The organism is Maribacter stanieri, from assembly GCF_900112245.1.
GTDB classification, from domain to species: domain Bacteria; phylum Bacteroidota; class Bacteroidia; order Flavobacteriales; family Flavobacteriaceae; genus Maribacter; species Maribacter stanieri.
On sequence record NZ_FOYX01000001.1, the window covers coordinates 1,455,614 to 1,570,956 of the forward strand.

Here is a 115,343-nt window from a genome sequence, read left to right on the forward strand (position 1 = left end):
TAGGGGAGTGTATGGCATCACTATCTAGACCAAAGCCCATTAAAATAGTTTTACTGCCTAATTCCTTTTCAAATAAAGAAACTATGGGTATACTACCACCACTGCGTTGTGGAATTGGTTTTTTGCCAAACGTGTTTTCATAAGCTTTTGAAGCCGCTTGGTAGGCAATGGTGTCAATAGGGGTAACATATCCTTGTCCGCCATGATGGGGTTTCACTACTACTTTTATACCTTTAGGGGCAATAGACTCAAAATGAGTTTTGAACAATTCTGTAATCTCTCTCCAATCTTGATTTGGAACCAAACGCATAGATATTTTAGCAAATGCTTTGCTTGCAATAACTGTTTTAGCACCTTCGCCAGTATACCCGCCCCAAATACCATTAACATCTAATGTTGGTCTAATAGAGTTTCTCTCATTTGTAGAATACCCTTTTTCACCATACACAGATTCTATATCTAACGCATTTTGATATTTTTCAATACTAAAAGGTGCTTTTGCCATTTCTGCCCTTTCCTCGCTTGAAAGCTCTTCTACCTTATCATAAAAACCAGGAATTGTAATATGATTGTTTTCGTCGTGTAGACTAGCAATCATTTTGGTTAAAATATTTATCGGGTTAGCAACCGCACCACCGTATAATCCGGAATGTAAATCACGGTTAGGTCCGGTAACTTCTACCTCAACATAGCTTAACCCACGTAAACCTGTTGTAATTGAGGGTACATCATTTGCGATCATGCCAGTATCGGATATTAAAATAATATCATTTGCTAGCTTTTCTTTATTTTCAGCAACGTAAATAGCTAAGTTATTACTACCAACTTCTTCTTCACCTTCGATCATAAATTTTACGTTACATGGTAATTGATTGGTATTTACCATCAACTCTAATGCCTTTACGTGCATGTACATTTGTCCCTTATCATCACAAGCGCCACGTGCAAAAATTGCGCCTTCAGGATGCTTTTCCGTTTTTTTGATTACCGGTTCAAATGGTGGTGAGTGCCATAAGTTAATTGGATCTGCCGGTTGCACGTCATAATGACCATATACTAAAACGGTAGGTAAATCAGGATTTATGATTTTTTCACCATATACAATTGGATATCCTGCAGTTTCATGAATTTCAACAATATCGCAACCTGCCTCCTCTAATCTCATTTTTACTGTATCTGCAGTATCTAAAACATCTTGAGAAAAAGCAGAATCTGCGCTAACAGACTGAATCTTAAGTAGTTCAATGATTTCATTTAAAAATCGGTCCTTGTTTTCCGATAGATAATTCTTTACGTTTTCCATGTACTATTTTATGTGACTTTTGATAAAAGTACAAAAAGCGTAATTTTTAAATAGCTAAAATTTAGAGAATTGATTTTTTGCGTTATATTTGCACCCCGATAATCACTATTTAGTGATTTAGGAAAGTATGCAGGCGTGGTGGAATTGGTAGACACGCTAGACTTAGGATCTAGTGCCGCAAGGTGTGAGAGTTCGAGTCTCTCCGCCTGTACAACGATAAAGCTCTTCAGAAATGAAGGGCTTTTTTTATTTTTAATTTCTATTTGCCCATAACAAATCATATTTTCCTTACTGTAAGTTTTAAGTATTATTTACTTCTAATACTATAATTACATTAACAGTATAGAAAACACTACATATGGGTTTTGAAAAAGTATCGTTTACAAATTCTCCAGGAAAACAATTGGCGGCAAGATTAGAGTTGCCCAACAATCAAGCAGCGCATAGTTATGCCATTTTTGCCCATTGCTTTACATGTAATAAGAATTTTTCTGCTGTTAGAAATATTTCTAGGGCTCTTGTAAATAAAGGTATTGCAGTACTTAGATTCGATTTTACGGGACTTGGTGAAAGCGAAGGTGATTTTGAAGAAACTAATTTCTCTTCTAATGTTACGGATTTAATAGATGCCGCTAATTTTTTAGAGGCTAATTATAAAGCTCCTTCATTATTGGTAGGGCATTCTTTAGGTGGCGCAGCGGTAATTTTTGCAGCTTCAGAATTAGAGTCTGTTTTAGCTGTCGCAACAGTTGGGGCACCATCTTCACCAGCTCATGTACAACATTTGTTTAAATCAAATGTGGCAGAAATAAATGCTACCGGTAAAGCTAAGGTAAATATTGGTGGAAGAGATTTTACGATTAAAAAGGATTTTATTGATGATATAGAGTCTAAACCTATGCAAAATGTTCTCAAAAATATGAGAAAACCATTTTTGGTCATTCATTCGCCACAAGATACCGTAGTGGGTATTCAGAATGCACAAGAATTATATCATTATGCGCACCATCCAAAAAGTTTTGTATCCATAGATAAAGCAGATCATTTATTAACGAATAACGAAGATTCTACGTATGTGGGTAATGTAATAGCTGGTTGGGCAGCACGATATTTAGATATTCCGAAAAGACAAGAATTGAAAACTGCACACCAAGTAGCAGTAAGTATCGGTAATGAAGGTTTTACATCTGAAATAGTGTCTGGTAAGCATTTACTGATAGCTGATGAGCCTGTAAGTTTCGGGGGAAATGATTTTGGACCTTCTCCATATGAATATGTATCATCTGGTTTAGGGGCTTGCACCGCAATGACATTAAGGATGTATGCAACTAGAAAAAAATGGGATTTGCAGAAAGTCATTGTCCATGTGGATCACGGTAAAGAACATGCACCTGATTCTGAGAACACATCAGCGGTTAAAAAAATTGATACCTTTAAAAGGAAAATTGAATTATTTGGTAATTTAGACGATAAACAAAGAAAGAGATTATTAGAAATCGCCGATAAATGCCCTGTTCATAAAACACTTGAGTCGGAAGCTGTCATTGTAACTGAATTAGTTTAAGAGAAATAAATATTTAAAAAATGGTAAAAGCAATTTGGAACGATGTCGTTATAGCAGAAAGTGATGAAACTGTTGTAATAGAAGGAAATCATTATTTTCCACCTAAGGATATAAAGAAGGAATATTTTAAAGGCACGAAGACACAGACCATTTGTGCATGGAAGGGTATAGCTTCTTATTATGATTTAGAGGTAAATGGTAAAGTGAATAATGATGCTGCTTGGTATTACCCAGAAATATCAGAACTTGCAAAAGGCATTAAAGGTTATGTCGCCTTTTGGAAAGGTGTTGAAGTAAAATAAAAGTGAATATTTGGAATAGAAAAAGGTCAGCTAATAGCTGACCTTTTTCTATTTAATTACATAAGTTAATTGCTATGCAGTAGCATTTTGTGGTGCCCAATGGCTGCATGACATGCCTGGTGCTGCTTTTTGTGGATTAGCACAATCGCTTGATTCGAAACGAATACAGGTTACACAATTCGTATCATCTTTTAAAGCGGCTTTCATTTCAAAACTATCACACGTATAACTGTTACCAACTTTTACGCCATGAACTTTACAAGTGTTTCCTTCTACCAAGTTGTCGCAATTAACACAACTATTTCCTAATCTTATCGACATAATCTTATATTTTAAATTCACTTAAAAGTACATTCACATGTGCTTAGAAGCAATTTAAATACTTGTCTTACAGTAGTATGTATTTAGATTATTTAAAAATAGCATTTAAAAAACTTATCTTTTTATGAGGCTAGAAGTGTTTTTGACCTGAAAACTCCATTGCTTCTCCTTTTCCAAAACCAAAACTAATACCTAAGGTTACAAAGCGACCTCTTTGACTAAAATCTCTTAAATAGTATTCTGGTTGGCTGGTAATACTTTCGCTGATACGTGAAGCGAAAACGTCTCTAACACTTAAATTAACTATTGCCTTTCCTTTAAAAATTTTCTTTCGTGCCCCAAAATCCATAAATATGTTTTCAGTGATTTCTTGTTGTAACGTTCTATACCCTGAGCGGTAATTTCCAATAAATTCTAAATCAATATCGGCTGGTAATTTAAACTTGCTAGTAAGTCTTGTGGACCACTGGTCTCCTTTAAAATCAAACGAATTCCCTTCAAAATCTCCTTCTCTGGTAAAGTGACTGTAGTTAAAATCATTCGTAAAAGACAACCAATTTGCAGGAATATATTTCGCATTAAATTCAATACCGGTTGTATTGTTAATACCAACATTTTCAGGTCTAGATATACTTACATTGTCTTCAAACGCTACAATACGTTCCACAACATCTTCTGTATGTCTAAAAAAGACACCAAGATTCATAGAAACCTTGCCTATTTTATAGATACTGGTAACCTCATAACTATCTGTGAATTCTGCTTGCAAATCTGCATTACCCGTACTAATGCTGAAATTATTTCTAATGTTGTAAAACGGATTTAAATCCCAGAGCCTCGGCCTGAATATACGTTTAGAATAGCCTGCTTGCAGCGAAAGGTCATCGTTAACTTTATAGGAAGTATGCCCACTTGGAAAAAGATTACTATACTTTTTATCATTACTGACATTTGTGTTTTGTAATAGCGTAGCAACATCAGTGTCTTCAAATCGTAATCCTACTTTTAAGCCCCATCTATCACTTTCGTATGCGGTGGTTCCATAAATACCAAGTACTTTTTGAGTCCATTCAAAAACATTGGTTAAATCAGGATTTTCAATGAAATTTCCACCATTGAAATCACTTATTGCAAAATCATTCTCTACATCGTTAATTTGATATTGAGCACCCGTTTCAAGAGTAAATTTCTCTGAAAAAGGATGCGTGTAATCTGCCTTGAACGTATATTCTGCTTGGCTAAAATCTGTTCTACTACGTTGCATCATATCATCTTCATTACCTATGGTAGTGGTATTTGTAAAATCTGATGTTTGATCTTTTGCAAAAAGATTTCCAGTAGCACTTAATAATAAAGACTGCTCATCATTGCCTTCAAAATCTTTTTTATATTGAAGTTCGTATGAGTATTTAGGGTTGGTGGCCGTAGTCAACTCTGTACGCCTAAAAGCATCTGTTAATGTGTTGCTAGAATTTAATGTATTAAAAATAGCATCAGCATTTTCTTTTTCCCATTCGTATGCAAAATTTCCGGATAATGTAATTACGTTGAGGTCGTTAATGTGGTAATCTGTTCCTAGAATAAGATTGAAAAACGTTTCGTTCTTATCATTTTTTCCAATGCTGCTAATATAAGTGTCATCTATAAGATTCCTATTTTCGGTCTCCTCGTCACTAGGAAACGTTCTGCGACCAAAACCTAACTGGCTAAATAGATTGAATTTTTCTGTTCTTCGGTTAAGACTTAAACCAATACTATGATTGTTAGGTATGCCCGTATTTAAAGTTACGGCACCATTCAACCCTTTTTTCTCTTCTTTTTTAAGTACTATATTGATGATGCCAGAAGTACCTTCTGCATCGTATTTTGCAGATGGGTTTGTAATTACCTCAATACGCTCTATCATATCTGCCGTTAAGGTTCCCAAAGCATTTCCCTGCTCATTGGCTATTACAGATGGCTTGCCATTTATAAGCATTTGTACACCTTGGCTACCTCGTAAACTTATTTGTCCTTCAATATTTACATTAACTGACGGTACATTGTTCAAAACTTCTAATGCGCTGGCACCCGTACTACTTAAGTCTGCACCTACATTAAAAACGCGCTTATCTAATTTAAAAACGGTCTGGCTAATTTCGCCTTGCACTACAACTTCATCCAATTGCTGGGAATCTTCTGCAATAGCTACCGTACCTAAATCAATTTTACCGTTTACAATTTTAGGATTGTCAAACCTTTTGGTAGTGAAACCTATAAAACTGACTTCAATATAAAATTCTTGTGCATTGATTTCTAACACAAAGCTCCCATCTTGTAGGGTGGTAGTGCCTACAATAGGTTTTTGGTCTGTAGGATTCCCAACTAAAACCGTTGCAAATTCAATAGGGCCACCGTCATTAGCTTCTACTATTTTACCGGTAATAGTTGTTGTATTTTGAGCTATTAAAGTATTGACGCCTATAAATGAAACGAACAATAATGTTAATAAAGTAAGTTGATTATGCATATTAAAAGTTGATGAGTTTGTATGTAAAGATGCATTTTACTTTTATGTTTTAATAGCTAAATTCTGCAAACGACAAATGTTATAGTGTAAACGACATCGTCATATTAAATGGCGTTTACCAGTAATTTATTGTCGTTGACGGTTTTGTTGAATTGCTTATGTCTGTAAAACGTTATTTTTATAAGATGACCTTTATCCCATTTTTTAAAAATACAACTAGAAACGAAATTCTTTTTCAGATTCTATTGCATATTGTGGTATTTTTATTTTTTTCTTTTGATAGGTATGAACCTGAAATTCAAGGGTTTAAAATCGTGACTTTTCTTAACTATGCCTTGGGTGCCCTTGTGATAAATTATGTGTTGTTACCTCGATTCTTCTATCAAAAAAAATACATTCTCTTCTTTTGTTGTGTAGCTGTTTTGGTAAGTATAATTATGGCTTTTGAAGAACTTGTTTTGGAACAAATATACTATCCAGATACAAGGGCAAAATTTTTCCCCGGGGTAGTTTATAGTCTATTAGATGTAATGCCCGTAATTTTGATTTTAGTGGGATTTAAATTTGCATGGGACGCCTCTATAAAACAGTTGGAAGTGGAGGAGCTTAGGACGTCGGTCAAAGAAAGTGAATTGTTATTTTTAAAGTCCCAGATAAACCCGCATTTTTTGTTCAATAATCTGAATAATCTATATTCATATGCCATAGAACAATCGCCTAAGACACCATCTATTATACTTGAGCTATCTTCGGTTTTGCGGTATATGCTATATGACTGTAGGGCCAAATTTGTTGGACTGGGAAAGGAAATTGAACATTTGAAAAATTTTACCCAGTTGAATGAATTACAGATTGAAGAAAGAGGTAAGGTAAGTTTTCAAACAAAACATATTAAAGACAATTATGAAATTGCCCCTTTAATTTTATCTGTTTTTATAGAAAATGCATTTAAGCATAGTACGGCTAGCCAGGCCGATGGTATATTTATAGATGTAAATATTTCATTAGATGATAAAGGATGTTTAAATTTTGAATGTAGAAACTCCTTTTTAGAAACTACAAATACAGATAAGCTTTCTCATGGTATAGGTCTGCAGAACGTAAAAAAACGATTACAACTTTTATATCCCAATGCACATAAAATGTACATTAATGAAGATCAAAATATATACTACGTTCATTTGAAGTTAATGTTAACACAAGGTAGCATATGATAAAGTGCATTATTATAGAAGACCAACCACCAGCACAAAGAGTGTTGAAAAAATATATTTCTGATATTGGAAACTTAGCGCTTAAAGCTACTTTTGCCGATGCCCTGTCAGCTATAGATTTTTTAAAGACCAATACCATAGATTTGATTTTTTTAGATATTCATTTACCTAAAATTTCGGGTATTGATTTTTTAAAAGTTGTAAAGCACCAACCTAGCATAATATTAACTACGGCATTTTCAGATTATGCTTTGGAGAGTTATGAATATGATGTGGTAGACTACCTACTTAAACCATATTCCTTTGAACGTTTTGTACAAGCGGTCCATAAGGTGCCTACTAAAACTTCAGCCTTTTCTAAAAAGAATAAAGGTGTGGGGAATAATGAATTTACAGACGTAGTGTTTATCAAATCTGGATATGAACACATCAAAATAGAAGTAGATGACATTTGTTACATTCGTTCAGATGCAGATTATACTGAAATTCATACGAAAGACCAGAGACATCTCTCTCAAGAAACATTACGTTACTGGCAAGAATATTTGGATTCACAAAAATTCTCAAGAATACATAAATCGTACATATTAAATATTTCAAAAATCCTTAAGATAACAGGTAATCAAATACAGTTAGAAGAAAATATTCTTCTTCCTATAGGTAGGGCTTATAAGGAGGATTTTATGAATAGTATTATAAAATAATTAAGGGGTAACTGTAACTATAACCCGTTTATATCTAGATAGTGCGGGAGAGCCTTTGTCGGTTACTTTTAGTATAAAATGTAATGTTTCTTTCTTTGTTACTTTAGGTGCGGTGGCATGAACAATATGAACATTGTCGGCACCTAGATTAATTTTTTCTTTATATGAGCTTTCTTCAGGATAGTGAAACCATAAAAAGCTCAAATTATCTCCATCTGGATCTGTAGAGTCTAATGCATCTAAAGTGAACGCTTGACCAGATTTCACTTCAAATTCTTGGGGATGACTTAATACAGGTACAGGAGGGTGATTAGCATTTTCAAAGCTCATGGTACACCAATCCATACGAGCGGCAAAATCATTGTTAAAATCATCTCTCCAGCGCCAAAGTGTTTCTTTGAACCCTGTAAATGAAGTAGAATCAGGTTTAACGGATCTGCCATATTTAGATGGTATGTGTGGTGTGTAGTTATCAATTGCATTAGTCCAAATAGCCCGTTTTTCAGCCCCAATCTCAACTATGGAGTTCCCTTTTTTTGTTTTGGAAAAATCTGGTTTGTATAGCTCATAACGCCCACCCCATGAACCCCAATTAGGATGTTCAGATTCGTTTAGTCCATTTGGTATCAACGATAAAAATGCCGGTGTATCTCCTTCAACGCCCCATGCAACATCTGGGTATATTGCACCTAGTGGACCATGGTTTTGTTGAATGTTATCTGCTAGCCATTCATTACTAATGGTTGTGTTATCTATACCCTTTATAAAAGTATTGACTCCCGTCCACGTAGCGTCTTCATAATTATCACCAGGGGATACTATATAGAAAACATCAGGAAAATTGTTTCTAATCCATAATCCGCTATCATCTTGATCGGAAATAGTATATACTCTAAGTTTAGAAATCAACTTTTTAGCATCTTTTATGCTTTTTGTGTTTTTTATTTTATGTAGGGATTGTGCTAAGGTGTTTACACCGCCCCAAACAGATATCCAAAGAGGGCGGTCATCATCTTTTTCCAACTCGCTTATTATCCAATCAGAACCTTCAGAATCCATTCCATCTCCAACTCCAGTCATGCCATATTTTGGTAAGCCTTCTTTAATAATTGAGCGTAAAGCTTCTGCAGATGGATAATCTTTTTGATGTTTAAGAAGGTTAGGTTGTATTTTGCCATATGCATCAACTATTTTTTCAATAGAATTTGGGTTAATAGTAGTTTGCATCCAACAAGACGTAGTAGCGACAATTCCTTTAATGTCGATTTCATTTGCGTAGAGAAATAAACGTACAAATGATTGTGTGTCATCTGGGTCTGCTTCAATATCAGAAAGTATAATTACCCTATTTTTTTTAGTTGTTTGGGATAATGATGATTGAATTGTTAATAGGGCTAAACAGAGTAATGTAAATTTTTTCATTGGTATTTAGGTTGTGTACCACAAGTTAATTAATAACTTATAAATGCTTTTAAGTTGTTATAAAAATTAATCAAGAAATATGACATGCTACTTTAGTGTCAAGGAATTTCAATGCACTTAATATAATGTCCAATTTTAAATATCTTATATTTAAATTCAACAAATTTCATCTCCCCTTCAATGATATTGAAATCTTATTTTAGTGTAATATTTCTTTTTACATTGTGTATTTCAGCGCAAGAGTTGCCGCCAATACAGAATTTTACTCCTATAGAATATAATGCCGGTAATCAAAATTGGTCTATAGACCAATCTAATGATGCCTCTGTGTACTTAGCCAACAATAGTGGTTTATTGGCATTCAACGGTACATCGTGGAAGTTATATCAAGTTCCTTACGGTACTCCTGTAAAATCCGTTAAGGTTGTTGATGATAGGGTTTACACTGGTAGTTACATGGAATTTGGATATTGGAAAGGAAATGAATTTGGGACTTTAGAATACACTTCACTATCAGCTCATTTAAATACTTCCCTTATAGAAGATGAGGATTTTTGGAATATTACGCATTTTAAAGATTGGATTTTATTTCAATCCTTAGATAGAATTTATATCTACAATGTTAAGAATGCTTCATTTGAAATATTGGAGGCAGAGACCGTAAGTCCTAAAATATTTGAAGTTGGAAATAAATTATACTTTCAAAAAATTGGTAAAGGTTTATATACGCTAGATAATGGAATACCTATTTTGGTATCTGATGATGCAGTTCTTAAAAATACGGGTATTGTTGGTGCTTTTCAATCCGCAACTAAAATTCTAGTAATTACGGAACTTGGAGTATTTTATTATTTAGATGGTTCTCAGCTGATAAAACGGGAAATATCAGCAGAAATAGATTTATCAACAACCAAAATTCATAGTACTTTACGTCTAAATGATGGTTCTATTATATTGGGAACGATATCTAAAGGTATCTTTCATTTAGATGCTAATGGGATGTTGATAAGGCATATTAATCAAGAAAAAGGGCTAAACAATAATACAGTATTATCATTATTTCAAGATTACGACCAAAATTTATGGCTGGGGCTAGATAATGGTATAACCATCATAAATTTAGACTCACCATTTAAAGAATATATAGATCATGTTGGTGCTATTGGTGTTGTGTATACTGCTAAGAAATTAGGTAACATTTTATATTTAGGTACTAATCAGGGTTTATTCTATAGAAGAACCTTTGGGGTAGATGGGTTTCAACTTGTAAATGGTACACAAGGCCAAGTATGGTTATTAAAAGAAATTGACGGTACATTGTTCTGTGGTCATCATAACGGTACTTACGTTATAGAAAATGAAAATGCAACCAAGATTTCTAATGAACCAGGAACTTGGGATATTCAATCATTAAAAAACCATGAAGATTTATTGATACAAGGAAACTATAAAGGTTTAAGTGTATTGGAACGAAAAAATAATCAATGGCAATACCGTAATGATATTATAGGATTTGATAATTCTAGTAGGTTTTTTGAATTTGTTGGGGAACATCATTTACTTGTAAATCATGATTATAAAGGGATATTCGATTTAACGGTTGATTCAGAATTTACTAAAGTCATAGAAAGCAATCATAAAGAATCTAAAGGTATTGGTTCAAGTTTGGTTCGCTATAGAGATGAAATTGTTTACAGTACTATAAACGGAGTTTTTAAATATAATGCGGAACAACATGATTTTCTGAAAGACTCTGTACTGACCACTAAATTCTTTAATACTGATGAGAGTATTGTTGGTATTCTACAATCCACCAATAATTCAGAAAGGTTATGGGGATTTACAAATGATAATATAATTAGTGTTTCTAATGGGCATTTAAGTAATGAACCACAAACAGTAAAAATTCCAATTCCTAAATCTTTTAGACGCAGTATGGGTGTCTTGGGTTTTGAATCTGTGGTTCATTTAGAAAAGGAACTTTATTTAATTGGAATCTCTAATGGTTACGTCACTTTAGATTTACAAAAAGTAAAACAGAAAGATTATCAAATACATATTAATTCCATTTATAGAAAAACACACGAATCCCCTAAGGTGGATATTGTTCTTAATGATACTCAAGAATTTAAATATGCAGAGAATACTATAAATTTTAATTACAATGTTACCGAGTATGATAAGTACACAGAGGTATACTACCAGTATGAATTAAATGGGTTGTATGATGAATGGAGTAGTTGGTCAACAAACCCTAATGTTTCCTTTGAAAATTTACCATATGGTTCTTATGAATTTAAAGTAAGAGCAAGAGTGGGCAATGAGTTATCTAAAAACATAGCCACTTATGCGTTTGTTATACAACGACCTTGGTATATATCTTACTGGGCAATTTTATGTTATATTTTACTTGGGGCTCTGCTTTCTGTTTTAATTCATAAACTATATAGAAACCATTATAAAAGGCAGCAGCAGCAACTCATAAAAGAAAATCAAAGGCTTTTAAAACGTAAAAAATTAAAAAGCCAAAAGAGAATTATTCAAATTAAGAATGAGCAGTTACAAGAGTTGGTTGAAAGTAAGAATAGAGAATTGGCAATCTCTACCATGAGTATTATAAAGAAGAATGAATTTTTAAATTCAATCAAAGACAAGTTGAAAAAGAGTGATGAAAATCCTCAAATAAAATCAGTTATTAGAACTATAGATAGAAATATTAATAACGTTGACGATTGGAAGTTTTTTGAAAATGCTTTTAATAATGCCGATAAAGACTTTTTGAAAAATGTAAAAGAGAAGCATCCAGATTTATCTGCAAACGACTTGAGATTGTGCGCATACTTAAGATTGAATTTATCCTCTAAAGAAATTGCTCCACTTTTAAATATATCTGTTAGAAGCGTAGAGGTGAAAAGGTATCGTTTGCGAAAAAAAATGAATTTAGCACATGAAGCTGGTTTAACCGAGTATATCATCAATTTATAGTTTCCTCAACACTAGGTAAAATTACCACAACATTACCACAACATTCTCTCTTGGCTAAAGCAAAGTCAGATTTATATCAATTTTGATTAATTGATATAAATACCTGCTATTATTGACGATTTATTATTATTTAGATGCAATTTTTGAATTGTATGTTTTTTGTATGGGTTAATATTTCGGAATTGGTAATCGGCTAAATTATATTGCAATAGCACGAACTTGATGAAATGGAATCATAAAATTTTATGTTTCAAGTGTTTTATTAAGTAGAGAAATAATTAACTCAAACTTTAAATTAACAAGATTATGAAAAAAATTATGTATTTAATTTTAGCAATGTTTACGGTTTTTATGAGCTGTGATAATGACGATGTGGACATTCCGCCTACGCCAACAGCACCAACAAATCTTTCTGTAACAACAGTAATAAGTGGTGACGGTTCAGGAGAAGTCACCTTTAATGCATCTGCCGATGATGCCCGGTTTTATCATTTTGATTTTGGTGATGGAACCAAAGGTTTGTCAAAGACAGGAAGTATAAGTAAAAAGTACGAAATGGTAGGTGATAATACCTATACCGTAAAAGTTACTGCAGGCTCTGGAAGTGCTCAAACTACCTCAGAGACCTTTGATGTCTCAGTAACACTTTCATTTACCGACCCAGAAACGGTTTCTTTTCTAACTAACGATTCTTCAAAAACTTGGTTTTTAGCAGCTTCACAACCTGGGCATTTAGGACTTGGTCCGGCTAGAGAAGGCATTGATGGTGATTGGTGGTATCCAAAATGGTATTCTGCTTCAGCATTTGAGAAATGTGGCTCTGAAGATTCTGATTGTCTTTGTGATGATGAACTTACTTTTTCTGTTGAAGAGAACGGTACTATGTCTTACACTTTGGACAATAAGGGGCAAACATATTTTAATGTTGGTCACAAGGCAGTCGTAGGTGGTGCAGAAGATATTGATTTTTGTTACGAGTTTGATACTTCTGGAGCTAAGGCGGTAGCTCTTTCACAAGTATCTGGAAATGTACCTGAGGATCAAACTACTGGTATTCAATTGAATTTTTCTGATGAAGGATTTATGGGGTATTACGTAGGGTCATCTACCTATGAAATACTTTTTATTAGTGATACTCAATTATATGTTAGAACATATGATACGGAGAATGCGGATTTAGCTTGGTATCATAAATTTACATCTGCTGCCGCGGTTGACGGCGGTGAAGAAAGTTTGGAGACCATTTATACTAATTTGGTATGGTCTGATGAGTTTGATGTTGATGGTGCACCTAATCCTGCAAATTGGACGTATGACCTTGGAGCAGGTGGCTGGGGTAACGGTGAAGCTCAAGAATATACAGATAGCTCGGATAATGTAATTGTGGAAGATGGCGTTCTTAAGATTACGGCACGTAGTTCAGGTGCTGTGGGTGGAGCAGTTCATTATTACGATGATGTGACCTTGGTAGCAACTGGCGGCGAAACGGCTAGTGTAGAAAATTTTGAAGGTGATGCACCGGCATTTACAGATTTTGGAGGTGTTTCAACTGCAGTTATCGATAATCCAGATGCATCTGGTTTAAATACATCAAGTACAGTCGGAGAATCTACCAAAAATAGTGGAGCTGAGGTTTGGGGCGGATCTTTCTTTGATATTACTTCGCCATTAGATTTAGTGACATTTTCTAGTATGGAGATTAAGACTTGGTCACCTGCAATAGGTGCGGTGGTTCGCTTGAAAATTGAAAATCAGGCAAATGCAGATGAGTTTTTTGAAGTAGATGCCAATACAACTGTTGCTGAGTCTTGGGAAACGCTAACCTTTGATCTTAGCTCGGCTCCTGCATTTAATTATGATAGAGTAGTGTTGTTCTTTGATTTCGGAGTAAGTCCTTCGGGTGATGCAGCTTATACTTCTGCTAGAATTAAATCTGAAAATTTATTTGAATTCACATATGGTAGAGTAGAGATTAGAGCAAAACTTCCTTCAGCTGGTGGTACTTGGCCTGCACTTTGGGCATTAGGTGCCAATTTTGATGAAGTAGGATGGCCTGCAACGGGTGAAATAGATATTATGGAGCATGTAGGTAACAACAGCAATACTATTAGCAGTGCGTTACATTATCCTGGTAATTTTGGTGGTAATGCAGTTGTAGGTAGTACTTCTGTAGAAACCGCAACGTCAGAATTTCATAACTATACAGTTGAATGGACTCCAGATAGTATTAAGTTCGTAGTTGATGGGGAGCTTGTCCATAATAGTTTAGTCAATAGTGCAACTACACCTTTTAATAGTGATTTCTTCCTAATTATGAATATTGCAATGGGTGGCACACTAGGTGGAGCTATTGATGCTGAATTTACTCAAGATACCATGGAGGTTGATTATGTAAGGGTTTACCAATAGAATTAATTTAATAAAAAGGGAAGCCGTCAAATTCATTTTTGACGGCTTTTTTGCTTGTAATTTATAAGGCTATTAGTAAAACGATTTGTTGAATTGGATTTAAAAGTGAGGTAAAAGAGTATTCAAGTTAATCCAGCATAGAAACTTGATAATATCCATGTTTTGTATTGTTATACATTAAATAACCTTTGCATAATAATATTGCAAATAATTTAAAGAATGAAAAATAATAAGGTTTACCCTACCATATGGCAAACAATGCCGTTCTCACTTGATGTGCTGGATATATGGAAAAGAAGACGAAAGTCAAAATCAAGATTGACGAAGTAATTATAGATTACTTTATTTTTTTAAAATAAAAAAGCCCCTTTTTAAAGGGGCTTTTTGTTAAAGTATTTTTTTAACAATAGGGTATGGTTTTAAAGGGTTAGACAATCCCGATTAGGGCTAAAAAGGCTCCTACTGCAACAACTGCTAAAAAAGCATTCATTGCAATAATGAGGATGGATAGATAAGTTTCTACCCCTGTTTTAAATGATAAATTGTTCATAACATTACCTACTTTAAAGTTACACTACTAAAGTTAGTTGAATTAAGCAACATTTATATACTTAAAGTGGTAAAAACTTACAAAATCGATGTAAAACCTTACTTTTTTGTGGTATGGGATTGTGAAAAAGCGCATTTCATCTATTAAAATTACATTTAATCGATATGTAGTTTGTTTGGATTGTTCAAAAGCAAACTACCAACTTGTAAGTTTAGTTATGATAGACCTATTTAATTATTCCCAACCAATCTGCTATTCCTGCTAATGGCACTGCTAAAAGTATAATGACTAAGCATGTAATCATTAATTTAAGAAATCCGTTGAGTATTTTAACTCCTGAAGTTAGTTCTTGTTCCATAATCATAGTTCTATTGTTCTGTACTCAATATAGGTATATCTGCCTTAAAGTACTGTGGAATAGGACTGTAAAATCGATTAACGTATCATATTATCAGTGCAAAGTATGAAATGAGAGGCTTCGAGAGCTCAAATTAATATTTTAGATTATAAAATAATAGCGCTAAGATAATTGAAGATTTCTCAATTTTTTACAGGAAAAACTGACTTTAATTCATCTACGATTCTTTTTGTAGCTCCAGCTTTTTCTTGAATATAATTGGCATTGATTTGTCCTATTTTCAACCGATACTTATTATTTTCAGAATAAGTATTTACAAGATTATTGAATTGACTTGAATCTTTTATAGAATTTACACCGCCCAGTTGAACTAATTCTTCCGCCTCTGCGAATCCATTAAAATTTGGGCCTATAATAACAGGTATACCAAAAACGGCAGGTTCTAAGGTATTGTGTAAACCAGTAACAAAACCACCACCAACATATGCTAGATCGGCATAGCTGTAGATTTTGGTTAATATGCCAATAGTGTCAATTATAAGGACTTCATAGTCTTCAATCGCAATGTTCTCCAATTCGGAAAAACGAGCCACAGGTTTTTTTATAGCTTCAATTATTTCCTCAACATGTTTGTTTTTTATAGTATGTGGTGCAATAACAAATTTGATGGGTAGCGAAGTGTTATTTATATATTCTACTATCAACTTCTCATCTTCTGGCCATGTGCTTCCCAATACAAAACAAAATTGATTTTGTTTGAAATGCGCCATAAATTCCAGTGAATTATTGCGGTCTAAAATTTCAGTGACCCTATCAAATCGGGTATCTCCTGCTACAGTTACATTTTTGAAATCAATTGAATTTAATAACTCTTTGGACTTTTTATTTTGAACAAAGAAATGTGAGAAATTGGTTAATGCTTTTCTCATAAAACTTCCATACCATTTAAAGAAATTTTGGTTGTTTTTAAACAGGGCAGAAATTAAAAATGTTGGTGTATTTACGCTGTTTAATGCAGCTAAATAATTTGGCCAAATTTCATATTTAATAAATATTGCTAAATCAGGGTGTGCCGCTTCTAGAAATTTGTGGACATTTTTTTTAGTGTCCAGAGGTAAATAACAAATGACATCAGCAACTTTACTATTTTTTTTCACTTCATATCCTGATGGGGAAAAGAAAGTAAGTAAGAATTTATGATTTGGGTATAGAAGTTTCAGTTTTTCCATAACCGGTAGGCCTTGCTCATATTCACCTAAAGACGCTGCATGTATCCATATAACCTTATCGGTTTTTGAAATGGTATCTTTAATAAGATTAAATGTTTCTTTTCTTCCATTAACAAACAATGAAAGTTTAGGGTTTACCAATGCCAGCAACTTAAGAATTGCAGACGCACTAATGACAATAAGATTATAAAGAAAGTACAAACTGATGCTTTTGGGCTAAATTACGTTTCTTTCCATAAAATTAGTGTCGCCTGTTTCGTATTTTTGTATCACTTCATGTAATTTCAAGAGATGAAAAAGATACAAATGGTAGACCTTGGCGGTCAATACCAAGAAATAAAAGATCAGGTAAATACTTCTATTACCCAAATATTAGAAACTTCGGCATTTATAAATGGTCCAGAGGTTCATGCATTTCAAAAGGAATTAGAGGAATATCTTCAGGTTAAACATGTAATTCCGTGTGCAAATGGTACTGATGCACTTCAGATAGCTATGATGGGGCTAGGTCTTAAACCTGGTGACGAGGTTATTACAGCAGATTTTACTTTTGCCGCTACCGTAGAGGTAATTGCATTATTGCAATTAACCCCTGTTCTAGTAGATGTATATCCAGACACTTTCAATATTGATATAGAAGCCATAGAAAAAGCAATAACGCCAAAAACGAAGGCAATAGTGCCTGTACATCTTTTTGGCCAATGTGCTAATATGGATGCTATACTTGATTTGGCTAAAAAGCATGATTTGTTTGTAATTGAGGATAATGCACAAGCAATTGGCGCTAAATATCTTTCAAAAGACGGTACAAAGCATATGGCAGGTAGTATGGGGCATGTTGGTGCTACATCATTTTTTCCTTCTAAAAATTTAGGTTGTTATGGCGACGGTGGTGCAATTTTTACAAATGATGATGAACTGGCGCATACATTACGTGGTATTGTAAATCATGGTATGTATGAACGCTACCATCATGATGTGGTAGGAGTAAACTCAAGACTAGACTCTATACAAGCAGCGGTGCTACGAGCTAAACTGCCGAAATTAGATGGTTATTGTGAGGCTAGAAGAAATGCTGCACGTGCCTACTCAAAAGCATTTGAGGGACAAGAACATATTATTACTCCGGTTACTGTAAATAATTGTGAAGGTATTTGTGATGTTTGTGATTGCCATGTTTTTCATCAGTATACTTTAAGAATTACAAATGGAAAAAGAGATGAATTAGGACAATTTTTAGCTAAAAATGAAGTTCCATTTGGCGTATACTATCCAATTCCGCTACACAAGCAAAAAGCTTACGTAGATGAAAGATATAACGAAGAAGATTTTCCGATAACTAATCAGTTAGTGAAAGAGGTTATTTCGTTACCGATGCATACCGAACTTGATGAAGAACAGATCAACTACATTACTCAGTTGATTATCGGTTTTGTTAATGAATAGTTGCAACGTTTTTTAACTTTGATAATCTTCAAAAAATATAGTAAATGAAAGTATTAGTAACTGGTGGATTAGGATTTATAGGGTCGCATACTGTAGTGGAGCTTCAAAACAAAGGTTTTGATGTTGTCATTATAGATGATTGTTCAAATTCTGATGAAAATGTACTTGATGGTATACAAGCGATTACCGGAAAGAAGCCACTTTATGAGAAGCTAGATTTAAAAGAAAAACATAAGGTTGAGGACTTTTTTCAAAGGCACCAAGACGTTGAAGGTGTTATTCACTTTGCTGCTTCAAAAGCTGTGGGTGAAAGTGTAGAGAAACCATTATTGTACTATGAAAATAACATTGGTACTTTAGTATATATTTTGAAAGAACTTTGTAATAAAAATAAAGCGAGTTTTATCTTTAGTTCTTCTTGTACAGTATATGGTCAGGCAGATAAAATGCCAATTACAGAAGATGCGCCTGTAAAGGTTGCCGAATCTCCATATGGTAATACCAAGCAAATGGGCGAAGAGATTATCTCAGATACCTGTAAAGTTACACCTAGTTTAAATGCTATAGCATTGCGCTATTTCAACCCAATGGGAGCTCATCCTAGTGGAGAAATAGGGGAGTTGCCAAAAGGTGTTCCGCAGAATTTGGTTCCATTCATTACACAAACGGGTATTGGACTTAGACAAGAGTTATCTGTATTTGGGGATGACTATCCTACGCCAGATGGTACATGTATTAGAGACTATATTTATGTTGTGGATCTAGCAAAAGCCCATGTTGTTGCTTTAGAACGTTTATTGAACGGTAAAAATGAAGCTAACTATGAGGTTTTCAATGTAGGTACGGGAACTGGAAGTTCTGTTTTGGAAGCAATACAAAGTTTTGAGAAAGTTTCTGGTAGAAAATTGAATTATAAAATTGTAGATAGAAGACCTGGGGATATTACGTCAGCTTATGCAGATACTACAAAAGCAAATAAGGTATTGGGCTGGAAAGCGGAGTATACTTTAGAAGAAGCCATGAATTATGCATGGATCTGGGAGCAGAAAATACGTGACTGATTTTTTACGGTTTAACAATATTAATAAGGGGAAATATAGCTATATTTCCCCTTATTTAATTTAAAGACCACCTTTTATGAAAAATTCTTTACTAGTTTTATTCTTACTTATTTTCACGGTAACATCTGCCCAAGACACCTACCTTCAATGCGGTAAAATTGTGGATGTTGAATCAGGTAAAATATTGTCTGAGAAGACCATCTTCATTTCAGGAAAGAAAATAAAGGAAATTAAGAATGGTTATGTGGTTGGTAGTGCCGCTGATCAAGTGGTAGATTTAAAATCTAAGACAGTCTTACCTGGGTTTATAGATATGCATGTTCATATTGAAAGTGAGTCTAGTCCATCTAGGTATTTAGAAGCTTTCACCAAAAACGAAGCTGATGTAGCATTTCAATCTACGGTTTACGCAGAAAAAACATTAATGGCCGGTTTTACCACGGTACGTGATTTGGGTGGGTCAGGAGTTAATATTGCACTTAAGAATGCCATTAACAAAGGTACAATTGTAGGTCCTCGCATTTTTACTGCAGGTAAAGCTCTTGCTTCTACGGGTGGTCATGCCGATCCAACTAATGGAAGAAGTAATGAGTTAATGGGTGATCCAGGTCCAAAAGAAGGTGTTGTTAATTCTCCTGAAGATGGTAGAAAAGCTGTTCGTCAACGTTACAAAGAAGGTGCAGATGTTATTAAAATAACTGCTACTGGCGGAGTATTAAGTGTTGCAAAAAGTGGTCAAAATCCTCAGTTTACTATTGAGGAAATAAAGGCGATTACAGAAACTGCTAATGATTACGGTATGCTTACTGCCGCACACGCACATGGCGACGAAGGTATGCAAAGAGCCATTTTAGGTGGAATTAAAACAATAGAGCATGGAACATTGATGTCTGAGGAAACTATGGACTTAATGATAAAACACAATACCTATATGGTGCCAACAATATCTGCAGGTCAAGAAGCGGCGAGATTGGCAAAAATTCCTAATTATTTACCACCCGTAGTTGCTAAAAAGGCATTGGAAATTGGACCAAAATTGAATGCCACTTTTGCCAAGGCTTATAAAAAAGGTGTAAGTATGGCTTTCGGTACAGATTCAGGTGTATCGCCTCATGGAGATAACGCAAAAGAGTTCGTTTACATGCATAAAGCTGGTATGCCAATAATTGAAACGTTACGTTCGGCAACTATTACCAATGCAATGCTTTTAGGTGAAAATGAGCGAGGTCAAATTAAAGAAGGTTATATAGCTGATATTGTAGCTGTAAATGAGAATCCTCTAAACAATGTAGAAACACTTACAGATGTAATTTTTGTAATGAAAGAAGGTGTTGTTTACAAGAAATAGCTAAGTTGATAATTACTTTTTTATTTAATAGTTAGAATTGGTGCATGAATTTAAATGTTGATACTAGTGAGCAATTAATGCAAGTGGCATTAGATGATTTACTTTTTGATAAATTGATGCTCCAAATAGAAAAGGATTTTGTCCTTGCCAATATCCCTTTGGGAATATCTAATGAACTAAACGCAACCCAGTTAATAGTACTTATTAAAGAGAAAGTATACTACTTAATGATGGAGCATTTTGCTGAATACCTTAATCTTATGTATATCATTGATATTCCTGAAAAAGAATTCGAAAATATAGAGGTTACAGATACCGTAGATGTCTCTGGCCAGGTTACTTTCTTAATTCTTAAAAGAGAATATAAAAAGGTATGGTATCGAAATAAATATAAGTAATGCTGAATTTTATAATTACACTTTCACGTAAAACCCTTTTTTATCCATTATGTAGCCAACAAACCAGCAGGTTAGCATAACCCATAAGGCAAATAGTAACGATCCAACATAATCACCTGCCACGGCAATAAAAACATTGTTTGCAATCCAATTATATAAAGTGGTTCCTTTCATTGAAATTTCAGCTAGACTAATAATGAATAGTTCAGATAATAAATAAATGAATAAAGTGTTTCTGCCAAACACTTCAAAAAAGTACGTCCATTTTCCAGGTTTAGACATATCTAATAAATAAATCAAAATGGCAATTACAAATATGTCAATTCCACTTGTAAGTAATACAAACGAGCTAGTCCAAAGTTTTTTATTAAAAGGTAGCGTTAAATCCCAAGCAAATCCTGCAATAATTAAAAGTCCGGCAATCATTATAAGTTTGGCAATTGTTTCAAAATTTTGCCCGTTTTTCTGAATGAATTTACCAGTAAAATAACCAGCAATAACATTTACAATGGCAGGTAAAGTGCTTAGTAGGCCTTCTGGGTCAAAAGCAATACCTCCATTGCCATGGTACATGTGGTCAGCGCCAATAAGTGATTTGTCAAGTTTTAAAACTGCATTCCCGGTTAAGGTTAAGTCTCCAAATGCAAGTAATATTATATGATAGCCAACTAATGCCAATGCACTGAAAATTAAAACACTTCGTGTTTTGAAATAATGAAGAAGAATAGAAGCTAATAAATAACAAAGGGCGATGCGTTGTAATACGCCAAAAATTCTAGTTTCTGCAATAGGTTTTAGACCACCATCTTCAAAGAAAGGAAACCAATACATCAAGAAGCCTAATAAGAAAATAATAGAGAAACGTTTAAATATTTTTTTTAAGAAAGCACCGCTTCCCATGGCTTCGTACTTCTTCATACTAAAACTCATGGCATTACCAACTACAAACAAAAATGTAGGGAATACTAAATCGGTGAGCGTAAATCCGTTCCAAACGGCATGATTTAAAATTCCAAAACTGGTGTCGCCATTGCCTGGTGAATTTACAATTATCATGAGAGCAACATCCATGCCTCTAAAGACATCTAATGATAGATATCTATTTTTTAATTTATTCATGTTGGTTGGTTTGGTCCATATGAAAGGTAATGAATTTTAAAAGTATACACGTACAAATGGCATAAGCGCATTTCCATAAATGCTTTTGTTGTCATCATAAAGTAAATCGTATCGTAGACCAACAGTTACATTTCTGGTGCTATAACCTGCACCAACAAAAAATGCAGGTAACCAATAATTATCCTCTATATCAATAGTTTGGGTGGCGATGGTTCTATTTATACGTAATTGTTCGAATTCTGCAGACATTTTGAATTTGAGGGATAGGATTGTAGAGTGAAAGTATACTGCCTCCATATGCTAAGAATTTATCTTCGTCAAACTTTGCATAATTAAAACTCAAACTAGCTCCTGTAGCAAATTGCTCATTAAATTGATAGATGGCGCTCGGAGAAATAGACCCATTGAACCCATTATTTGTGAATCCCAATCCAATACTTCCACCAAATCTTACGTTATTCCAAAAATCAACACCATTATTGGACGATTGAGCTAGTAATAAAGTGACATTACATAGTGCTAGCCCTGTGAAAATTAATTTTTTTAAGCACATATGGTGATTTTGTTTTAAAGTTTCATTTTTTTCAATAATACATGGCATTCTATCGTTAGATATTGTAAATGTTGTATTTTTGTTAGAAATTTATTCTAAAGATACAGAAAGTAATTCATGGATAAATATTCCTTTTTGAATACCGCTCATACCTCTTTTTTTTCAGAGTTATACGATAAGTATTTAGTAAACCCGGATAGTGTAGAGCCAAGTTGGAGAGCCTTTTTTCAAGGATTCGACTTTGGGATGGAAAGTTCGTTAGAAGAACTTGAAATTGATGAGAATCGAACTACAGTATTAGTAAACGGCAATAAAAGTGAAATGCCAGAATCTCTACAGAAGGAGTTTCAGGTAATTCGATTAATTGACGGTTACAGAAGTAGGGGGCACTTATTTACGAAAACAAATCCGGTACGTGAGCGAAGACATTATGAGCCTACATTAGAAATTGAAAATTTCGGATTAACATCTTCTGATTTAGAAACGGTGTTTAATGCTGGTGACATAATTGGTATAGGTCCAAATTCCTTAAAAGAGATTGTTAGACATTTGCGCAGTATCTATTGTGATGCTATTGGTGTTGAATATATGTTTATTCGAAAGCCAGAGCGTGTAAAATGGATACAAGATTGGATAAATGTTAATGATAATCATCCTAATTTTGAATCTGATCGTAAAAAACATATTCTCAAGAAGTTAAATCATGCGATTTCATTTGAATCTTTTCTTCATACTAAATATGTAGGTCAAAAGAGATTCTCTCTTGAAGGTAATGAATCGTTGATACCTGCTTTAGATGTAATTGTTGAACGCGCAGCGGAAATGGGCGTACAGCAATTTGTTATGGGTATGGCACACCGTGGTAGGTTAAATGTATTGACCAATATCTTTGGTAAGTCTGCAAAAGATATCTTTAGCGAGTTTGATGGTAAGGATTATGAACAAGAGATTTTTGACGGTGACGTTAAATATCACTTGGGTTGGACATCCGATAGAAAATCAGATAACGGAAATAAAATAAAGATGAATATTGCACCCAACCCTTCTCATTTAGAGACTGTTGGTGCAGTGGTAGAGGGTATAGCTAGAGCAAAGCAAGATGCTCATTATGGTGATGATTTTTCAAAAGTGCTACCTATTGTAGTGCATGGTGATGCTGCTATTGCTGGTCAAGGACTTATATATGAGTTAGTTCAAATGGCCGGGTTAGATGGCTATAAGACTGGTGGTACTATACATATAGTGGTAAATAACCAAATTGGTTTTACGACAAACTATTTAGATGCAAGAACATCTACCTATTGTACCGATGTTGCTAAGGTAACATTGTGCCCTGTATTACATGTTAATGCTGATGATGCCGAAGCTGTGGTACATGCCTCACTTTTTGCTTTAGAGTACAGAATGCGATTTGCTAGTGATGTATTTATAGATTTGTTGGGTTATAGAAAATATGGTCATAACGAAGGTGATGAACCAAGATTTACACAGCCAAAATTATATAAAGCGATTGCAAAACATAAAAATCCTAGAGATATTTATGCTGAAAGGCTTATAGAAGAGGGTGTAATTGATGATACATATGTAGCTCAATTAGAAAAACAATACAAGGATTCTTTAGAGGAGAAATTAGAAGACTCACGTAAAGAAGATAAAACCATAATTACACCGTTCATGGCAGATGAATGGAAAGGTTTTGAAAATGTTCGTGAATGGGAGATGATGGAAGCTGTAGATACCACATTCTCTAAAACGAAACTGAATAAAATTGCTGAAGTAATTACTGCCTTGCCAAAAGGTAAAAAGTTCTTGCGTAAGGTTGAGAAACTGGTAAAAGATCGCTACAACATGTATTTTGAAGCGGATAATCTTGACTGGGCAATGGGAGAGCTTTTGGCATATGGTACGTTGTTGGAAGAAGGTTTTGCGGTTCGTATGTCTGGACAAGATGTAGAGCGTGGTACTTTTTCTCACCGTCATGCGGTTATGAAAGTAGAAGAAAGTGAAGAAGAGCTTATTTTGTTAAATCAGTTATCTGAAAAACAAGCTAAATTTCAAATTTATAATTCACTTTTATCAGAATATGGTGTTGTTGGTTTTGATTATGGTTACGCTATGGCTAGCCCTAATACGCTAACAATTTGGGAAGCACAATTTGGTGATTTCAGCAATGGAGCGCAAATTATGATTGACCAATATATTTCTGCAGCGGAAGATAAATGGAAACTTCAAAATGGTTTGGTAATGTTGTTGCCGCATGGTTATGAAGGTCAAGGTGCCGAGCACTCTTCTGCAAGAATGGAGCGTTACTTACAAATGTGTGCAAAAGATAATATGTATATAGCAGATGTGACCACACCGGCACAAATGTTTCATATTCTTCGTAGACAAATGAAGGCTAATTTTAGAAAGCCGTTAATCATATTTACTCCTAAAAGTTTATTGAGACATCCAAAAGCTGTATCTAAAATTGCAGATTTAAATAATGGTGGTTTCAAGGAAGTAATAGACGATGAGTCTGCTGATGCTAAAAAAATAAAAAGTTTAGTTTTCTGTACAGGTAAATTCTATTATGATCTTTTAGCTGTAAAAGAAGAGAATAAACGAGACGATGTAGCTTTAGTTAGAGTGGAGCAGTTATTTCCATTACCAGAAAAAGCTATGAAAGAAGCTATAGCTAAATATAAAAATGCAGAAGATATTGTTTGGGCACAAGAAGAGCCTAGAAATATGGGTGCATGGAGTCATTTATTAATGCATTTTAGTGAAGCCCAAAAATTCAGGGTAGCATCAAGACGTTTTTATGCAGCTCCTGCGGCTGGTAGTTCAGTTAGATCTAAGGCGCGTCATCAGCAAGTTATAGATTACGTATTTGACAAAACAAAGGACAATATGTCCAAACCTAAAAAATAAAATAACATATCAAATTATAGAAAGAATGATTCTAGAAATGAAGGTCCCATCTCCGGGAGAGTCTATCACAGAGGTGGAAATAGCGGAATGGTTAGTTGAAGATGGGGATTATGTAGAAAAAGATCAAGCAATTGCAGAGGTAGATTCAGATAAGGCTACTTTGGAATTACCAGCAGAAGCTAGTGGAATAATTACACTTAAAGCGGAAGAAGGTGATGCTGTTGCTGTAGGTGCAATCGTTTGTTTAATTGATACTAGTGCCGCTAAACCAGAAGGTTCTGCAGAGGCACCTAGCGCAACTAAAGACGAAAAGGAAGTGAACGCTAAAAAAGAAGTTGTTGCCGAAAAGGCTCCTCAGCCTGCTAAGGCGAAAGAGACATATGCATCTGGTGTGCCTTCACCTGCTGCAAAGAAAATTTTAGACGAGAAAGGAATTGATAGTAATGCTGTCTCAGGTTCTGGTCGTGATGGTAGAATTACTAAAGAAGATGCTGTTAGTGCAGTACCGTCTATGGGGTCGCCAACTGGTGGTAACCGTGGCGAGTCACGTTCCAAATTATCAATGTTGCGTAGAAAAGTTGCTGAAAGATTGGTTTCTGCAAAGAACGAAACAGCAATGTTGACCACTTTTAACGAGGTGGATATGAGTGCTATTTTTGAACTTAGAAATAAGTATAAAGAAGACTTTAAGAGCAAGCATGGTGTAGGGTTAGGCTTTATGTCCTTTTTTACAAAAGCTGTAGTAAGAGCTTTAGAAATGTACCCTGCTGTGAACTCAATGATTGATGGTAAAGAGATGGTTTCTTATGATTTCTGTGATATTAGTATTGCTGTGTCTGGTCCAAAAGGACTAATGGTGCCTGTTATACGTAACGCAGAAAACTTAACCTTTAGAGGTGTTGAGGCAGAAGTGAAGAGGTTGGCGATAAGAGCTCGTGAAGGTGAAATTACAGTTGATGAAATGACCGGTGGTACTTTTACAATAACTAATGGTGGTGTATTTGGTTCAATGTTATCTACACCAATTATTAATCCTCCACAGAGTGCAATTTTAGGTATGCATAATATAGTTGAAAGACCAATTGCGCGCGATGGGGCTATTGCTATAGCACCTATAATGTATGTAGCAGTTTCTTATGATCACCGTATCATTGACGGTAAAGAATCTGTTGGCTTTTTGGTAGCTATAAAAGAAGCATTAGAAAATCCTGAAGAGTTATTAATGGATAATAATGTGAAGAAAGCTTTGGAAATGTAATTTTCTTAAGATTTGATATAATAAAAGCGTTGAGTTATTCTCAGCGCTTTTTCTTTTTTAAGTATATGCATTTTTTATCATAGTCAATAATTGCTTTTGATTTTTTAAGGATATCTGCGCCAATAATTCCATCTACTGGTTCTGCATTATGGGCTGTTAATGCTTCATTAACGTGTTTTAGATCAAATAATACAATCTCTAATTTTTTGTAACACCAAGAATTTAATTCTATTTTATTTTTTTTGGAGACAAGTGTTTCCATATTAGTTGCGCCTGCTCCCGCAGCTTTAATAATTGATTCTTCGGATATTAAATTAAAATGATCGATCTTGTCCATCCCAACGCATGTATTTGAGGCGCCAGTATCTAAAATAAACCGTCCTTTTACTGAATTTATTTCAACATTGATTTCAAAATGGTCAGTAGCAGTTAATATAAGTGGAATGCGTACGTAGTCTTTATGCTTCAAAAATTTTTTGAGGGTACTCATAATTCATTTTTTTCAAAGATAAGTCTATTTTTGCGGCATGATAATTACAGATACGCATACACATTTATATAGTGAAGCCTTTGATGAAGATAGAAAAGAGACTATCCAAAAGGCCATTGATTTGGGAGTTGAAAGATTTTTTATACCAGCTATAGACTCAACATATACGGAGCGTATGTTGAGCTTGGAAAAGGATTTTCCGGGTCATATGTTTTTAATGTCGGGTTTGCATCCCACGCATGTGAAAGAAAATTATGAAAGTGAACTTTTGCATATTGAGGAGATGTTAGAAAAGCATACGTATTATGCAATAGGGGAAATAGGAATTGATTTGTATTGGGAAAAGAAGTTCTTAAAAGAACAACAGGATGCTTTTAGACAACAAATTCAGTTAGCTAAAAAGAAAAAATTACCAATTGTTATTCATTGCCGTGATGCTTTTGATGAGGTTTTTGAAATATTAGAGAAAGAGAAAGGTGAAGATTTAAGAGGTGTTTTTCATTGTTTTACAGGTACTTTAGATCAGGCGAAAACAGCAATTTCATATAATTTAAAATTGGGTATAGGTGGAGTAGTTACTTTTAAGAATGGTAAAATCGATACTTTTTTAAATGAAATAGATTTAGATGATATTGTATTGGAAACAGATTCGCCTTATCTAGCTCCAACACCTTACCGAGGGAAAAGAAATGAAAGTGCATATATAGTTAATGTGTTAGAACGCTTAGCAGATATTCATGGTGTCACTAATGAACACATTGCTTTAAAAACAACAGAAAACTCTAAAGAAGTTTTTGGTGTATAATTATAATTTAAAGACTAAGATTTGAGCTCGGAGAAAAGGAATATTTTATTGATATATACAGGTGGTACAATTGGTATGATGAAGGATTATACTTCTGGAGCCTTAAAGGCATTTGACTTTTCTCAGTTGCAGAAAAACATACCAGAGCTAAATCAATTAGACTGCACTATATCTAGTTTTTCCTTTGACCATCCAATAGATTCATCGAATATGAATCCTACTCATTGGATTGCTATTTCAGATATCATAACTGAAAAATATAATGAATTTGATGGATTTGTAGTGTTGCATGGTAGTGATACAATGAGCTATACGGCATCAGCATTGAGTTTTTTGTTAGAAAATTTATCGAAACCTGTGATTTTGACCGGTTCTCAATTACCTATTGGGGACTTAAGAACAGATGCAAAAGAAAATCTAATTACAGCAATTCAAATTGCAGCTTTGTACAAAAAAGGAAAACCGGTTATTCAAGAAGTCGGACTTTATTTTGAATATAAGCTGTATAGGGGTAATAGAACAACAAAGATAAATGCAGAACATTTTCAGGCTTTTGCTTCATTAAATTATCCTCATTTAATAGAATCTGGAGTTCATTTGACGGTTTTTGGCGAATATTTATTGCCTCAAAAAAAGAAATTAACGTTAAAATCTCATAGAAATATGGATGATAATGTGGCGATATTGAAAATATTTCCGGGAATTAATGAAAATATTATTGATGCAATATTGGAGGCAAAAAATTTAAAAGCATTGGTTTTGGAGACGTATGGTTCAGGAAATGCGCCCATGGAAGAATGGTTTTTGAAAAAATTAAATAACGCAATTAATAAAGGAATCCATATAATTAATGTAACTCAGTGTTCAGGCGGCGCGGTTATGATGGGTCATTATGAAACAAGCTCTAGATTAAAGAAAATGCAAGTGATTAATGGTAAGGATATTACAACCGAGGCTGCTATTACTAAGGCAATGTATTTACTAGGTAGTGATGTCTCACCTGAGTTGTTCAAAACCGTTTTTGAAACCTCTTTGCGTGGAGAAATGCTTTAAATTTAACACCAGTTTAATTTCGATAACTAATATTTTTTTTGTTATTTGCCCACCCTTAAAAAAGGTAACCTAGAGAGGTGGCCGAGTGGTCGAAGGCGCACGCCTGGAAAGTGTGTATACCCCAAAAGGGTATCGAGGGTTCGAATCCCTTCCTCTCTGCAAGTAAGTTTTACTTTTTTTATATTGTTTTTTTTTATCTTTAACCCTATTAACTAACTAATTTAAGTTTGAAAAAATGAAAAAATTATTCCCAAGCCTAGCAGTCGCTGGGGCATTTGTAGCAGGTACAAATATTGTAAGTGCAAAAGTAGCAGCAGTAGCTTTGCTAGTTCAAGAAGGAGCTCCTGAAGCGGAAAGAGGATTTACTCAACTATTAAAAGAGATGTTCATTACTGGTGGTGCCGGTTTCATGGGTATCGTACTTTTATGTTTGATCCTTGGTTTGGCAGTTGCTATTGAAAGAATTATTTATTTGAACATGGCTAGTACAAATTCTGCCAAGTTGAAACAACAAGTTGAAGACGCATTGGCATCTGGTGGTGTTGAAGCTGCTAAAGAGGTTTGTAGAAATACAAAAGGACCTGTTGCTTCTATCTACTATCAAGGTTTGGATAGGGCTGGTGAGAGTATAGAGTCTGCTGAAAAAGCTGTTGTTGCTTATGGTGGTGTTCAAATGGGACAATTAGAGAAAAACGTTTCTTGGTTATCTTTATTTATCGCTATTGCTCCAATGCTTGGTTTCATGGGTACGGTAATCGGTATGATTGCAGCCTTCCAAAAGATTGCAGCTGTTGGTAACTTAAGTGCATCTCTTATTGCAGGTGATATCCAGGTTGCATTATTAACAACGGTATTTGGTCTTATTACGGCTATTATCCTTCAAATTTTCTATAACTACATTATCGCTAAAATTGATAGTATAGTTAATGATATGGAAGACTCTTCGATTACTTTAATCGATATGTTGGTAGATCACAAAAAATAAGTATCACTTTTAATACCTAAAAATTATGCAAAAAATTATTAAAATAGCATTAATTGCTATAGGTGTATTAAGTGCTATACTATGGTATTTATTACCAAGTTCAGATATGCCGGCAGCAGAAGCTGCTTCTAGTGGAGCTTTGAACACAATGTTTATTATCACTTATCTTTTATTAGGTATAGCTGTTGTAGTAAGTTTAGTGTTTACTTTGAAAAACTTATTTGCCAATCCACAAGGTCTTAAGAAAACTTTGTTCGTAGTAGGTGGTTTTTTATTAGTAGTTGGAGTTTCTTACGTTTTAGCTAGCGGAACGGATGTTGATCCTGAGTTTGCTGCTATGACGGATGAGAGTACTGTTAAAAATATTGGTATGGGATTAAATGTATTTTTTATCCTTACAATAATTGCAATACTATCTTTAGTTATACCATCTGTTAAAAATATGTTTAGTAAATAATAAAAATAGAAAACTATGGCTAGAAGAGCAGGAGCACCAGAAGTTAGTGCGGGTTCAATGGCGGATATAGCTTTCCTTTTACTTATCTTTTTCTTAGTAACTACTACTATTGAAACAGATGCAGGATTGGATCGTATGTTGCCACCAATGGAGCCACCTACTGAAGCACCACCAATTATTAAACAAAAGAACATCTTTACGGTGAATATTAACCGGAATGGACAGTTGTTGGTGGAAGATGAAATTCTTTCAATAGATAAGTTGCGTGAGAAAGCAATGGCGTTTTTAGATAACGGTGGAGCACCGTCAGGAAGTCCTGACTATTGTAGCTATTGTAAAGGAAAACGTAATGCTGAGTCTTCGGATAATCCAACAAAAGCAATTATCTCATTGAAGAATGATCGTGAGACAAAGTATAGTACTTACATTACAGTTCAAAATGAATTGGTAGGTGCATACAATGATCTTAGAAATAGAGAAGCAAAACGTTTATTCGGTAAAGATTACGTTGCTATGGAAGCTGAGTATTTAAATCCTGAAACTGATGATTCTGTAAAAGAAGAATTAAAAGAAAAGGTGACAAGAATACAAGGGTTATTTCCACAGAAATTATCTGAAGCAGAAACTTCAAGCGAATAATTAATAAATTAAAAGTAACACTATGTCAAAATTTGCAAAGAAAAAAGATGGAGAGGTACCAGCGGTATCAACAGCTTCCCTTCCTGACATTGTATTTATGCTTTTGTTTTTCTTTATGACGGTAACCGTTATGAAGGATAGTTCCTTGAAAGTTGAAAACGTACTTCCAAATGCTAGTGAAGTTAAAAAATTGGAAAAGAAGGATCGTGTAATCTATATTTATGTTGGTAAACCAACTAGAGAGTATGAGAAAACTTTTGGTACAGAGCCAAAAATTCAATTGAATGATAAATTCGCTAGTCCATCTGAAGTAGGTGATTATATTTTGATGGAAAGAGCTAAAAAGCCTCAGGAAATTCAGAATGTATTAACCACAGCACTTAAGGTTGATAAGAATGCTAGTATGGGATTGATATCCGATATTAAACAAGAGTTAAGAAAGGTAAATGCTTTAAAGGTAAATTATACTACCTATGAAGGTGACGCTTTCAATAATCTACAATAGTTAGTTAGTAGAATATTACATTTTCAAAACGCCTCAAATTTTTTTGAGGCGTTTTTTATTTCATTAACTTTACAATATGCGTTTTTTTCTGTTGTTTTCTATGGTCGCTATATATTCAAATGCTCAGGTAGCAAATGATAGCATTGCGAATACTAGATATTTTGAAGATCAGTTTTATATTGGTCTATCTTATAATTTTATTTTGAATCCTACGGAAGGCTCTAGTCAACGAAACTTATCGTATGGCCTACAAGCTGGTGTCATTAAAGATATTCCCTTAAATCGCTCTGGAACGAAAGCTATAGGCATTGGAGCCGGTCTTGCATTAAATAGTTATTATTCAAATTTGGTAGCTAATCTATCTGATAATGTTATTAGTTATAGTATTGACGATGATATTACCAGAAGCAAATTAGAAACGCATCTTTTGGAATTTCCCTTGGAGTTTAGATGGCGTAATTCAACTATAGATGAATATAAGTTTTGGCGTATATATGGTGGCATTAAAGCAGCTTATATTGTAGGTGCTAGATCTAAATTCGACTCTGAAGAAATTAGTGAAGGTTTTAAAAATACTGACCTCGCAAAATTTCAATATGGCCTTACTCTAAGTTTTGGATATAATACCTTTAATCTGCATGCGTATTATGCGTTAACTGAACTGTTTAATGGAGATGCCTCTGTTAATGGAGAGGTTTTACAGTATAAGCCGTTACGAATAGGTCTTATATTCTATATTTTATAACCAAAAACGGACTGTTAATAGTTGTGATAATAATCCTATAAATAGTCCTATAATAAGCTCTATAGCTGTATGTGCTTTTAAATACAATCTTGCAGTTATTATACTTCCTGTAAAAATTATAAATACGCTAATTGCTAAAATTAAATTGATTTCGAAATGTATACTAAGATTTATTAGATACATTAAAAGACCACTTATACCTACAGTGTGTAAACTTGTTTTAAAATTAAATAAAAGAAGTAAAATACAGGCTATGGCTGCTCCTAATAGACCGGTAAAATAAAAGTATAACTCACTTACGTAATTATTCGGAATCACCTTATACAGGATTAATAGAAGGATGGAGGCGTGAATATAAAGTGGGTACTTGCGTTCCTTTATTGTTTCTAATGAAATGGAATGAACAAGCCCTATATTTTTTAGAATTAAAAAGGTAATGATTGGAATTATTACCGTTAAAATAAATATTGGTAAAATGCTGGCGCTTTGTACTTCTAACGGTGTATATTTTGGTGTAATAAGGAAATAAGCAACAGTACCGCCAATAGGAATAAAAAGAGGATGTAGTAAATAAGAAATGATATTGGAAAAAACCTTCATTAGATTTCTTTTCTCATTCGTGCAACTGGTATGCTTAGTTGCTCTCTATACTTTGCCACCGTTCTTCTTGCTATAGGATAGCCTTTTTCCTTTAAAATAGCTGCTAGCTTATCATCTGTTAAAGGCTTCTTTTTAGCCTCATTTTGTATTACAGTTTCTAGGATTTTTTTAATTTCTTTTGTAGATACATCTTCGCCTTGTTCATTTTTCATTGACTCAGAGAAATACTCTTTGATCAATTTAGTGCCATAAGGTGTATCTACATATTTGCTATTAGCAACTCTTGATACCGTAGAAACATCCATACCTATTTCGTCTGCAATATCTTTAAGTATCATAGGGCGTAAATTACGCTCATCACCCGTTAGGAAATATTCTTTTTGATACTGCATAATAGAATTCATTGTAATGAACAGTGTTTGTTGACGCTGTCTAATTGCATCAATAAACCATTTTGCAGCGTCTAATTTTTGCTTTATGAACATTACGGTATCCTTTTGAGACTTAGACTTGTCTTTGGCTTCTTTATACCCTTTAAGCATATTACTGTATTCTCTTGATACATGTAATTCAGGAGCATTTCTACCATTTAAGGTGAGTTCTAGTTCACCTTCGGTTATTCTAATTGCAAAATCTGGAACAACATGTTCCACAATTCTATTGTTACCAGAATAAGACCCACCTGGTTTTGGGTTTAGTTTTTCTATTTCACCGATAGCCTGTTTAAGTTCGTCTTCGGTAATATTGTGTTTTTGAATTAACTTTTGATAATGTTTTTTGGTAAAGTGTTCAAATGATTTTTTTAGAATGTCAGTGGCAAGCTCTACACTTGGTGTTATTTCTTTTCGCTCTAACTGAATTATTAAACATTCCTCTAAAGATCGGGCACCAACACCAGGGGGATCTAAATCTTGAACAATTGATAGTATTTTGGTAATGGTTTCCTCATCGGTATAAATGTTTTGGGTAAAAGCCAAATCATCCATAATATCACTAATGGGTCTACGTATATAGCCACTTTCATCTACGCTACCTACTAAGAATTCAGCAATGTTCCACTCGTCATCAGTAAGATATACAGTGTTTAATTGATTTATTAAATGTTGATTAAATGAAATACCTGCTGCATAGGGCACGCTTTTCTCTTCATCGTCAGTGCTATAATTATTAGCCTTTGTGCGATAATCAGGAATTTCATCGTCACTTAGATAATCATCAATATTGATATCTTCGGTGTTTATGGTTTCATTATCTGATGCGTCATCGTAAACATCTTCGTAATCGTCAGCAGCATTGTCCAAATCTTCTTTACCGGTTTCCAATGCCGGATTCTCCTCTAATTCTTGTTTGAGACGTTGTTCAAAAGCCTGTGTAGGCAATTGAATCAGCTTCATCAATTGAATTTGCTGAGGAGATAACTTTTGGGATAGTTTAAATTGTAGATGTTGTTTCAGCATTGCTTTTTTCTAGTACTGGTAAAAGTAACTAAATCCGCTTAGAATTCGGCATTCTGTGGAGTTCTTGGAAATGGTATTACATCTCTAATGTTACCCATGCCTGTTGCAAAAAGAACCAGTCGTTCAAAACCAAGACCAAAGCCACTATGTTCCGCAGTACCAAATTTTCTTAAATCTAAGTACCACCATAATTCTTTTTCGTCTATACCTAATTCTTTAATTTTTTCTTTTAGGACATCTAAACGCTCTTCTCTTTGAGATCCACCTACAATTTCGCCAATACCAGGGAATAAAATATCCATAGCCCTAACGGTTTTACCATCTTCATTTAAACGCATGTAAAATGCCTTAATTTTAGCAGGATAATCAAATAAAATAACTGGACATTTAAAGTGTTTCTCTACTAAATATCGCTCATGCTCACTTTGTAAATCGGTTCCCCATTCTTCAATAGGGTAGGTGAATTGTTTCTTTTTGTTCGGTTTACAATTTTTTAGAATATCTATAGCTTCAGTATAACTAACTCTTTTAAAATTATTGTCTACAACAAATTTCAATTTTTCTATCAAAGCCATATCGCTTCGTTGAGCTTGAGGTTTGCTTTTCTCTTCGTCTAATAAACGTTTTTCTAAAAACTCCAAATCCTCTTGACAGTGAGTCAATGTATAAGAGATAACATTTTTAATAAAATCTTCTGCAAGATCCATGTTAGCGTCAAGATCAAAGAATGCCATTTCTGGTTCAATCATCCAAAATTCTGCTAAGTGTCTAGATGTGTTTGAGTTTTCGGCTCTAAAAGTTGGTCCAAATGTGTAGACTTTCCCTAATGCCATTGCATATGCTTCAGCTTCTAATTGACCAGACACCGTAAGGTTAGTTTCTTTTCCGAAGAAGTCCTGTTTATAATCAACATCTCCATCTTCAGTTAATGGAGGATTTTTCTCATCTAATGTAGTTACACGAAACATTTCACCTGCGCCTTCAGCATCAGAACCAGTTATAATAGGTGCGTGAAAATAGTTGAATCCGTTTTCTCTAAAATAGTTGTGTATTGCAAATGAAAGGGTAGACCTAACACGCATAATTGCTGCAAAAGTATTGGTGCGAATTCTTAAATGCGCTTTCTCTCTTAAAAACTCTAAAGAGTGTTTTTTAGGTTGAATAGGATATTCATCGGGATCAGCAATACCTAATATTTCTAAATCGCTTACTTGAATCTCTACAGATTGACCACGACCTTGACTTTCAACAAGTGTACCTTTAATTTTTAAGGCAGCACCTGTGTTTACCTTTTTTAATAATTCTTCATCAAAATTTTCAAAATCTACAACACATTGAATGGTGCCTAAAGTAGAGCCGTCATTCAAAGCTATGAATCTATTGCTTCTAAAGGTACGTACCCAACCTTTAATGGTTATTTCTTGAAGTAGGTTTTTACCTGCTAATAATTCTTTTATTGTAGCTAAATGCATGATCTTAAATTGAAAATTAAAGTCCCAAAGATAGGATTTTGTTAAAAAATAAAGGAGTTATAAGGCTATATAAACAAGGCTGTAGCGAAAATAATTAATTGTTATTTTCATCTTGAGGCAAAATGTCTATTTGTGGCTTTTTAAGTGTTTGCTTGTTTGCTATACTTTTCTCCAATGATAATAATAATGAAGGCAACAAAATTAAGTTAGCTAACATGGCAAGCAATAATGTTGCTGAAACCAATGAGCCTAAAGCAACGGTACCGCCAAAGTTGGAAATTACAAAAACCGAAAAACCGAAAAATAAAACAATAGAAGTGTAGAACATACTTACACCTGTTTCTCTAAGTGCATTATATACAGACTTTTCTATGCGCCAATTATTGGCAGTGAGTTCTTGCCTATACTTTGCCAGAAAGTGTATGGTATCATCCACAGAAATACCAAATGCAATGCTAAATACCAAGATAGTAGAAGGCTTTATTGGTACGCCCACAAACCCCATAATACCGGCGGTAATAACCAATGGTAATAAATTAGGGATCAATGAAATCACAATCATTCTAAAAGACCTAAATAAATACGCCATAAAAAGTGCAATCAGCCCAATGGCCAATGCAAGAGACATAATTAAGTTTTTTACTAGGTACTTTGTACCTTTTAAGAACAGCAATGCGCTACCTGTCATGTATACATTATATCGTTCAGCCGGAAATATTTTATTAATGTTTTCCAGTAAACGCTGTTCAATTTCTTCCATGCGGCTAGTATTGACATCTCGCATGAAAGTTGTAATTCTTGCGGTTTGCCCAGTACTATCAACAAAAGACTTTAATAAATTACCATTGTCAGATGATTTTCGAGCAACATCCATTATAAAGGTGTTCTCTTGACTAGTAGGTAGTTGATAGTATTTTGGTATGCCATTGTAAAAAGCCTGCTTGGAATACTTTACTAAGTTTACAACGGATACTGGTGTAGAAAGTTCTGGAATTTCTTCAATAACTTCTCCAAGTTGATTCATTCGTTTAAGAGTAGCTGGTTTTAAAACACCTTTAGGCGTTTTTGTGTCGACTACTATTTCAACGGGCATAATCCCTTTAAATTCCTTTTCAAAAAAACGAATATCATGAAAAAATTCCGCATTCTTGGGCATGTCCTCAATTGGACTTCCTGAAATTCTTATTTGATAAATACCAATAATACTAATTACCAATAGTGAGATTGAAACTATATAGACAGTAATTCTTCTATGTCTAACTATACCTTCCATCCATTGTACAAATGCATCAATCCATTTTTTATTTAAATGTTTTAAATGCTTCGTTTTGGGTAGCGGCATGAAGCTATAGATAATCGGAATAATTAGTAAAGACAATACAAATATTCCAAGAATGTTAATGGAGGCGACAATACCGAATTCTTTTAGTAAGGTACTGTCCGTTATTATAAAAGTGGCAAAACCTGATGCTGTGGTAATATTCGTCATTAACGTAGCATTTCCAATTTTGGAAATTACACGTTGTAGTGAAAGTGCTTGGTTACCATGTTTCTTTACTTCCTGCTGATATTTATTAATTAGAAAAATACAGTTTGGTATACCTATTACAATTATTAATGGTGGAATAAGAGCTGTAAGAACAGTTATTTCATATTGCAGTAAGCCCAGTAAGCCAAATGCCCACATTACACCAATTATTACAACACACATTGAAATTACAGTGGCTCTAATACTTCTAAAGAAAAAGAAGAAGATTAAGGATGTAACACCTAATGCAGCTAAAATGAATTTACCTATTTCATCTATGATGTTCTGAGAATTCATAGTTCTCACATAAGGCATTCCAGATATGTGAACATCTAAATTTGTTTCTTTTTCAAAATTCTTTACCAGTGTATTTATATCCTGTAGAATAAAGTCTTTTCTAACACTAGTGTTGACAATGTCCTTATCTAGGTTAACAATAGTACGTATTGTTTTACTTTCTTTATTGTAAATTAAGTTGTCATAAAAAGGTAGGTCGTTAAACAAGTGTTGGGTAATACTGTCTATTTCCTTTTTAGTCTTTAATTCGCCATTGATTAAAGGGCGCATCTCAAACTCCTGTTTTTCATTGTTTTTAATGAGTTCCTTTAAGTTGTCGGTCGAAATCACAAATTCAACTTCTGGAAAAGCAGCTAATTGCTTACTAAGCTTATTCCATCTATTAAAATTTGTAGGAGTAAATAATGCACTATCACGAACGGCAAAAACCACCGCATTGCCTTCTTCCCCAAATTTGCCAAGAAAATCTTGATACTGTTGGTTTACAGGGTGATCGTCTGGTAATAGGTTAGTTTGCGAGCTTGAAAATCGCATATATTGCCATTGCCAACCCATAAATACGGTGAAACAAGCAATCAATATTAAAATTAGGATTCTATTGCGGAGAATTATGTTTGCCGTTTTAGGCCAAAATCCTTTCGTAAGTTTAGCTACCATAACTGTTTTTGCAGGTGGCAAAGGTAACTATTAGCTTCATCTGTTCCTAAATTGAAAAGTTTAAATTTTATACAAAAAGGAAAAGCTACCGTGTATAGGTAGCTTTAAAATAATATTTATGAATCTTATAATTAAACTTTCATAATCTCTGCTTCCTTTTTTGCTAGGAAATCATCTATTTTCTTGGTGAAGATGTCGGTTAAATCTTGAACATCTGCAGTTGCATTTTTTTGAAGATCCTCAGAAATATCCAAATCTTTTATTTCTTTATTGGCATCTTGTCTTGCGCTACGCACACCAACCTTTGCATGTTCTGCTTCTGCTTTTGCTTGTTTTGAAAGTTGAATTCTTCGTTCTTCCGTTAATGGTGGAACGTTGATTATAATTAAATCGCCGTTATTCATAGGGTTGAAACCTAAGTTGGCATTCATTATAGCTTTTTCAATTTCTTGAAGCATTCCTTTTTCCCATGGCTGAACCGAAATGGTTCTACCATCTGGCGTATTAACATTCGCCACTTGAGAAAGTGGTGTTTGTGATCCATAGTAATCAACTAAAACAGATGACAACATAGCGGGACTAGCCTTACCGGCTCTAATTTTTAAAAATTCACGTTCTAAATGCGCTATAGCGGCATCCATGCCTTCTTTTGTAGCGTCTAATACAAATTGTACTTCTTCGTTCATATGGTGAGTATATAGCTATCGCAATAACATTAACTATACCGAAAATTAAAGGTTAACGGTTGTACCAATAGTTTGGCCGTCAACTATTTTCAGCAAGTTTCCTTTTTTGTTCATATCAAAAACTACAATTGGTAGTTCATTTTCTTGGCTTAAGGTAAAGGCTGTCGTGTCCATTACTTTTAATCCTTTGGTTAACACATCTTGAAAAGAAATGTTATCAAATTTGGTAGCACTTTTATCTTTTTCTGGATCAGCTGTGTAAATACCATCTACACGTGTTCCTTTAAGAATTACATCAGCTTCAATTTCAATGGCTCTTAATACTGCTGCAGAATCTGTAGTAAAATATGGGTTACCTGTTCCGCCTCCAAATATAACTACTCTTCCTTTTTCTAAATGCCTCATTGCACGTCTTCGAATAAAAGGTTCGGCAACTTCATTTATTTTTATGGCAGATTGTAATCTGGTTTGTACTCCGTTCATTTCTAAAGCACTTTGTAATGCTAAACCATTTATAACAGTTGCTAGCATACCCATGTGATCTCCTTGTACTCTGTCCATTCCTGTAGCAGCTCCTGCCAATCCGCGAAAAATGTTTCCACCTCCAATTACAATGGCGACTTCAATTCCTTTTTCAACTACTTCTTTTATCTCTTCAGCATATTCATTTAGACGGTTAGAATCTATGCCATATTGCTTTTCGCCCATTAAGGCTTCACCGCTTAATTTAAGAAGAATTCTTTTGTAGTGCATGTAAATTTTTATTTGCCACCAAAAATAATGAAAATTTTCGATGGAAGTGTTCTATATTTTATTCATGCAAAACATAATTGCACATGAAAGGATGGATACATATTATCTATCTTTGGTAACCTTTATTTTAAAAATTCACATATAAAGTTTTATGAAAAAAAATGTTTTATTTATTGCAGTTGCCTTAATACTGAATGCCTGTGGGGCAGGTAAGGCATTGATGTCTGTGGAAAAAAGTACTATTGTAGCTTCAATAGACTTAATTAATGTAGTTGAAGATAGAGTGCAGGTAGATTTAAATCCTGGTGCATTTACTACTTCTACTGTAATTTTTAGAATTCCTAAAACCGTACCTGGCACCTATAGTTCTGATAACTATGGTAAGTATATTCAAGATTTTAAAGCCCTTGATTATAAAGGAGCTGAATTAAAAGCTACAAAGCTTGATGATAATTCTTGGAGTATTGCTAATGGTGTTAACCTCGATAAAGTACAATATTGGGTTAACGATACTTTTGATACGGAGAATGAAGTGGAAGATGCGGTGTTTTCGCCTGCAGGTACCAATATAGCTGTTGGTAGTAATTTCATGCTTAATCTTCACGGGTTTGTTGGCTATTTTGATGGTTTTAAAGAAGTTCCTTATTCTATTTTAATAAATAAACCTGCAGACTTAATAGCGACTACAACCCTTTCTATTGAGCCAAATAGAAAACCTGATTCCTTGTGGGATGGTTTTCTTGCAAAAAGATATTTTGACGTGATCGATAATCCAATCATGTATGCAAAGCCTAATACTGAAAGCTTTGAGATTAATGGTATTACGGTTACTTTAAGTTTGTTCTCTCCTAATAATGTTTATAAAGCGGCAGATTTAAAGGAGAGAATGAAGTCTATGATGGGGGCGCAAAAGAAGTTTTTAGGTGAAGTAGATAGCACTAAAGAATATAACATTTTATTGTATTTGTCAGATGTCAATATTCCAGATGCAAATGGTTACGGAGCATTGGAGCATCATACCTCTACCGTTGTAGTTTTGCCGGAAGCAATGGATATTGGGCGATTAGAGCAGGCAATGGTTGATGTGGTTTCACATGAGTTTTTTCATATTGTAACGCCATTATCAGTTCATTCAAAAGAAATACAGTATTTTGATTTTAACGACCCAAAAATGTCTCAGCATTTGTGGATGTATGAAGGTACGACTGAGTATTTCGCCAATTTATTTCAGGTACAACAAGGACTAATATCAGAAGATGATTTTTATGTACGCATGCTTGGTAAAATTAATAATGCTGAATTTTACGATGATAATATGTCTTTTACAGAAATGAGTAAGAATATTTTGGAACAGCCATATGAACCAAATTATGCTAACGTTTATGAAAAAGGCGCTTTAATAAATATGTGTCTGGACATTATCTTAAGAGAGAAGAGTAATGGCGAGAAAAGTATGCTTTGGTTAATGAAAGAGCTGTCTAAGAAATATGGTACTGATGTACCTTTTGAGGATGATACTTTATTTGGTGAGATAGTATCAATTACTTATCCTGAAGTAGATGTTTTTTTAAAGCAACATGTTATAGGTGATACTCCAATTGATTATGAAGTTTATTTTGAAAAGGTAGGTTTGGCTACTAATGATGTACAAGAGTCTACAGGATACTTTTTTGATGGTCAGATACCTTATATGGATGTTGATGTGCAAAATGATAGTGTAGTCTTCATTCGTGAGAATATAGAATTAAATTCATTTTTTGAAGATTTAAAATTACAAGGAGGTGATATTTTTAAAACAATTAACGGTCAAGATATCAATTTAGAAACGTTGCGTCCTATTATAGGTGAAAGTTTTGCTTGGACTCCTGAAACTGAAATTAGCATGACTGTTGTGCGTGATGGGGAAATTGTTGCAGTTGAAGGTGTGGTTGGTCAGCCAGTGAAAAAAGTTAAAAAAATTGTTCCTTTACAAGAGGTGAGTCAGAAAACAATTGATTTGCGTAATGCTTGGTTGAAAAACTAAGAAAGAGTTGAAATTTTTGAATATAAAAAAACCGTCTACTTTTTACAGTAAGACGGTTTTTTATTGAGTTAGTTGTATTGTAATTAACCTAATGCAACTCTTTTAAATCCTACTACTTCTAAATTAGAATCAATAGACTTTACATATTGAGCAACACTTTGCTTGCTGTCTTTAATGAAATCTTGGTTTACTAAAGTGTTATCTTTAAAGAAACGCTTTAATTTACCTTTAGCGATGTTTTCTAACATTGCTTCTGGCTTTCCTTCTTGGCGTAATTGATCTTTTGCAATCTCTATTTCTTTATCAATAACAGATTGATCAACACCATCTTCATTTAGCGCTACAGGGTTCATTGCAGCAGCTTGCATAGAAACATCTTTAGCAACTTCTTCAGCACCTGCAACCGAAGCTGAAAGACCTGTTAAAACAGCTATTTTGTTTCCTGCGTGAATATAAGAACCAACGAAAGGAGCGCTTAAAGTTTCATAACCACCTATTTCGATTTTCTCACCGATAACACCAGTCTGCTCAATAAGCTTTTCTTGAACAGTCATTCCTTTGTAATCAGCAGCTAAGAAAGCTTCTTTAGAATCAAAATTGATTGCTAAATCTGCTAATTCAGTAGCTAACGTTACAAATGTTTCGTTTTTAGCAACGAAATCGGTCTCACAGTTCAAAGAAATGATAACACCTTTAGAGTTATCGTCATTTACTTTTGCAATTGCTGCACCTTCAGAAGAATCTCTGTCAGCTCTTTTTGCCGCAACTTTTTGACCTTTTTTACGAAGAACTTCGATTGCAGTTTCAAAATTGCCATCAGCTTCAACTAAGGCTTTTTTGCAATCCATCATTCCTGCACCAGTAGTTTTTCTTAATCTATTAACTTCTGCAGCTGTAATCTTTGCCATCTTTTTTACTTTTAGTATACCCGTTTTATGGGGTTGTTCTTAGATATATTTTATAAATGTAGTAACTTATTCTACACCACCTTTAGTGTTGTCTTGCCACTCTTTAAGTTCGTCCCACTTACCATCTGCAGCCATTTTAGCTTGCTTTGGCCATGAGGTAGGATCTAAATGTGCCATTCTAGAACTTGCTTCAGTTAAAATCCCTTTGATTTTATCAGCATCTCCTTTAGATAGGTCAGCGTAAGTAGCTATACCTGCAGCAACTAATGCTTCAGCAGCTTTTGGTCCAATTCCTTCAACTTTCGTTAAATCATCAGCTTCAACTTTTGCCTCTTTTGCTACAGCTTCTTTAGTAGCTTCAACATTTACTTCAACGTTTGGTACATTATCAACAACTGGTGCTGGTTTAGTATCAACTTTTTCAGGAGATGGAGCTGGCTTTTCAGCAGTTACTTTTTTCTTAGGAGCTTTATCTTTTTTCTCAGATTTACCTTCAGCTGCATCACCTTTTTCAGCCTTACGTTCAGCAAGACCTTCAGCTACTGCATTGGTAACTTCTGTCATAATAATGTCAATAGATTTTGAAGCATCATCATTTGAAGGAATCAAATAATCTACATCTCTAGGATCACAGTTGGTATCAACCATTGCGAAAATAGGAATGTTCAATTTTTGTGCCTCTTTAACTGCAATGTGCTCTCTCATTGTATCAACGATGAACAATGCACCTGGTAAACGTGTCATTTCAGAGATAGAACCTAAATTCTTTTCTAATTTTGCACGTAAACGGTCAACTTGCAATCTTTCTTTTTTAGATAGTGTAAGGAAAGTACCATCTTTCTTCATACGATCAATAGAAGCCATTTTCTTAACAGCTTTACGAATAGTAACAAAGTTTGTTAACATACCACCTGGCCATCTTTCTGTAATGTAAGGCATGTTTACATTTGCTGCTTTTTCAGCAACGATGTCTTTTGCTTGTTTTTTGGTAGCTACGAAAAGTATTTTTCTACCTGATGCTGCAATTTTGCTAAGAGCCTCATTGGTCTCGTCTAATTTTGCAACTGTTTTGTAAAGGTTGATTACGTGAATACCATTACGCTCCATGTAGATGTAAGGAGCCATGTTTGGATTCCACTTTCTTGTAAGGTGACCAAAATGTACACCTGCTTCTAATAATTGTTTTACTTCGACTCTCGCCATTCTAAATTTAGTTTACGTTCTTATGAATTAGCAATGACAAAGTGGTATTTGCATAAGCAAAAGCCTCCATCATTTAGATGCTAAACTAATTTACCTTGAATTATAAATAATTTAAGGATTTTTAATTGTCCGTAATGGACTTTCAATGAACTAGTTAATAATCTGGTTTTCCCCAGTGTGATAAAATATAAAAACAGGCACCCAAAAAAGGTGCCTGGTAATCTTGTAACTCGAATTAACGTTTCGAGAATTGGAATTTTTTACGTGCTTTCTTCTGACCGAATTTCTTACGTTCAACCATTCTAGGATCTCTAGTTAAAAGACCTTCTGGTTTTAAGATAGTTCTGTTCTCAGCATCAATCTCACACATAGCTCTAGATAAAGCAAGACGAATAGCCTCTGCTTGACCTGTAATACCACCACCGTAAACATTTACTTTTACGTTGTAAGTATCTAAGCTTTCAGTTAATGTGAAAGGTTGTTTTACTTTGTATTGAAGTGTTGCAGTTGGGAAGTATACACTTAAATCTTTATTGTTAATAGTAATGTCTCCATTTCCATCAGAAAGATATACTCTCGCTACAGCGGTCTTTCTACGACCAATTTTATGAATTACTTCCATCTTATTTAATATCTTTTAGGTTAACAACAGTAGGTTTTTGAGCTTCCTGACCGTGCTCTGTACCTGCGTAAACTTTTAAGTTTCTAAAAAGCTCTGCACCTAATCTATTCTTAGGTAACATACCTTTTATCGCTTTTTCAAGAATACCTTCTGGGTTTTTCTCTAATAACTGCTTTACGCTAGTAGTACGTTGACCACCTGGGTAGCCAGTGTATCTCATGTATGATTTATCAGACCACTTGTTTCCTGTAAGAACAATTTTCTCTGCGTTGATAATAACAACATTATCACCACAATCAACATGAGGGGTGAAACTTGGTTTGTGCTTTCCTCTTAACAAATAGGCGACTTTAGAAGCCATGCGTCCTAATGTTTCTCCTTCGGCATCTACCAATAACCACTCTTTGTTTACAGTTGTTCTGTTGGCCGAAACGGTCTTATAACTTAATGTATCCACTACTGCTATTTTTAACTATTATTTTAATCAATCCCGTCAAAGGGGCTGCAAATCTACGATTATTAACTTGAATTGCAAATACTTGTTTCTTTATTTTTTACATTTTTTAAATAAATGTAATTTCTAACTGCTTTATTTTTATTGAGATACTGTTAAACTTATTGAATTTGTTGCCTTTTTTGTAACAATTCTATTTTTCAAGTGTCTCTTCTAGCAACTAAACAATCAACCAAAGAACCCATTATTATGCTAAAGTACTTAGTAAGTTGCATACTTTTCCTTTACGTCACCAACACGCTAATTGCGCAAAATGAAGTTGCAAAGGTACAAAGGGAATATGTTACTGCGCAACTTCCTGTAGATAAAGAAATTATTATTGACGGTAAGTTATCAGATTCTGAGTGGGATTATGTTCAGTGGGATGACGATTTTACCGTTTTTGAACCTAATAATGGTAAAAAAGCAAGTCAACTTACTAAATTTAAAATCACCTATGATTCAAAATTTTTATACGTCGGTATACGATGTTTTGACAGTATACCGTCTAAAATTGAAAGCCGTCTGGCTCGAAGAGATAATTTTTCTGGAGATTGGATAGAAATTAATATAGATAGTTATAATGACAAGCGAACTGCTTTTTCTTTTAACGTATCTGCGGCCGGTGTAAAAGGAGATGAGTTTGTATCTCAAAATGGAGATTATTGGGATTCTAGTTGGAACCCGATCTGGTATACCGCTTCACTTATTGATGATAAAGGATGGTCTGCAGAAATGAAAATACCTTTTAGCCAATTAAAATTTGGGTCTGCAGAAGAACAGATATGGGGATTGCAGGTACATAGGAGGTATTTTAGGGGCGAGGAGCGTTCTATATGGCAACCTATTGGCTTAGATGCTCCTGGTTGGGTAAGTGAATTTGGGAAATTGAAGGGGCTTAAAAATATTCAACCTCAGAAACAATTAGAAATACAGCCTTTTTTGGTTAATCAATTTGATAGTTATCCTGCTCAAAATGGAAATCCTTTTAGAGATGGAAAAGACTATAAATTAAATGCTGGACTAGATGCAAAAATTGGATTAACCAATGATCTTACTTTAGATTTAACCGTTAATCCAGATTTTGGACAGGTAGATGCCGACCCAGGTGCAATTGCCTTGGACGGATTTCAAATCTTTTTTGAAGAGAGAAGACCTTTCTTTATTGAGAACAAGAACATATTTGATTTTGAATTTGCAGATGGTAATGACAATATATTTTATAGTAGAAGAATAGGTAGAAGCCCGCAAAGTTTTGCAACGATCACATCTGGTGAGTTTGTAGACGAGCCAACCAATTCCACTATTTTGGGTGCTGCTAAGTTTTCTGGTAAAACAAAAAATGGTTGGTCACTAGGTTTATTGGAAAGCGTTACGGGTAATATGTATGCGGATGTTGAAGATGTTGCGGGTAATAAAAGATCTGAACTTGTAGAGCCTTTAACCAATTATTTGGTAGGTAGGGTACAAAAAGATTTTAATGAAAGAAACTCTTTTGTGGGTGGTATTTTCACGGCCACAAATAGAAATATACTTGATAATTTAGATTTTTTAAGAAGAGGTGCATACACTGGCGGTCTAGATTTTAAACATAATTGGAAGAATAGAAACTACTATGTTGAGGGTAATTTTGTGGGAAGTCATATTACGGGTAGTGAAAGTGCAATTGCTCTTACACAAACGAGTATTACTCATTTGTTTCAGCGAGTAGACGCAAGTCATGTTTCTGTTGACGCCAATAGAACTTCACTTACCGGTACTGGCGGTAAAATAGAAATAGGTAAAGCTGGTGGTGGAAATTGGCGATATGATGGAGGTGTTATTTGGCGTTCTCCAGAATTAGAACTTAACGACGTTGGTTTCTTGAGACAGGCAGATGAAATCAAACAAACAGCATCTGTAAGTAGGCTATTTCTAAAGACAACGAATTTATACAGAAAGGCAAATATGCAATTTAGCCAGTATTCTACTTTTGATTTTGAAGGTAATTATAATAGAGTTCAGTATGAATTTCAAGGATTTATAAATTATAAAAATAATTGGTGGACAGAGGTTGGTGCAGCTCACAAACCTCGTATTTTTTCTAATACAGTATTACGTGGAGGACCAAGATGGCGTTGGTCTGAGGAGAACTTTGCTTATCTTTTCTTTGGCTCTGATAGTAGAAAAAAAATGAGTTTCACTTTAGGTTATGTAAATAGTCAGGCGGCACAAAATAATTTTTCTTTGAAAAGGTATGTTCTAAGACTTTCGTATCAACCTTTTGATGCTTTTAACTTGTCAGTTTCTTCAGAATATGAAGAAAACCCTAATAAAACTCAATATGTAACTGAAGAGAATTATAGTGGCACTGCAAGGTATATAACTGGCAGTATTGATCAGAAAACATTTAGTACGTCCATTCGATTTAATTATAGTCTAAATCCTAATTTATCCATTCAATATTATGGAGAGCCTTTCATATCAAGAGGTACATATTCTGGGTTTAATTTTGTTAATAATCCTATTGCGAAGAAAATGGAGGAACGTGTTACTATGTTCTCAGAAAATCAAATATCAAAAGCTACTTCAAACGATGCATATTTAATAGATGAGAATATTGATGGTACGGTAGATTATCAAATAGAAAATCCAGATTTTTCATATGTTCAATTTAGGTCAAATTTGGTTCTTAGATGGGAATATATACCAGGTTCGGAGATATTTTTAGTTTGGTCTCAGGGCGTGGTAGGAGCTGGAAATCCAAATGAAACTTTGGGAAAAAATTTAAATCGTCAAATTTTAGATCAACAAAAAGATAACACCTTTTTGTTAAAAGCTACTTATAGATTTATTCTATAATTTCTGTTTTGTTAATCTGCCCGTTTACTCTTAATTGAAATAATATGTTGATTTTTTCGTTTTATATCCTTGAACAACCAAAAAACTAAAAGATGTACAAACATATTTTACTTGCAGTTAGTTTAGCTTTTGCACTAGTATCGTGCAGTTCTGATAAAGATGAGACTGAATCAGATGCTGAAACAAATAGTACTGCAATAATAGGTACTTGGGATGCTACTGAACTACTAATCGATAATGAAACAGCAAGTGATGACGTTAAATTTGGAAAGCAAATTTTAGACTTTCTTTCAGATAGAGATTGTTACATAATTACATTACAATTTAATGAAGATTTAAGTGCTAATGCTACCAATTCTGCAAATTATGTAGAAGTTAATGCTACGGCGACAGGGTTGGATATTCCTTGTCCTTCTGAGTCTGACACAAATACTAGTACCTATACCTTTGATGGTGAAACGGTAACTACTATTGATGAAAATGGTGAAGAGTTAGCTATAGGTGTTACCATCGATGGTGATATTATGACTGTTGATGCAAGTGATTTAGATATTCCTAATTTCTCAGAAGATGGGCAATTAATTTTTGTAAAGCGATAAAAGCTTAATTTTATAATATAAAACGAGCCCTTACATTTATGTGAGGGTTTTTTATTGCTTATAAAATTTTGCTTTTACATTTTGATTTTCGGACTGTATACTTATCATATATAATCCTTTTTCAAGATTAAATACGGGAATATTTAGCGCATTTCTTTTAATGTCCCATTGGTGGTAGATTATTTGAGTGCCATAACTATCTCTAATGCTTATTGCGGCATTTGTGTCATTTTTGAGACCTAGTACATTAATAACATTTGTAGCTGGGTTAGGAAAGATCTTGACATCATTTTTGACCTCTTGTGCAGATAGTTGTGTTGCCCCCAGCATTATTAAGAATATTATGATTAAAAAATGTTTCATAAAATAAAATATAGCGTACTTCTGCAATGAAGTACGCTATATGCTAACGTTTATAAAATACTTTTTCGTCTAGCTTTAAATAAACTTTAACTTTCTAGAAAGTGAAATAGGTCTCGCTGGTTGATGTGTTGTCGCTACTATCTTTAGATACAACCTGAACAATATATTGCTCTCCGGCAGTGATATTGTAATTCGTGTTTTCGTCAGTGGTATTTTCAAGAATCAATACTAAGTTTCCCGAGGTACCGATATACACATCATAATTAACCAAATCATTATCTAAATCTTCACCTATCCAAAATACGCTTACTGTCCCGTCACCATTATCTGAAACACTAATTTCTGCAGGGAATGGAGCAAAGTTTTCTGTACTGGTTCCTTCAGAATAGAAATTCCAAGAATCACTAGCTAAAGTTTTTTCACCTAAGATTGCTGTTACAGTCCATGAAAATTGTGTGCCCTTTGGTAATCCTACGGCCAAAGATGTTGAATTTACCGTCCTTGTATCTGTAGTATTGTTTTCTTGATTTGTAATTTCCAATTCATATGATGTTGCGTTAGAAGAGGCAGCCCATTGAAACTCAATGTTTACAACGTCTACACCATTGTCTTCACCTTCTGTACATATTAAATTATTGTCGGGAAAAAGAAGGTTGAATGCACCTAGTTCTTTTTCTTCAGGAGGAGTAGGGCTATTACCGTCATCACTTCCACCACAGGAAACTACTAGTAAACCCATTAATATTAATTTTATAGCTATTCTCATTTTTTTACAAATTTAATGTTGATTTCCTTTTCACCGTTTGTAATGGTCAATAAGTATAAACCTGGCGAAAGGCTTGAAATATTCATTTCTAAAGTGCCGCCTGAAATTTGGCTATTTTCCGCTATTGCGGTCGCTCCGTTTAAATTAGATATTAGAATTTGAGCATTCGCCATTTCATCAAGACCTTCAACAGTTAAAATATCTGCAACAGGATTTGGCGAAAGTATCGCATTGTCAATGATAACACTATCATTGTATATACCTTGACAATTTTTATCGGTTTCAATAAAAATAAGGTTTGCGCCTTTGACTAATGGAAAGGATAATTGTTGATTGTCAACGTTATTAAATTCAAAGAAATAGGTTTTATCATTCACCAAAACTTCGTAATTTTTACTTCCAGATACTACGACGCTCGCATTTTTAGCAGTATAGTCTATTACGGTTTTACCAGAAATAAATTCTTCGGGAGTTTCAATATTCAAACTAAATTCTACATTAGGTGCGCCAACTAATCGTCCAATCTCTGAATTAGCAACAATGTTATAAGAACCTGGTTCTAGATCAGTAACCATAAGCGTACTTCCGTTTTGTTGCGTATAATTAGCAGAGAAATTATTAGGGCCTGTTATCGCTAATATATGTGTTTGATTAACTTTAAATTCAACAGTAAGTGTGCCATTGGCTGTGTCAGGGCAAGAAGTGCTCGTAGCTTTTGCAATAATATCATCTGGTTTTGGTACTAAAATGTCTTGATAGCTACAACCGGTGGTGCCAGTTACTGCACCAATTGGTGTATTCTTGCAAACATCAATATCATTAGGTACACCATCGTTATCATCATCACCTTGTATATTAATTGGATTTAAATAAAGTGTTAAGTCAGGTAATAAACTATTTGTAATTACACAATCGTAAGCACCTTGATGTTCATTTGAAAAGTTACTAATAACATAAGTTGATTCTGTTGCATTATCAATTGGTATTTCATTTAATCTCCATTGATATATGTTGTTAGGTTCTATAGTCTGGTCAATTTTAAGAGTGTAGCTTTCTGTGGGGTTTATAATAATAGAACTACTTTCTCCCAAGTTCGTTTGACCGTAATAGCTAAAAGTTATGTTTTCAGCTAAATTCTGCGACATTTCCAGTATATCTTCAAAAACGAATTCATTAGAGCTTATGGAAACAGCGTATACATTTGTAGATGCAAAATTTGGTATTTTACCATGAAAATTGTTATTGGACAATAAAATTCGATCTAATGATGGTATGTTAGTAAGCTCAATAGGTATTGTACCATTTAAATTATTGTTATAAGCTTGAAAATCTACAAGATTGGTTAATTGACCTAGCGAAAGAGGTAATGATCCTTCTAAATTGTTCTGACTCAATTTTAGAGTTGTGATATTCTGTAATTGCCCTAGCTCTGTTGGTATCTCTCCAGTTAAATTATTTACGGAAATATCTAAGTATGACAAATTGTTTATTAAACCTAGTTCTACAGGAATTGATCCGCTAAAAGAGTTATAACTTAAATCAAGATATTGCAAACTTGTTACTTGAGAGAGAAAGTCTGGAATCTCCCCTTCGAAGTTGTTGCTAGCTAGTAAAAGTGATCTTAAATTAGGTAAGTTGGTCATAGAAGTTGGAATTGTACCTTCTATATTATTCCGCTTAAGATTAATTGTTTCAATACTGATTAAGTTGCCTAGCTCTTCTGGTAATGATCCAGATAATTCGTTGTCGAAGAACATTGCGAAAGTTAATTTAGATAAGTTCCCAAATTCTGGAGGAATTTCGCCCGATATTAAATTATTTGAAATATTAAACTGTTCTAAATTTGTAAGGTTACCAATTTGTGGCGGTATAACTCCTGTTATTTGATTTACATTTTCAGGTACAGTTGGATTGGAGGCGCTAGAAAGATTCAAAACCTTTAATTCCGTTAATAGACCTATTTCAGGAGGTAAGTTTCCGATAAGTTTGTTTTCTGTTAAATAAAGATATTCAACTCTTCCTTCTGAATTTAAGGTTACTCCATACCAATTTTCAATATCCTGTTCTTCTAAATTCCAAGTATTTACCCAGTCAGGTCCTCCTGTTGCATTATAAAAGGCGATTAGAGCATCTCGATCAGTGTTATTGGCGACATTGGCTCTAAAAACCATTTTATCCAATAATATTTTTTGTTGTGCTTGATCAGATACCGCTCTAATTTGTAAATTAACTATTTCATTTGATGTCAACGTAAATGTGGTGGAGTAGGTGTTCCATTCGTTTTCAGAAGGGTTCAGCGTAAACTCCTCAATTATATCTGCAAAAATACCTTGCGTTAATTGTAATTGTAACGAGTTAAAGGTTCCTTCCAAAACACTATAATCGATTTCTAAAAGATATTCTACACCACCATATAATTGAATGTTGTTCTGAAATATTGATGAGGTGTTGGTGCCATTATTTCCAGTAGTCAATTCTAAGCTATAATCAAGATTGTCACTAATAGTTACATTTTTATTCCAAGAACTTCCTGGAATTAGATTGATGCCCCAATCGGCTAGGTTACTGCCGCCACCAAAAGACCAATCTTCAAAACTAGGGTCTTCAATAACGCTTGAAGCATCTATTAATATTTCGCAACCGTTTTCATCAACGGCTAGGGCTGTTGGTGGTGTATTTGGGCATGTATCTTCTGTATCGGGTACTCCATCATCATCTGCATCCGCTGGTGTATCGCCCAATACTTTCATATTGTCAATTAGAACAGAACTTGTAGGAGATGTATTTGCTCTAAATGCTAATTCGAAAACATAATCTTCATCTGTATCGGTGTTAAAATCAACAGTGTAGGTATGCCAGTCGCCATCACTTTCCATGGGGACAAATTCATTTAAGTATTGTATGGTATAACTTCCGGCATCCTTTAAAATGTATAAATTGGCACTTATAGTATTACCAATGCCCGAGGTTACTTTATAATCAAAAGAATACGTATAGGTCGCATTGGTTGGTAAAACTACATCACTTGCATTTCTAGTGCTAAGTTCGGTTGGGGTAGATAAAGAGTTGCTTAAATCTAGTTCTAAAGCAAAATTTCCCTCTGATGAATCGGTGCTTTTAGTTGTGCTGTTTGCATCAATTATACTCCAATTATCGGGTGATTCTGGGTTTCCTGACCAATTTTCAAAGCTGGCATTCTGTAGATAATTTGTTTGTGAAAATCCTGTAAAACAAAACAAAATTAGGGCTGCCAATAGCAGCCTAGTGTAGTTTTTAATCATAGTAAAATATGGTTAGCAAATACTAATATAAATATTAGCGTTTTGTTAACAGAATATTTTCGTCAAAATACTACAATAATATTCTTACACCGTGTGGTTTAAACAGTACAAATTTGATTTTTAGTGAGCGACAAGCCAGTTGTCTCCCATGCCTACTTCAACATCTAAAGGCACGGCTATAGTGTAAGCATTTTCCATTTCAGATTTAATTAAAGTTTTCAACTCTTCTAACTCTGGTTTGTAAATATCAAAAACCAATTCATCATGTACTTGAAGTAGCATTTTAGATTTGTAATTGCCTTCTTCCAGTTTTTTGTGAATGTTGATCATGGCAATTTTAATAATATCTGCAGCACTACCTTGTATGGGTGCATTTACGGCATTTCGTTCCGCAGCTCCACGTACTATGGCATTACTACCATTGATGTCCTTCAAATAACGTCTTCTGCCTAAAACAGTTTGTACATAGCCATTGTCACGAGCAAAATCTACTTGCTCGCTCATGTAATTTCTTAATTTCGGGTAGGTCTTGTAATACGTATCTATTAGCTCTTTTGCTTCTGAGCGTGATAAGTCTGTTTGGTTGCTTAAACCAAAAGCAGATACGCCATAGATAATACCAAAGTTTACCGTTTTTGCATTACTACGTTGCTCACGTGTTACTTCTTCTAATGGGACATTGAAAACTTTTGATGCTGTAGAGGCATGAATATCTTCACCATTTTTGAAAGCTTCTATCATGGTAGTTTCTTCACTTAACGCTGCAATAATACGCAGCTCTATTTGTGAATAATCTGCCGCTAACAAAGTGTAATTCTCATCACGTGGAATAAACGCTTTTCTAACTTGTCTACCGCGTTCTGTTCTAATTGGTATGTTCTGTAAATTCGGATTGTTGCTACTTAAACGACCTGTTGCTGCCACGGTTTGCATATAATCTGTATGGACTCTACCCGTAGTTGGTTCTACTTGTTCTGGCAATGCATCTACATAGGTGCTCTTCAATTTGGCAAGACCTCTATAATCCAAAACATTTTGAATGATTTCGTGATCTTTTGCTAAATAGGATAATACGTCCTCAGCGGTAGAGTACTGACCCGTTTTAGTTTTTTTAGGTTTGGCTACTAATTTTAATTTATCGAAAAGTATCTCTCCTAATTGTTTTGGTGATCCAATGTTAAATTCCTCATCGGCAACTTCATATATTTTCTTTTCAAGATCAGCTATATCATTATTTAAATCTGAAGATAGCGAATTCAGGAATTTCTCATCTAAATTAATGCCTTCTAATTCCATATCGGCTAAAACGCGTAATAGTGGAATTTCTATTTCTTGAAATAATTTTTCTGTATTTGCTTCTTTTAATTCTGGTCTAAAATGTTGTGCTAATTGGTAGGTGATATCGGCATCTTCAACCGCATATTCGGTTTGTTTTTCTAAAGGAACATCTCTCATGCTCAATTGATTCTTGCCTTTTTTACCTATTAGTTCTGTGATAGAAACAGGTGTGTAGTTCAAATACGTCTCTGCCAAAACATCCATATTGTGACGCATATCTGGATTAATTAGATAGTGAGCCAACATGGTATCGAACAAAGGTCCTTTAACGTTAATGTTGTATTTGTCTAAAACTTTAATATCATACTTAAGATTCTGACCTACTTTTTCTATTGTTTCAGCTTCAAAGAAAGGGCGCAATTCTTCTAAAAGTGCCTGTACTTCCTCTTTGTTATCTGTAAAGGGTATGTAGAATCCTTTTGTGGCTTCCCAAGAAAAAGCAATACCAACCAATTCTGCAGTCAATGGGTCTAGACCTGTGGTTTCTGTGTCAAAGCAAACAGAAGTTTGCTGCATAAGGTTTTTTAAGAATAACTTCATTGCCATGCCAGGCGCAACACTTTGGTAAGAATGAGCAACATCTGCAATGGTTTGTCTACTAGAATAATCTTTAACAGTGGCACCAGAATCTGCTGGACTTCCGAATAAAGAGAACTGGCCAGAACCTGCATCTTGAATCTCCTTTTTTGCTACCGGGGCATCTGAAGCTTTAGCTGGGGTTTCTTCAGTTTCTGAAGAAAATAATTTAATAAACTGATCTTTTAATCTTCTAAATTCAAGTTCCTCAAATATTTTCTGAACCTCTTCGCCATTTGGTTCAGACATTTCATAATCACTAGCATTAAAGAGAACATCAACATCTAAACAAATAGTGGCTAATTTTTTGGATAAAAGCCCCAGTTCTTTATTGGCTTCTACCTTTTCTCTCATTTTACCTTTAAGTTTATCGGTATTTTCGAAAAGATTTTCCATGGAATCGAAATCAGCAATAAACTTTTTTGCAGTTTTGTCGCCAACACCTGGAAGACCAGGAATGTTGTCACTTGCATCACCCATCATTCCTAAATAATCAATAACCTGTTCAGGTCTTTCGACACCAAAACGTTTTTGAATTTCAGGAATACCCCAAATTTCAATTCCGTTACCCATTCTTGCTGGGCGATACATAAAGATGTTTTCTGAAACCAACTGTCCAAAATCCTTATCTGGTGTAACCATAAAGACTTTGTATTCTTCTTTTTCTGCTTGTTTAGCTAACGTACCAATGATATCATCTGCTTCCCAACCTTCTTTTACAACAACGGGAATATGCATAGCCTTTAATATTTCTTGAATATAAGGTATGGCAATACGAATGGCATCTGGTGTTTCTGATCTATTGGCTTTATATTCAGGAAATAGATCGGTACGTTCTGCACTTCCTCCTTTGTCAAAACAAACAGCTAGGTGGTCAGGTTTTTCTCGGCGTATTACATCAAACAAAGAATTCATGAACCCCATAATAGCTGAGGTGTCCATGCCTTGAGAATTTATTCTAGGGTTTTTTATAAGTGCGTAGTATCCACGGAATATTAGTGCATATGCATCCAGCAAAAAGAGTCTTTTTTGATCTGCCATTTTTGAAAATTGATTGTAAAAGGTTAAAAGTACAAATTGATACCGAAACTATAAGGGAGATTGCCCTATAGCTTAGACATTAAATATTGAAAGGATTTTTAATTTAACTTTTTAAATAACTGTCAGAAGGATTATTTATATGACCTTCTTTTGTAAATGTTCTATAGGTAAAGCCTGGGTGAATGCAGTATCCGCCAGTTTCGCCTTTTTTGTTGATGGCTATAAAACCAATTTGAAAATCTTGTTTGTCCTTATTCTTGGCTATGATGCGTTTTACGCCTTCTTCGCAAGCTTCTTGTGGAGATTTTCCTTGTCGCATTAATTCGACAATTAAGAAACTGCCAACTGTTCTGACAACTTCTTCACCAACACCTGTTGCTGTTGCACCACCTACTTCATTATCAACGAAAAGTCCGGCACCAATAATAGGCGAGTCACCAACTCTACCTGCCATTTTATAGGCCATGCCGCTGGTGGTACAAGCACCGGCAATATCTCCATCGGCATCAATGGCGAGCATACCAATAGTGTCGTGATTTTCAATATTGATGATGGGTTTGTACTGCGAAGTTTTTTTCCATTCTAACCACGCTTGTTTTGATTCTTCGGTAAGTAAGTCTGTTTTTTCAAAACCTTGCTCATATGCAAATTGTTCAGCTCCTTTGCCTGCTAGCATTACATGAGGAGTTTCTTCCATAACCTTTCTGGCTACCGAAATTGGATTAGCAATATTTTGCATAGCCAATACGGCACCACAATTACCGTCTTTATCCATGATACAAGCGTCTAGAGTGACATTTCCATCTCTGTCCGGTCTGCCGCCATTACCTACAGTGCTATTGTTCAAATCGTTTTCTTCTACCATAACACCTTGGTGTACGGCATCTAAAGAACTGCCTCCTTTTTCAAGAACTTTCCAAGCTTTAGCGGTTGCATTACCAAAATCCCAAGTGCAAATGGCAATTGGTAGTATAGGTGTTTTGCCTGTATCTTTTGCTGCTGTAGTTTCGTTACAAGAAGCTAATATTGGTGCCGATAACATTCCCGCAGCTACAGTGCTAGAATTTCTTAGAAACTTTCTTCTTTTCATGGGTTTGGTTCTTTACTTTTAGTGACCTTAAATATAGTAATATGATAGTAGAAGTTTGTGCTAATTCCTTAGAATCTGCCTTGGTTGCCGAACGTGCTGGGGCAGACCGTATTGAGTTGTGTTCAGAACTTGCGGTAGGTGGTTTAACTCCTTCTTACGGATTATTAAAAGCAATTAAAGAACGGTTGTCTATTCCTGTACATGTATTAATTAGACCAAGAAGTGGAGATTTTACTTATACTGAAGATGAGCTTAATATTATGCTTAAGGATATTGCACTTTGCGTAGATTTGGGATTTGAAGGTATTGTATCTGGTGTGCTTTCAGATGATTTCACATTAGACGTTGATAGTACCAATAAGTTGAAAGTTGCTGCGGGTAATTTAAAATTCACTTTTCACAGGGCATTTGATTGGATAGTAAATCCGTTGGAAGCATTACAGCAATTGGAAACAATGCAAGTAGATTATATTTTATCATCTGGGCAACAAAAATCTGCAGCTGAAGGTATTGATTTTCTGTCAAATTTAAATAAACAGAATAAAACAGTTCAGATAATGCCAGGTTCTGGTGTAAATGCTAGTAATGTTGACATGTTTAAAAACTATGGTTTTAATGCGGTGCATCTTTCGGGAACCAAGATGATAAAGACAATTTCAAAGAAACCTATGATTTCTATGAATTCAGCAGGTTTTTTAAGTGATGATCATAGTGCTATTACCCAATTAGAAAATATTAAAGCTGTGGTGGTTAAGGTTAAATAAAATGCAAATGAGTGCACATACCACTGTTATACAGATATCTTTGTAAAAATTCTATTCATGATACGTTGGCTTATATTTACCATAGCATATATCGCTTTAAGCTTTTACGTGCTTCAAGCATTAAAAACAATTACAAAACAACCTTGGTGGTCATGGATTTATATTGCGGTCTCATTGGCTGTCATGATTAATTTCATATATCAATTTACGGTAGGCGAGGAAACAGGTCGTGTTTTAAGTATTCCTAAAAGTTATGCGTTTGGGTTTTTATTGACGATGTTAACTTTTAATGTTATAACAATCTTATTCTTGTTCTCAGAAGATATGTACCGTCTTGTCTCTGGATTGTACCAAAAAATATATGGGGAAGAAAAGCAATTTGGATTACCTGCACGTAGGCGTTTTTTAAGCTTATTAGCTTTAGGTGTTGCCGCAATACCCTTTGGTGCACTTTTGTATGGAATGTATAAAGGGAAATATAACTTTAAGGTTTTAAGGTATAACCTAGAGTTCGATGATTTGCCCGATAGTTTTGATGGTTATCAGATTACTCAGATATCAGACATTCATAGTGGAAGCTTCGATGATAGAAAAATGATTGAATACGGAGTAGATTTGATCAATAAGCAAAAAAGTGATGTGCTTTTGTTTACGGGTGATATGGTTAATAATATGACTTCAGAAATGCTGCCATGGGCAGATTTGTTTAGTACATTAGAGGCTAAAGATGGTAAATTTTCGGTATTGGGAAATCATGATTACGGAGATTATATTCCTTGGGAAACCGAAGAGTTGAAACATCAAAATTTAGAAGACTTAAAAGCATTGCAAAAAAAGATGGGTTTTGACCTTCTTCTTAATGAGCATAGATACCTGCAGAAAGGAGAAGATAAAATTGCTTTAGTAGGAGTAGAGAATTGGGGTAAAGGTGGATTCAAAAAAGCAGGAGATCTTAAGAAAGCTGCTTCAGAGATTAAGCCCGATGATTTTAAAATTTTAATGAGTCATGATCCATCGCACTGGGAAATGGAAGTTATTAAAGATGCTTACCATTATCACTTAACCCTAAGCGGTCATACCCACGGTATGCAATTTGGTATTGAGATACCTGGCTGGATAAAATGGAGTCCGGTAAAATGGAGGTATCAATATTGGGCAGGTATATACAAAGAGATGGGGCAATTTATTAATGTAAATAGAGGTTTTGGGTTTTTAGGCTACCCAGGAAGAGTAGGAATTTGGCCTGAAATCACTGTAATTACCCTAAAGAAAAAAGCATTAACATGATTTTAACCCTATTGTAGGGTTACAATTATATAGCCAAGTGTAGTATTTTAACAATTTTTATTACATTTGGGTAACATAGAAAAGCATTTTATATGTCCAAATTTGGTGAGCTTATAGATTTAAAGGTACCCGTTCTTCTGGATTTTTTCGCAGAGTGGAACGAACAGTCGACTGCAATGCATTCTGTATTAAGGGATGTTGCTGCTGCTTTAGGTGATAGAGGTAAGGTAATTAAGATTGATGTGGACAAGAATAAAGAGCTTTCGCAAGCTTTACGCGTTAAAGGATTACCAACCTTAATGATCTACAAAAACGGCGAAATGGTATGGCGTCAAAGCGGAGAGCAAGATGCTAATACCCTAATTGGTATTCTTAAAGAATACGTTTAAAAATTTATAATTTTTTTAAAAGAATAAAACTTTGGGCGAAAGCCCAAAGTTTTTTATTGTGCAGTAATACCAACAGTATCTTCTAGGATATCTGTTCTAGTATTGTCTGGTTGAATAGTATCTGATATTGGTAGGGAATCTGTCATATCAGGATCAGACTGTAACATTTCTTCTCGCATATCCATATCATCTTCATCTTTATAAAAATGTTGGAATTTATCGATGTACTCGTTAAAAATCAATGTTTCTTTCTCTGCAATATCTTCTGTATCATTTGTGATAATGATATCTATATTACGCCTATAGGCTTCCATATCGGCAATTATATCGTCAATATTGCTGTACTGCTCGTCTAAATTAGTAGACGCATAATACTCTAATCTTTCTTGGTACTTCTTTTTTAGTTTCTCAAATAAAGCACGTGCTTTTTGACTTTCCCCAACTTTATAGTATCCGTCAACAAAAGGTTCTACTAAGGTGTAATAGCCAAATTTGTCAACAGGCATATTGGTAAGAGATATTTCAATTATGTCCTTTGCCTTGTCCATTTTATTTTCTTTGATCAATGCTTCGGTCAAGCGAGCTAAATTACCTCTGAACGATACGCTCTGTATACGGGTTTGTACATCATGATAGATGTCACCGCCTGCATTACCCCAATCCCATCCAGATACAATGTCATACATTAAATCTGTGTCTATGCGGCCTAGTTCAAAAGAGTTAGGTCTTTCTGTGCGAATAGGTACTAATTTATAAGCTAGACCATCTAATTGTAAGTAGTCTTTCATCCACAGATATTCTGCATCGTCAAAACTACCTCCAGAGAAATATAAAGGACGTTTCCAATCATTGTTGGCTAGAATATCAAGCATCATCATGCTTTTCTTGGTAATTGCGCTTGGTAGGTCTATGTCTATATATTCAACAATTAAATCTGCATCTTTCTCTTTTACCAATCCGCTATTTAGAACATTCTGCTTGTTTACGGGAACTCTAATTTTATTGGTAGGGTAGTAGACCATATTCTGAGTTTCTTCGGCATACTGACTTAAATCTGCTCCGTTTTGCTCAAATAAATACTTAAGCTTTGTTCTAGGCTTATCGCTATCGATCCAATTTATAAAATCTTTAATAGGCCATCTGTTCTCAGTAATACCTTGGTGGTAAAGAACGTCTCGTGATCCCCATCTATATTTCTCATGTGTAATTTGAGAAGGTATTGGTGCGCTCTCATATGCAGCTACTTTCATTTGATCTACATACCAATCTGTTTCAAAAAGACTGGTACAAACAATACGTACATCTGTTCTGTAATTCTCAATTTCTTGAGCATACCATATAGGGAAAGTGTCATTATCACCTATTGTAAATAATATGGCGCCGGCATCTTCTTGGCAAGAATCTAGGTAGGCTTTTGCAGATGAATTGGCCGTGTATCTATTAGATCTATCATGGTCGTCCCAGTTCTGTACAGCCATAACGGTTGGTACTGCAAGAAGTGATACCACTACTACAACGGGAGCTAATATTTTAGGTGTAATCCAATCTTTGAAACTATCATATAATCCGTAAACTCCTAATCCTATCCACAAGGCAAAAACGTAGAATGAACCTACTAGTGAGTAATCACGTTCGCGAGGTTGAAAAATTCCCGGATTGGTATAAAATTGAATTGCTAGACCTGTAAAAAGAAAGAAAATCAATAATACCCAAAACTGTTTTTTGTCTTTTGAAAGTTGAAAAACGATACCGATGATACCTAAAATAAGAGGTAAGAAGAAATAGGTATTTCTTCCTGGATTATTTTTAATGTCGCTTGGCAGGTTGTCTTGGCTTCCTAAACGCCAGCTATCTATTGCATTTATACCACTTAACCAATTCCCATTATCATTATATCGACCTTGAACATCATTTTGCTTCCCAACGAAATTCCACATAAAGTAGCGTAGGTACATATAGTTGAATTGAAATTCTACCATATATCTAACGTTGTCCCAAAGAGTAGGTGGCTGTACTTCTATATACTCATCAAAACGCTTTAAAAAGCTAATGTATTGATCTGCTCCAATTTCACCATTGGCGAAACCTATTTTAACCTGCTCTGCAGCTTGTCTTAATTCTTGATTTGGTTGTGTAATCTTAAAGTCTAATGCTCCAAAATAGCGCATGTAGTTTTCTGCATTTTGCGAACTCCACATTCTTGGCAGTAAGCCTTGATGTTTTGGATTAGGACCTTGAACGGCGTCTTTGAACTTATTTACAATAATATATTTGCCAAGGGTGTAATCTTTTTCATATTTAGGTTTTCCATCTTGATCTTCACCTGCTGGGGCAAACATATCAGAATAATATGTTCCATATACAGGGCTATCTACTCCAGGGTATTGCTCTCTATTATAATATGCTAAAAGTGCTCTGGCATCTTCTGGATTGTTTTCATTAATAACCACTTTAGCGTTTGCTCTAATTGGTAGCATTAACCATGAAGAAAAGCCTAAAAATAAAAACATCATACAAAGAACAATGGTGTTGGCTGTTCTGTAATCATTTTTACGCGTATAGTTTAATCCGAAGTAGAAAGCAGCGATAAATAAAATTCCAATAATTATTGATCCAGAATTAAATGGCAATCCTATACTGTTGATGAAAAATACTTCTCCCCATCCAAAAAGCTGAAGTACATAAGTAAGGGAGAATTTGTATACCAGCATCAATATGGCGATAACAACAATGTTCGCTAATAAAAAGTTTTTTACGGTAGTCTTTTTGTATGTTTTGAAGTAATACAAAAGTCCAATAGAAGGTATGGCTAAAAAGCCCATAAACTGGATACCGAAAGTAAGCCCTACAACAAAAGAGATTAGTACAATCCACCTGTTTCCACGCGGGTCGTCTAAATTATCTGTCCATTTTAAGCCTAACCATAGTAATAAAGCCATAATGAAACTTGCCATAGCATACACTTCTGTTTCTACGGCATTGAACCAAAAGCTATCTGAATAAGTAAATGCAAGCGACCCAACCAAAGCACTACCGAAAACGGCAATGGCTTTGCTGTTTGTAAACGGACCATCTTTGTCTATAAGTTTTCTGGTAATATTGGTAATGGTCCAGAACATAAATAGAATGGTGAATGCACTTGAAACACCAGATACAAGGTTTACCATCATAGCAACCTGGCTAGGTTCTAAAGCAAACATTGCAAAGAATGCTCCTATCATTTGTAATAAAGGCGCCCCTGGTGGGTGACCAACTTGTAGCTTAGCTGCTGTAGCTATATATTCCCCTGCATCCCAAAAACTATTGGTGGGTTCAACGGTTATATAATATGTAATAAGGGCTATAAAAAATACGGACCATCCTAATATAGTGTCCCACTTGTGGTAGTTCTTTGAAAACATGAAGCTTGGGTTAAACCTAAGTGGCGAATTTACTAATTAATATAGAAAGGAATGAACTATTTTTATAAACCTTTAACATGCTAAAAGCATAAATTTTTATTTTTACTTTAAAAAAGATTTGGTGAAACCAAACTTTGTTTTAAATTTGCAGCCTCTTAAAAAGGTATTGGCCCATGGTGTAATGGTAACACTTCGGTTTTTGGTACCGTCATTCAAGGTTCGAGTCCTTGTGGGCCAACTAAGAGAACAAAGAAAATCCTGATATCATTGATATCGGGATTTTTGTTTTTATGATATAAATCATTTTAATTGTTTCTCTATTACGTGACTTTTGCTAAACCGTTGGTGTTTTGTAGGGCTATTGTCAAAAAAATGACAACCTGTCTGTCAGTATTTTTGTACATTTAATCTGATAACGTTACAAATTCGTCGGAAAAGAAACCATTTCGGTGTCGTTATTATATAATTTAGTACCCTAAATACTTAACCTTATGAAACTCTCTCCAAAAGTTTTAAAGATATTATTGATTGTTGTTCTGCTAGGATTTGGCATAGGATTCTATGTTCAAGATTTAAAACATGAAGAAAGTACCGCTCATGCTTGGAAAGCTAACAGGTATAATTTAGATCGTTTCAATAAAATCATGGAATACAATAAGAAGATGAATTCATCTAATTGGAGGGTGTTAAAAGATAGTATTGATCAACAATTAGATACACTTATGATTCTTCGTTTTCGTAAAGAAGTTGATAGTTTAGATGCTTCTGAGCCACAAGCATATAGTGATCAAGTTGAAGTTCATGCTTCTTTCGGACCTCAGTAAGCGTAAAATGTCTTCCAAGTTCTGCGAATACAGCTTTAGATAGTATCCTCAGTATTCGTTTGTGAATCTTTGTTTATATTTTGTTCGATGGAAACTTCTGTTTCGGTTTTTCGTAATGCATCTTCTGCTAGATTTCTTTCTAAAATTTCCTCGTCAATTTCGTCTAACATAGTTCCCATTTTTCGTTTATCGCTAATCATTGCCCATGTCATTACAAGACTTGTGGCTATAATTACAAATAATAAAATTCCAGATTCAAACCCTTCAATTTGCGCTTCCATCGGTATTGCGTAAAATAGTAAAACAGTTATAAGGCCTCTGGGTGCAATAAATAGTTGAGGTAACATATCTTTTCCTACGAATACTACCAGTATCAAAAATCGTATTGCATAAATGGATGCTATTATTAATAGACTCACTATTGCCACGTTTATGCTTAGTAAGGATGATAAGACTATGGTGATACCGAAAATAACAAAGAAGAATGTGCGTACTACAAAAGCGGTTTCTAGAGTGACTATATGTAATTCATGATAAATTTGCTGCATTCGTTCAGCTTCAAGAAATATTTTAGTCTTTCCGGGAAAGAACAGGTTTACATTTTTTACCAGTAGCCCAAAAACAAGAATTATTATTAATGAGGATAAATGCATTTTTTTGCCAATAGCATAAAGTAATAGTAGCACTGCTATAAGTAAAAATAATTTCGCCTGACTTTTGATTTTTTGAAAAATTAGAATGATTGCGTAACTAGCAACTAAAGCAATTACTAGGGTTAAAACTAAATTCAAGGCAAAACCACTAGCTCCCGTATCTTCAGCGGGGTTTAATTTTCCAGTTAAAAAGTAGAACATCATTATGCCCATGATATCAGAGAAGGTGCTTTCGTAAATGTGGAATTCTTTTTTTTCTTCGCTTAATCCGCCAACACTAGGGATAATTATTGCACTGGATAAAATAGATAGAGGCGTAGCGTAAAGCCATGCAGACTGCATAGTCATATTGGGTATAAACTGATAAAGTATTAAAGCGGCTATGTATGCAGAACCTATTAAGCCTATTAGTGCAATGGCCATAGATTTGAGTATAGGCCATAATTTTTCTTTTTTTAATTCTAGTTCTAAAGCCGCCTCTAAAACAATCATTATAAGGCCAACAGTTCCTAAAATTTCTAAGGAGCCCTTAAAATCTGGGACTTCTGGTATAAAAAATTCTAATCCTATTTTAATAAGAATACCCAAAACAATAAGCATTAGTACTGCCGGTATGTTTGTCTTTTTTGATATACCATTGAAAAAAAAGGATAATACAACAATTAAGGATGCACCTATAATAAGGTTATATGAGGATAAGATTTCCATTTGGCTATGTTTTGGTTGGTGTTTGTCTAAAAATAAGATAATTTATAGGAAGGATAATTTTCAATGAGCTTATATTTTATTTGATTGTTTTCAAAGTGATTGAATTAGCTGTAATTAGGCTATTGTAGGAAATTAAATTTATTGTATATTTGCAAAGCTGAAAGGATATAAAGGTATTCATGAGGGGACAATTAGTCCCCTCTTTTATTACTTATTATTTATGCTAAAGGAAAAAGTAAAAGAATTATTGGAACAAGGTCTTCAAGAAGATCCCTCCCTATTTTTAATCGATTTCACTATGGGTGCTGATAATAGCATTCATGTGGTTATAGACGGTGACCATGGGGTTACGGTCAGTGATTGTATAAAAATTAGCAGGGCGATTGAGCACAATTTAGATAGGGATGAACATGATTTTTCTCTTGAAGTAGCTTCTGCAGGTGCAGCTGCTCCGTTGGTTATGCCGCGCCAATATTCAAAGAATATTGGTCGAAAACTTGAAGTTCGTACAAATGATGATAAATTTGAAGGTAATTTAACTGCTGTAAACGATGATTCGATTGTTTTAGAGTGGAAAGCCAGAGAGCCTAAGCCAATAGGGAAAGGAAAAGTAACCGTTCAGAAAAAAGAAGAAGTAAATTTTTCAGATATTATTAAAGCAAAAGTTGTATTAAAATTTTAATTGTAATTACCAATGGAAAATATTGCGTTAATTGAATCTTTCTCAGAGTTTAAGGACGATAAGTTCATAGACAGGGTAACATTGATGGCCATTTTGGAAGATGTTTTTAGAAATGCGCTTAAAAAGAAGTTTGGTTCAGATGATAACTTTGATATTATTATCAACCCAGATAAAGGTGATTTAGAAATTTGGAGAAACCGTATTGTTGTTAACGATGGTGAGGTTGAAGAGCCAAATGAGGAAATTTCATTATCTGCAGCTCGTAAAATTGAGCCAGATTTTGAAGTTGGTGAAGATGTGTCTGAAGAGGTGAAATTAATTGATTTGGGTAGAAGAGCAATTTTGGCTTTGCGCCAAAATCTTATTTCTAAAATTCATGAACATGATAATACAACTATATATAAGCACTTTAAAGATTTAGAGGGTGAAATTTATACAGCTGAAGTTCATCATATTCGTCATAAAGCAATTATTTTACTAGATGATGAGGGTAATGAGATAATCTTACCTAAAGACAGACAAATTCCTTCTGATTTTTTCCGTAAAGGTGATAATGTAAGAGGTGTAATTGAAAGTGTAGAATTGAAAGGTGCAAAACCTACTATTATAATGTCTAGAAGTTCACCTAAATTCTTGGAGCAATTATTTTTTCAAGAAATACCTGAAGTTTTTGACGGTTTAATTACGGTTAAGAAGGCGGTTAGGATACCGGGAGAAAAAGCGAAGGTGGCTGTAGACTCTTATGATGACCGTATTGATCCAGTTGGTGCCTGTGTAGGTATGAAAGGATCAAGAATTCATGGTATTGTTCGTGAATTAGGAAATGAAAATATAGATGTTATAAACTGGACAGCTAACCCACAATTGTTAGTGACCAGAGCATTGAGTCCGGCAAGAGTTTCTTCGGTTAAGTTGAACGAAGAGAAGAAGACGGCACAAGTTTACTTAAAACCTGAAGAGGTTTCTAAGGCAATTGGTAGAGGCGGACATAATATTAGATTAGCTGGTCAATTAACTGGTTATGAGATAGATGTGTTCCGTGAAGGAGTAGAGGAAGATGTTGAATTAACAGAATTCTCTGATGAAATCGATGCTTGGATTATTGAAGAATTCAAGAAAATCGGATTCGATACAGCTCGTAGCGTTTTAGAGCAAGACGTTAACGATTTAGTGAAGCGTACAGATTTAGAAGAGGAAACTATTTTAGAAGTTGTGCGTATCCTAAAAGAAGAATTAGAAGATTAGCTATATATTAGCACTTAAATAAAAGAACGGGAATCAGTATTTATGGCAGACAATGCGAAAATAAGGCTTAATAAAGTTCTTCGTGAACTTAATATTTCCTTGGATAGGGCAGTGGACTTTCTTAACGGAAAAGGACATGATGTGGAAGCGAGGCCTACCACTAAAATTTCCGATGATGTTTATCAGGTTTTGCTTGACGAGTTCCAGACGGACAAGAGTAAAAAAGTTGCATCAAAGGAAGTTGGTGAAGAAAAACGAAAAGAGAAGGAGGCTATTCGAGTTCAATTAGAAAAAGAACAAGAAGATCGTCGCTTGGCCCGTGAGCGAAGAAACGCCGAAACTGAAGAGAATACCTTAGTTGGTAAGGTTGAACTTGCTGGTCCTAAAATGGTAGGTAAAATTGACCTGAATCCTAAAAAGAAGGTTGAAGAACCTATTAAGGAGACTCCAAAAGCTGAGGAGAAACTTGCTCCTAAAGTCGAGGAAAAGGTTACGCCTAAAGTTGAAATTTTGGAAACTCGTAAGGTTATATTAGAAAAACCTAAGGTCGTTGCACCTGCGGTTAAAAAGCCTGAAGAAAAGAAAGAGGAGCCAAAAGTAGAAGCGCCAAAAGCTGAAACACCGAAAGTTGAAGCCACTAAAAAGGCAGAGGTTAAAGAAACTCCAAAAGAACCAGTAGTGGAAGCTGCTCCAGAACCTGAAGCTCCAAAAACTATTGAAACGCAATACCAGAAATTAACTGGACCAAAAATTGCTGGAGAGAAAATCGATCTTAGTAAGTTCGAGAAGCCTAAGAAAAAGAAAGAAGAGAAAAAACCTGCAGATAGAGCAAGTACGGATCGTAAAAAGAGACGTAGAAGAATTGTTACAAAGAATCCTTCTGGTCCTGGTCAAAGTAGAGGTACGGCTAACACTGGAGATAGAAATAAAGGTAGGGGTAGATTTGCGCCTGTAGCAAAAGTGGAGCCTACTGAAGAAGATGTACAAAAACAAGTGCGTGAAACCCTAGAAAAACTTCAAGGTAAATCCAAGAAGGGTAAAGGGGCTAAGTACAGAAGAAGTAAAAGAGATCAGCATAGAGAGCAGACTGAGAAAGATTTAGAACAACAGGAATTAGAGAACAAGGTACTTAAGGTTACTGAGTTCGTTACTGCAACTGAGGTTGCTACTATGATGGGTGTTTCTACGACAGAAATTATTTCTGCATGTATGTCCTTAGGTTTAATGGTAACAATGAATCAGCGTTTAGATGCTGAGACTTTGTCTATTGTAGCTGAAGAATTTGGTTATGAAGTTGATTTCGTAACGGCAGATATAGAAGAAAGTATAGTTGAAGAAGTTGACGCTCCTGAAGACTTAAAGCCAAGAGCTCCTATTGTAACAGTAATGGGTCACGTGGATCACGGTAAAACATCTTTATTGGATTATATCCGTAAAGAAAATGTTATTGCCGGTGAAAGTGGTGGTATTACTCAGCATATTGGTGCTTATGGTGTTACTTTAGAAAATGGAGAGCGTATAGCTTTCTTAGATACCCCTGGTCACGAGGCGTTTACCGCTATGCGTGCTAGAGGTGCTCAAGTTACCGATATTGCAATTATTGTTGTAGCGGCTGATGATGATATCATGCCACAAACGAAGGAGGCTATTAGTCATGCGCAAGCAGCTGGTGTGCCAATCGTTTTTGCTATTAACAAGGTTGATAAATCAACAGCTAATCCTGATAAGATTAAAGAAGGTTTAGCACAAATGAATTTGTTAGTAGAAGATTGGGGTGGTAAAATTCAGTCTCATGATATCTCAGCAAAGACAGGTTTAGGTGTTAAGGAATTATTAGAGAAAGTATTGCTTGAAGCTGAAATTTTAGAGCTTAAAGCAAATCCGGATAAACATGCGACCGGTACAGTTGTAGAAGCTTTTCTAGATAAAGGAAAAGGTTATGTTTCTACTGTATTGGTGCAGTCAGGTACGCTTAAGATAGGTGATTATGTGTTGGCCGGTACCACTAGTGGTAAGATAAAGGCAATGCAAGATGAAAGAGGAAACAGTGTTAAAGAAGTAGGACCTTCTAGACCAATATCTATATTAGGTCTTGATGGTGCTTCTCAAGCTGGTGATAAGTTCTATGTGTTAGAAGATGAGCGTGAAGCTAAACAAATAGCTTCTAGAAGATCTCAATTACAACGCGAGCAGTCAGTAAGAACTCAACGTCATATTACACTTGATGAAATTGGGCGTAGAATAGCGTTAGGGGAATTCAAAGAGCTTAATATTATTCTTAAGGGTGATGTTGATGGTTCGGTTGAGGCGTTAACAGATTCTTTCCAGAAATTATCTACAGATGAGATTCAGGTAAATATAATACACAAAGCAGTTGGTCCTATAACGGAATCAGATGTGTTGTTAGCTTCTGCATCGGATGCAGTTATAATTGGTTTTAATGTTAGACCAATGGGTAACGCTAAAGCTATTGCTGAAAAAGAAGAAATTGATATTCGTATGTATTCTATTATATATGCTGCTATCAATGATCTTAAAGATGCGATGGAAGGTATGTTGTCTCCTGAAATGAAAGAAGAGATTTCTGGTACAGCTGAAATTAGAGAGACATTTAAAATCTCTAAAATTGGTACCATTGCGGGTTGTATGGTTACTAGTGGTAAAATCTTTAGAAACTCTAATATTAGATTAATACGTGACGGTGTGGTAATATACACTGGTACTTTAACATCTTTAAAACGATTTAAAGATGATGTTAGAGAAGTAGCAAAAGGTTATGATTGTGGACTTCAGATTAAGAACTATAATGATATCAACGAAGGTGATATTGTCGAAGCATTCCAAGAGGTTGCTGTTAAGAAGAAGTTGAAATCTAAATAAATAAATTAAAAGCTTCCTTTAAAATTATATCAAAAAAAAATCGACCTATTTGGTCGATTTTTTTGGTTTTAATAACATCGCGTCTGGATACTTGACACGAACTTCATTGAACTTTCGTTCTGCATCTAATTTAGAAGTGAACCTTCCTACTCTTACACGATAGGTTGGTGAGTCAAAATCAATTTTTGAAGATAGTTCAGGGAAATCTTCTTCGACATTTGCTTTTATTCTTTGGGCTTTCGCGTAATTTCCGAAACCTACCTGTATTCTGTAATATTCATTATTGCTTAAAGAAGATTTGTATATCTCTAGCAATTGGTCAATCTTTTGGTCTTGCTGAATATTTACTTTAGCGCCTTGCGCGTAGCTAAAGTGCGTAATACATGCAAAAATTACCAAGGTACTTAGTGTTTTCATAACCTATTTGTAGTTTTATTTTCAATCATTGCAAAAGTAATTTATTCAGGATCAAACAAATAAATGGTTGTTTATTTAGAATATTTCTAAATTGTAAATTATAGATACATTAACATTTTTCAAATAAAGTCTATGTCGTATTTTTGTCTCCGATTTAGGCATTTGGTGGATTGTAATTGGTTTCATCTATGACCAAAATCATGCCAAGATTCCGATAGAAATATTCGATATATGAAAAAGGTTCCAAACCGAAATCAGTTTTCTAAAATTTTAGGTTTATCCCTAATAGCAATTTTATTTTCTGCAAGTCCATTAATAGCGCAGGATGCTGCTGCAGATGCAACAGCTGTAGAGGCTGCCGCTGGTGGTGGAGATGCAAAGAAGGGTAAAGCTTTGTTCAATCAGAACTGTGCTGCTTGTCACGCGTTAAATCGTAAGATGACGGGGCCTGCATTAGAAAATGTGGAAAGTAGATTAAGTGAAGATGAAGGTTTAGATAGAGAGTGGCTTTATGCTTGGATTAAAAATAGTCCAGCTGTTATAAAGTCAGGTGATGCTTATGCAAACAAGTTGTATGCTGAATACAATCAAGCTGCAATGACGGCATTTCCAACATTGTCTAACACTGACATTGATGATATATTGGCATATACTGCTGCTGCACCCGCTGCAGCTCCTGCCACTGCTGCTGGGGATGTTCAGTCGGCTGCCGGAGGAAGTGGTTCTTCATCCGGGGTTTCAAATGAAATTATTTTAGGTGCCTTAGTATTGGTATTTGGGTTGTTGGTGGTCATGTTGCTATTGGTTAATAAGACATTGCAGCGTATAGCTCAAGCAAACGGAATAGCGATAGAGAAAGAAGGTGCCGCGAAAAGAACTCCAATTTGGAAAGCTTTTGCTCAAAATCAATTTTTAGTTATTGTTACTGCAATACTATTATTGTTAGGTAGTGCTTATTTCGCTTATGGATGGATGATGCAGGTTGGTGTAGATCAAGGTTATGCTCCTATTCAGCCAATTCATTATTCTCATAAGATACATGCTGGTGATAATAAAATTGAATGTAAATATTGTCACTCATCAGCACGAGTTTCTAAAACATCTGGAATACCATCTCTGAATGTTTGTATGAACTGTCATAAATCTATTTACGAGTACACGGGTAATCCAGAAGGTCCTTCGCAAGAAGATTTAGAAAATGGGTACACTAATGAGTTTTATACAGGTGAGATCAAGAAGTTGTATAAAGCAGTTGGTTGGGATGAGGAAAATCAAAAATATACTGGTGAGAGTCAGCCAGTAGAATGGATTAGAGTTCATAACCTTCCTGATTTTGCTTACTTTAATCACTCGCAGCACGTTTCTGTTGCAGGTGTGGATTGTCAAACTTGTCACGGTCCTGTAGAGGAAATGGAAATTATGTATCAATATTCTCCTTTGACTATGGGGTGGTGTATTGATTGCCATAGAGAGACCAATGTTAAGGTTGAAGGTAACGAGTATTACGAGAAAATACATGCAGAGCTTTCTAAGAAGTACGGTGTAGATAATTTAACAGCTGCTCAGTTGGGTGGTCTGGAATGTGGTAAGTGTCACTATTAATAATAATTTAAAGAAGCTAATTACAGAATACGTATGGCATCAAACAAAAAATATTGGAAGAACGAGGCGGAGTTAAATCCTAACGATTCCATTGTTGAGGCGCTAAAGCAGAATGAATTTGTAGAGCAGATTCCTGTGGATGATTTCTTGGGTGACAAGGAAACTTTGTCTTCTACAAACACAAATCGTAGAGATTTCTTGAAGTATGTTGGGTTTAGTACCGCGGCAGCTTCTTTAGCAGCATGTGAAGGACCGGTTGTAAAATCGATTCCTTATGTTGTTTTGCCTGAAAATATAGTGCCGGGAGTTGCTAATTATTATGCGACTACTGTAGCTAATGGATTTGACTTTGCAAGTATATTGATCAAAACTCGTGAAGGTCGTCCTATCAAGGTTGAGAATAATACCTTGGCGAAAATAGGCGGTTCTGCAAATGCTAGAATTCAAGGTTCAGTTCTTTCTTTGTACGATAGTACAAGATTGCAAGGGCCGATGGCGAACGGTGAGCCTGTTGAATGGGATGTGCTGAAAGCAACGGTTAAAGCTAAAATGGGTGGACTTAAAGGTTCGGCTAAGAAAATAGCGATACTTACGCAAACATATGCCAGTCCATCAACAGATCGATTAATGGCAGATTTAGTTGCTGCTAATGAGAATGTTGTTCATGTAACTTATGATGCAATATCAGAGGATGCTGCTTTAAATGCTTTTGAAAATAAATACGGTGAGCGTGCTTTAGCGGATTACGATTTTGAAAAAGCTGATCTTATAGTTTCTTTTGGTGCGGATTTTATTGCTGATTGGCAAGGTGGCGGATATGATGCTGGTTATTCTAGAGGTCGTGTGCCTAAGAACGGTAAAATGTCAAGACATGTACAGTTAGAGGCGAATATGTCATTAACTGGTGCTAACGCAGATAAGCGTGTGGCTATGAAGCCAAGTGCTCAGAAAGTTGTTTTGGCTAAATTATACGGTAAATTAAATGGTACATCTGTCGGTGGTAACACTTCAGAATATGATGTATTAGTTGATTCTATTGCTGCGGAAATTAAGAAGGCTGGATCTAATGCGGTTGTTGTTACTGGGTTGGATGATGTAAATGCTCAGGCGGTTGTTTTGGCAATTAATGAGATGTTATCAAGTAAGGCTTTTGATACTGCTGCTCCTAAGTATATTAGAAAGGGTAGTGTTAAGGCTGTAAATGCTTTAATTGCCGATATGAAAGCTGGTAGGGTTGGTGCTTTGTTAATGGACGGGGTTAATCCTGTTTATTCTTTGCCTAATGCAGCAGATTTCAAAGAAGGTTTGGCTAAAGTAGACCTTACAGTTGCATTTTCAACCAATTGGAATGAGACTACTGAAGCTGTTCAGTATGTAGGTGCAACAAACCATTACTTAGAGTCTTGGGGAGATGTTCAGATAAAAAAGGGGCATTACAGTTTAATGCAACCAACAATTAAAGAATTATTTGATACGAAGCAGTTCCAAACTGTAGTTTTAGAGCTATTAGGAAGTGAGCAATCGTATTATGATTATATAAAAGATACTTGGTCAAGTAGTGTTCTTAACGGAGCTAATTGGAATCAAGCATTGCAAGATGGTGTTTTCAGTGCCGATACAATGGTAGTGAATGAAGAAGGTGCTGCTCAAAATGTAGTTGCATCGGAAACACCAACTGAGGTAGTGGCGAATACTTCTATGGCTTCGGCGATACGTAGTCTAGCAAATACTACTAGCGAAGGAATGGAGCTTACTTTATATTCAAAAGTAGGTATGGGTGATGGGCAGCAGGCAAGTAACCCTTGGCTTCAAGAGTTTCCTGATCCAATTACAAGAGTGTCTTGGGATAATTATGTTACTATATCTAAGGCGGATGCTGTTGAATTAGGTGTAGAGAATGTAAATGTCGCAAATGGCGGTATGGATGGTAACTATGTTAAGCTAACCGTTAACGGTGTTAGTTTAGAAAAAGTTCCTGTAGTTGTGCAGCCTGGTCAAGCAAAAGGTACTGTAGGTCTTTCTTTTGGTTATGGTAAAAAAGTAGGCTTGAAAGAGGATATGCAAACAGGTGTTAATGCATTTGCTTTGTATGACGGTTTCAATGCTAACCAATCTGTAAGTGTAGAGAAAGTAGCAGGAAATCATGAGTTTGCTTGTATTCAATTGCATAAAACCCTAATGGGTAGAGGTGATATCATAAAGGAAACAACTTTAGAGATATTCAATACAAAAAATCATTCTGAGTGGAATGAAGTTCCTATGGTTTCTTTAGATCATCAAGAGGTTCCCGCAACTTCGGTTGATTTATGGGACAGCTTTGATCGTACTATTGGGCATCATTTTAATATGTCTATCGATTTAAATGCATGTACCGGTTGTGGTTCTTGTGTTATCGCTTGTCATGCTGAAAATAATGTACCTGTTGTAGGTAAGGCTGAAGTAAGAAAGTCTAGGGATATGCACTGGTTGCGTATCGATAGATATTATTCTTCAGAAGAAACTTTTGAAGGAGATAATCAGAAGAAAGATGGTTTTGATGGTTTATCTGGTGATAATGGTTCATTAGGAGGTTTCGGAGAATTGGAAGATCCTTCTGCTAATCCTCAAGTGGCATTTCAGCCGGTTATGTGTCAGCATTGTAATCATGCGCCTTGTGAAACTGTTTGTCCTGTAGCGGCAACATCACATGGTAGACAAGGTCAGAATCAAATGGCTTATAACAGATGTGTAGGTACAAGATATTGTGCAAATAACTGTCCTTATAAAGTACGTAGATTTAACTGGTTCTTGTATAATAACAATGATGAGTTTGATTTCCACATGAATAATGATTTGGGTAAAATGGTATTGAACCCAGATGTAAATGTTCGTTCTCGTGGAGTAATTGAGAAATGTTCTATGTGTATTCAAAAAACACAGAAGACTATTTTAGATGCCAAGAGAGATGGGCGTGTTATTGAAGATGGAGAGTTTCAAACAGCTTGTTCTTCTGCTTGTAGTAATGGAGCCATAGTATTTGGTGATGTTAATGATGAGAAGAGTAAAGTTGCAGAATTAAAAGCGAGTGATCGTATGTACCATTTATTGGAGCATGTAGGTACTCAACCAAATGTTTTCTACCATGTTAAGGTTAGAAACACCAACGAAGCATAAACAATAGTAGAAAGTAATTATAACAAAAGTCTATGGCGTCGCATTACGAAGCACCTATACGTAAACCCCTAGTAATTGGGAACAAAGGCTACCACGATGTAACTGTGGATATTGCCGCCCCAGTAGAAGGAAGAGCAAATAAGCATTGGTGGATAGTTTTTTCCATTGCCTTAGTGGCATTTCTTTGGGGAGTAGGTTGTATTATTTACACAGTCTCTACCGGTATCGGTACTTGGGGTCTTAATAAAACAGTTAACTGGGCTTGGGATATTACCAACTTTGTTTGGTGGGTAGGAATCGGACATGCCGGTACTTTGATCTCAGCGGTATTATTATTGTTTCGTCAAAAATGGAGAATGGCAATTAACCGTTCTGCAGAAGCAATGACCATATTTTCGGTTGTACAAGCAGGTTTGTTTCCAATTATTCACATGGGTAGGCCATGGTTGGCTTACTGGGTACTTCCAATTCCAAACCAATTTGGATCATTGTGGGTGAACTTTAACTCTCCACTTCTTTGGGATGTATTTGCGATATCAACATATCTTTCTGTTTCATTAGTATTCTGGTGGACAGGTTTACTGCCAGATTTCGCTATGATTCGTGATAGGGCTGTATTGCCTTTCCAAAAGAAAATCTATAGCTTGTTAAGTTTTGGTTGGACAGGTCGTGCTAAAGATTGGCAACGATTTGAAGAAGTATCTTTGGTACTTGCTGGTTTAGCAACGCCTTTGGTATTATCTGTACATACTATTGTATCATTTGACTTTGCTACTTCGGTAATACCAGGTTGGCATACAACTATCTTTCCACCTTATTTCGTTGCTGGGGCTATCTTTTCTGGTTTCGCAATGGTGAACACATTATTAATAATAATGAGAAAGGTATGTCACTTAGAAAATTATATTACTATTCAGCATATTGAGTTGATGAACATCGTAATAATGCTTACAGGATCTATTGTAGGTTGTGCATATATTACAGAGTTATTCATGGCATGGTATTCTGGTGTTGAATACGAACAGTATGCTTTCTTGAATAGAGCAACCGGACCTTACTGGTGGGCTTACTGGTCAATGATGACTTGTAACGTATTCTCTCCACAGTTTATGTGGTTTAAGAAACTTAGAACAAGTATTATGTTCTCTTTCTTTATATCTATTATAGTAAACATAGGTATGTGGTTCGAGAGATTCGTAATTATCGTAACTTCTTTACATAGAGATTACCTTCCATCATCTTGGACAATGTTCTCGCCGACATTTGTTGATATCGGTATATTCATTGGTACTATTGGTTTCTTTTTCGTTCTATTTCTTTTATATGCTAGAACGTTCCCTGTTATTGCCCAGGCAGAAGTTAAATCTATTTTAAAAGCTTCTGGTGAAAAGTATAAAACACTAAGGGATGCAGGTAAGCCATTGTATACAATTACTCCATTAAAAAGTGAAGTAAGAGAACCAATTACTGATGATGTCATAATGGGTGAGGTAAAAGCACCTGTTGATGATAAGATTGGTGTATCAGACTTGTTAAGTGCAGTTGGAACATTCGATGCTACAACTCAACAACCTGATAATTTGAAAAAAGTAAAAGGTATTGGTCCACAAATGGAGGCTACTTTAAACGAAATTGGAATTTATACATTCGCTCAAGTTGCTAGAATGACCGAGAGCGAGTACAATTTGTTAGATTCTATTACAGGTTCTTTCCCAGGTAGAGCTCAACGTGATGACTGGGCAGGACAAGCAGCAATTTTATTAAATAACAAAAGATAAATATGGCATCTAAAGTTATACACGCTTTTTACGATGATGATGATATTCTTATGCTTGCCGTTAAAAAGGTAAAAGCAGCGAAACATCATATTGACGAAGTATACTGTCCTTTTCCTGTACACGGGTTGGATAAAGCTATGGGGTTAGCTCCAACAAGATTAGCAATTACAGCGTTTCTATATGGTTGTGTTGGTCTTACTGTTGCAGTGTTAATGATGAATTACATCATGATAGAAGATTGGCCACAAGATATTGGTGGTAAACCAAGTTTTAGCTACTTGGAAAACATGCCGGCATTTGTGCCTATTATGTTCGAATTAACGGTTTTCTTTGCTGCCCATTTAATGGTTATAACATTCTATTTAAGAAGTAGATTATGGCCTTTTAAAGAAGCTGAGAATCCAGATGTTAGAACTACGGATGATCATTTTTTGATGGAGATAGAAATCCATGACAACGAGCAAGAATTAAGAGACTTATTAATGGATACTGGTGCAGTTGAAATTAACATCTCAGAAAAAAACAGTCATTAAATATGAACAGTTTTAAGAAATTAGCAATAGTATTCGGTTTGGCTATCGTGGCAACTTCTTGCCAGAATGAGCGTGAGCGAAATTATCAGTACATGCCTAATATGTATGAATCTGTAGGTTATGAAGCTTATGGTGAGGCAGATTTTTTGCCAAATAAATCAGAAGCAATGTTGCCTCCGGCAAATACAATAAATAGAGGGTGGTTGCCATATGAAATTGAAAATTCTCCAGAAGGTAAAGAATTATCAAGATTGCAGTCTAGTCCTTTGGATTCAATGAATGTGGAGGCTAACTTAGCAAAAGGTGGTCAATTATATACAATTTATTGTGCTATTTGTCATGGTGACAAAGGTGACGGACAAGGTACACTTGTTAAAAGGGAAAAGATATTAGGTGTTCCTAGTTATGCTGACCCAGTAAGAAACTTGACAGTAGGATCTACATATTATACAATTCATTATGGATTGAATTCAATGGGTTCTTATGCATCTCAAATGAATACAGAAGAGATGTGGCAAGTATCTGAATATGTAATGAAACTGAAACAAGATTTAACCAAATAATAGGTAAACAATACTATGTATACGTTTTCAAATAGACTCAAAATAGCGTCCATCGTTCTAATGATAGTAGGTGCATTAGGAATCATTGGAGGATTTGTTATGGCTCCTGGAACCATAGCAGAGGCGAAAGAAATGGTGGCAAGTCATGACTCTGGTCATGGTGATGCTCATGGAGCTGAAGCTGAACATTCAACACAAGAGAATGATCATGCTGTTGCCGATACTCACGGAGAGGAACATGATTCTTCTCATGATCAACATTTATTAGATCAACTTAAAAATAGACCTTGGGCAGCTTTGTATGTTGCGGCTTTCTTTTTTATGATGATATCACTTGGTGTTTTAGCATTTTATGCTATACAACGTGCTGCGCAGGCAGGTTGGTCACCTTTGTTATTCAGAGTTATGGAAGGTATAACGTCTTACTTGGTTCCTGGCGGTATTATAGTATTTGTTATTTTACTTCTTTCTGTATTGCACATGAATCATTTGTTTATTTGGATGGATGAAACGGTAGTAGCTCACGATGCTTTACTACAAGGTAAATCTGGTTATTTAAACCCTACTTTCTTTTTGATAAGAGCAGCTATATTTTTAGCGGGTTGGATTGGTTATAGAGAGTATTCTAGAAAATTATCTTTAGCTCAAGATGAGTCTGATGATAATTCTAATTTCAAATTAAACTTTAGAATATCTGCTGGTTTCTTGGTATTCTATTTAATCTCTGAGTCTATCATGTCTTGGGATTGGATTATGAGTGTTGAGCCGCACTGGTTTAGTACTTTGTTCGGGTGGTATATTTTTGCTAGTATGTTCGTATCTGGTATTACTGTGATTGCAATGGTTACAATTTACTTGAAGTCTAAAGGACTTTTACAAGATGTGAACGATAGTCATATTCATGATTTAGCTAAATTTATGTTCGGTATCAGTATTTTCTGGACATACCTATGGTTCTCTCAGTTCATGCTTATATGGTATTCTAATATTCCTGAAGAAGTTACATATTACATCACCAGAATTGCTGATTATAGATTGCCTTTCTTTGGTATGGTAGCTATGAACTTCTTATTTCCTGTGCTGTTATTAATGAATAGTGATTATAAAAGAGTTAACTGGTTTGTTATTTTAACTGGTATTGTAATCTTAGCGGGTCACTATATGGATATTTTTAACGCCATTATGCCTTCTACAGTAGGTAAGAACTGGTATATTGGTATTCCTGAAATTGGATCTGTATTGTTTTTCGCAGGTTTATTTATATTTTGGGTATTTAGAGCACTTGCAACGGCACCTCTACAACCAAAAAGAAATCCGTTTATTGAAGAAAGTAGACACTTTCATTATTAATAGATAAGTAAAGTATAACATTTATATATACGATGACGACATTATTGACTTTAGCTGTTCTTGTTCTTGTAGCGATTGCCATATGGCAGTTGACTAAAATCTTTGAATTATCTCAGCTTAAAACCGAGAATCACCAAATAGCAACGGATAGTGATAACAAGAATAACGGATACATGTTATTTGCATTCTTGGTATTTATTTATGGAATAACCATTTTCAGTTTTTGGAAATACAGTAAATTCTTATTACCAGAAGCCGGTTCTGCACATGGTGAGGAGTATGATAGCCTAATGTTGGTTTCAATGGTTATTATCTTCATAGTTCAGACTTTAACCCAAGCATTATTACATTACTTTGGTTATAAATATAGTGGTAAGAAAGGTCAAAAAGCCCTTTTCTACGCAGACAATGATCGTTTAGAGTTTATCTGGACAATTATTCCTGTAATTGTGCTGGCTGGTCTTATTCTTTGGGGATTATACACATGGACAACGATAATGGATGTTAATGATGAAGATGATCCACTAATTGTAGAATTGTATGCTCAGCAATTTAACTGGACAGCAAGATATGGTGGTGGAGATAATGTTCTTGGTGGTTCTAATGTTAGAATGATTGACATTGATAAGGCTAATGTATTAGGTCTAGATGAATCAGATACTTATGCACATGATGATGTTATTGTAAAAGAATTGCATTTGCCAGTTGGAAGAAAGGTGAATTTTAAAATGCGTTCTCAAGATGTTTTACATTCTGCTTATATGCCCCACTTTAGAGCACAAATGAATTGTGTTCCAGGTATGATAACTGAGTTCTCTTTTACTCCAATTTATACAACGGAGGAAATGAGATCTAATCCAGATGTTTTGGATAAGGTAAAAAGAACGAATAAAATACGTGCAGAAAAGGCTGCAAGTACTGGTGAAGCATTAGATCCTTGGGAATTCGATTATATCTTGCTTTGTAATAAGATTTGTGGAAAATCACATTACAACATGCAGATGAAGATTATTGTAGAAACAGAGGAAGAGTATAATGCATGGATGAAAGATCAATCAACATTTGCCGAAACGGTAATGAAAGATGATACGGCTCCAGCATTTAATACAGTGAGTTCAGTTTCAGTAGGAGAATAATTCTATATTCTCTAGTTAATAAAGCTATAATAAGAAAATTAATAAAAATAAGATTTCGATTATGTCAGCAACAGCACATGCACATGTAGATGATCACGCACATGACGATCATGGACATCATCATAAAGAAACTTTTGTAACAAAGTATATCTTTAGTCAAGACCATAAAATGATTGCCAAACAATACCTTATAACAGGTGTATTGGTAATGGGTTTTATTGGTATTGCGATGTCATTATTATTTAGAATGCAATTGGCTTGGCCAGGGGAATCTTTTCCGATTTTTGAAACTCTTTTAGGTAAGTGGGCTCCAGGTGGGGTAATGGATGCTGATATTTATTTGGCGTTAGTTACCATGCACGGTACCATAATGGTCTTTTTTGTTTTGACAGCTGGTCTAAGTGGTACATTTAGTAATCTTTTGATTCCGTTGCAGATAGGTGCCCGTGATATGGCGTCAGGCTTCTTAAACATGGTTTCGTTTTGGCTGTTTTTTGTTTCTGCTGTTATAATGGTTATTTCATTATTTGTTGAAGCAGGGCCTGCAGCTGCTGGTTGGACGATTTATCCGCCATTAAGTGCATTACCTATGGCTCAGCCTGGATCTGGTTTGGGAATGACTTTATGGTTGAGTTCAATGGCAATATTCATCGCATCTTCTTTACTAGGATCTTTGAATTACATTGTTACCGTAATAAATCTAAGAACAAAGGGTATGTCAATGACGAGATTGCCTTTGACAATTTGGGCATTTTTTGTTACCGCGATTATCGGTGTAATTTCTTTCCCGGTTTTATTATCTGCAGCTCTTTTATTAATAATGGATAGAAGTTTTGGTACTTCTTTCTTCCTATCTGACATATTTATTCAAGGTGAAGTTTTACATTATCAAGGTGGCTCACCTGTTCTATTTGAACATTTGTTTTGGTTCTTAGGACACCCAGAGGTATATATTGTAATTTTACCTGCAATGGGATTAGTATCTGAGATTATGGCTACTAGTGCTCGTAAACCTATTTTTGGTTACCGTGCCATGATTGCTTCTATTCTTGCAATTGCTTTTCTTTCAACAATTGTTTGGGGTCACCACATGTTTATTTCTGGTATGAATCCATTTTTAGGATCTGTATTTACATTTACAACTTTATTAATTGCTATTCCTTCTGCTGTAAAAGCGTTTAACTGGATTACAACACTCTGGAAAGGTAATTTGCAATTAAACCCGGCAATGTTATTTTCCATTGGCTTTGTATCTACTTTTATTACTGGTGGTTTAACAGGGATTGTTTTAGGAGATAGTACGTTAGATATAAATGTTCATGATACTTATTTTGTAATTGCTCACTTCCACTTAGTAATGGGTATATCTGCATTGTACGGTTTGTTTGCGGGTGTGTACCATTGGTTCCCTGTGATGTTTGAAGGAAAACTTTTAAATAAGAATTTAGGTTATGTTCATTTTTGGGTAACTGCAATTTGTGCTTATGGTGTATTCTTCCCAATGCATTTTGTTGGTATGGCTGGTGTACCTAGAAGATATTATGAAAATACGGCTTTCCCAATGTTTGATGAACTTGCGGATATACAAGTATTAATGACTGTATTTGCTATTATTGCTGGTGCTGCTCAATTAGTATTCGTTGCAAACTTTATCTATAGCATTTTCTATGGTAAGGTTGGTCCTGTTAACCCTTGGAAATCTAATACGTTAGAATGGACTGCTGAACAAAAGCATGTACATGGTAACTGGGCTGGTGCTATACCTGAGGTTCATAGATGGTCTTATGATTATAGTAAAGTAGATGAGAATGGGGAATATTATATTCCAGGTCAAGATTACATTCCTCAACATATACCTTTGCAAGAGAATGAAGAAGAAATGAGTCATTAGACTATATAAATATAAAAAAAGCCCAACTAGCAATAGTTGGGCTTTTTTTTGTTTAGCTCTTAAGATATTGCTAAGTTGTTATAAGATTAAATTATATTAGATATCTTCATTTTATATTAGAAGTTTAGATTATGAAAAAGTTCACCCTATTAGTAGTTGTATTGTTTATCTCCTTTTCTGGTTATACACAACGTAAGCCCAAGATTAAAGGAAATAAGAATGTTATTGAAGTAAGAGAGGATTTAGCTCCATTTACGGCAATTGAATTGGTAGATGATTTGGATATTGTTATTCAAAAGGCATCACAAGAAGGTTATGCCTTAGAGCTTGATGATAATCTTTTAGATGTTCTAAAGTTTAAAGTTGATAATGGTGTTTTGAAAATATCTTCTTTTTATAATATTACTTCAAAAAAGAAATTAGAGATTACAATTTTCTTTCAAGAGTTGAGAAGTATTAAAATGCTAAATGGTAAAATTAGTATGAAAGATGTTATTTCGACGGATCGATTAAAAGTGGCTACTTTTGGTACATCTAGGTTAGAACTTAATGCTACTGCTGATATTATGGATATTACTATGGAGGAGATAAGTTCTGGTGATTTTAATTTAGCTAGTGACTCCTTAACTATTACCTTAAAAGACAGAATAGATGTTAAGTTATATACAACAGGTTCTAGCAACAATATCTATATGTATAAAAATGCTTCTGCTAAGTTGGAGGGTACTGCCGATTTTTTAATGGCAAAAATGTATGGTAATAGCTCTCTTAAAGCTGCAGACCTTCAGTCTAATGATGTCCTTTTAATTACTGAGGACTCTCCAGATATTGAAATTAGAGCATTAAACACCCTACAACTTAGTTCTAAAGGAAGTACTAGAACTAAATTGTATGGCGAGGCTAAAATTACCATCTTAGACTTTCTAGACACTTCTCGACTAGAAAAGGAAAGGAATTAATTGGCAATAGGGGCTGTCATAAGATGTTCAGGTATTCCGAAACCATCTACCAGGCTATCTAAATGCGGTCTTAACTCAGTGCATAAACGTTCAACTCTTTGGCGTATCGCTTTTGATTTATTTCCGCTAATATAGCCTTGCTCTAGATACCAAGAAGCATCTTTTCTAATTTCATGAAGTGCATATAAAGTGCCCAATTTTTCAAATAATGCTTTGTATTCTAGGTCTGCAATAGTGCTGTTATGTTCTATAAAGGATTTGTAAGCTAGTTCTGTGCTGTACGCCTTGCCAAGTGTCATTAGGTGAGTTTGAACCTTTAAAAAGGCTTGATATGACGGAATTCCTTTTTTAATATATCCTCGTATCCTCATGGCAATAGTATAGGTTAGGCGTCTTGTTCTATGTTCTAGAGCATGCACATGAAATTTAGGATTATATAAATGATCTTTGTCGGTCTTATTGGTGTAAAGAGGGTTAATGGTAGATAGTTTATCACTTAACTGTGAGCTCAACAATTTCAATACTGTTGAGAAACCTGCACTATTGAATTCTGCTTTAAAATCTGAAAGCACACCTTTAGCCGCAAGTTGTATTAATACGTTATTATCACCTTCAAAGGTGGTGAAGATATCGACGTCACCTTTTAAATCTGCAATTCGGTTTTCTAATAGATATCCTTTACCTCCACAAGCCTCTCTGCATTCTTGTATGGCATCATTTGCATACCAAGTAATTATTGATTTTAAGCCTGCAACTTGCGTTTCAATTTGTCGTTTATCTGGTTGAGATTCGTCGCAATATAACTCCATCATTTTGTCTAAAGTGATGTGGTAAACATATGCACTTGCCACTAATGGGGTTAATCGTAATTGGTGAGATGGGTAATCCATCAATAGGTCTTCTTGAATTTTTACGCTGTCATTAAACTGTCTTCTTTTTAAAGCATGTTTAATGGCTACCGTTATAGCAAATTTAGCTCCACCTAAACCAGCTCTTGCAACGCATATACGCCCACCAACTAAGGTGCCTAACATGGTAAAAAATCGCTTGTTCGGATTTTTAATCTCTGAGTAATAGTCACCGTTGCCTAGAATAGTACCATACTTATTTAATAGATTTTCTTTTGGCACCTCTACTTGATTAAACCATATTTTGCCATTATCTACTCCGTTTAGTCCTAGTTTGTATCCATTATCTTCAACTGTGATTCCCTGTAAAAGTTCATGGTTTTCATTTCTAAGTGGAACTAGAATTGCATGAACTCCTTCATTTTTACCATTAACGATTAATTGCGCGAATACCGATGCCATTTTAGAATGTATGGCATTGCCAATATATTCTTTGTTGTCATTTTTGCCTGGGGTATGTATAATAATAGTTTCGGAGTTTTTGTTATACGTTGCAGTCGTTTTAATGCCACGAACGTTAGAGCCGTGTCCGGTTTCCGTCATGGCAAAACAACCTAATAACTCTGCCGTGCCCGCTGCGCCTAAATATTTATCATGGTGTTTCTTTGTTCCAAGTTTTTGAATGCTTCCTCCAAACAGTCCAAATTGCACACCAAATTTTATCGTTAAGCTTCCATCTGCCCACATCATATTTTCAAAAATTGTGGCATAACCTTCCATGTCATTTGCACCACCGTATCCTTCAGGATAAGCCATTGCTCCATAACCTTTATCGGCTAAAAACTCAACCTGTTTTAAAACATGATTGCGAAATTCCTCTTTATCACGTCTTACTTTCCATGAGAATATGGGGTCACTCAAAACATTTCTAAAAGAATCTATGACATCTGCATGGTCTCCTTTTAGGATTTTGTCTATTTGCTTAGCTGAATATTGAGAGGCCTTTTTATCTAGATCAATATGAACATCAAATAAATGGTTGTAGTGATTGGGTTGTATGCCTAAATTTATTTCAATCTTTTTAATATGCTCATTAAAAGGGATGTTATGATGATAATGTATAGCAACCTTTTGGCTAAATGCTGTTAAGGGGTAAGTTTCATGTTCAACCAATTTTACACCGCTATTGGTTATCAATTGCTTCCAAGATTTAAGTAATTGATTTTTTGGTGGATTATTAATATTCAACCAAGTTTTCAGATGCTTTTTATCTTCATTTGATAGGGTAATGTCGTTGGAAATAGCATTGGTAACTACATTGATTTCTGATGCAGATAATAGGTCGTCTGACCATATGATATAAAATACTGGTATATACTGAAGAACAGTTGCGGTGTAATTTTCTTTTGTCATGCCATGAAATTACAATTTTTAGTTAGAATTGTATAGCCTATTTAACGCTTCATTTAGGTATAAGTTAAAATATAATAAGCTAATTTCTTATAGAATAAGTTATCTAGTGTTTGTCTATCTTTGTTAGTCTATGAACGAGCATTTAGACCCATCTGCGGAAGGTTTCTCTAATGAGGAACTGGATATTGAAAGAGCATTGAGACCCATAAATTTTGACGATTTTACAGGTCAAGAGCAAGTGCTTGAAAATCTTAAGGTATTTGTTGAGGCAGCAAATAGAAGAGGTGAGGCGTTAGATCATACCTTATTTCATGGTCCTCCGGGTTTGGGTAAGACCACATTGGCTAATATTTTAGCGAATGAGTTGGGAGTAGGGATTAAAATTACATCTGGTCCTGTTTTGGATAAACCGGGAGATTTAGCCGGACTTCTTACCAATTTAGAAGAAAGAGATGTTTTATTTATTGATGAAATACACAGATTAAGTCCTATAGTTGAAGAGTACTTGTATTCTGCCATGGAGGATTATAAGATTGATATAATGATTGAGTCTGGACCTAATGCAAGGTCTGTGCAGATTAATTTAAATCCTTTCACTTTAATTGGTGCAACCACAAGATCTGGATTGTTAACAGCGCCTATGCGTGCGAGATTTGGTATCCAAAGTAGGTTACAATATTATTCTACAGAATTGTTATCTACCATTGTGGAGCGTAGTGCAGAAATTTTAGGTGTACCCATAACTATAGATGCTGCAATAGAAATTGCTGGTAGAAGTAGAGGAACCCCTAGAATTTGTAATGCCTTATTAAGAAGGGTTAGAGATTTTGCGGAAATTAAAGGTAATGGCTCTATTGATATGGAAATATCAAGATTCAGCTTAAAGGCCTTAAACGTAGATGCGCATGGTTTAGATGAGATGGACAACAAAATTCTTACTACTTTAATAGATAAATTTAAAGGAGGTCCTGTTGGTATAACTACCTTGGCTACTGCCGTTTCTGAAAGTGCAGAAACCATTGAAGAAGTGTACGAACCTTTTTTGATACAACAAGGCTTTATTATGAGAACTCCACGTGGTCGTGAAGTAACCGAATTGGCTTACAAACACCTTGGAAGGATAAAAGGAGGAATTCAACCTGGATTGTTTTGAGTATAGACATAAAATCTAAATGGACAAATAGTATTAAAGCCGAAGCCAAACGCCTCGGTTTTTTATCATGCGGTATATCCAAGTCAGATTTTTTGGAAGAAGAGGCTCCGAGATTAGAAAAATGGCTCAATAAGAACATGAATGGCGAAATGAGCTATATGGCGAATCATTTCGATAAAAGATTAGACCCTAGGTTACTGGTTGAAGGCTCTAAATCTGTCATTTCATTATTACTAAATTATTATCCCGAAGAAACACAAACAGATGATAGCTATAAGATTTCAAAGTATGCTTACGGTCAAGATTATCATCATATCATTAAATCTAAACTTAGGCAGTTACAAGAATTTATAACCGAAGAAATCGGCGAGATAAACGGGCGTGCTTTTGTAGATTCTGCTCCAGTTTTAGATAAGGCATGGGCAGCAAAGAGTGGTTTAGGTTGGATTGGTAAGAATAGCAATTTACTAACCCAGCAAGTAGGTTCTTTTTATTTTATAGCAGAGTTGATTGTCGATATAGAATTAGAATATGACCATGCAGTAACTGACCATTGTGGCACATGTACTGCGTGCTTAGATGCATGTCCTACTCAAGCAATTGTTGAGCCTTATGTGGTAGATGGTAGTAAGTGTATTTCTTATTTTACCATTGAATTAAAGAATGAGCTTCCAAGTGAAATGAAAGGTTCTTTTGATGATTGGATGTTTGGCTGTGATGTTTGCCAAGACGTTTGTCCATGGAACCGGTTTTCTAAACCACATAATGAACCATTATTTAACCCAAACCCAGATTTACTTAGCATGACTAAAAAAGATTGGGAAGAAATTACAGTGGATGTCTTTCAGAAAGTTTTTAAAAAATCTGCTGTAAAAAGAACGAAGTACGATGGACTCACTAGAAATATCGATTTTTTAAAATAAATTAAATTTCTCAATCGTTTTCGTTGGCTATTTCTGAATAGTTATGTTCAAGGTCAGCCTTAATTATATTATATTGGTAGTCGCTCTAAATTATGTTTTTCGAAATTATAGCATATATTTTGTGAGAATGTACTAAAGATCACCATCAGATAATAATAGCTTTACTAAATGAAAATCAATAAACCAAGTCTAAATTTTTGGCAGATATTTAATATGAATGTTGGGTTTTTAGGAATCCAGTATAGTTTTGGACTTCAACAAACAGCTATTAATCCTATATTTTTATACTTAGGTGCACCAGAAGATATGCTGCCAATCTTAAATATAGCCGGTCCGGTAACTGGTTTAATCGTTCAGCCTATAATAGGAGCGATGTCAGATAAAACTTGGTCTGAAAGATGGGGTAGAAGAAAACCATATTTTTTAATAGGAGCTATATTAGGGAGTTTGTGTTTATTCGCTTTCCCTACAAGTCCGGTTTTATGGTTTGCAGTAGGTTTACTTTGGATTTTAGATGTAGGTAATAACATGGCAATGGAGCCTTATAGAGCATTCGTTGGTGATAAGTTGCCAGAAAAGCAATTGAGCTTAGGGTACCAGATGCAAAGTCTTTTTGTTGGTGCTGGTATTCTTTTGGCAAATGGATCAATTGTATTGTTTCAGTATTTATTTGGGGGAGAATCTGTAGAAGTTGCGGGTACCATACCAACATGGTTATACTACTCTTTCTATATTGGAGCCATTCTTTCTATTACAACCATTCTTTGGTCAGTTTTAAAAACATCTGAAATTCCGCCAACTTCAGAAGAATTGGTAGAAATTAATAAAGTTAAGGCTAAGCCTTTTTCAGAACGAATTGCTTTGCCATTTATAGAAATTGCAGAGTCTATAAAGAAGATGCCAAAATTCTTATGGAAACTTGGTGCTGTTTACCTCTTTCAATGGTATGCGCTGTTTATTTACTGGCAGTATACAACGCCATTATTTAAATTGACAATGGGCTATTCTACCGGCGAAGCGGCATCACAATCGGCACAAATGAGTTTAACTTACAACATTGTAACTATGGTGGTAGCTTTAGCATTAGTACCATTGTCTGTTAAGTATGGTGGTAAAAAAATCTACGCACTAAGTTTAGTCGGTACCGCAATTTCACTGTTTGCAATCCCTTTTATAGAAGACCCAATACTGGTTTTAGTACCAATGGTTTTGTTTGGAATTGGTTGGGCTGCAATGATGGGTATACCTTATACAATGGTATCTAAAGTTGTTCCGCAAGAAAGACGCGGAGTGTATATGGGTATATTGAATATGATGATTGTTATTCCAATGGGAATAGAGACACTTACATTCGGACCTATTTATAAATACTTATTGGGCGGTAATGCTGTAAATGCTATGTTATTTGCAGGGGCATTCTTTGTTATAGCCGCAGTTTTCGCAATGCGTTTAAATGTAAATGATAAAGAAAGGGTGGTTGAGTTGTAAATAGTTTGATGACTTTTTATGGTCATTTACCCACTCGTTATTTTATTTATATAAATACAGTTAGTATTTACGCTTTGTTGTAGAATACCTTTAAATTTGTTTTTTTAAAATAGAAGAGTATGAGCAATGAAAAGCTAAGAAGAGAAGCACTTATTTATCATGCAAAACCACAGCCTGGTAAGATAAAAATAGTACCCACTAAACCTTATAGTACCCAACGTGATCTTGCTCTGGCTTATTCTCCCGGTGTGGCAGAGCCATGTTTAGAAATAGCAAAGGATAAAGAGAATGCATATAAATATACTTCTAAAGGTAATTTAGTTGCTATTATTTCTAACGGTACCGCAGTATTAGGGTTAGGAAATATTGGTCCTGAAGCGTCAAAACCTGTGATGGAGGGGAAAGGTCTTCTTTTTAAGATTTTTGCTGATATCGATGGTATTGACATTGAGGTGGATACCGAAGATGTAGATAAATTTATTGAAACTGTAAAAATGATTGCACCAACTTTTGGTGGAATTAATCTTGAAGATATTAAAGCTCCAGAGGCTTTTGAAATAGAACGCAGGTTAAAAGAAGAATTGGATATACCTGTAATGCATGATGATCAACATGGTACAGCTATTATTTCTGCTGCTGCGTTGTTAAATGCATTAGAGATTGCCAACAAGAAAATGGATGAAGTTCGTATCGTAATCAGTGGTGCTGGTGCAGCTGCTGTTTCATGTACGAAGTTATACAAGGCATTTGGCGCTAAGGCAGAGAATATAGTGATGCTTGATAGTAAAGGTGTAATTAGAAAAGATGCTGAAAACTTATCGCCAGCAAAGAAAGAATTTGCTACCGATAGAACAATAGATACTCTAGATGAAGCTATGGTAGATGCCGATGTATTCGTTGGTTTATCTATAGCAAATGTAGTAACGCCGAATATGTTACTCTCAATGGCTAAGAACCCTATTGTTTTTGCAATGGCAAATCCGGATCCAGAGATAGCTTATGATTTAGCAGTTGCCACTAGAAAAGATATTATAATGGCAACGGGAAGATCTGATCATCCTAATCAAGTAAATAATGTGCTTGGTTTTCCGTTCATATTTAGAGGTGCTTTAGATGTTAGGGCTACTGCTATAAATGAGGCTATGAAAATGGCAGCAGTAAAAGCTTTGGCAGATTTAACAAGACAACCTGTACCAGAGCAAGTGAATATTGCATACGGTGAAACAAGATTAACTTTTGGTAAGGAATATATTATACCTAAGCCTTTTGATCAGCGATTAATATATGAAATACCACCTGCTGTTGCTAAAGCTGCAATGGAGAGTGGTGTAGCCAAAGCTCCGATTGATGATTGGGATAAATATAGAGAGGAGCTAATGCTTCGTTCGGGTAACGATAATAAAGTTGTTCGTTTATTGCATGCCAGAGCTCGCAGTCATGCTAAGAAAATAGTATTTGCAGAAGCAGATCATTTAGATGTGTTGAAAGCTGCACAGATTGTTCATGAAGAAGGTATTGCAATACCTATTCTTTTAGGTAGAAAAGATATTATTCTTGAATTAAAGAAAGAGTTGGAGTTTGATGCTGATCTTGATATCATTGATCCAATGTCAGAGGAATTCGATGAACGTCATGTTCGTTATGCTACCAAATACTGGGAAAGCCGTAAGCGTAGTGGAGTAACTTTTTACAGTGCGAAGATAAAAATGCGTGAGCGTAATTATTTTGGTGCTATGATGGTTCTTGAAGGCGATGCTGACGGAATGATTTCTGGTTACTCTAGAGCATACCCTACAGTGGTGAAACCAATTTTAGAAGTAATTGGTAGAGCTACAGGAGTTAAGAAAGTTGCAACAGTTAATATTATGATAACCGAAAGAGGTCCTTTGTTTTTGGCAGATACCTCTATAAACATTGAACCTAATGCAGAAGAACTTGCGGACATTGCAAAAATGACAGCAAAAGTTGCTTCTACTTTTGGGTTTGATCCTGTATTGGCTATGTTAAGTTATGCCAACTTTGGCTCTTCGACGCATCCTAATGCAAGAAAGGTTAGAGAAGCTGTGCGTATTTTGCATGAGACCGCGCCAGATTTGGTGGTAGATGGTGAAATACAAATGGATTTTGCATTAAACAGAGAGTTGCATGAGAGCAAGTTCCCGTTTTCTAAACTAGCTGGTAGAAAAGTGAATACGTTGATTTTTCCTAATTTAGAATCTGCGAACATTACCTATAAACTTTTAAAAGAATTAAATGGGGCAGAATCTATAGGTCCTATTGTAGTTGGGTTAAGAAAAGCAGTTCATATTATGCAATTAGGTGCAAGTGTTGATGAAATTGTGAATATGGCAGCTGTAGCGGTAATTGATGCTCAAGAACGTGAAAAGCGAAAGAAAGCAAAAGAAACTAAATAAGGTTTAATCAAATAATAATACAAATAGGGAAATTGGTAGGCATACTTCTTTCCCTTTTTAATTTATAAAAATCATGATACATCACTTAAGAGGAAAACTAGTAGAGAAAAACCCCACTCATATTATAATCGAATGTGGCGGAGTCGGGTATTTTGTGAATATTTCTTTGAATACATTTTCTAAGCTACCTGAACAGGAAAATATTTCAGTTTATACCCATCTTCAAGTAAAAGAAGATTCTCATACTTTATTTGGATTTGTAGAGAAATCTGAACGCGAAATATTCCGTTTATTATTGTCCGTTTCTGGTATTGGTTCAAGTATAGCCAGAACCATGCTTTCTTCAATGTCTCCATCTCAAGTAAGAGATGCAATTGCCAATGGAGATGTTGCATCTATACAAGCCGTAAAAGGTATAGGAGCTAAAACAGCTCAACGTGTAATTTTAGATCTTAGAGATAAGGTATTAAAAGTTTACGATATAGATGAACTTTCGCTAAGTACAAACAATACAAATAAAGATGAAGCGTTATCTGCTTTAGAAGTTCTAGGCTTCGCACGTAAACAATCAGAGAGGGTTGTCGATAAAGTGCTTAGTCAAGATGCTTCCCTAAGTGTCGAGAATATAATTAAACTCGCGCTCAAAAATTTGTAATAAGTTTGAAAAACGGGGTAACTAAATTTCTTAAAATTTCTTTTAAGCACATCTTTCTTTTCTGTATGTTTTTTACTTCTACGGCAATTGTCGTGGCACAAGAGACAGAAGAACAAGAAATTGATTCTGTGAAAACAGGTTTTGATCTGGGTAGAATTCTAATTGAAAATCCAGACAGTATCGTTTCTAGATATATTTACGATCCAAAACTTGATCGTTATATTTATAATGAGAGCGTGGGCGATTTCAATATTGGCTATCCGATTATACTAACTCCTGATCAGTATTTTAAACTAATAGAGGAGGAGGGAATAAAATCTTACTTTAAAGAAAAATCAGATGCCTTTTCTGGTAGAAAAGAAGGAAGTGAAGAAGCTCGTAAAAACTTACTTCCAAATTTCTATGTCAATAACGATTTCTTTTCCACCATATTTGGAGGTAATACTATAGAAATAATCCCTCAAGGTTCTGTTGCAATGGATTTAGGGGTGATATGGCAAAAGAATGATAACCCATCGTTGTCACCAAGAAATAGAACAAACCTATCTTTTGATTTTGATCAACGTATTAGTCTTAGTATGTTGGGAAAAATTGGAGAGCGTTTACAAGTGACAGCTAATTACGATACAGAAGCTACCTTTGATTTCCAGAATATAGTTAAGCTAGATTATACGCCAACAGAAGATGATATTATTCAGTCTATTGAGGTTGGTAACGTAAATATGCCGCTTAATAGCTCTTTAATACAGGGAGCACAAAGTTTATTTGGTGTTAAAACAAAATTACAATTTGGGAAAACATCTGTTACAGCTGTTTTCTCTGAGCAACGTTCTCAAAATAACACTGTTGTTGCTCAAGGTGGTGGAACTTTAAACGAGTTCTCTTTGACTGCGTTGGACTATGATGAGAATAGACACTTTTTCTTAGCGCAATATTTCAGGGATAATTACGACGCTGCACTATCTTCTTATCCTTATATACAAAGTCAAGTACAAATTACCCGTATAGAAGTTTGGATTACGAATAGATCTCAACAGACATTGAATGTGCGTAATGTAGTGGCTATACAAGATTTAGGTGAGGCAGATAGAGATAAAACAAGAGTAGGTCAAAATAATGGTAGTGGGGGTGGATTCTTTAATGGTCCTGCAGATTTAAGACCTCGAAACAATGCCAATGATTATGATCCTGCATTAATTCTTACGAATAATGGTGCTCTAAATGATAATATTAGAGAAATAGCAACAGTAGAAAGTGGTTTCAATGCTGGTAGTTTTGCTGGTGGATATAGTCCAAATCAAGGTTTTGATTATGCCTATTTAGAAAATGCTAGAAAATTAGAGCAGGGTAGAGATTTCGATTTTAATTCTCAATTAGGGTATATTTCTTTAAACCAACGTTTAAGTAATGATGAAGTTTTAGGGGTTGCTTATCAATATACCTTTCAAGGTCAAGTATACCAAGTTGGTGAATTTGCAAATGGGGGCATTGAAGCTACTACGGTTACTGAACAAGTTAACACGGTTATTGAAAATAACACGTTGATTCTAAAACTTCTTAAAAGTAATATTACCAATATCACTGACCCAATTTGGGATTTGATGATGAAGAATATTTATGCTACTGGGGCATATAGTTTAAGCGAAGAGGATTTTAAGATGAATATTTTGTATTCTGATCCTACCTCAAGAAACTATATAACACCGGTAGAAGAAGGTCCTGGTTCTGGTTGGCCGGAAGGTTTGGAAGAACGGATTCTTTTAAATGTTTTTAATCTAGATAGGTTAAATGTCTATAACGATATTCAGCCTGGCGGTGATGGTTTCTTCGATTTTATAAGTGGTCAGACCATAGATGTTCAAAATGGTAGAATTATTTTCACTAAAATTGAGCCATTTGGGGAGTCGTTATATGAGCAGTTAGAGAATGGTAACAGTGGTCAGTATGACGTTACTTCAGGCTATAATGCCAACCAAGAGAAGTATGTTTTTAGAGATATGTACTCGTTGACAAAAACAGCTGCATTACAAGATCCAGAGAAAAATAAATTCTTATTAAAAGGTACGTACAAATCTGAAGGTAGTAATGGTATTTCTATAGGTGCCTTTAATGTTCCTCAAGGTTCGGTAACCGTTACTGCAAATGGTAGAACATTGCAAGAGGGTATCGATTATACGGTAAATTATCAATCGGGTACAGTTCAAATATTAGATCCTAGTTTAGAAGCTTCAAACGTGCCTATTAACATATCCGTAGAAAATAATGCGGTTTTTGGGCAACAAACACGTCGTTTTACGGGTGTAAATGTAGAACATCAGTTTAGCGAAAAATTTGTTTTAGGTGGTACGTTATTGAATCTTAATGAGCGTCCTTTAACTCAGAAATCTACTTACGGAGTAGAATCTGTAAACAATACTATTTTTGGATTAAATGGTAATTTTTCAACTGAAGTTCCTTTCTTAACACGCATGGTAAACAAATTGCCAAATATAGATACAGATGTTCCGTCTAATGTTTCTATACGTGCAGAAATGGCTGCTTTAATACCAAGTTCTCCTAAGAATGCAGATTTTGAAGGTGAGACAACTACGTATTTAGATGATTTTGAAGGAGCTCAGGCGCTAATAGATATTAGAGCATCCCTTGGGTGGTCACTTGCAAGTATGCCGTTGGAATTTGGTAATGGAGGTCAGCCTTTTGGCAGTTCCCCTGAAGATCCTGCTAACTTATTGAATGGATATGGTAGAGCTAAATTATCTTGGTATACTATAGATCCGATTTTTTATACGACACAAAGACCATCTACGGTTAGTGATGATGATATATCAACTAATGCCACTCGTAGAGTTTATATTGATGAGGTTTTTCCAGAGACAGATGTAGCTCAAGGGCAAACACAGGTACAAACCACTTTAGATATGGTTTACTACCCAACTACTAAAGGTCCTTATAATAACAATCCAGATTTTGAAACTGAAGCTCCTACTGAAAAATGGGGTGGAATGATGCGTTCTCTAAGTAGTACAGATTTTGAGCAAAGTAATGTTGAATTCGTTCAGTTCTGGGTAATGGATCCTTATGTAGATGGTATTGCCAATGGTCCAGGTGAGTTGGTTCTTAACTTGGGTAATATTTCTGAAGATATTCTACGCGATGGTAAAAAGCAATATGAAAACGGACTGCCAGGTGTAAATAGTAATGATTTTGTTTCACCAACTTCTTGGGGTGAAGTACCTGCTACGCAATCTTTAGTGTATGCATTTGATGCCGATGAAAATAATAGAGGTTTACAAGATATTGGTTTTGATGGTTTAAATGATGTTGCTGAAGCTGACGTGTTTACCAATAACGGCGGTGAAGATCCTGCTTTAGATAACTATGCCTACTACTTAAATAGAGAAGGGAGTATCTTAAATAGGTATTTAGACTTCAACAACCCAGAAGGGAATTCACCAGTTTCTGTTACCAATACGGATAGAGGTTCTACAACATTACCAGATGTGGAAGATGTTGACAGAGATTTAACCATGAATACGGTTAACAGTTATTATGAATATAGAATTGCAATAAAGCCGAATACAACCATAAATGATGAGTATGTTACCGATATTATTGAAGGTACAGCTACTGGAGATGTTAGAATACCTAATGGTGATAATGTAAATTACCGTTGGATTCAGTATAAAATTCCATTAAGCGATTTTACTGATGCTATTGGTGGTATTACTGATTTTAGATCTATCAGCTTTATGAGAATGTATATGACTGGTTTTAATAGTCCAACAATTCTTCGTTTTGCTACATTAGATTTAGTTAGGGGAGATTGGCGTACATATACAAATACATTACAAGATAAAAATATTGATAGTGACCCGTCTGATGATGGTACTACCTTAGATGTAAATACAGTAAATATTGAGGAAAATAGTAGTAGAACTCCAATACCTTATGTATTGCCACCGGGTGTAATTAGAGAACAATTAAATAATAACAATACTATTATTCGTCAAAACGAACAATCACTTTCTTTGACGGTTTCTAATTTAGAGTCTGAAGATTCTAGAGGAGTATTCAAAAATTTAAATGTTGATATTCGTCAGTATGAGAAATTGAAAATGTTCATTCATGCCGAAAAAATTGTAGATAGTGATTATGCAGATACCTCTACACCTTTAGTTGGTTTCTTGCGTATGGGTACAGATTTTACTCAAAACTATTATCAAATAGAATTGCCATTAGAGTTCACTCCATTTTCAGCGGTTGCAGATGATGAGATATGGCCAGAGAATAATGAGATGAATATTGAGCTTAGTGATTTAACAAAGGTTAAATCACAATGGATAGCAGATGGTGATCTTAGTGATGTTCGATATTTTGAAATTGATAACGGAGAAGTTATACCTGTTGGTGAATTTGATGTTCGTTCTCCAGGTAGAATACGTATAGGTATTAAAGGTAATCCTTCATTAGGTAGTATTCGTACTATGATGGTAGGTGTAAAGAACCAAGATATATTGCCAGCAAGGGGAGAGGTTTGGTTCAATGAACTTCGTCTTGCAGGTTTAGACAATAATGGGGGCTGGGCAGCAATTGCTGCGCTTGATGCCAATATCGCAGATTTTGCCAATATAAGTGCAACAGGTAGTAAAAGTACATCTGGTTTTGGTTCTATAGATCAAATGCCAAATGAACGTGCTCGTGAAGATGCAATTTCTTATGATATTGTTACTAATGTAAACGTTGGGCAATTGCTTCCTAAAAAATGGGGAATTCAATTACCGTTCAATTATGGAGTATCGGAGCAAATGATTACTCCGGAATTTGACCCTGTTTATGATGATTTAAAATTAGATGATAGAATAGCTGCAGAAAGTACTCAAGAAGGTAAAGATGATGTGTTAGAGCAAGCGGAAGATTATACAAAGCGTACGAGTATCAATTTAATTGGTGTTAGAAAAGATCGTGGAGAAGAAGCGGATGCTAATTTTTATGATGTTGAGAACTTTACTTTTAACTACAGCTATAATGAAACCGATCACAGAGATTTTGAGATAGCAGAATTAAGAGAGCAAAGTGTAAATACCGGTTTTGTCTACAATCACAGTTTTGAGCCTGTAGAAGTTGCTCCGTTTGCTAAAAAAGATTCGCTTTTTAACGGTAAATATTGGAAATGGTTAAAAGACCTTAATCTTAATTTGTTGCCATCTAATATTGGTGTTACTTCTAATATTAATAGGCAGTTTAATGCACAAAGATTTAGAGATGTGTATACGGATGGTGAAGATAGAATTGAATTGCCAGAGTTGCAGCAACGTAATTATTTATTTAATTGGCAATATGCGGTAAATTATAATCTTACTAAATCATTACGTTTAAACTTAACCGGGTCTAATAATAATATTGTTAGAAATTATTTAGACGAGAATGAACCTTTAGAATCTACCGATAGAATTAATAATGAATTGGGAATGTGGGATGGTTTCTTTGATGTTGGTGAGCCAAACAGGCATTCTCAAGAGCTACAATTAAATTATGAATTGCCTTTTTCTAAAATTCCTGCACTAGACTTTATAAGTACACAATATACTTACACAAGTAATTTTGATTGGCAAAGAGGTGGAGATGCTTTATTTGAAGTTGCTGGCGAATATATTAATACAGTGCAGAATGCCAATACGCATACTATTACATCATCAATGACTTTGCAAAAGTTCTATGACAAAATAGGACTTAAAAAACGAGAAGCTCCAAAAGCAAAAACTTCGGGTCCTATTAGAAGAGATAAATCTGGAGCATTGTCAGAAGATCAAGAAAAAATAAAAGGTAAAACAAGCGATTTGTTCAATACCGTTGTTGATATTGTAACTATGGTGAAGAGATTAAATCTTAACTATAGTGAAAATAGTGGTACGGTATTACCAGGTTACACACAGTCAGTTGGCTTTGTTGGTACAACAAAGCCAACAATTGGTTTCTTGTTCGGTAGTCAAGCAGATGTTCGTTTTGAAGCTGCTAGAAATGGTTGGCTAACAAGTTTTGAGCAATTTAATGAGCAATTCATCCAAAGAACAAATAAGCAGTTGAATATTACAGCTACGGCACAACCAACAAAAGACATTACAATTGATTTGGTAGCAGATAGACAGTATTCAGACAGTTATCAAGAAAATTTTAATGTTGTTGACCAAGAGTATAATCTACAATTAGGTAACAATTACGGTAGTTTTAGTATTTCTACTATGATGATAGGTACTGCTTTTGGAAAGAGTGATGAGTTTGATTCAAGTACTTTTCAAGAGTTTAAGGATAACAGAATTACTATTGCGAACAGAATAGCATTAGAACAGGGTATTCCTGTGCAACCAAATGGCGAATTTCCGGTTGGTTATGGAAAAACACAACAAAGTGTTTTGTTGCCTGCTTTCTTTGCAGCGTATACTGGGCAAGATGCAAGTCGTGTAAACTTAGATACATTTAGAGATATTCCTATTCCTAACTGGAGTATCAAGTATACCGGTCTAATGAAGAGCAAGTGGTTTAAAAAGAAATTCAAGCGTTTTTCTTTAAGTCATGGGTATCGTGCAGCATATAGTATTAACTCGTATCAAACGAACTTAGAGAAGGTACAATTGATTAATGATGGGGCTTCTCCAACTAATGCTGAGAATAATGACCTTTTGCCAGATTTAATTCTAAATAATGTAGTGCTTACAGATCAGTTCAACCCATTAATACGTGTAGATTTTGAAATGATCAATTCTGTTAGTGTACTGGCTGAGGTAAGAACAGATAGGGCATTATCATTAAGTTTCGATAATGATTTAATGACAGAAATTAATGGTAAAGAATATACTGTTGGTTTAGGTTATCGTTTTAAAGATGTAAAGTTTGTTACTAATATTGGTGGAAATAAGACACGTTTAAAGGGAGATTTAAATTTAAAAGCAGATGTTACGCTACGTGATAATATTACCATTATCAGAAATTTAGATATCAATAATAATCAAATTACATCTGGGCAAAATTTAATGTCATTGAAGTTTACTGCCGATTATGCTTTGAGCAAGAACTTAAATGCATTGTTCTTTTATGATCATTCATTTTCAAAGTTTGCTGTTTCAACCGCATTTCCACAAACAACTATTAATACAGGATTCACTATTCGTTACAATTTTGGTAATTAATAGTTCAATTGAAATAAATGAAGTGCGAATGAAATTGTGCACTTTTGAACAAATCATAACATCTGTATTTATTTTGATAACCTAAGTTGAAAACTTTACATTTGCCGAAGTAAAAAATAATAAACGATTATAATGAATATACCAGCTGAATTAAAATATACAAAAGACCACGAGTGGGTTAAGATAGACGGTGATATAGCAACCGTAGGTATTACAGATTTCGCACAAGGTGAATTAGGTGATATTGTTTACGTAGAAGTAGATACCTTAGATGAGAGTTTGGATCGTGAAGCAATATTTGGTACGGTAGAAGCAGTAAAAACTGTTTCTGACTTATTCTCTCCTTTATCTGGTGAGATTATCGAGTTCAACGAAGCTTTAGAAGATGAGCCTGAAAAAGTAAATTCTGATCCTTATGGAGCAGGATGGATGGTGAAAATAAAAATTAGTAATGCAAGCGAAGTAGAAGATTTATTGAGCGATGCTGCATATAAAGAGATAATTGGTGGTTAAAAACACTGTTTATAAAGTACTTTTCATAAGCTGGATGATGTTTGTAACATTTTTCAGCTTATTTTCTTTTTCAGATGTTGGTACCTCAAGCATCAATATTCCCCATATAGATAAGGCGGTTCATTTTACCTTTTATTTTGGTGTTGTAGTGCTAGGGTACATGGCAATATCTAAGAAAAGAGGTGTGGGTGCAGGTGAGTCTAAGTTATTGTGGTACATTGTTTTATTCGCGGTACTGTACGGCATAATTATTGAAGTGTTACAACATGTGGCAACGTTAGATAGGCACGGAGATCCTTTGGATGCACTAGCTAATTCTACAGGAGCTATTGTAGGAATGTTGGTCTTACGATTTTTATTTTTTCGCACCTCGTCGTTAAAATGAAAATTTTAGTTGCATTTTTATGGATTAATTAGTTAAATTAGCAATCACTAAATTGAATATATATGGAACCTAAAAAGAATCCTAAGGCGGATTTAACAAAGAACAGCAGTCTTTATTTCGTTATCGGTTTATTCGCAGTAATGTTATTTACTTACGTAGCATTTGAGTGGAAAACGTATGATGAGGTAAATGATTATGATATTTCTATGAATGTGGATGATCTTTTAGATGAAGAAGTTCCAATGACAGAACAGATTAAAACTCCACCACCTCCACCGCCACCAGCTGCACCTGAAATTATTGAAGTTGTAGAAGATGAAGAAGAGGTTGAAGAAACTGTAATCGAATCTACTGAAACTAGTCAAGAAGAAGAAATCGTTGAGGTTGAAGACGTTGTTGTTGATGAAATCGAAGAAGACGTTGATGTTCCTTTTGCTGTTATTGAAGATGTACCTGTATTTCCAGGTTGTGAAAGTGAGAGCGATAAAAGAGCTTGTTTTAACAAAATGATTCAAAAACACATTGGTAAAAACTTCCGTTACCCAGAAATTGCTCAAGAAATGGGTGTTCAAGGTAGAGTTAGTGTAATGTTCGTAATCCAGAAAGATGGTAGTATTGGTAACGTTAGAATGCGTGGGCCGGATAAAAACTTAGAAGCTGAAGCTGCTAGAATTATCAGTAAATTACCAAAAATGACTCCTGGTAAGCAGAGAGGTAGAGCAGTACGTGTTCCTTTTAGTATTCCAATTAATTTTAAATTACAATAGTATTTTATTACTATTTTAAATGATATAAAAAAAATCCCGAGCAGTTTGCTCGGGATTTTTTTTGGTATTAATTTTTTAATAGAAATCTATTTTTTTAAACTGGTATAAAAAATGTTTCTCATTCGTTCAGGGCTAATAAATCCGGTTCCGAATTCAGCATCATATTTAGAAGAGATTGATGTATTCTTTTCTACCTGTTCTAGGGTGTCACCAGAGGCTATAGCCTTAATTATGCTTGCTTCTATGGTTTTTAGCATTTCAAGGTAGGTTATTAATTTTTGCTTGTTTGAGGGTCTGCCATGACCAGGTATGATTATAGTATCATCATCAATAACCATAATCGCTTTTTCTATAGCTGCTATATAACCTTCAACACTACCGCCATTCTTTAAGTCCATATAAGGATATCGACCAGAAAAATAAGTGTCACCCATATGAAGTACATTGTTTTTGACAAAATAAATCATTGCATCACTATTTGTATGGGCATTATGTACGTGAAATGCCATTATGGTTTCATCGTTTTCAAACAATTGTAATTCTTCTGAAAAGGTAATTTCTGGTAAAATTTCTTCACCTAGTTCTGGTTGCTCTTCTAGCTTTTTCTCGAGACTTTTTCTAACATTATTTTGGGCGATTAGTATTGTGGATTCAGAATTAAACTCTGCATTACCACCTGTGTGGTCACCATGTAAATGTGTATTTATTAAATATTTTAATGGTTTGTCGGTAATGCTTGAGATAGCTTGTTTTATTTTAGGACTTAATCTGGCAAATTGATCGTCTATCATAAAACTGTGGTTACCGTTAACATAGAGACCAATATTTCCTCCTTGACCAGTAAGCATATATACTTCGCTAGTAAGCGTGTCAATTGTAATGGTAACTTCTTTCTCTTGACTCCAGCAAATAGAGTGAATTAGAAGAAGTGTAATAAGTAAGTTTAAATGTTTCATTTTTAAGTGTTAAAGTGTTAATTTCTTGGCTTTCAAATATACTAGAAATAAAGGTTTAAGGTTGCAGAAATATAGTAGGGGGGTTATCTTTGCAGACCTATTTAAAAAATATGAAAACGGCTATTGGTTCGATGAAAAATAATGCACTTGCATTGTTATTTACCGATTTTAAGGAAATTACCAAGGCTAGATTGGCTATTAGTGTCGTTTTTTCATCCATTGCAGGCTATTTCTTAGGAGCCTACGAAATTCAATGGTTTCAAGTTTTCTTATTGGCATTTGGCGGTTATTGTATGGTAGGGGCTAGCAATGCCTATAACCAGGTTATTGAGAAAGATTTAGATGCTTTAATGAAGCGTACTAAAAATAGACCTATACCCGCTGGTCGTATGACGGTTAATTTCGCCATGACTATTGCGGTTGTATTGACCTTGCTTGGTATTTTATCGTTATATCTGTTAAACCCTAAAACAGCAATGTTTGGGGCTATTTCTATATTTCTTTATACCAGCGTGTATACCCCGTTAAAAACCATTACTCCTTTGGCGGTATTTGTTGGAGCCATACCAGGAGCAATTCCTTTTATGTTGGGTTGGGTAGCAGCCACCGATGATTTTGGTATTGAGCCGGGTACCTTGTTTATGATTCAATTCTTTTGGCAATTCCCACATTTTTGGGCACTGGGGTGGATGTTAGATGATGATTATAGAAGTGGTGGTTTTAAAATGTTGCCAACAGGTAAAAAAGATGCGGCTACTGTGCTTCAAATTATAATGTACACTATTTGGATGATGGCGGTTTCCGTAATTCCTGTTTTTGGAATTACGGGTAGATTACAGTTGTCTGTAGTAGCAGCGGTAATAATCTTTTTAATGGGTGCGGTAATGTTAGGATTCGCTTTTCAACTTTACAGAAAAAAGGACAATGTTTCAGCAAGAAAATTAATGTTAGCAAGCGTTAGTTATATAACATTGATGCAAATTGTTTACGTAATAGATAAATTTTTAGCTTAATTATGGATTTAACACAGGGAACTGAGGTAGAGAAGAATGCTAGGGCAAAGAAAATGATGCTATGGTTTGGTATCGTTAGCCTACTAATGGGTTTTGCAGGATGGACAAGTGCGTATATTGTAAGTAGCTCTAGAGAAGATTGGTCTAGTGATATTCTACTGCCTAATTCATTTTTGTATAGTACGTTAGCTATTATTGTAAGTAGCTTCTGCTATATGTTGGCTAAAAATGCCATTAAAAATGGGGAAAATGCTAAGGGTACTAAATGGTTGTGGATTACGTTAGGTTTAGGAGTTCTATTTGTGGTTCTTCAGTTTTCTGGTTTTTCTCAGATGGTGGCAGATGGGTATTACTTTACAGGACCGACCAGTAGTATAAAAGTTTCGTATATCTTTTTAATTGCTATGGTGCATGTTGTGCATGTTGTAGCAGGAATGATATCGCTATTGGTTGTATTATATAATCAAAACAAAGGAAAATATAGCACTGAAAACTATTTAGGTGTTACCTTAGGGGCAACATTTTGGCATTTTTTAGATTTATTATGGATCTATTTAGTGTTATTTATGTTCTTTGTAAAATAAAATGTGAATCAAAATAAGTTTTGGGTCGAATTGCGTTTTTAAATAGTTCAAAAAAATGTAAATTTGCTAAAGTTTTATTAAAACGATAACTAGTATATGAATTCTACGGTGACTACGGGAACGGAAACAAGCGTATGGGGTGGAGGTAATCAACCCTTAGGAGCAAGCTACGGTAAATTAATGATGTGGTTTTTCCTTGTGTCGGATGCGTTAACTTTCTCTGGATTTTTAGCGGCTTACGGCTTTTCAAGATTTAAATTTATAGAAACATGGCCAATTGCGGACGAGGTGTTTACACACGTTCCTTTCTTTCATGGAAATTATCCCATGATCTATGTTGCTTTTATGACCTTTATATTGATTATGTCATCGGTAACGATGGTGTTGGCAGTAGACGCTGGTCATAAAATGAAGCAAAATGCTGTTACATGGTATATGTTCGCTACTATCATTGGTGGTATTATTTTCGTAGGCTCACAAGCTTGGGAATGGGGTACTTTTATTAAAGGTGACCATGGTGCATTAGAAACTAAAGGTGGTAGAATATTGCAATTTGTAAAAGCAGATACAGGAGAAAGAGCTTCATTATCTGATTTTGCAGCATCATTGCCTGGAGATAGGGTTATTCACGAAAGAAAAAATGGACTTTGGTTTTTTCAAGAGTCTGCTTTACCATCTGTTTCTTTAGAAGAAGTAGTTGAGGGTTTCAAGGCTGATTCTAATATTTTGATTAGAACGGAATTGATTAATGAGGAAGGTGAGAAAACGTTATTAGATAGAAAAGCATCATTGGCTAAATTGGCAGAGGCAACACAAGTTGTAGAAGGTGCTAATTTGATACATAATGAATACGGAAGCAGGTTATTCGCAGATTTCTTTTTCTTTATTACAGGTTTTCACGGTTTCCACGTATTCTCTGGTGTAGTTATCAATATTATAATTTTCTTTAATGTTATTATTGGTACATACGAAAGAAGAGGTCATTATGAAATGGTTGAGAAAATCGGACTGTACTGGCACTTTGTAGATTTAGTTTGGGTATTTGTATTTACCTTCTTCTACTTGGTATAATCCTTTTTAAGAAAAACAGTATTACGGTATATAGAATTTTAGATTAAAGTAAAATGGCAGACGGACATAAATTAGAAATTTTTAGAGGACTTGTAAAGTTCAAATCTAACACACAGAAAATCTGGGGAGTATTAGCTTTTTTAACCTTAATAACTGCAGTAGAAGTGGTGTTAGGTATTATAAAGCCAGAGTCTTTGACTGATACTTACGTATTGGGGATGAAAACGATCAACTGGATCTTTATCATTTTAACCTTGGTTAAGGCTTATTATATTGCTTGGGACTTTATGCACTTACGTGATGAGAAGTCTTCGTTAAGAAGAGCTATAGTTTGGACACCTATATTCTTGGTTATCTATTTAGTATTTATTCTTCTTGTAGAAGCAGATTATATCTATAACGTATATAAGGACGGCTTTGTAAGTTGGAATTTCTAAGTTATAATTAACAGAATTAAAAGACGGTTTTATAACCGTCTTTTTTATTTTTGTAAAGTTTGTATTTTAATACTTATTCTTTGGGTTGCTTTCTAAATTGCAGCCGTAACTTGTCTTCTTGATATATGAAAAAGACCTTTGTTCTTGTTGTCTTATTTGTGCTTCCTATAGTAGCATATTTATTCTTTGCTTCTGGGGTTACAAATTTTGGTAAACTAGCACAGCTAACAAAAGATGTGCATGAAATAGATTTTTCTGATCAAGCTCAGTTGAAGGGTAAAATAACCGTTCTAGGTTTTTTAGGTTCAGATGTGGAAGGTAGAAAGGGTAATGCCTTTAACTTGAATCAAAAAATATACAAAAGGTTTTACGAGTTTGGGGATTTTCAATTTGTAATGTTAATTTCTAAAGATCAAGAAAGTGAAGTAGAAGCTCTCAAAACTGAACTAGCTACTTTAGCTGATAATGACAAATGGAATTTTGTTTATGCAAGTGATGAGCAAATAAATTCTATTTTCAAAAGCCTCAAAACTGATATTGAGCTGGATGCTAAATATAGTACGCCCTATGTTTTTATCGTAGATAAAGATTTAACTCTTAGAGGAAGGTCTAATGATGAGGATGATGGAACAAAATATGGTTTTAATTCAAATTCTGTTGCAGATTTGAACAATAAAATGGTAGACGATGTTAAAATTATTTTAGCAGAATACCGACTTGCTTTAAAAAAGAATAATCCTGATAGCGCTAAATAATGAATAAGAAATATACATACGTTTGGGTTTCTTTGATTGTTCTAATTTTTGGAATTATTGTAGTACCAAGAATAGTAGATACGGTATCATCTGGTTCTATAGTTGAAAATGATCGTTTAAATAATTCTAACGCTACCAGTAGTCAGAAATTAGCTTATATTTTATTAGATGGTAAGCGACGAAAAGTACCTTCATTTGAATTTATTAATCAAGATAGTGTGTTGGTTTCTGATAAAGACTATCTAGGAAAAGTCTATGTGGTAGATTTCTTTTTTACAAGATGTCCTAGTATTTGTCCTGTAATGACTACCAATTTGGTAAGTGTGCAAAATCATTTTATAGGTGAAAAGGATTTTGCAATTGCTTCTTTTAGTATTACTCCTGATTTTGATACACCTGCAGTTCTAAGGGTGTATGTTGAAAAGTATGAAGTTAATAATGAAAATTGGAATCTAATGACGGGTGATCATGATTCTATTTATCAATTAGCAAATGCGGGTTTCAATATTTTCGCAGCGGAAATGCCAGATGTACCTGGCGGATTTGAACACTCAGGGTTGTTTGCCTTAGTAGATAAAGATGGTTATTTACGTTCAAGAATAGATGAGTTTGGAAACCCTATCGTTTATTATCGTGGAGCTATTTTAGAAGAAAAAGGAGCAAATGATCAAGGGGAAACCGAAGAGATAGGTATTTTAAAAGAGGATATTAAAAAATTGTTGGAAGAATAAGAGTTTAGGTATGCAAGGGAATGTAAAGGACGAGCGGAAATTTAATAAGTTAATAGCGGTGGTATCTATAATCATCCCTATTGTTGTGGCAATTCTCTTTGGAGTAAAATTACCTAATGTAGAACCTTTGTCGTTTTTACCTCCTATTTATGCTGCTATAAATGGGCTTACAGCTGTGTTGTTATTAGTTGCGGTTTGGGCTATAAAAAATGGAAAAGAAAAACTACATCAGAATTTAATGACCACCAATATAGTATTGTCTTTATTGTTTCTAGTGATGTATATCGCTTATCATATGACTTCTGATTCTACGAGTTATGGTGGTGAAGGTGTAGTACGGTATGTTTACTTCTTTATTCTAATTACTCATATTGTCTTATCAATAGCATTAATTCCTTTAGTGCTAAGAACTTATGCAATGGCATATTTAAAGAAATTTGAAGATCACAGGGCGTTGGCTAAATATACTTTTCCTGTTTGGCTTTATGTTGCGGTAACCGGTGTTGTAGTTTATTTAATGATATCTCCCTATTATGTATACTAAACGAACATTATTAATTTTATTGATTTTGATATTATTGATTCCTTTTGATGCTGATGCACAATGCGCTATGTGTAGAGCTGTATTAGAAAGTGAATCTTCTGGTAAAGCAGCAGAAGGTATTAATAATGGTATAGTTTATTTAATGGCGGTACCTTATATTTTGGTAGCTGGTCTTTTCTATTTTATCTATAGAAAAATGAGGGCTTAATTCTCTTTCTATTATTTTTTTCTTCAAATAGTGTAACATTCTTCCGTTTGGTTAGTCTTATGATTGTGTAGTACTTGTATTGCATTCATCAATCAATCAATCTAATCAATCAATCTTATGTTCGACTTAGAACGTTGGCAAGAAATATTCGATACTATTCGCAAGAATAAGTTACGAACGTTTTTGACTGGACTATCAGTCGCTTCAGGAATTTTCATTCTAGTCATTTTATTAGGTTTTGGTCAAGGCATGCAAAATGGTATAGCCAAAGAATTTGAACAAGATGCAGCTACGAGTGTTTGGGTTTGGCCGGGAGTAACAACTAAAGAGTTTAAGGGTATGAACCCTGGTAGACCTATTCAATTCAGAAATGAAAACTTTGAAATTGCCAATGTATTATTTGAAGACCAAATAGAAAACAAATCCCCTCGGTTATTCGTAAGAGATGTTTTTGTTAATTACGGTAGTGAATCTTTGGCTTATAATGTTCAAGGAGTATCTGGCGATTTTCAGTTTATTGAAAATGAGTTTATGACCGAAGGTAGATTCTTAAATCTACAAGACATAGATTCTAAGGCTAAGGTGGCTATTATCAGTAATAAGATAAATAGAGAAGTATTTCAAGAACTAGATAGCCCTATTGGGGAGTTTTTAGACCTATCTGGCATTCCTTTTAAAATTGTTGGTATATATGGCGATATAGGAGGAGAACGTGAAGAAGATCGTATCTATATTCCTGTTACTACCGCACAACAAGTTTTTAACGGTGCAGATCATTTAAATAATCTTTCCTACACATTACCTCCTGTAGAAGATTTTGAAACTGCAGTTGCGCAATCCATTAAATTTAAAAATGACCTAAAGTCGTACTTGCAGAAAGTGCATACGGTTGCACCAGATGATACAAGTGCCATACAAGTATATAACCCTTTGGAAGAGGCTAAACGTTTTTATGCCTTAATGGGTGGTATTAAGTTCTTCTTTTGGTTTGTAGGTGTGTGTACCATAATTGCCGGTATTGTAGGGGTAAGTAATATAATGCTCATTGTGGTTAAAGAACGTACAAGAGAAATAGGTATTCGTAAAGCTTTAGGGGCAAAGCCATGGTCTATTGTTGGTATGATTTTGCACGAAGCCATTTTTATAACTGCCATTGCAGGTTTTTCAGGTCTTATTTTAAGTATGGGGCTGTTGGAAATTGTAGGTCCACATGTAGAAGTGGATTATGTGTTGAATCCTTCTGTAAACTTTAATGTAGCAATAACAACGGTATTCGTATTAATTTTTGCTGGAGCCATAGCAGGATTTTTCCCAGCTTGGCGAGCAGCAAAAATTCATGTTATAGAAGCGCTTAAAGACGAATAAATTTAAAGAATAATTAATAAATAGCCATGTTCAATAGAGACCGTTGGAAAGAAATATTAGAAGTTTTGTCTAGTAATGTTTTTAGGACATTGGCTACTTCTTTTGGGGTGGGTTGGGGCATATTTATTCTAATTATACTTCTTGCTGCGGGTAAAGGTTTGGAGAATGGAATTCGTGCAGATTTTGGTGACATAGCTACGAATACCATGTTCATGTGGTCAAGAAATACAACAATATCATACAAGGGGTTGCCTAAGGGAAGACGTTTTAGTTTCAAGCTTGAAGATGTACAGGCTATCAATGATAAGGTTCCTAACCTACGTTTTATTTCCCCAAGAAATCAGCTAGGTGGTTTTGGGAGTGGTAATAATGTGGTACGTGGTCTAAAAACAGGTGCGTTTAATGTTTATGGCGATTATCCTGAAATAATAAGGCAAGAACCAATGACCATTACTTCTGGCAGGTTTGTTAATCAAAATGATATTGAAGACAAAAGAAAAATAGCAGTCATTGGAGATGGTGTGCAAAATGAATTGTACGACCAGGGTGAAACAGTAATAGGGACTTATATAAAAATTCAAGGTGTGAATTTTATGGTGGTTGGTACGTATCAGAAAAAAGATAGTGGCGGCGGGGAAGAGGGTCAAAAAGAAATCTATGTTCCGTTTACAGCTTTTTCTCAGGCTTTTAATATGGGTAACGATGTTGGTTGGATGGCAATTACTGCCAATGATGGTAGTTCTATTTCTGAGCTAAAAGAGAAAATTGTTGGGGTGGTCAAAGAGAATAGAAAAATTCATCCAGACGATAAACGTGCCGTTGGGTATTTTGATTTGTATGAACAGTTTAATCGTGTAGAGAGTTTGTTCGGTGCACTAAGATGGGTAGCTTATTTTGTAGGTGTACTCGTTTTGTTATCCGGTATTATTGGGGTGAGCAACATTATGCTAATTGTCATTAAAGAACGGACTAAAGAAATTGGTATTCGAAGGGCTTTAGGTGAAGCGCCTTGGTCAATTAAAAAGCAAATATTGATGGAGTCTATTTTTCTAACCATTATTTCAGGAATGATCGGGATAATTTTTGGAGCGGCATTTATTTACGGCGTAAATGCAGTACTTGATTCCGTAGGTCCGGTAGATATGTTTATAAACCCAAGTGTAAGCTTAGGTGTGGTAGTGAGTGCGTTGGTCATTTTAATATTCTCTGGATTGTTAGCGGGGTTTATACCTGCCCAGAGTGCCATCAAAATAAGACCAATTGAAGCTTTAAGAACAGAATAAAATTATCATCAAAATATAACCAATCAAAAAATGAAAAAGTCAACAACAATTATTATCCTGCTTATTATAGTGCTTGCCTTTGGCGGCTCTATGTTTTATTTGTATTCAAAAAATGCAGAAGACCCAGTGGTGTATCAAACAGAAGAACCTTCTAAGCAGACCATTATTAAAAAAACCATGGCTACGGGTAGTATTCTACCATTAGAAGAAGTGCTTATAAAACCAAATATATCTGGAGTTATAGAGAAAATTTTTGTGGAAGGCGGCGACTATGTAAAATCTGGCGATTTGCTTTGTACCATTAAAGTAGTTCCAAATCTAAGCTCTTTAAATGATGCCAGGAATAATATTAATGAAGCTAAAATAAACCTAGATGATCAATTACGTAATTTAGATCGTCAAAAAGGATTGTTTACCAAAGGGGTAATTTCTAAAGTAGATTTAGAGCGTGCACAATTAAGCTATGACCAGTCTAAGCAATCTTATGCAGCCGCCAATAAAAGATATGATATTGTAAAAACGGGTACTACCTCTGGTTTTGGTAATGCTGCAAATACACAAATTAGAGCTACTGTTAGTGGTATGGTCTTAGAAGTCCCTGTTGAAGTAGGTAATCAGGTCATAGAAAGTAACAATTTTAATGAAGGCACAACCATTGCAGCTATAGCCGATGTTGATAAAATGATTTTTGAAGGTAAGGTTGATGAATCTGAAGTTGGAAAAATCAAAGAAAATCTTCCGCTAGAAATTACCGTTGGTGCCATTGAAGATAAAGTGTTCGATGCTGTATTAGATTATATAGCGCCTAAAGGAAATGAAGAAAATGGAGCTATACAGTTTGAAATAAAAGGGACGCTTAAGAAACAAGACTCCGTATTCATTAGAGCAGGTTTAAGTGCAAATGCATCTATAATTTTAGCTCGTGCAGATAGCGTTTTAGCTGTGAAAGAAGCTTTGGTGCAATTCGATGATAAAACTAAAAAACCATTCGTAGAAATTGCAACTGGTGATCAAGAATTTGAAAGAAGGGATATTGAGTTGGGGATAAGTGACGGTATTCATGTACAGATAAAATCTGGAGTAACAGAGGGGGATAGAATAAAGGTATGGAATGAGGTAAAGCCCGATGAGCTTGCTGAGAATGAATAAAGTAAAAAAATAAATCAATTGATGTAACAAATAATACACTAGGTAGTCTAATGAATAGGCAGTGTAAAAATTGTTCAAAACAACAACCAACATGATTCAAATCAAAGATCTTCACAAGTCCTATAAAATGGGCAAGAATTCACTTCACGTTCTTAAAGGAATAAATTTTAATGTTGAGGAGGGCGAATTAGTAGCTATTATGGGCTCTTCTGGTTCTGGTAAATCTACCTTACTAAATATTTTAGGAATGTTGGATAGTTCTGATTCTGGAGAGTATATTTTAGATAATGTGCCTATTAAGGATTTAAATGAAACAAAAGCCGCGCGATATAGAAATAAGTTCTTAGGTTTTGTTTTTCAATCATTCAACCTTATCAATTATAAAAGTGCAGCCGAAAATGTTGCATTACCGCTGTACTACCAAAAAGTACCAAGAAAGGAACGTCAAGAAAAAGCACTTAAATATTTAGAACAAGTAGGTCTTAAAGAATGGGCAGGTCATTTACCTAGCGAGCTTTCTGGTGGTCAAAAACAACGTGTCGCAATAGCAAGAGCATTGGCGGCAGAGCCTAAAGTTTTATTGGCAGATGAACCAACAGGTGCTTTAGACAGTAAAACTTCTTATGAGGTTATGGACTTGATTCAGAAAATCAATGATGCTGGTAATACTATTTTGATAGTTACTCACGAACCTGATATTGCCGATATGTGTAAGCGTATTGTTCATTTAAAGGATGGGGTAATTATAGAGGATAAGAAAATAGAACAAGTAAGAGCCGAACAATATGTTTGATAGAGACATTTGGCAAGAAATATATCACAGTATAAGCAATAATAAGCTTAGAACTTTTCTTACCGGGTTTTCGGTAGGTTGGGGTATATTTATTTTAGTATTGCTGTTGGCATCTGTAAAAGGAATGCAGAATGGTTTTACACTACAATTTAGCGATGATGCTACGAACTCTATTTTCGTAAGAACTGGAACTACATCATTAGCCTATGGTGGATTTGAAGCTGGACGGAGAATTCAAATGACGAATGATGATATTGAATACATCAAAAGAAGTTTTCCAAATGATGTAGAATATATAAGTCCTAGGGTATACCAAAATACATCTGCACGTTATAAGAGCGAAACAGGTAGTTATAACATTCAAGCTGTATATCCTGATCACCAGGCAATTGAAAAGACTATTGTAAATAAAGGGCGTTTCATTAATACCAACGATCTTTTAAATGCCTCTAAAGTTGCCGTTATAGGTAGAAAAGTAGAAGAGGATTTGTTTAAGAATGAGGACGCCATTGGCAAATTCGTTGAATTCAATGGATTGCCTTTTAGGGTCATTGGTGTTTTTACAGATGATGGGGATGATAACGCGGAGCGCAATATCTATGCGCCAACAAGTACGTATCAAAAGATGTACGGTCAAACAAATCATATTGATCAAATTGCATTGACCTATAATCCTAATTATGACTTAACAGAAGCACTTGCTTTTTCAGATAGATTAGAAAATGTTTTTAGAAGGCGTTTTAAAATTGCTCCTAAGGATCAATCAGGAATTAGAATCTTTAACTACGCAGAGGTTTTTGAAGATATCAGCAACTTTACAGGTGGTTTAGATATCGCAGTAATTATAGTGGGACTTTTAATATTACTATCTGGTATTGTCGGTATCGGTAATATTATGGTGTTTATCATTAAAGAGCGTACTAAAGAAATAGGAGTTCGTAAAGCTTTGGGTGCTGAGCCATGGTCCATTATTAAATTGGTTTTGTTTGAATCGGTTTTTATTACGGCTTTATCCGGATTTATAGGGTTGGGCATTGCAACGGGATTACTGGCAATTGTTGGACCTAATATTAAAACTGGTGCATTTGCAAATCCTTCGGTAAGTATGTCAATTGTGGTAACGGCTACAATTATATTAATAGTGGCTGGTGTATTGGCAGGATTAATTCCTGCAATGAAAGCGGCAAGAGTGAAACCAATTGTAGCATTAAGCGATAAATAATATGTGGATATTAGATAGGGATTTATGGTCTGAGATTTTTGCCACATTGGGTAAGAACTTGTTTCGAACGTTTTTAACAATGTTAGGGGTTATCATTGCTATGATAATTTTAGTATTGCTATTAGGTGGTGCAAACGGAATGAGTAATGGTTTTCAAAAGATATTTGCGGGTACAGCTTCTAATAGTTTATTTGTGTGGAGCCAAAGCACATCAGAACCATATAAGGGCTTTGAAAGAGGGCGTAGAATTCAATTTAAATTAGAAGACGCAACTATACTTAAAGAACAGATACCTGAAATTGAAGTGCTAGCGCCAAGAATAGAACTTGGTAGTCATAGGGGCGTGGTTACTGTTTATAGAAATGGTTTAACTAGTGGTTCTGCGGTATATGGAGATTATCCCAATATAGATGAAATCATGAAAAAGAAACTGGTAGAAGGTCGGTTTCTTAATGAAAATGATATGACCGAGTCTAAGAAGGTTTGTGTTATTGGGGAAGAGACGTATAAGCTACTATTTGAAAAAGGGGAAAAGGCAATAGGTGAAGATGTTCGTATAAACGGTGTATTCTTTAATATTGTTGGTATTTATAAGCCTAATCAAAACATTAACATTGATGGTGAAAATTCCGTCTATATTCCTTTTTCAACATTTCAAAAAGCATTTGGGTCAGGTGATAGAATGGGGTGGATGGCAATTTCGGTAAAATCAGATGCAAAAGTGCCAGTCGTTGAAAGTCAAATAAAACGCTTATTGAAGAATAAGTACGATATCAACCCAATAGACGAACGCGCTATTGGTAGTTTCGATATGTCTGAAGTGTTTAATAATGTCAAAGCTTTTACGGGAGTACTGCAAGGTGTTTCATTTTTTGTAGGCATACTTACGTTATTGGCAGGTGTAATTGCCATTAGTAATATTCTATTGATTACAGTAAAAGAACGTACAAAAGAAATAGGCATAAGACGTGCCTTGGGGGCAACTCCAAAAGTGGTAAAAAGACAAATAGTTTTAGAATCTATAGTAATTACTGTGTTTGCCGGTTTTGTCGGTTTTGCAATCGCAGTAGGGTTTTTGGCAATAGCAAATAACTTAATAGGTGATAATAGCGATATGCCATTTTATAATTTAATGATAAGCATACCACAATTTTTAGTGTCTTTTATTCTAATGGTAGGTCTTAGTGTATTAATAGGATTAATACCGGCAAATAGGGCTATTAGAATAAAACCAATTGACGCATTAAGAGAAGAGTAACAGACCAAACAACAAAGAATAAATAACAATCAAATAGTTGAGCATGAACAAGTATGTAAAGTACGTATTAATAGGAATAGCAGTTTTAGGAATACTGGCTGCAGTAGTCTATTTTTTAAAGAAGAATAGCACTCCTTTAAAAACATATGAAACTGAAACAGTTGTAAAAAGAGATATTACCAATAAGGTAGTTGTTACCGGAAAGGTAATTCCGCAAGACGAAATTGAAATTAAACCTCAAATTTCAGGTATCATCCAAAAAGTATATTTAGAAGAGGGTGTTCAAGTAAAAGCTGGGGATTTAATAGCAACTATTAAAGTAGTACCTAATGAGCAATCTCTAAATCAGGCTAGAGGTAGGGTTAACAATGCTAAAATCTCTTTAAGCAATACTAAAATTGAATATGACCGTAACAAAACACTTTTTGATAAGGGTGTAATATCCAGTCAAGATTTCAATGCCTTGCAACTAAGATTTGACCAGGCAACGCAAGAATTGCAAAATGCTCAAGCAGACTATCAAATTATTAGAGTAGGTTCTGCTGGTGGTTCTTCTAGTGCCAATACAAATATTAGGGCTACGGTGACTGGTACGTTGTTAGAAATTCCTGTAGAAGTCGGTGATCAGGTTATTGAAAGTAACAACTTTAACGATGGTACTACAATCGCCTTTATTGCTGATATGTCTAAAATGATTTTTGAAGGCGAAGTTGATGAGGCTGAAGTTGGTAAATTAAAAGTAGGGATGCCTTTGGAAATTAGCATGGGTGCTTTACA

Annotated in this window: 92 protein-coding genes and 3 tRNA genes (2 of these 95 running past the window's edge); 65 read left to right on the forward strand and 30 right to left on the reverse strand. The window is 34.8% G+C overall.

The window, feature by feature from the left end:
* Positions 1 to 1,303, reverse strand: partial view of a dipeptidase gene (locus BM296_RS06240; protein ID WP_091902181.1) — the 5' portion only. The gene continues 89 nt to the left of window position 1, outside the view; 1,303 of the gene's 1,392 nt are visible here — the first part of the coding sequence; the start codon lies at positions 1,301 to 1,303; its stop codon lies beyond the left edge, outside the window.
* A gap of 129 nt (positions 1,304 to 1,432) precedes the next feature.
* On the opposite strand from BM296_RS06240, the gene BM296_RS06245 reads away from it, so the two are divergent.
* From BM296_RS06245 to BM296_RS06255, 3 genes are all read left to right on the forward strand, one after another.
* Positions 1,433 to 1,514: transfer RNA gene (locus BM296_RS06245), tRNA-Leu, on the forward strand.
* A gap of 147 nt (positions 1,515 to 1,661) precedes the next feature.
* Complete coding sequence (locus BM296_RS06250; RefSeq protein ID WP_091902183.1) at positions 1,662 to 2,867, forward strand: bifunctional alpha/beta hydrolase/OsmC family protein; 1,206 nt, start codon at positions 1,662 to 1,664, stop codon at positions 2,865 to 2,867.
* A 20-nt stretch (positions 2,868 to 2,887) separates the two neighbouring features.
* Positions 2,888 to 3,169, forward strand: a complete 282-nt coding sequence (locus BM296_RS06255; protein WP_027065026.1) for a DUF427 domain-containing protein — start codon at positions 2,888 to 2,890, stop codon at positions 3,167 to 3,169.
* A 72-nt stretch (positions 3,170 to 3,241) separates the two neighbouring features.
* On the opposite strand, the gene BM296_RS06260 is transcribed toward BM296_RS06255, so the two are convergent.
* Positions 3,242 to 3,490, reverse strand: a complete 249-nt coding sequence (locus BM296_RS06260) for a hypothetical protein (RefSeq protein WP_027065025.1) — start codon at positions 3,488 to 3,490, stop codon at positions 3,242 to 3,244.
* Between the two features lie 130 nt (positions 3,491 to 3,620).
* Positions 3,621 to 5,999, reverse strand: coding sequence for an outer membrane beta-barrel family protein (locus tag BM296_RS06265; protein WP_091902185.1), 2,379 nt, complete (start codon positions 5,997 to 5,999; stop codon positions 3,621 to 3,623).
* A 437-nt stretch (positions 6,000 to 6,436) separates the two neighbouring features.
* On the opposite strand from BM296_RS06265, the gene BM296_RS06270 reads away from it, so the two are divergent.
* Positions 6,437 to 7,213, forward strand: a complete 777-nt coding sequence (locus BM296_RS06270; RefSeq protein WP_245786972.1) for a sensor histidine kinase — start codon at positions 6,437 to 6,439, stop codon at positions 7,211 to 7,213.
* Entirely contained in the window at positions 7,210 to 7,917 is a 708-nt protein-coding gene (locus BM296_RS06275; protein ID WP_091902188.1) for a LytR/AlgR family response regulator transcription factor, read from the forward strand. Before BM296_RS06270 ends, BM296_RS06275 begins: the two co-directional genes overlap by 4 nt.
* Here the strand turns inward: BM296_RS06275 and BM296_RS06280 are convergent, their stop codons facing one another.
* Complete coding sequence (locus tag BM296_RS06280) at positions 7,918 to 9,339, reverse strand: DUF1593 domain-containing protein (RefSeq protein ID WP_091902190.1); 1,422 nt, start codon at positions 9,337 to 9,339, stop codon at positions 7,918 to 7,920. It abuts the gene before it with no gap.
* A gap of 180 nt (positions 9,340 to 9,519) precedes the next feature.
* Between BM296_RS06280 and BM296_RS06285 the strand changes: the two genes are divergently transcribed.
* Positions 9,520 to 12,324, forward strand: coding sequence for a helix-turn-helix and ligand-binding sensor domain-containing protein (locus BM296_RS06285; RefSeq protein ID WP_245786973.1), 2,805 nt, complete (start codon positions 9,520 to 9,522; stop codon positions 12,322 to 12,324).
* Between the two features lie 306 nt (positions 12,325 to 12,630).
* A complete protein-coding gene (locus BM296_RS19605; RefSeq protein ID WP_245786974.1) occupies positions 12,631 to 14,733 on the forward strand; it encodes a family 16 glycosylhydrolase in 2,103 nt (700 codons plus the stop codon).
* A 427-nt stretch (positions 14,734 to 15,160) separates the two neighbouring features.
* Here the strand turns inward: BM296_RS19605 and BM296_RS19700 are convergent, their stop codons facing one another.
* From BM296_RS19700 to BM296_RS06295, 3 genes are all read right to left on the reverse strand, one after another.
* Positions 15,161 to 15,283, reverse strand: a complete 123-nt coding sequence (locus BM296_RS19700) for a hypothetical protein (RefSeq protein WP_262493277.1) — start codon at positions 15,281 to 15,283, stop codon at positions 15,161 to 15,163.
* Positions 15,284 to 15,509: 226 nt separating this feature from the next.
* A complete protein-coding gene (locus BM296_RS19705; protein ID WP_262493276.1) occupies positions 15,510 to 15,641 on the reverse strand; it encodes a hypothetical protein in 132 nt (43 codons plus the stop codon).
* 182 nt (positions 15,642 to 15,823) lie between these two features.
* Positions 15,824 to 17,071: a 3-deoxy-D-manno-octulosonic acid transferase gene (locus tag BM296_RS06295; RefSeq protein WP_091902192.1), complete on the reverse strand. Its 1,248-nt coding sequence runs from the start codon at positions 17,069 to 17,071 to the stop codon at positions 15,824 to 15,826.
* A 90-nt stretch (positions 17,072 to 17,161) separates the two neighbouring features.
* On the opposite strand from BM296_RS06295, the gene BM296_RS06300 reads away from it, so the two are divergent.
* The 4 genes from BM296_RS06300 to BM296_RS06315 all read left to right on the forward strand — a co-directional run bounded on the left by BM296_RS06300 (position 17,162) and on the right by BM296_RS06315 (position 21,123).
* Positions 17,162 to 18,316 (forward strand): DegT/DnrJ/EryC1/StrS family aminotransferase, encoded by a 1,155-nt coding sequence (locus tag BM296_RS06300; RefSeq protein WP_091902194.1) that lies wholly within the window; start codon positions 17,162 to 17,164, stop codon positions 18,314 to 18,316.
* A gap of 44 nt (positions 18,317 to 18,360) precedes the next feature.
* Positions 18,361 to 19,377: a UDP-glucose 4-epimerase GalE gene (gene galE, locus BM296_RS06305; protein WP_091902196.1), complete on the forward strand. Its 1,017-nt coding sequence runs from the start codon at positions 18,361 to 18,363 to the stop codon at positions 19,375 to 19,377.
* Between the two features lie 76 nt (positions 19,378 to 19,453).
* Positions 19,454 to 20,725, forward strand: a complete 1,272-nt coding sequence (locus BM296_RS06310; protein WP_091902198.1) for a metal-dependent hydrolase family protein — start codon at positions 19,454 to 19,456, stop codon at positions 20,723 to 20,725.
* Between the two features lie 44 nt (positions 20,726 to 20,769).
* Entirely contained in the window at positions 20,770 to 21,123 is a 354-nt protein-coding gene (locus tag BM296_RS06315) for a hypothetical protein (protein WP_027065015.1), read from the forward strand.
* Positions 21,124 to 21,138: 15 nt separating this feature from the next.
* On the opposite strand, the gene BM296_RS06320 is transcribed toward BM296_RS06315, so the two are convergent.
* Both BM296_RS06320 and BM296_RS19610 read right to left on the reverse strand, forming a co-directional pair.
* On the reverse strand, positions 21,139 to 22,242 hold the full coding sequence (locus BM296_RS06320; RefSeq protein ID WP_091902200.1) for an acyltransferase family protein: 1,104 nt from the start codon (positions 22,240 to 22,242) through the stop codon (positions 21,139 to 21,141).
* Between the two features lie 36 nt (positions 22,243 to 22,278).
* Entirely contained in the window at positions 22,279 to 22,539 is a 261-nt protein-coding gene (locus BM296_RS19610; RefSeq protein ID WP_245786975.1) for a hypothetical protein, read from the reverse strand.
* Between the two features lie 373 nt (positions 22,540 to 22,912).
* On the opposite strand from BM296_RS19610, the gene BM296_RS06330 reads away from it, so the two are divergent.
* Positions 22,913 to 25,708, forward strand: a complete 2,796-nt coding sequence (locus BM296_RS06330) for a 2-oxoglutarate dehydrogenase E1 component (RefSeq protein ID WP_091902201.1) — start codon at positions 22,913 to 22,915, stop codon at positions 25,706 to 25,708.
* A gap of 25 nt (positions 25,709 to 25,733) precedes the next feature.
* Entirely contained in the window at positions 25,734 to 26,966 is a 1,233-nt protein-coding gene (gene odhB, locus BM296_RS06335) for a 2-oxoglutarate dehydrogenase complex dihydrolipoyllysine-residue succinyltransferase (protein ID WP_091902203.1), read from the forward strand.
* Between the two features lie 40 nt (positions 26,967 to 27,006).
* Here the strand turns inward: odhB and BM296_RS06340 are convergent, their stop codons facing one another.
* Positions 27,007 to 27,456, reverse strand: coding sequence for a retropepsin-like aspartic protease (locus BM296_RS06340; RefSeq protein WP_091902205.1), 450 nt, complete (start codon positions 27,454 to 27,456; stop codon positions 27,007 to 27,009).
* 37 nt (positions 27,457 to 27,493) lie between these two features.
* Between BM296_RS06340 and BM296_RS06345 the strand changes: the two genes are divergently transcribed.
* From BM296_RS06345 to BM296_RS06380, 8 genes are all read left to right on the forward strand, one after another.
* Positions 27,494 to 28,261 (forward strand): TatD family hydrolase, encoded by a 768-nt coding sequence (locus tag BM296_RS06345; RefSeq protein WP_091902206.1) that lies wholly within the window; start codon positions 27,494 to 27,496, stop codon positions 28,259 to 28,261.
* 21 nt (positions 28,262 to 28,282) lie between these two features.
* Entirely contained in the window at positions 28,283 to 29,314 is a 1,032-nt protein-coding gene (locus tag BM296_RS06350) for an asparaginase (RefSeq protein WP_091902208.1), read from the forward strand.
* Positions 29,315 to 29,385: 71 nt separating this feature from the next.
* Positions 29,386 to 29,473: transfer RNA gene (locus BM296_RS06355), tRNA-Ser, on the forward strand.
* Positions 29,474 to 29,549: 76 nt separating this feature from the next.
* The gene (locus BM296_RS06360) at positions 29,550 to 30,299 is read left to right on the forward strand and encodes a MotA/TolQ/ExbB proton channel family protein (protein WP_027065007.1); all 750 of its coding nucleotides are present in this window, start codon (positions 29,550 to 29,552) and stop codon (positions 30,297 to 30,299) included.
* A 25-nt stretch (positions 30,300 to 30,324) separates the two neighbouring features.
* The gene (locus tag BM296_RS06365) at positions 30,325 to 30,756 is read left to right on the forward strand and encodes a hypothetical protein (RefSeq protein WP_027065006.1); all 432 of its coding nucleotides are present in this window, start codon (positions 30,325 to 30,327) and stop codon (positions 30,754 to 30,756) included.
* Positions 30,757 to 30,771: 15 nt separating this feature from the next.
* Complete coding sequence (locus tag BM296_RS06370) at positions 30,772 to 31,395, forward strand: ExbD/TolR family protein (RefSeq protein ID WP_027065005.1); 624 nt, start codon at positions 30,772 to 30,774, stop codon at positions 31,393 to 31,395.
* A gap of 22 nt (positions 31,396 to 31,417) precedes the next feature.
* The gene (locus tag BM296_RS06375) at positions 31,418 to 31,900 is read left to right on the forward strand and encodes an ExbD/TolR family protein (protein WP_027065004.1); all 483 of its coding nucleotides are present in this window, start codon (positions 31,418 to 31,420) and stop codon (positions 31,898 to 31,900) included.
* Between the two features lie 76 nt (positions 31,901 to 31,976).
* On the forward strand, positions 31,977 to 32,645 hold the full coding sequence (locus tag BM296_RS06380) for a porin family protein (RefSeq protein ID WP_091902210.1): 669 nt from the start codon (positions 31,977 to 31,979) through the stop codon (positions 32,643 to 32,645).
* On the opposite strand, the gene BM296_RS06385 is transcribed toward BM296_RS06380, so the two are convergent.
* From BM296_RS06385 to pyrH, 6 genes are all read right to left on the reverse strand, one after another.
* Positions 32,640 to 33,245, reverse strand: coding sequence for a membrane protein (locus BM296_RS06385; RefSeq protein ID WP_027065002.1), 606 nt, complete (start codon positions 33,243 to 33,245; stop codon positions 32,640 to 32,642). The two genes, BM296_RS06380 and BM296_RS06385, sit on opposite strands and share 6 nt — an antisense overlap.
* On the reverse strand, positions 33,245 to 34,702 hold the full coding sequence (rpoN, locus tag BM296_RS06390; protein ID WP_091902212.1) for an RNA polymerase factor sigma-54: 1,458 nt from the start codon (positions 34,700 to 34,702) through the stop codon (positions 33,245 to 33,247). The genes BM296_RS06385 and rpoN overlap by 1 nt, the downstream gene beginning before the upstream one ends.
* Positions 34,703 to 34,740: 38 nt before the next feature.
* Complete coding sequence (gene asnS, locus BM296_RS06395) at positions 34,741 to 36,174, reverse strand: asparagine--tRNA ligase (protein ID WP_091902214.1); 1,434 nt, start codon at positions 36,172 to 36,174, stop codon at positions 34,741 to 34,743.
* 94 nt (positions 36,175 to 36,268) lie between these two features.
* Positions 36,269 to 38,656: an efflux RND transporter permease subunit gene (locus BM296_RS06400; protein ID WP_091902963.1), complete on the reverse strand. Its 2,388-nt coding sequence runs from the start codon at positions 38,654 to 38,656 to the stop codon at positions 36,269 to 36,271.
* A 131-nt stretch (positions 38,657 to 38,787) separates the two neighbouring features.
* Complete coding sequence (gene frr, locus BM296_RS06405; protein WP_027064998.1) at positions 38,788 to 39,342, reverse strand: ribosome recycling factor; 555 nt, start codon at positions 39,340 to 39,342, stop codon at positions 38,788 to 38,790.
* Between the two features lie 45 nt (positions 39,343 to 39,387).
* A complete protein-coding gene (gene pyrH, locus BM296_RS06410) occupies positions 39,388 to 40,095 on the reverse strand; it encodes a UMP kinase (RefSeq protein WP_027064997.1) in 708 nt (235 codons plus the stop codon).
* A gap of 151 nt (positions 40,096 to 40,246) precedes the next feature.
* On the opposite strand from pyrH, the gene BM296_RS06415 reads away from it, so the two are divergent.
* Positions 40,247 to 42,118 (forward strand): M61 family metallopeptidase, encoded by a 1,872-nt coding sequence (locus BM296_RS06415; protein ID WP_091902216.1) that lies wholly within the window; start codon positions 40,247 to 40,249, stop codon positions 42,116 to 42,118.
* Between the two features lie 83 nt (positions 42,119 to 42,201).
* Here BM296_RS06415 and tsf read toward each other — a convergent pair whose 3' ends face one another.
* From tsf to rplM, 4 genes are all read right to left on the reverse strand, one after another.
* The gene (gene tsf / locus BM296_RS06420) at positions 42,202 to 43,026 is read right to left on the reverse strand and encodes a translation elongation factor Ts (protein WP_091902217.1); all 825 of its coding nucleotides are present in this window, start codon (positions 43,024 to 43,026) and stop codon (positions 42,202 to 42,204) included.
* A gap of 66 nt (positions 43,027 to 43,092) precedes the next feature.
* Positions 43,093 to 44,229 (reverse strand): 30S ribosomal protein S2, encoded by a 1,137-nt coding sequence (rpsB, locus tag BM296_RS06425; RefSeq protein ID WP_091902219.1) that lies wholly within the window; start codon positions 44,227 to 44,229, stop codon positions 43,093 to 43,095.
* A 235-nt stretch (positions 44,230 to 44,464) separates the two neighbouring features.
* Positions 44,465 to 44,851, reverse strand: coding sequence for a 30S ribosomal protein S9 (gene rpsI, locus BM296_RS06430; protein WP_027064994.1), 387 nt, complete (start codon positions 44,849 to 44,851; stop codon positions 44,465 to 44,467).
* A 1-nt stretch (position 44,852) separates the two neighbouring features.
* Positions 44,853 to 45,308 carry a 50S ribosomal protein L13 gene (rplM, locus tag BM296_RS06435; RefSeq protein ID WP_027064993.1) on the reverse strand — a complete coding sequence of 152 codons (456 nt, stop codon included), beginning with the start codon at positions 45,306 to 45,308 and terminating at the stop codon, positions 44,853 to 44,855.
* Positions 45,309 to 45,554: 246 nt separating this feature from the next.
* On the opposite strand from rplM, the gene BM296_RS06440 reads away from it, so the two are divergent.
* Positions 45,555 to 48,185 (forward strand): DUF5916 domain-containing protein, encoded by a 2,631-nt coding sequence (locus BM296_RS06440; RefSeq protein ID WP_091902964.1) that lies wholly within the window; start codon positions 45,555 to 45,557, stop codon positions 48,183 to 48,185.
* A 92-nt stretch (positions 48,186 to 48,277) separates the two neighbouring features.
* Positions 48,278 to 48,784 (forward strand): hypothetical protein, encoded by a 507-nt coding sequence (locus BM296_RS06445; RefSeq protein WP_027064991.1) that lies wholly within the window; start codon positions 48,278 to 48,280, stop codon positions 48,782 to 48,784.
* A gap of 51 nt (positions 48,785 to 48,835) precedes the next feature.
* Here BM296_RS06445 and BM296_RS06450 read toward each other — a convergent pair whose 3' ends face one another.
* From BM296_RS06450 to BM296_RS06470, 5 genes are all read right to left on the reverse strand, one after another.
* Complete coding sequence (locus tag BM296_RS06450) at positions 48,836 to 49,147, reverse strand: T9SS type A sorting domain-containing protein (protein WP_027064990.1); 312 nt, start codon at positions 49,145 to 49,147, stop codon at positions 48,836 to 48,838.
* A 94-nt stretch (positions 49,148 to 49,241) separates the two neighbouring features.
* Positions 49,242 to 49,913: a fibronectin type III domain-containing protein gene (locus BM296_RS06455; RefSeq protein ID WP_091902221.1), complete on the reverse strand. Its 672-nt coding sequence runs from the start codon at positions 49,911 to 49,913 to the stop codon at positions 49,242 to 49,244.
* On the reverse strand, positions 49,910 to 53,194 hold the full coding sequence (locus BM296_RS06460) for a T9SS type A sorting domain-containing protein (RefSeq protein WP_091902223.1): 3,285 nt from the start codon (positions 53,192 to 53,194) through the stop codon (positions 49,910 to 49,912). The genes BM296_RS06455 and BM296_RS06460 overlap by 4 nt, the downstream gene beginning before the upstream one ends.
* 120 nt (positions 53,195 to 53,314) lie before the next feature.
* Positions 53,315 to 56,149, reverse strand: a complete 2,835-nt coding sequence (gene polA, locus BM296_RS06465) for a DNA polymerase I (RefSeq protein ID WP_091902225.1) — start codon at positions 56,147 to 56,149, stop codon at positions 53,315 to 53,317.
* 103 nt (positions 56,150 to 56,252) lie between these two features.
* Positions 56,253 to 57,239: an isoaspartyl peptidase/L-asparaginase family protein gene (locus tag BM296_RS06470; RefSeq protein WP_091902227.1), complete on the reverse strand. Its 987-nt coding sequence runs from the start codon at positions 57,237 to 57,239 to the stop codon at positions 56,253 to 56,255.
* 41 nt (positions 57,240 to 57,280) lie between these two features.
* On the opposite strand from BM296_RS06470, the gene BM296_RS06475 reads away from it, so the two are divergent.
* From BM296_RS06475 to BM296_RS06485, 3 genes are all read left to right on the forward strand, one after another.
* The gene (locus BM296_RS06475) at positions 57,281 to 58,003 is read left to right on the forward strand and encodes a copper homeostasis protein CutC (protein WP_091902229.1); all 723 of its coding nucleotides are present in this window, start codon (positions 57,281 to 57,283) and stop codon (positions 58,001 to 58,003) included.
* Between the two features lie 57 nt (positions 58,004 to 58,060).
* Positions 58,061 to 59,290 carry a metallophosphoesterase gene (locus BM296_RS06480; protein ID WP_091902231.1) on the forward strand — a complete coding sequence of 410 codons (1,230 nt, stop codon included), beginning with the start codon at positions 58,061 to 58,063 and terminating at the stop codon, positions 59,288 to 59,290.
* A gap of 92 nt (positions 59,291 to 59,382) precedes the next feature.
* Positions 59,383 to 59,679, forward strand: a complete 297-nt coding sequence (locus BM296_RS06485; RefSeq protein ID WP_027064982.1) for a thioredoxin family protein — start codon at positions 59,383 to 59,385, stop codon at positions 59,677 to 59,679.
* 53 nt (positions 59,680 to 59,732) lie between these two features.
* On the opposite strand, the gene BM296_RS06490 is transcribed toward BM296_RS06485, so the two are convergent.
* Positions 59,733 to 63,080, reverse strand: a complete 3,348-nt coding sequence (locus BM296_RS06490; protein WP_091902233.1) for a glycosyltransferase family 117 protein — start codon at positions 63,078 to 63,080, stop codon at positions 59,733 to 59,735.
* Between the two features lie 167 nt (positions 63,081 to 63,247).
* Here BM296_RS06490 and BM296_RS06495 point away from each other — a divergent pair.
* Both BM296_RS06495 and BM296_RS06500 read left to right on the forward strand, forming a co-directional pair.
* A tRNA-Gln gene (locus BM296_RS06495) sits at positions 63,248 to 63,318 on the forward strand.
* Between the two features lie 253 nt (positions 63,319 to 63,571).
* The gene (locus BM296_RS06500) at positions 63,572 to 63,904 is read left to right on the forward strand and encodes a hypothetical protein (RefSeq protein WP_051638163.1); all 333 of its coding nucleotides are present in this window, start codon (positions 63,572 to 63,574) and stop codon (positions 63,902 to 63,904) included.
* 35 nt (positions 63,905 to 63,939) lie between these two features.
* On the opposite strand, the gene BM296_RS06505 is transcribed toward BM296_RS06500, so the two are convergent.
* Positions 63,940 to 65,265, reverse strand: coding sequence for a cation:proton antiporter domain-containing protein (locus BM296_RS06505; RefSeq protein WP_091902235.1), 1,326 nt, complete (start codon positions 65,263 to 65,265; stop codon positions 63,940 to 63,942).
* Positions 65,266 to 65,485: 220 nt separating this feature from the next.
* Here BM296_RS06505 and rimP point away from each other — a divergent pair, with 220 nt between their 5' ends.
* The 3 genes from rimP to infB are packed head-to-tail and all read left to right on the forward strand — an operon-like array spanning position 65,486 to position 70,072.
* Entirely contained in the window at positions 65,486 to 65,947 is a 462-nt protein-coding gene (gene rimP, locus BM296_RS06510; protein ID WP_027064979.1) for a ribosome assembly cofactor RimP, read from the forward strand.
* A gap of 12 nt (positions 65,948 to 65,959) precedes the next feature.
* Entirely contained in the window at positions 65,960 to 67,192 is a 1,233-nt protein-coding gene (nusA, locus tag BM296_RS06515) for a transcription termination factor NusA (protein ID WP_027064978.1), read from the forward strand.
* 42 nt (positions 67,193 to 67,234) lie between these two features.
* Positions 67,235 to 70,072 carry a translation initiation factor IF-2 gene (gene infB, locus BM296_RS06520; RefSeq protein WP_091902237.1) on the forward strand — a complete coding sequence of 946 codons (2,838 nt, stop codon included), beginning with the start codon at positions 67,235 to 67,237 and terminating at the stop codon, positions 70,070 to 70,072.
* 45 nt (positions 70,073 to 70,117) lie between these two features.
* Here the strand turns inward: infB and BM296_RS06525 are convergent, their stop codons facing one another.
* Complete coding sequence (locus BM296_RS06525; RefSeq protein WP_036145677.1) at positions 70,118 to 70,489, reverse strand: SPOR domain-containing protein; 372 nt, start codon at positions 70,487 to 70,489, stop codon at positions 70,118 to 70,120.
* 231 nt (positions 70,490 to 70,720) lie between these two features.
* Here BM296_RS06525 and BM296_RS06530 point away from each other — a divergent pair, with 231 nt between their 5' ends.
* From BM296_RS06530 to BM296_RS06570, 9 genes are all read left to right on the forward strand, one after another.
* A complete protein-coding gene (locus tag BM296_RS06530; RefSeq protein WP_091902239.1) occupies positions 70,721 to 72,091 on the forward strand; it encodes a c-type cytochrome in 1,371 nt (456 codons plus the stop codon).
* 33 nt (positions 72,092 to 72,124) lie between these two features.
* Complete coding sequence (locus BM296_RS06535; RefSeq protein WP_091902290.1) at positions 72,125 to 75,244, forward strand: TAT-variant-translocated molybdopterin oxidoreductase; 3,120 nt, start codon at positions 72,125 to 72,127, stop codon at positions 75,242 to 75,244.
* Positions 75,245 to 75,276: 32 nt separating this feature from the next.
* On the forward strand, positions 75,277 to 77,022 hold the full coding sequence (gene nrfD, locus BM296_RS06540) for a helix-hairpin-helix domain-containing protein (protein WP_091902292.1): 1,746 nt from the start codon (positions 75,277 to 75,279) through the stop codon (positions 77,020 to 77,022).
* A 2-nt stretch (positions 77,023 to 77,024) separates the two neighbouring features.
* Positions 77,025 to 77,555 (forward strand): DUF3341 domain-containing protein, encoded by a 531-nt coding sequence (locus tag BM296_RS06545; protein WP_027064973.1) that lies wholly within the window; start codon positions 77,025 to 77,027, stop codon positions 77,553 to 77,555.
* A 2-nt stretch (positions 77,556 to 77,557) separates the two neighbouring features.
* Positions 77,558 to 78,118 carry a c-type cytochrome gene (locus tag BM296_RS06550; protein WP_027064972.1) on the forward strand — a complete coding sequence of 187 codons (561 nt, stop codon included), beginning with the start codon at positions 77,558 to 77,560 and terminating at the stop codon, positions 78,116 to 78,118.
* A 15-nt stretch (positions 78,119 to 78,133) separates the two neighbouring features.
* Entirely contained in the window at positions 78,134 to 79,468 is a 1,335-nt protein-coding gene (locus BM296_RS06555) for a quinol:cytochrome C oxidoreductase (RefSeq protein WP_091902294.1), read from the forward strand.
* Positions 79,469 to 79,500: 32 nt separating this feature from the next.
* Entirely contained in the window at positions 79,501 to 80,604 is a 1,104-nt protein-coding gene (locus tag BM296_RS06560; RefSeq protein WP_091902296.1) for a cytochrome c oxidase subunit II, read from the forward strand.
* A 61-nt stretch (positions 80,605 to 80,665) separates the two neighbouring features.
* Positions 80,666 to 82,495: a cytochrome c oxidase subunit I gene (locus BM296_RS06565; protein ID WP_027064970.1), complete on the forward strand. Its 1,830-nt coding sequence runs from the start codon at positions 80,666 to 80,668 to the stop codon at positions 82,493 to 82,495.
* Between the two features lie 131 nt (positions 82,496 to 82,626).
* Positions 82,627 to 83,454, forward strand: coding sequence for a GIN domain-containing protein (locus tag BM296_RS06570; RefSeq protein ID WP_091902298.1), 828 nt, complete (start codon positions 82,627 to 82,629; stop codon positions 83,452 to 83,454).
* Here the strand turns inward: BM296_RS06570 and BM296_RS06575 are convergent.
* Positions 83,451 to 85,715: an acyl-CoA dehydrogenase family protein gene (locus BM296_RS06575; RefSeq protein WP_091902300.1), complete on the reverse strand. Its 2,265-nt coding sequence runs from the start codon at positions 85,713 to 85,715 to the stop codon at positions 83,451 to 83,453. The two genes, BM296_RS06570 and BM296_RS06575, sit on opposite strands and share 4 nt — an antisense overlap.
* Before the next feature lie 130 nt (positions 85,716 to 85,845).
* Between BM296_RS06575 and ruvB the strand changes: the two genes are divergently transcribed.
* The 9 genes from ruvB to BM296_RS06620 all read left to right on the forward strand — a co-directional run bounded on the left by ruvB (position 85,846) and on the right by BM296_RS06620 (position 101,197).
* Positions 85,846 to 86,868 (forward strand): Holliday junction branch migration DNA helicase RuvB, encoded by a 1,023-nt coding sequence (ruvB, locus tag BM296_RS06580; protein ID WP_027064967.1) that lies wholly within the window; start codon positions 85,846 to 85,848, stop codon positions 86,866 to 86,868.
* A 2-nt stretch (positions 86,869 to 86,870) separates the two neighbouring features.
* Entirely contained in the window at positions 86,871 to 87,791 is a 921-nt protein-coding gene (gene queG / locus BM296_RS06585) for a tRNA epoxyqueuosine(34) reductase QueG (protein ID WP_091902965.1), read from the forward strand.
* 168 nt (positions 87,792 to 87,959) lie between these two features.
* Positions 87,960 to 89,279, forward strand: coding sequence for an MFS transporter (locus tag BM296_RS06590; protein WP_027064965.1), 1,320 nt, complete (start codon positions 87,960 to 87,962; stop codon positions 89,277 to 89,279).
* A 119-nt stretch (positions 89,280 to 89,398) separates the two neighbouring features.
* Positions 89,399 to 91,693, forward strand: coding sequence for an NADP-dependent malic enzyme (locus tag BM296_RS06595; RefSeq protein ID WP_091902310.1), 2,295 nt, complete (start codon positions 89,399 to 89,401; stop codon positions 91,691 to 91,693).
* A 73-nt stretch (positions 91,694 to 91,766) separates the two neighbouring features.
* Entirely contained in the window at positions 91,767 to 92,348 is a 582-nt protein-coding gene (ruvA, locus tag BM296_RS06600) for a Holliday junction branch migration protein RuvA (RefSeq protein ID WP_027064963.1), read from the forward strand.
* Positions 92,349 to 92,353: 5 nt separating this feature from the next.
* A complete protein-coding gene (gene sov, locus BM296_RS06605) occupies positions 92,354 to 99,532 on the forward strand; it encodes a T9SS outer membrane translocon Sov/SprA (RefSeq protein ID WP_394365298.1) in 7,179 nt (2,392 codons plus the stop codon).
* Between the two features lie 132 nt (positions 99,533 to 99,664).
* Complete coding sequence (gene gcvH / locus BM296_RS06610) at positions 99,665 to 100,045, forward strand: glycine cleavage system protein GcvH (RefSeq protein ID WP_027064961.1); 381 nt, start codon at positions 99,665 to 99,667, stop codon at positions 100,043 to 100,045.
* A complete protein-coding gene (locus BM296_RS06615) occupies positions 100,038 to 100,430 on the forward strand; it encodes a VanZ family protein (protein ID WP_143099052.1) in 393 nt (130 codons plus the stop codon). Before gcvH ends, BM296_RS06615 begins: the two co-directional genes overlap by 8 nt.
* Positions 100,431 to 100,492: 62 nt before the next feature.
* Positions 100,493 to 101,197: an energy transducer TonB gene (locus tag BM296_RS06620; RefSeq protein ID WP_027064959.1), complete on the forward strand. Its 705-nt coding sequence runs from the start codon at positions 100,493 to 100,495 to the stop codon at positions 101,195 to 101,197.
* A gap of 86 nt (positions 101,198 to 101,283) precedes the next feature.
* Here BM296_RS06620 and BM296_RS06625 read toward each other — a convergent pair whose 3' ends face one another.
* Positions 101,284 to 102,153, reverse strand: coding sequence for an MBL fold metallo-hydrolase (locus BM296_RS06625; protein WP_091902314.1), 870 nt, complete (start codon positions 102,151 to 102,153; stop codon positions 101,284 to 101,286).
* Positions 102,154 to 102,263: 110 nt separating this feature from the next.
* On the opposite strand from BM296_RS06625, the gene cyoE reads away from it, so the two are divergent.
* From cyoE to BM296_RS06700, 15 genes are all read left to right on the forward strand, one after another.
* On the forward strand, positions 102,264 to 103,166 hold the full coding sequence (gene cyoE, locus BM296_RS06630; protein ID WP_091902316.1) for a heme o synthase: 903 nt from the start codon (positions 102,264 to 102,266) through the stop codon (positions 103,164 to 103,166).
* Between the two features lie 2 nt (positions 103,167 to 103,168).
* On the forward strand, positions 103,169 to 103,750 hold the full coding sequence (locus tag BM296_RS06635; RefSeq protein WP_027064956.1) for a cytochrome c oxidase subunit 3: 582 nt from the start codon (positions 103,169 to 103,171) through the stop codon (positions 103,748 to 103,750).
* A gap of 96 nt (positions 103,751 to 103,846) precedes the next feature.
* The gene (locus tag BM296_RS06640; RefSeq protein ID WP_091902318.1) at positions 103,847 to 104,821 is read left to right on the forward strand and encodes a cytochrome c oxidase subunit 3; all 975 of its coding nucleotides are present in this window, start codon (positions 103,847 to 103,849) and stop codon (positions 104,819 to 104,821) included.
* A 53-nt stretch (positions 104,822 to 104,874) separates the two neighbouring features.
* Complete coding sequence (locus BM296_RS06645; RefSeq protein ID WP_027064954.1) at positions 104,875 to 105,258, forward strand: cytochrome C oxidase subunit IV family protein; 384 nt, start codon at positions 104,875 to 104,877, stop codon at positions 105,256 to 105,258.
* A 125-nt stretch (positions 105,259 to 105,383) separates the two neighbouring features.
* Complete coding sequence (locus BM296_RS06650; RefSeq protein ID WP_091902320.1) at positions 105,384 to 106,013, forward strand: thioredoxin domain-containing protein; 630 nt, start codon at positions 105,384 to 105,386, stop codon at positions 106,011 to 106,013.
* Positions 106,013 to 106,744 carry an SCO family protein gene (locus BM296_RS06655; protein ID WP_091902321.1) on the forward strand — a complete coding sequence of 244 codons (732 nt, stop codon included), beginning with the start codon at positions 106,013 to 106,015 and terminating at the stop codon, positions 106,742 to 106,744. The genes BM296_RS06650 and BM296_RS06655 overlap by 1 nt, the downstream gene beginning before the upstream one ends.
* A gap of 10 nt (positions 106,745 to 106,754) precedes the next feature.
* A complete protein-coding gene (locus tag BM296_RS06660) occupies positions 106,755 to 107,288 on the forward strand; it encodes a DUF420 domain-containing protein (protein WP_027064951.1) in 534 nt (177 codons plus the stop codon).
* The gene (locus BM296_RS06665) at positions 107,278 to 107,496 is read left to right on the forward strand and encodes a CAMCR motif-containing small membrane protein (RefSeq protein ID WP_091902323.1); all 219 of its coding nucleotides are present in this window, start codon (positions 107,278 to 107,280) and stop codon (positions 107,494 to 107,496) included. The genes BM296_RS06660 and BM296_RS06665 overlap by 11 nt, the downstream gene beginning before the upstream one ends.
* Before the next feature lie 117 nt (positions 107,497 to 107,613).
* A complete protein-coding gene (locus tag BM296_RS06670) occupies positions 107,614 to 108,861 on the forward strand; it encodes an ABC transporter permease (RefSeq protein WP_091902325.1) in 1,248 nt (415 codons plus the stop codon).
* A gap of 26 nt (positions 108,862 to 108,887) precedes the next feature.
* Positions 108,888 to 110,144 carry an ABC transporter permease gene (locus BM296_RS06675; RefSeq protein WP_091902327.1) on the forward strand — a complete coding sequence of 419 codons (1,257 nt, stop codon included), beginning with the start codon at positions 108,888 to 108,890 and terminating at the stop codon, positions 110,142 to 110,144.
* Positions 110,145 to 110,174: 30 nt separating this feature from the next.
* Entirely contained in the window at positions 110,175 to 111,293 is a 1,119-nt protein-coding gene (locus BM296_RS06680; protein ID WP_091902329.1) for an efflux RND transporter periplasmic adaptor subunit, read from the forward strand.
* 91 nt (positions 111,294 to 111,384) lie between these two features.
* On the forward strand, positions 111,385 to 112,086 hold the full coding sequence (locus BM296_RS06685) for an ABC transporter ATP-binding protein (protein ID WP_027064946.1): 702 nt from the start codon (positions 111,385 to 111,387) through the stop codon (positions 112,084 to 112,086).
* A complete protein-coding gene (locus tag BM296_RS06690; protein WP_027064945.1) occupies positions 112,079 to 113,308 on the forward strand; it encodes an ABC transporter permease in 1,230 nt (409 codons plus the stop codon). Before BM296_RS06685 ends, BM296_RS06690 begins: the two co-directional genes overlap by 8 nt.
* Position 113,309: 1 nt before the next feature.
* Positions 113,310 to 114,566, forward strand: coding sequence for an ABC transporter permease (locus BM296_RS06695; protein WP_027064944.1), 1,257 nt, complete (start codon positions 113,310 to 113,312; stop codon positions 114,564 to 114,566).
* Positions 114,567 to 114,609: 43 nt separating this feature from the next.
* Positions 114,610 to 115,343, forward strand: the 5' portion of a protein-coding gene (locus tag BM296_RS06700; RefSeq protein WP_027064943.1) for an efflux RND transporter periplasmic adaptor subunit. The gene runs 391 nt beyond the window's last position; the window shows 734 of its 1,125 coding nt (coding positions 1–734); its start codon is at positions 114,610 to 114,612; its stop codon lies beyond the right edge, outside the window.

Coding starts and splice junctions, on each gene's coding strand:
- BM296_RS06690 (WP_027064945.1), top strand. CDS start 112,079: ATGTTTGATAGAGACATTTGGCAAGAAATATATCACAGTATAAGCAAT.
- BM296_RS06400 (WP_091902963.1), bottom strand. CDS start 38,656: ATGGTAGCTAAACTTACGAAAGGATTTTGGCCTAAAACGGCAAACATA.
- BM296_RS06655 (WP_091902321.1), top strand. CDS start 106,013: ATGAATAAGAAATATACATACGTTTGGGTTTCTTTGATTGTTCTAATT.
- BM296_RS06570 (WP_091902298.1), top strand. CDS start 82,627: ATGAAAAAGTTCACCCTATTAGTAGTTGTATTGTTTATCTCCTTTTCT.
- BM296_RS06485 (WP_027064982.1), top strand. CDS start 59,383: ATGTCCAAATTTGGTGAGCTTATAGATTTAAAGGTACCCGTTCTTCTG.
- cyoE (WP_091902316.1), top strand. CDS start 102,264: ATGAAAACGGCTATTGGTTCGATGAAAAATAATGCACTTGCATTGTTA.
- BM296_RS06635 (WP_027064956.1), top strand. CDS start 103,169: ATGGATTTAACACAGGGAACTGAGGTAGAGAAGAATGCTAGGGCAAAG.
- BM296_RS06590 (WP_027064965.1), top strand. CDS start 87,960: ATGAAAATCAATAAACCAAGTCTAAATTTTTGGCAGATATTTAATATG.
- BM296_RS06265 (WP_091902185.1), bottom strand. CDS start 5,999: ATGCATAATCAACTTACTTTATTAACATTATTGTTCGTTTCATTTATA.
- BM296_RS06440 (WP_091902964.1), top strand. CDS start 45,555: ATGCTAAAGTACTTAGTAAGTTGCATACTTTTCCTTTACGTCACCAAC.
- BM296_RS06505 (WP_091902235.1), bottom strand. CDS start 65,265: ATGGAAATCTTATCCTCATATAACCTTATTATAGGTGCATCCTTAATT.
- BM296_RS06320 (WP_091902200.1), bottom strand. CDS start 22,242: ATGAATAAATTAAAAAATAGATATCTATCATTAGATGTCTTTAGAGGC.
- BM296_RS06500 (WP_051638163.1), top strand. CDS start 63,572: ATGAAACTCTCTCCAAAAGTTTTAAAGATATTATTGATTGTTGTTCTG.
- rimP (WP_027064979.1), top strand. CDS start 65,486: ATGCTAAAGGAAAAAGTAAAAGAATTATTGGAACAAGGTCTTCAAGAA.
- BM296_RS06625 (WP_091902314.1), bottom strand. CDS start 102,153: ATGAAACATTTAAACTTACTTATTACACTTCTTCTAATTCACTCTATT.
- asnS (WP_091902214.1), bottom strand. CDS start 36,174: ATGCATTTAGCTACAATAAAAGAATTATTAGCAGGTAAAAACCTACTT.
- rpsB (WP_091902219.1), bottom strand. CDS start 44,229: ATGGCGAGAGTCGAAGTAAAACAATTATTAGAAGCAGGTGTACATTTT.
- rpsI (WP_027064994.1), bottom strand. CDS start 44,851: ATGGAAGTAATTCATAAAATTGGTCGTAGAAAGACCGCTGTAGCGAGA.
- BM296_RS06685 (WP_027064946.1), top strand. CDS start 111,385: ATGATTCAAATCAAAGATCTTCACAAGTCCTATAAAATGGGCAAGAAT.
- BM296_RS06665 (WP_091902323.1), top strand. CDS start 107,278: ATGTATACTAAACGAACATTATTAATTTTATTGATTTTGATATTATTG.
- BM296_RS06555 (WP_091902294.1), top strand. CDS start 78,134: ATGTATACGTTTTCAAATAGACTCAAAATAGCGTCCATCGTTCTAATG.
- frr (WP_027064998.1), bottom strand. CDS start 39,342: ATGAACGAAGAAGTACAATTTGTATTAGACGCTACAAAAGAAGGCATG.
- BM296_RS06530 (WP_091902239.1), top strand. CDS start 70,721: ATGAAAAAGGTTCCAAACCGAAATCAGTTTTCTAAAATTTTAGGTTTA.
- BM296_RS06365 (WP_027065006.1), top strand. CDS start 30,325: ATGCAAAAAATTATTAAAATAGCATTAATTGCTATAGGTGTATTAAGT.
- BM296_RS06535 (WP_091902290.1), top strand. CDS start 72,125: ATGGCATCAAACAAAAAATATTGGAAGAACGAGGCGGAGTTAAATCCT.
- ruvA (WP_027064963.1), top strand. CDS start 91,767: ATGATACATCACTTAAGAGGAAAACTAGTAGAGAAAAACCCCACTCAT.
- BM296_RS06275 (WP_091902188.1), top strand. CDS start 7,210: ATGATAAAGTGCATTATTATAGAAGACCAACCACCAGCACAAAGAGTG.
- BM296_RS06460 (WP_091902223.1), bottom strand. CDS start 53,194: ATGATTAAAAACTACACTAGGCTGCTATTGGCAGCCCTAATTTTGTTT.
- BM296_RS06575 (WP_091902300.1), bottom strand. CDS start 85,715: ATGACAAAAGAAAATTACACCGCAACTGTTCTTCAGTATATACCAGTA.
- BM296_RS06640 (WP_091902318.1), top strand. CDS start 103,847: ATGAATTCTACGGTGACTACGGGAACGGAAACAAGCGTATGGGGTGGA.
- BM296_RS06455 (WP_091902221.1), bottom strand. CDS start 49,913: ATGAGAATAGCTATAAAATTAATATTAATGGGTTTACTAGTAGTTTCC.
- BM296_RS06470 (WP_091902227.1), bottom strand. CDS start 57,239: ATGAAAAGAAGAAAGTTTCTAAGAAATTCTAGCACTGTAGCTGCGGGA.
- nrfD (WP_091902292.1), top strand. CDS start 75,277: ATGGCGTCGCATTACGAAGCACCTATACGTAAACCCCTAGTAATTGGG.
- BM296_RS06525 (WP_036145677.1), bottom strand. CDS start 70,489: ATGAAAACACTAAGTACCTTGGTAATTTTTGCATGTATTACGCACTTT.
- BM296_RS06285 (WP_245786973.1), top strand. CDS start 9,520: ATGATATTGAAATCTTATTTTAGTGTAATATTTCTTTTTACATTGTGT.
- nusA (WP_027064978.1), top strand. CDS start 65,960: ATGGAAAATATTGCGTTAATTGAATCTTTCTCAGAGTTTAAGGACGAT.
- BM296_RS06255 (WP_027065026.1), top strand. CDS start 2,888: ATGGTAAAAGCAATTTGGAACGATGTCGTTATAGCAGAAAGTGATGAA.
- BM296_RS06330 (WP_091902201.1), top strand. CDS start 22,913: ATGGATAAATATTCCTTTTTGAATACCGCTCATACCTCTTTTTTTTCA.
- BM296_RS06270 (WP_245786972.1), top strand. CDS start 6,437: ATGGCTTTTGAAGAACTTGTTTTGGAACAAATATACTATCCAGATACA.
- BM296_RS06415 (WP_091902216.1), top strand. CDS start 40,247: ATGAAAAAAAATGTTTTATTTATTGCAGTTGCCTTAATACTGAATGCC.
- galE (WP_091902196.1), top strand. CDS start 18,361: ATGAAAGTATTAGTAACTGGTGGATTAGGATTTATAGGGTCGCATACT.
- BM296_RS06375 (WP_027065004.1), top strand. CDS start 31,418: ATGTCAAAATTTGCAAAGAAAAAAGATGGAGAGGTACCAGCGGTATCA.
- BM296_RS06595 (WP_091902310.1), top strand. CDS start 89,399: ATGAGCAATGAAAAGCTAAGAAGAGAAGCACTTATTTATCATGCAAAA.
- BM296_RS06490 (WP_091902233.1), bottom strand. CDS start 63,080: ATGTTTTCAAAGAACTACCACAAGTGGGACACTATATTAGGATGGTCC.
- BM296_RS06300 (WP_091902194.1), top strand. CDS start 17,162: ATGAAAAAGATACAAATGGTAGACCTTGGCGGTCAATACCAAGAAATA.
- odhB (WP_091902203.1), top strand. CDS start 25,734: ATGATTCTAGAAATGAAGGTCCCATCTCCGGGAGAGTCTATCACAGAG.
- BM296_RS06680 (WP_091902329.1), top strand. CDS start 110,175: ATGAAAAAGTCAACAACAATTATTATCCTGCTTATTATAGTGCTTGCC.
- BM296_RS06645 (WP_027064954.1), top strand. CDS start 104,875: ATGGCAGACGGACATAAATTAGAAATTTTTAGAGGACTTGTAAAGTTC.
- rpoN (WP_091902212.1), bottom strand. CDS start 34,702: ATGCTGAAACAACATCTACAATTTAAACTATCCCAAAAGTTATCTCCT.
- BM296_RS06360 (WP_027065007.1), top strand. CDS start 29,550: ATGAAAAAATTATTCCCAAGCCTAGCAGTCGCTGGGGCATTTGTAGCA.
- BM296_RS19605 (WP_245786974.1), top strand. CDS start 12,631: ATGAAAAAAATTATGTATTTAATTTTAGCAATGTTTACGGTTTTTATG.
- BM296_RS06650 (WP_091902320.1), top strand. CDS start 105,384: ATGAAAAAGACCTTTGTTCTTGTTGTCTTATTTGTGCTTCCTATAGTA.
- BM296_RS19700 (WP_262493277.1), bottom strand. CDS start 15,283: ATGAACAATTTATCATTTAAAACAGGGGTAGAAACTTATCTATCCATC.
- gcvH (WP_027064961.1), top strand. CDS start 99,665: ATGAATATACCAGCTGAATTAAAATATACAAAAGACCACGAGTGGGTT.
- BM296_RS06345 (WP_091902206.1), top strand. CDS start 27,494: ATGATAATTACAGATACGCATACACATTTATATAGTGAAGCCTTTGAT.
- BM296_RS06565 (WP_027064970.1), top strand. CDS start 80,666: ATGTCAGCAACAGCACATGCACATGTAGATGATCACGCACATGACGAT.
- BM296_RS06340 (WP_091902205.1), bottom strand. CDS start 27,456: ATGAGTACCCTCAAAAAATTTTTGAAGCATAAAGACTACGTACGCATT.
- BM296_RS06480 (WP_091902231.1), top strand. CDS start 58,061: ATGATACGTTGGCTTATATTTACCATAGCATATATCGCTTTAAGCTTT.
- BM296_RS06250 (WP_091902183.1), top strand. CDS start 1,662: ATGGGTTTTGAAAAAGTATCGTTTACAAATTCTCCAGGAAAACAATTG.
- BM296_RS06315 (WP_027065015.1), top strand. CDS start 20,770: ATGAATTTAAATGTTGATACTAGTGAGCAATTAATGCAAGTGGCATTA.
- BM296_RS06450 (WP_027064990.1), bottom strand. CDS start 49,147: ATGAAACATTTTTTAATCATAATATTCTTAATAATGCTGGGGGCAACA.
- tsf (WP_091902217.1), bottom strand. CDS start 43,026: ATGGCAAAGATTACAGCTGCAGAAGTTAATAGATTAAGAAAAACTACT.
- BM296_RS06280 (WP_091902190.1), bottom strand. CDS start 9,339: ATGAAAAAATTTACATTACTCTGTTTAGCCCTATTAACAATTCAATCA.
- BM296_RS19705 (WP_262493276.1), bottom strand. CDS start 15,641: ATGGAACAAGAACTAACTTCAGGAGTTAAAATACTCAACGGATTTCTT.
- BM296_RS06620 (WP_027064959.1), top strand. CDS start 100,493: ATGGAACCTAAAAAGAATCCTAAGGCGGATTTAACAAAGAACAGCAGT.
- BM296_RS06660 (WP_027064951.1), top strand. CDS start 106,755: ATGCAAGGGAATGTAAAGGACGAGCGGAAATTTAATAAGTTAATAGCG.
- BM296_RS06370 (WP_027065005.1), top strand. CDS start 30,772: ATGGCTAGAAGAGCAGGAGCACCAGAAGTTAGTGCGGGTTCAATGGCG.
- BM296_RS06550 (WP_027064972.1), top strand. CDS start 77,558: ATGAACAGTTTTAAGAAATTAGCAATAGTATTCGGTTTGGCTATCGTG.
- pyrH (WP_027064997.1), bottom strand. CDS start 40,095: ATGCACTACAAAAGAATTCTTCTTAAATTAAGCGGTGAAGCCTTAATG.
- BM296_RS06385 (WP_027065002.1), bottom strand. CDS start 33,245: ATGAAGGTTTTTTCCAATATCATTTCTTATTTACTACATCCTCTTTTT.
- BM296_RS06260 (WP_027065025.1), bottom strand. CDS start 3,490: ATGTCGATAAGATTAGGAAATAGTTGTGTTAATTGCGACAACTTGGTA.
- infB (WP_091902237.1), top strand. CDS start 67,235: ATGGCAGACAATGCGAAAATAAGGCTTAATAAAGTTCTTCGTGAACTT.
- BM296_RS06560 (WP_091902296.1), top strand. CDS start 79,501: ATGACGACATTATTGACTTTAGCTGTTCTTGTTCTTGTAGCGATTGCC.
- BM296_RS19610 (WP_245786975.1), bottom strand. CDS start 22,539: ATGGAGGCAGTATACTTTCACTCTACAATCCTATCCCTCAAATTCAAA.
- BM296_RS06475 (WP_091902229.1), top strand. CDS start 57,281: ATGATAGTAGAAGTTTGTGCTAATTCCTTAGAATCTGCCTTGGTTGCC.
- BM296_RS06380 (WP_091902210.1), top strand. CDS start 31,977: ATGCGTTTTTTTCTGTTGTTTTCTATGGTCGCTATATATTCAAATGCT.
- BM296_RS06675 (WP_091902327.1), top strand. CDS start 108,888: ATGTTCAATAGAGACCGTTGGAAAGAAATATTAGAAGTTTTGTCTAGT.
- BM296_RS06695 (WP_027064944.1), top strand. CDS start 113,310: ATGTGGATATTAGATAGGGATTTATGGTCTGAGATTTTTGCCACATTG.
- polA (WP_091902225.1), bottom strand. CDS start 56,149: ATGGCAGATCAAAAAAGACTCTTTTTGCTGGATGCATATGCACTAATA.
- ruvB (WP_027064967.1), top strand. CDS start 85,846: ATGAACGAGCATTTAGACCCATCTGCGGAAGGTTTCTCTAATGAGGAA.
- BM296_RS06545 (WP_027064973.1), top strand. CDS start 77,025: ATGGCATCTAAAGTTATACACGCTTTTTACGATGATGATGATATTCTT.
- BM296_RS06670 (WP_091902325.1), top strand. CDS start 107,614: ATGTTCGACTTAGAACGTTGGCAAGAAATATTCGATACTATTCGCAAG.
- BM296_RS06445 (WP_027064991.1), top strand. CDS start 48,278: ATGTACAAACATATTTTACTTGCAGTTAGTTTAGCTTTTGCACTAGTA.
- BM296_RS06310 (WP_091902198.1), top strand. CDS start 19,454: ATGAAAAATTCTTTACTAGTTTTATTCTTACTTATTTTCACGGTAACA.